This is a genomic window from Candidatus Dadabacteria bacterium, assembly GCA_026705445.1.
GTDB lineage: Bacteria > Desulfobacterota_D > UBA1144 > Nemesobacterales > Nemesobacteraceae > Nemesobacter.
On record JAPPAR010000011.1, the window covers coordinates 57672 to 173014 of the forward strand.

108 protein-coding genes, 3 tRNA genes and 1 riboswitch (2 of these 112 cut by a window edge) are annotated in these 115343 nt (G+C 52.3%); of the genes, 70 read left to right on the forward strand and 41 right to left on the reverse strand.

Translation table 11 applies throughout. The features are described from left to right. From OXG75_01975 to OXG75_01995, 5 genes are all read left to right on the forward strand, one after another. Window positions 1-172, forward strand: partial view of a DNA-protecting protein DprA gene (locus OXG75_01975; GenBank protein ID MCY3624759.1) — the end only. Its footprint begins 725 nt before the window's first position; the window shows 172 of its 897 coding nt (coding positions 726-897); its start codon lies off the left edge, out of view; the stop codon is at window positions 170-172. Next, window positions 162-794, forward strand: coding sequence for a hypothetical protein (locus OXG75_01980; protein MCY3624760.1), 633 nt, complete (start codon window positions 162-164; stop codon window positions 792-794). Before OXG75_01975 ends, OXG75_01980 begins: the two co-directional genes overlap by 11 nt. Before the next feature lie 288 nt (window positions 795-1082). Continuing rightward, a complete protein-coding gene (locus OXG75_01985) occupies window positions 1083-1505 on the forward strand; it encodes a nucleotidyltransferase substrate binding protein (GenBank protein MCY3624761.1) in 423 nt (140 codons plus the stop codon). Beyond that, complete coding sequence (locus OXG75_01990) at window positions 1493-1810, forward strand: nucleotidyltransferase domain-containing protein (protein ID MCY3624762.1); 318 nt, start codon at window positions 1493-1495, stop codon at window positions 1808-1810. Before OXG75_01985 ends, OXG75_01990 begins: the two co-directional genes overlap by 13 nt. Before the next feature lie 95 nt (window positions 1811-1905). Further along, window positions 1906-2811: a carbon-nitrogen hydrolase family protein gene (locus tag OXG75_01995; protein ID MCY3624763.1), complete on the forward strand. Its 906-nt coding sequence runs from the start codon at window positions 1906-1908 to the stop codon at window positions 2809-2811. A 245-nt stretch (window positions 2812-3056) separates the two neighbouring features. On the opposite strand, the gene OXG75_02000 is transcribed toward OXG75_01995, so the two are convergent. The 3 genes from OXG75_02000 to OXG75_02010 form a co-directional block, all read right to left on the reverse strand. Then, complete coding sequence (locus OXG75_02000) at window positions 3057-3653, reverse strand: mobile mystery protein B (GenBank protein ID MCY3624764.1); 597 nt, start codon at window positions 3651-3653, stop codon at window positions 3057-3059. Window position 3654: 1 nt separating this feature from the next. Continuing rightward, window positions 3655-4104, reverse strand: a complete 450-nt coding sequence (locus tag OXG75_02005) for a mobile mystery protein A (protein ID MCY3624765.1) — start codon at window positions 4102-4104, stop codon at window positions 3655-3657. A 231-nt stretch (window positions 4105-4335) separates the two neighbouring features. Then, a tRNA-Gln gene (locus OXG75_02010) sits at window positions 4336-4409 on the reverse strand. Window positions 4410-4557: 148 nt separating this feature from the next. On the opposite strand from OXG75_02010, the gene queF reads away from it, so the two are divergent. Genes queF through OXG75_02025 form a run of 3 tightly spaced genes read left to right on the forward strand, consistent with a single transcriptional unit; the run spans window position 4558 to window position 7787 of the window. Further along, complete coding sequence (gene queF, locus OXG75_02015; protein ID MCY3624766.1) at window positions 4558-4917, forward strand: preQ(1) synthase; 360 nt, start codon at window positions 4558-4560, stop codon at window positions 4915-4917. 21 nt (window positions 4918-4938) lie between these two features. Then, the gene (locus OXG75_02020) at window positions 4939-5748 is read left to right on the forward strand and encodes an ABC transporter permease (protein ID MCY3624767.1); all 810 of its coding nucleotides are present in this window, start codon (window positions 4939-4941) and stop codon (window positions 5746-5748) included. Then, on the forward strand, window positions 5748-7787 hold the full coding sequence (locus tag OXG75_02025) for a transglycosylase SLT domain-containing protein (GenBank protein MCY3624768.1): 2040 nt from the start codon (window positions 5748-5750) through the stop codon (window positions 7785-7787). Before OXG75_02020 ends, OXG75_02025 begins: the two co-directional genes overlap by 1 nt. Here OXG75_02025 and hisH read toward each other — a convergent pair. From hisH to OXG75_02040, 3 genes are all read right to left on the reverse strand, one after another. Continuing rightward, complete coding sequence (gene hisH / locus OXG75_02030; protein ID MCY3624769.1) at window positions 7736-8356, reverse strand: imidazole glycerol phosphate synthase subunit HisH; 621 nt, start codon at window positions 8354-8356, stop codon at window positions 7736-7738. The genes OXG75_02025 and hisH overlap by 52 nt on opposite strands. Beyond that, a complete protein-coding gene (hisB, locus tag OXG75_02035; protein MCY3624770.1) occupies window positions 8356-8943 on the reverse strand; it encodes an imidazoleglycerol-phosphate dehydratase HisB in 588 nt (195 codons plus the stop codon). The genes hisH and hisB overlap by 1 nt, the downstream gene beginning before the upstream one ends. A gap of 206 nt (window positions 8944-9149) precedes the next feature. Continuing rightward, on the reverse strand, window positions 9150-9380 hold the full coding sequence (locus OXG75_02040) for a HigA family addiction module antitoxin (GenBank protein MCY3624771.1): 231 nt from the start codon (window positions 9378-9380) through the stop codon (window positions 9150-9152). A 155-nt stretch (window positions 9381-9535) separates the two neighbouring features. Here OXG75_02040 and cofC point away from each other — a divergent pair, with 155 nt between their 5' ends. Together cofC and OXG75_02050 are read left to right on the forward strand one after the other, a co-directional pair. Beyond that, the gene (gene cofC / locus OXG75_02045) at window positions 9536-10210 is read left to right on the forward strand and encodes a 2-phospho-L-lactate guanylyltransferase (protein ID MCY3624772.1); all 675 of its coding nucleotides are present in this window, start codon (window positions 9536-9538) and stop codon (window positions 10208-10210) included. Between the two features lie 113 nt (window positions 10211-10323). Further along, a tRNA-Met gene (locus OXG75_02050) sits at window positions 10324-10395 on the forward strand. An 8-nt stretch (window positions 10396-10403) separates the two neighbouring features. Here OXG75_02050 and msrB read toward each other — a convergent pair. The 9 genes from msrB to dnaA form a co-directional block, all read right to left on the reverse strand. After that, window positions 10404-10802 (reverse strand): peptide-methionine (R)-S-oxide reductase MsrB, encoded by a 399-nt coding sequence (gene msrB, locus OXG75_02055; GenBank protein ID MCY3624773.1) that lies wholly within the window; start codon window positions 10800-10802, stop codon window positions 10404-10406. 7 nt (window positions 10803-10809) lie between these two features. Next, window positions 10810-11664: a prephenate dehydrogenase/arogenate dehydrogenase family protein gene (locus OXG75_02060; protein MCY3624774.1), complete on the reverse strand. Its 855-nt coding sequence runs from the start codon at window positions 11662-11664 to the stop codon at window positions 10810-10812. Further along, on the reverse strand, window positions 11661-12746 hold the full coding sequence (hisC, locus tag OXG75_02065; protein ID MCY3624775.1) for a histidinol-phosphate transaminase: 1086 nt from the start codon (window positions 12744-12746) through the stop codon (window positions 11661-11663). The genes OXG75_02060 and hisC overlap by 4 nt, the downstream gene beginning before the upstream one ends. Before the next feature lie 30 nt (window positions 12747-12776). Further along, entirely contained in the window at window positions 12777-13862 is a 1086-nt protein-coding gene (gene pheA / locus OXG75_02070; protein ID MCY3624776.1) for a prephenate dehydratase, read from the reverse strand. 89 nt (window positions 13863-13951) lie between these two features. Continuing rightward, entirely contained in the window at window positions 13952-14857 is a 906-nt protein-coding gene (gene gspN, locus OXG75_02075) for a type II secretion system protein GspN (protein ID MCY3624777.1), read from the reverse strand. An 11-nt stretch (window positions 14858-14868) separates the two neighbouring features. Beyond that, window positions 14869-15501 carry a hypothetical protein gene (locus tag OXG75_02080; protein ID MCY3624778.1) on the reverse strand — a complete coding sequence of 211 codons (633 nt, stop codon included), beginning with the start codon at window positions 15499-15501 and terminating at the stop codon, window positions 14869-14871. Between the two features lie 2 nt (window positions 15502-15503). Further along, window positions 15504-16970 carry a hypothetical protein gene (locus OXG75_02085; protein ID MCY3624779.1) on the reverse strand — a complete coding sequence of 489 codons (1467 nt, stop codon included), beginning with the start codon at window positions 16968-16970 and terminating at the stop codon, window positions 15504-15506. Window positions 16971-16986: 16 nt separating this feature from the next. After that, window positions 16987-18147 carry a DNA polymerase III subunit beta gene (gene dnaN / locus OXG75_02090; protein MCY3624780.1) on the reverse strand — a complete coding sequence of 387 codons (1161 nt, stop codon included), beginning with the start codon at window positions 18145-18147 and terminating at the stop codon, window positions 16987-16989. A gap of 382 nt (window positions 18148-18529) precedes the next feature. Continuing rightward, a complete protein-coding gene (gene dnaA / locus OXG75_02095) occupies window positions 18530-19951 on the reverse strand; it encodes a chromosomal replication initiator protein DnaA (protein MCY3624781.1) in 1422 nt (473 codons plus the stop codon). 242 nt (window positions 19952-20193) lie between these two features. On the opposite strand from dnaA, the gene thiL reads away from it, so the two are divergent. Genes thiL through OXG75_02110 form a run of 3 tightly spaced genes read left to right on the forward strand, consistent with a single transcriptional unit; the run spans window position 20194 to window position 23752 of the window. Continuing rightward, a complete protein-coding gene (gene thiL / locus OXG75_02100) occupies window positions 20194-21171 on the forward strand; it encodes a thiamine-phosphate kinase (protein MCY3624782.1) in 978 nt (325 codons plus the stop codon). 24 nt (window positions 21172-21195) lie between these two features. Beyond that, window positions 21196-22536 carry a hemolysin family protein gene (locus OXG75_02105; protein ID MCY3624783.1) on the forward strand — a complete coding sequence of 447 codons (1341 nt, stop codon included), beginning with the start codon at window positions 21196-21198 and terminating at the stop codon, window positions 22534-22536. Then, the gene (locus OXG75_02110) at window positions 22526-23752 is read left to right on the forward strand and encodes a hemolysin family protein (protein ID MCY3624784.1); all 1227 of its coding nucleotides are present in this window, start codon (window positions 22526-22528) and stop codon (window positions 23750-23752) included. The genes OXG75_02105 and OXG75_02110 overlap by 11 nt, the downstream gene beginning before the upstream one ends. A 33-nt stretch (window positions 23753-23785) precedes the next feature. Here the strand turns inward: OXG75_02110 and OXG75_02115 are convergent, their stop codons facing one another. From OXG75_02115 to OXG75_02125, 3 genes are all read right to left on the reverse strand, one after another. Next, complete coding sequence (locus tag OXG75_02115) at window positions 23786-24385, reverse strand: DsbA family protein (GenBank protein MCY3624785.1); 600 nt, start codon at window positions 24383-24385, stop codon at window positions 23786-23788. 104 nt (window positions 24386-24489) lie between these two features. Then, entirely contained in the window at window positions 24490-27018 is a 2529-nt protein-coding gene (locus tag OXG75_02120) for a TonB-dependent receptor (GenBank protein MCY3624786.1), read from the reverse strand. A gap of 6 nt (window positions 27019-27024) precedes the next feature. Beyond that, window positions 27025-27459: a hypothetical protein gene (locus OXG75_02125; protein ID MCY3624787.1), complete on the reverse strand. Its 435-nt coding sequence runs from the start codon at window positions 27457-27459 to the stop codon at window positions 27025-27027. Between the two features lie 61 nt (window positions 27460-27520). On the opposite strand from OXG75_02125, the gene OXG75_02130 reads away from it, so the two are divergent. The 15 genes from OXG75_02130 (at window position 27521) to tilS (ending at window position 44581) form a co-directional block, all read left to right on the forward strand. Then, window positions 27521-28666 (forward strand): hypothetical protein, encoded by a 1146-nt coding sequence (locus tag OXG75_02130; protein ID MCY3624788.1) that lies wholly within the window; start codon window positions 27521-27523, stop codon window positions 28664-28666. 233 nt (window positions 28667-28899) lie between these two features. Then, window positions 28900-30900, forward strand: coding sequence for a heterodisulfide reductase-related iron-sulfur binding cluster (locus OXG75_02135; GenBank protein ID MCY3624789.1), 2001 nt, complete (start codon window positions 28900-28902; stop codon window positions 30898-30900). Window positions 30901-30949: 49 nt separating this feature from the next. Next, complete coding sequence (locus OXG75_02140) at window positions 30950-32173, forward strand: anthranilate synthase component I family protein (protein MCY3624790.1); 1224 nt, start codon at window positions 30950-30952, stop codon at window positions 32171-32173. Window positions 32174-32182: 9 nt separating this feature from the next. Then, window positions 32183-32992, forward strand: coding sequence for an aminotransferase class IV (locus OXG75_02145; protein MCY3624791.1), 810 nt, complete (start codon window positions 32183-32185; stop codon window positions 32990-32992). 62 nt (window positions 32993-33054) lie between these two features. Then, window positions 33055-33393, forward strand: coding sequence for a nucleotide pyrophosphohydrolase (locus tag OXG75_02150; protein ID MCY3624792.1), 339 nt, complete (start codon window positions 33055-33057; stop codon window positions 33391-33393). A gap of 126 nt (window positions 33394-33519) precedes the next feature. Next, the gene (gene folE2 / locus OXG75_02155; protein MCY3624793.1) at window positions 33520-34350 is read left to right on the forward strand and encodes a GTP cyclohydrolase FolE2; all 831 of its coding nucleotides are present in this window, start codon (window positions 33520-33522) and stop codon (window positions 34348-34350) included. Between the two features lie 450 nt (window positions 34351-34800). After that, entirely contained in the window at window positions 34801-35928 is a 1128-nt protein-coding gene (locus OXG75_02160) for an SAM-dependent methyltransferase (GenBank protein MCY3624794.1), read from the forward strand. 373 nt (window positions 35929-36301) lie between these two features. Beyond that, on the forward strand, window positions 36302-36985 hold the full coding sequence (locus OXG75_02165) for a carboxymuconolactone decarboxylase family protein (protein MCY3624795.1): 684 nt from the start codon (window positions 36302-36304) through the stop codon (window positions 36983-36985). A gap of 123 nt (window positions 36986-37108) precedes the next feature. Beyond that, entirely contained in the window at window positions 37109-38512 is a 1404-nt protein-coding gene (gene mnmE, locus OXG75_02170) for a tRNA uridine-5-carboxymethylaminomethyl(34) synthesis GTPase MnmE (protein MCY3624796.1), read from the forward strand. A gap of 201 nt (window positions 38513-38713) precedes the next feature. After that, window positions 38714-39004 (forward strand): hypothetical protein, encoded by a 291-nt coding sequence (locus OXG75_02175; protein MCY3624797.1) that lies wholly within the window; start codon window positions 38714-38716, stop codon window positions 39002-39004. 10 nt (window positions 39005-39014) lie between these two features. Then, window positions 39015-39323 carry a hypothetical protein gene (locus tag OXG75_02180; protein ID MCY3624798.1) on the forward strand — a complete coding sequence of 103 codons (309 nt, stop codon included), beginning with the start codon at window positions 39015-39017 and terminating at the stop codon, window positions 39321-39323. 480 nt (window positions 39324-39803) lie between these two features. Beyond that, window positions 39804-42218, forward strand: coding sequence for a phenylalanine--tRNA ligase subunit beta (pheT, locus tag OXG75_02185; GenBank protein MCY3624799.1), 2415 nt, complete (start codon window positions 39804-39806; stop codon window positions 42216-42218). A gap of 15 nt (window positions 42219-42233) precedes the next feature. Beyond that, window positions 42234-42521: an integration host factor subunit alpha gene (locus OXG75_02190; protein ID MCY3624800.1), complete on the forward strand. Its 288-nt coding sequence runs from the start codon at window positions 42234-42236 to the stop codon at window positions 42519-42521. Next, the gene (locus OXG75_02195; protein ID MCY3624801.1) at window positions 42499-43200 is read left to right on the forward strand and encodes a DUF502 domain-containing protein; all 702 of its coding nucleotides are present in this window, start codon (window positions 42499-42501) and stop codon (window positions 43198-43200) included. Before OXG75_02190 ends, OXG75_02195 begins: the two co-directional genes overlap by 23 nt. Next, window positions 43169-44581: a tRNA lysidine(34) synthetase TilS gene (gene tilS, locus OXG75_02200; GenBank protein MCY3624802.1), complete on the forward strand. Its 1413-nt coding sequence runs from the start codon at window positions 43169-43171 to the stop codon at window positions 44579-44581. The genes OXG75_02195 and tilS overlap by 32 nt, the downstream gene beginning before the upstream one ends. Here the strand turns inward: tilS and OXG75_02205 are convergent. After that, complete coding sequence (locus tag OXG75_02205; GenBank protein ID MCY3624803.1) at window positions 44578-45522, reverse strand: ROK family protein; 945 nt, start codon at window positions 45520-45522, stop codon at window positions 44578-44580. The genes tilS and OXG75_02205 overlap by 4 nt on opposite strands. 214 nt (window positions 45523-45736) lie before the next feature. On the opposite strand from OXG75_02205, the gene OXG75_02210 reads away from it, so the two are divergent. Beyond that, on the forward strand, window positions 45737-47029 hold the full coding sequence (locus OXG75_02210; protein ID MCY3624804.1) for an MltA domain-containing protein: 1293 nt from the start codon (window positions 45737-45739) through the stop codon (window positions 47027-47029). Window position 47030: 1 nt separating this feature from the next. Continuing rightward, on the forward strand, window positions 47031-47966 hold the full coding sequence (locus OXG75_02215; protein MCY3624805.1) for a hypothetical protein: 936 nt from the start codon (window positions 47031-47033) through the stop codon (window positions 47964-47966). A 9-nt stretch (window positions 47967-47975) separates the two neighbouring features. Here OXG75_02215 and cofD read toward each other — a convergent pair whose 3' ends face one another. Next, window positions 47976-48929, reverse strand: a complete 954-nt coding sequence (gene cofD, locus OXG75_02220; protein MCY3624806.1) for a 2-phospho-L-lactate transferase — start codon at window positions 48927-48929, stop codon at window positions 47976-47978. Between the two features lie 151 nt (window positions 48930-49080). On the opposite strand from cofD, the gene OXG75_02225 reads away from it, so the two are divergent. The 4 genes from OXG75_02225 to OXG75_02240 all read left to right on the forward strand — a co-directional run bounded on the left by OXG75_02225 (window position 49081) and on the right by OXG75_02240 (window position 57715). After that, entirely contained in the window at window positions 49081-50673 is a 1593-nt protein-coding gene (locus OXG75_02225; GenBank protein ID MCY3624807.1) for a SurA N-terminal domain-containing protein, read from the forward strand. Window positions 50674-50929: 256 nt separating this feature from the next. Beyond that, on the forward strand, window positions 50930-54466 hold the full coding sequence (smc, locus tag OXG75_02230) for a chromosome segregation protein SMC (protein ID MCY3624808.1): 3537 nt from the start codon (window positions 50930-50932) through the stop codon (window positions 54464-54466). A 104-nt stretch (window positions 54467-54570) separates the two neighbouring features. Further along, window positions 54571-57426: a preprotein translocase subunit SecA gene (gene secA, locus OXG75_02235; protein ID MCY3624809.1), complete on the forward strand. Its 2856-nt coding sequence runs from the start codon at window positions 54571-54573 to the stop codon at window positions 57424-57426. A 22-nt stretch (window positions 57427-57448) separates the two neighbouring features. Continuing rightward, window positions 57449-57715: a hypothetical protein gene (locus OXG75_02240; protein MCY3624810.1), complete on the forward strand. Its 267-nt coding sequence runs from the start codon at window positions 57449-57451 to the stop codon at window positions 57713-57715. A 28-nt stretch (window positions 57716-57743) separates the two neighbouring features. On the opposite strand, the gene OXG75_02245 is transcribed toward OXG75_02240, so the two are convergent. Continuing rightward, a complete protein-coding gene (locus OXG75_02245; protein MCY3624811.1) occupies window positions 57744-58022 on the reverse strand; it encodes a 4a-hydroxytetrahydrobiopterin dehydratase in 279 nt (92 codons plus the stop codon). 39 nt (window positions 58023-58061) lie between these two features. Between OXG75_02245 and folK the strand changes: the two genes are divergently transcribed. Then, window positions 58062-58580: a 2-amino-4-hydroxy-6-hydroxymethyldihydropteridine diphosphokinase gene (gene folK / locus OXG75_02250; GenBank protein ID MCY3624812.1), complete on the forward strand. Its 519-nt coding sequence runs from the start codon at window positions 58062-58064 to the stop codon at window positions 58578-58580. A 13-nt stretch (window positions 58581-58593) separates the two neighbouring features. Here the strand turns inward: folK and folD are convergent, their stop codons facing one another. After that, window positions 58594-59451 carry a bifunctional methylenetetrahydrofolate dehydrogenase/methenyltetrahydrofolate cyclohydrolase FolD gene (gene folD / locus OXG75_02255; protein MCY3624813.1) on the reverse strand — a complete coding sequence of 286 codons (858 nt, stop codon included), beginning with the start codon at window positions 59449-59451 and terminating at the stop codon, window positions 58594-58596. 206 nt (window positions 59452-59657) lie between these two features. On the opposite strand from folD, the gene OXG75_02260 reads away from it, so the two are divergent. Together OXG75_02260 and OXG75_02265 are read left to right on the forward strand one after the other, a co-directional pair. Further along, complete coding sequence (locus OXG75_02260; GenBank protein MCY3624814.1) at window positions 59658-60437, forward strand: DUF4065 domain-containing protein; 780 nt, start codon at window positions 59658-59660, stop codon at window positions 60435-60437. Beyond that, window positions 60424-60771 (forward strand): hypothetical protein, encoded by a 348-nt coding sequence (locus OXG75_02265; GenBank protein ID MCY3624815.1) that lies wholly within the window; start codon window positions 60424-60426, stop codon window positions 60769-60771. Before OXG75_02260 ends, OXG75_02265 begins: the two co-directional genes overlap by 14 nt. Window positions 60772-60975: 204 nt before the next feature. Here OXG75_02265 and OXG75_02270 read toward each other — a convergent pair whose 3' ends face one another. After that, a complete protein-coding gene (locus tag OXG75_02270; protein ID MCY3624816.1) occupies window positions 60976-61710 on the reverse strand; it encodes a hypothetical protein in 735 nt (244 codons plus the stop codon). A gap of 179 nt (window positions 61711-61889) precedes the next feature. Here OXG75_02270 and OXG75_02275 point away from each other — a divergent pair, with 179 nt between their 5' ends. Both OXG75_02275 and OXG75_02280 read left to right on the forward strand, forming a co-directional pair. Next, the gene (locus tag OXG75_02275; protein ID MCY3624817.1) at window positions 61890-62459 is read left to right on the forward strand and encodes a hypothetical protein; all 570 of its coding nucleotides are present in this window, start codon (window positions 61890-61892) and stop codon (window positions 62457-62459) included. A 143-nt stretch (window positions 62460-62602) separates the two neighbouring features. Next, a complete protein-coding gene (locus tag OXG75_02280) occupies window positions 62603-63802 on the forward strand; it encodes an ATP-binding protein (protein ID MCY3624818.1) in 1200 nt (399 codons plus the stop codon). A gap of 49 nt (window positions 63803-63851) precedes the next feature. Here the strand turns inward: OXG75_02280 and thiD are convergent, their stop codons facing one another. Then, window positions 63852-64634, reverse strand: a complete 783-nt coding sequence (thiD, locus tag OXG75_02285; GenBank protein MCY3624819.1) for a bifunctional hydroxymethylpyrimidine kinase/phosphomethylpyrimidine kinase — start codon at window positions 64632-64634, stop codon at window positions 63852-63854. A gap of 155 nt (window positions 64635-64789) precedes the next feature. On the opposite strand from thiD, the gene OXG75_02290 reads away from it, so the two are divergent. After that, window positions 64790-65197, forward strand: a complete 408-nt coding sequence (locus OXG75_02290) for an OB-fold domain-containing protein (protein ID MCY3624820.1) — start codon at window positions 64790-64792, stop codon at window positions 65195-65197. On the opposite strand, the gene OXG75_02295 is transcribed toward OXG75_02290, so the two are convergent. Next, window positions 65198-66559: a phosphomannomutase/phosphoglucomutase gene (locus OXG75_02295; protein ID MCY3624821.1), complete on the reverse strand. Its 1362-nt coding sequence runs from the start codon at window positions 66557-66559 to the stop codon at window positions 65198-65200. 106 nt (window positions 66560-66665) lie between these two features. On the opposite strand from OXG75_02295, the gene trpE reads away from it, so the two are divergent. The 4 genes from trpE to OXG75_02315 all read left to right on the forward strand — a co-directional run bounded on the left by trpE (window position 66666) and on the right by OXG75_02315 (window position 72760). Next, window positions 66666-68153: an anthranilate synthase component I gene (trpE, locus tag OXG75_02300; protein MCY3624822.1), complete on the forward strand. Its 1488-nt coding sequence runs from the start codon at window positions 66666-66668 to the stop codon at window positions 68151-68153. A 20-nt stretch (window positions 68154-68173) separates the two neighbouring features. After that, the gene (locus tag OXG75_02305) at window positions 68174-68743 is read left to right on the forward strand and encodes an aminodeoxychorismate/anthranilate synthase component II (protein MCY3624823.1); all 570 of its coding nucleotides are present in this window, start codon (window positions 68174-68176) and stop codon (window positions 68741-68743) included. Window positions 68744-69015: 272 nt separating this feature from the next. Next, window positions 69016-70791 (forward strand): monovalent cation:proton antiporter-2 (CPA2) family protein, encoded by a 1776-nt coding sequence (locus tag OXG75_02310; protein MCY3624824.1) that lies wholly within the window; start codon window positions 69016-69018, stop codon window positions 70789-70791. A gap of 250 nt (window positions 70792-71041) precedes the next feature. Then, complete coding sequence (locus OXG75_02315) at window positions 71042-72760, forward strand: AMP-binding protein (GenBank protein MCY3624825.1); 1719 nt, start codon at window positions 71042-71044, stop codon at window positions 72758-72760. Here the strand turns inward: OXG75_02315 and OXG75_02320 are convergent. Next, window positions 72749-73711 (reverse strand): sodium:calcium antiporter, encoded by a 963-nt coding sequence (locus OXG75_02320; GenBank protein ID MCY3624826.1) that lies wholly within the window; start codon window positions 73709-73711, stop codon window positions 72749-72751. The genes OXG75_02315 and OXG75_02320 overlap by 12 nt on opposite strands. Window positions 73712-73870: 159 nt before the next feature. Here OXG75_02320 and OXG75_02325 point away from each other — a divergent pair, with 159 nt between their 5' ends. Then, complete coding sequence (locus OXG75_02325; GenBank protein ID MCY3624827.1) at window positions 73871-75592, forward strand: AMP-binding protein; 1722 nt, start codon at window positions 73871-73873, stop codon at window positions 75590-75592. Window positions 75593-75612: 20 nt separating this feature from the next. Continuing rightward, the gene (locus OXG75_02330; protein MCY3624828.1) at window positions 75613-76077 is read left to right on the forward strand and encodes a nucleoside deaminase; all 465 of its coding nucleotides are present in this window, start codon (window positions 75613-75615) and stop codon (window positions 76075-76077) included. Between the two features lie 2 nt (window positions 76078-76079). On the opposite strand, the gene OXG75_02335 is transcribed toward OXG75_02330, so the two are convergent. Continuing rightward, the gene (locus tag OXG75_02335) at window positions 76080-76730 is read right to left on the reverse strand and encodes a Jag N-terminal domain-containing protein (protein MCY3624829.1); all 651 of its coding nucleotides are present in this window, start codon (window positions 76728-76730) and stop codon (window positions 76080-76082) included. Between the two features lie 10 nt (window positions 76731-76740). After that, complete coding sequence (yidC, locus tag OXG75_02340) at window positions 76741-78411, reverse strand: membrane protein insertase YidC (GenBank protein MCY3624830.1); 1671 nt, start codon at window positions 78409-78411, stop codon at window positions 76741-76743. Between the two features lie 395 nt (window positions 78412-78806). On the opposite strand from yidC, the gene OXG75_02345 reads away from it, so the two are divergent. After that, the gene (locus OXG75_02345; protein MCY3624831.1) at window positions 78807-79517 is read left to right on the forward strand and encodes a hypothetical protein; all 711 of its coding nucleotides are present in this window, start codon (window positions 78807-78809) and stop codon (window positions 79515-79517) included. Between the two features lie 86 nt (window positions 79518-79603). Here the strand turns inward: OXG75_02345 and yidD are convergent, their stop codons facing one another. The 3 genes from yidD to rpmH are packed head-to-tail and all read right to left on the reverse strand — an operon-like array spanning window position 79604 to window position 80345. After that, on the reverse strand, window positions 79604-79852 hold the full coding sequence (gene yidD, locus OXG75_02350) for a membrane protein insertion efficiency factor YidD (GenBank protein MCY3624832.1): 249 nt from the start codon (window positions 79850-79852) through the stop codon (window positions 79604-79606). Further along, complete coding sequence (gene rnpA / locus OXG75_02355) at window positions 79849-80208, reverse strand: ribonuclease P protein component (GenBank protein ID MCY3624833.1); 360 nt, start codon at window positions 80206-80208, stop codon at window positions 79849-79851. Before rnpA ends, yidD begins: the two co-directional genes overlap by 4 nt. Next, a complete protein-coding gene (rpmH, locus tag OXG75_02360) occupies window positions 80196-80345 on the reverse strand; it encodes a 50S ribosomal protein L34 (GenBank protein ID MCY3624834.1) in 150 nt (49 codons plus the stop codon). The genes rnpA and rpmH overlap by 13 nt, the downstream gene beginning before the upstream one ends. Window positions 80346-80506: 161 nt before the next feature. Here rpmH and OXG75_02365 point away from each other — a divergent pair, with 161 nt between their 5' ends. The 8 genes from OXG75_02365 (at window position 80507) to rpmB (ending at window position 86159) form a co-directional block, all read left to right on the forward strand. Beyond that, window positions 80507-80731, forward strand: coding sequence for an OadG family transporter subunit (locus tag OXG75_02365; GenBank protein ID MCY3624835.1), 225 nt, complete (start codon window positions 80507-80509; stop codon window positions 80729-80731). A gap of 26 nt (window positions 80732-80757) precedes the next feature. Next, window positions 80758-82575 carry a biotin/lipoyl-binding protein gene (locus OXG75_02370; protein MCY3624836.1) on the forward strand — a complete coding sequence of 606 codons (1818 nt, stop codon included), beginning with the start codon at window positions 80758-80760 and terminating at the stop codon, window positions 82573-82575. A 226-nt stretch (window positions 82576-82801) separates the two neighbouring features. After that, on the forward strand, window positions 82802-83878 hold the full coding sequence (locus OXG75_02375) for a sodium ion-translocating decarboxylase subunit beta (protein ID MCY3624837.1): 1077 nt from the start codon (window positions 82802-82804) through the stop codon (window positions 83876-83878). 40 nt (window positions 83879-83918) lie between these two features. Continuing rightward, the gene (locus OXG75_02380; protein ID MCY3624838.1) at window positions 83919-84680 is read left to right on the forward strand and encodes an SDR family NAD(P)-dependent oxidoreductase; all 762 of its coding nucleotides are present in this window, start codon (window positions 83919-83921) and stop codon (window positions 84678-84680) included. 138 nt (window positions 84681-84818) lie between these two features. After that, entirely contained in the window at window positions 84819-85265 is a 447-nt protein-coding gene (locus tag OXG75_02385) for a Fur family transcriptional regulator (protein MCY3624839.1), read from the forward strand. 7 nt (window positions 85266-85272) lie between these two features. Next, window positions 85273-85659 (forward strand): MerC domain-containing protein, encoded by a 387-nt coding sequence (locus tag OXG75_02390; protein MCY3624840.1) that lies wholly within the window; start codon window positions 85273-85275, stop codon window positions 85657-85659. A gap of 80 nt (window positions 85660-85739) precedes the next feature. After that, window positions 85740-85901 carry a 50S ribosomal protein L33 gene (gene rpmG / locus OXG75_02395; GenBank protein MCY3624841.1) on the forward strand — a complete coding sequence of 54 codons (162 nt, stop codon included), beginning with the start codon at window positions 85740-85742 and terminating at the stop codon, window positions 85899-85901. A gap of 15 nt (window positions 85902-85916) precedes the next feature. After that, complete coding sequence (gene rpmB / locus OXG75_02400; GenBank protein ID MCY3624842.1) at window positions 85917-86159, forward strand: 50S ribosomal protein L28; 243 nt, start codon at window positions 85917-85919, stop codon at window positions 86157-86159. Window positions 86160-86163: 4 nt separating this feature from the next. Here the strand turns inward: rpmB and OXG75_02405 are convergent, their stop codons facing one another. The 3 genes from OXG75_02405 to OXG75_02415 all read right to left on the reverse strand — a co-directional run bounded on the left by OXG75_02405 (window position 86164) and on the right by OXG75_02415 (window position 88617). Continuing rightward, window positions 86164-87057 carry an AEC family transporter gene (locus OXG75_02405; protein MCY3624843.1) on the reverse strand — a complete coding sequence of 298 codons (894 nt, stop codon included), beginning with the start codon at window positions 87055-87057 and terminating at the stop codon, window positions 86164-86166. Between the two features lie 67 nt (window positions 87058-87124). Continuing rightward, the gene (locus OXG75_02410; protein MCY3624844.1) at window positions 87125-88102 is read right to left on the reverse strand and encodes a ketoacyl-ACP synthase III; all 978 of its coding nucleotides are present in this window, start codon (window positions 88100-88102) and stop codon (window positions 87125-87127) included. Between the two features lie 56 nt (window positions 88103-88158). After that, on the reverse strand, window positions 88159-88617 hold the full coding sequence (locus OXG75_02415) for a hypothetical protein (protein ID MCY3624845.1): 459 nt from the start codon (window positions 88615-88617) through the stop codon (window positions 88159-88161). Between the two features lie 108 nt (window positions 88618-88725). On the opposite strand from OXG75_02415, the gene OXG75_02420 reads away from it, so the two are divergent. After that, window positions 88726-88974 carry a hypothetical protein gene (locus tag OXG75_02420; GenBank protein ID MCY3624846.1) on the forward strand — a complete coding sequence of 83 codons (249 nt, stop codon included), beginning with the start codon at window positions 88726-88728 and terminating at the stop codon, window positions 88972-88974. A gap of 199 nt (window positions 88975-89173) precedes the next feature. Here OXG75_02420 and OXG75_02425 read toward each other — a convergent pair whose 3' ends face one another. Continuing rightward, entirely contained in the window at window positions 89174-90124 is a 951-nt protein-coding gene (locus OXG75_02425) for a cobalamin-binding protein (GenBank protein ID MCY3624847.1), read from the reverse strand. Between the two features lie 538 nt (window positions 90125-90662). On the opposite strand from OXG75_02425, the gene OXG75_02430 reads away from it, so the two are divergent. Beyond that, window positions 90663-95882 (forward strand): putative Ig domain-containing protein, encoded by a 5220-nt coding sequence (locus OXG75_02430; protein ID MCY3624848.1) that lies wholly within the window; start codon window positions 90663-90665, stop codon window positions 95880-95882. 95 nt (window positions 95883-95977) lie between these two features. Here the strand turns inward: OXG75_02430 and OXG75_02435 are convergent. After that, window positions 95978-96055, reverse strand: a tRNA-Glu gene (locus tag OXG75_02435). Window positions 96056-96184: 129 nt separating this feature from the next. Between OXG75_02435 and gltX the strand changes: the two genes are divergently transcribed. The 7 genes from gltX (at window position 96185) to OXG75_02470 (ending at window position 104692) form a co-directional block, all read left to right on the forward strand. After that, the gene (gene gltX / locus OXG75_02440; protein MCY3624849.1) at window positions 96185-97588 is read left to right on the forward strand and encodes a glutamate--tRNA ligase; all 1404 of its coding nucleotides are present in this window, start codon (window positions 96185-96187) and stop codon (window positions 97586-97588) included. Between the two features lie 2 nt (window positions 97589-97590). Continuing rightward, window positions 97591-98193 carry a dephospho-CoA kinase gene (gene coaE, locus OXG75_02445; protein ID MCY3624850.1) on the forward strand — a complete coding sequence of 201 codons (603 nt, stop codon included), beginning with the start codon at window positions 97591-97593 and terminating at the stop codon, window positions 98191-98193. Window positions 98194-98261: 68 nt separating this feature from the next. After that, window positions 98262-99806, forward strand: a complete 1545-nt coding sequence (locus OXG75_02450; protein ID MCY3624851.1) for a methylmalonyl-CoA carboxyltransferase — start codon at window positions 98262-98264, stop codon at window positions 99804-99806. A 16-nt stretch (window positions 99807-99822) separates the two neighbouring features. Beyond that, window positions 99823-101319 (forward strand): acetyl-CoA carboxylase biotin carboxylase subunit, encoded by a 1497-nt coding sequence (gene accC, locus OXG75_02455; protein ID MCY3624852.1) that lies wholly within the window; start codon window positions 99823-99825, stop codon window positions 101317-101319. Continuing rightward, window positions 101316-101807, forward strand: a complete 492-nt coding sequence (locus OXG75_02460; protein MCY3624853.1) for a hypothetical protein — start codon at window positions 101316-101318, stop codon at window positions 101805-101807. The genes accC and OXG75_02460 overlap by 4 nt, the downstream gene beginning before the upstream one ends. A gap of 26 nt (window positions 101808-101833) precedes the next feature. Further along, window positions 101834-102985 (forward strand): ABC transporter substrate-binding protein, encoded by a 1152-nt coding sequence (locus OXG75_02465; protein ID MCY3624854.1) that lies wholly within the window; start codon window positions 101834-101836, stop codon window positions 102983-102985. A gap of 99 nt (window positions 102986-103084) precedes the next feature. After that, entirely contained in the window at window positions 103085-104692 is a 1608-nt protein-coding gene (locus OXG75_02470; GenBank protein ID MCY3624855.1) for a peptide ABC transporter substrate-binding protein, read from the forward strand. Window positions 104693-104978: 286 nt separating this feature from the next. Here OXG75_02470 and OXG75_02475 read toward each other — a convergent pair whose 3' ends face one another. Then, window positions 104979-106034, reverse strand: coding sequence for an LLM class flavin-dependent oxidoreductase (locus tag OXG75_02475; protein ID MCY3624856.1), 1056 nt, complete (start codon window positions 106032-106034; stop codon window positions 104979-104981). A 109-nt stretch (window positions 106035-106143) separates the two neighbouring features. On the opposite strand from OXG75_02475, the gene OXG75_02480 reads away from it, so the two are divergent. Then, window positions 106144-107166 (forward strand): LLM class flavin-dependent oxidoreductase, encoded by a 1023-nt coding sequence (locus OXG75_02480; GenBank protein MCY3624857.1) that lies wholly within the window; start codon window positions 106144-106146, stop codon window positions 107164-107166. A 114-nt stretch (window positions 107167-107280) separates the two neighbouring features. Here OXG75_02480 and OXG75_02485 read toward each other — a convergent pair whose 3' ends face one another. Next, a complete protein-coding gene (locus OXG75_02485) occupies window positions 107281-109218 on the reverse strand; it encodes a TonB-dependent receptor (protein ID MCY3624858.1) in 1938 nt (645 codons plus the stop codon). 149 nt (window positions 109219-109367) lie between these two features. Then, a riboswitch (cobalamin riboswitch) is annotated at window positions 109368-109585 on the reverse strand. A gap of 52 nt (window positions 109586-109637) precedes the next feature. After that, window positions 109638-109910 carry a glutaredoxin 3 gene (gene grxC / locus OXG75_02490; protein ID MCY3624859.1) on the reverse strand — a complete coding sequence of 91 codons (273 nt, stop codon included), beginning with the start codon at window positions 109908-109910 and terminating at the stop codon, window positions 109638-109640. 116 nt (window positions 109911-110026) lie between these two features. Here grxC and OXG75_02495 point away from each other — a divergent pair, with 116 nt between their 5' ends. The 5 genes from OXG75_02495 to OXG75_02515 all read left to right on the forward strand — a co-directional run bounded on the left by OXG75_02495 (window position 110027) and on the right by OXG75_02515 (window position 113633). Then, entirely contained in the window at window positions 110027-110578 is a 552-nt protein-coding gene (locus tag OXG75_02495) for a hypothetical protein (GenBank protein MCY3624860.1), read from the forward strand. Beyond that, complete coding sequence (locus OXG75_02500; GenBank protein ID MCY3624861.1) at window positions 110575-111363, forward strand: ABC transporter permease; 789 nt, start codon at window positions 110575-110577, stop codon at window positions 111361-111363. Before OXG75_02495 ends, OXG75_02500 begins: the two co-directional genes overlap by 4 nt. Before the next feature lie 88 nt (window positions 111364-111451). Continuing rightward, entirely contained in the window at window positions 111452-111880 is a 429-nt protein-coding gene (gene rplM, locus OXG75_02505; GenBank protein ID MCY3624862.1) for a 50S ribosomal protein L13, read from the forward strand. A 6-nt stretch (window positions 111881-111886) separates the two neighbouring features. After that, window positions 111887-112282 (forward strand): 30S ribosomal protein S9, encoded by a 396-nt coding sequence (gene rpsI / locus OXG75_02510; protein ID MCY3624863.1) that lies wholly within the window; start codon window positions 111887-111889, stop codon window positions 112280-112282. A 7-nt stretch (window positions 112283-112289) separates the two neighbouring features. Further along, complete coding sequence (locus tag OXG75_02515; protein ID MCY3624864.1) at window positions 112290-113633, forward strand: inositol-3-phosphate synthase; 1344 nt, start codon at window positions 112290-112292, stop codon at window positions 113631-113633. Between the two features lie 18 nt (window positions 113634-113651). On the opposite strand, the gene OXG75_02520 is transcribed toward OXG75_02515, so the two are convergent. Both OXG75_02520 and OXG75_02525 read right to left on the reverse strand, forming a co-directional pair. Continuing rightward, window positions 113652-114797, reverse strand: coding sequence for a sigma-70 family RNA polymerase sigma factor (locus OXG75_02520; protein MCY3624865.1), 1146 nt, complete (start codon window positions 114795-114797; stop codon window positions 113652-113654). A 164-nt stretch (window positions 114798-114961) separates the two neighbouring features. Continuing rightward, window positions 114962-115343: the 3' portion of a superoxide dismutase gene (locus OXG75_02525; GenBank protein ID MCY3624866.1), read on the reverse strand. The gene runs 230 nt beyond the window's last position; only the last 382 of its 612 coding nucleotides appear in the window; the start codon falls outside the window, past its right edge; the stop codon is at window positions 114962-114964.

Sequence of the window (115343 nt, forward strand, 5' to 3'; positions counted from 1 at the left end):
AACATCAGGAACTCTGGTTCAAGCTGCCGCGGCTCTTAAACAGGGAAGGAAATTATTCATCCTTGATAATTGTTTTTGCAATTCCACTCTCACTTGGCCAAGAACTTTTCTTGAGAAAGGCGCTATAAGGGTTGCTGATTACGAAGATATAAGGAGACATCTTGGCTCTTAGGCTCTGCAAGATTGATGATCTCTTACGAAGCGATCATTTATATCTTACGGAAGATGATCATTGCTTTTTTTTTCGGGAATATACCGCAAACAAGAGCTACGATTACGGCGAAACTAACGACCTAATTCAGAATTTTAAGAAAGAGCTAGATAAAAAAGGTACATCTCAATGGAAATACAAGGGAAAGGCAATAAACAAAATAGCGGAAGAATTTCGGGAATCGTTAAAAGCGGAATGGTTTGAGGAATACACCTTAGTTCCGATTCCACCATCAAAATCAAAAGAAGACCCACTCTATGACGATCGTATGGTTCAAATGCTTAAGATTTTTGGGCAAGGGCTTAACCTTGATATCCGTGAATTGGTCCTGCAACGCGAAAGTACCCCACCATTTCACAAAATCACCCCTCGTCCACCTTGGGAAGACCTAGTTGATAACTATTACATTGACGAAAATATCGCAAATCCTGAACCGAAAAAGATTATTTTATTTGATGACCTTCTCACTGAAGGCGCACATTTCAAAGCTGCCCAACATGTTCTTGAGAAGAGATATCCCGGCATAATTACCAGAGGGGTTTTTATAGCACGACGAGTATATGCGGATGCCGAAGAAATTTAAGAAAGAACTCTGAAGCAACTCATATAGAGCTATAGGTGGCTTGATTAACGTATCTGCCGTAGAAATATACGCAGGAATATAAAGTGGTTGCCTTACAGCGTTGGAGTTCGGCCGCAGGGAAATCAAGAACTATTTCTTTGGCAGGATCGTATATAATAATCCATTATGAGCAACGGGAAATCCTTTATGATAGGTGGAGTCCGGCTTCAGGTTCTTTCCGAAATCCTCCACCGCAGTCACGAGGAGCTTCGCCGGGAAGACAGGACTTGGCAATGAAGGATCGTTTTCATGATTGAATACGACAAATTTCAAAATTCCCTGAAACGCCTTGAGGAACAGTACGGAAATTACCGTGCCATAGAGAACTCTGACCTGGATTCGATAATGTGGGAAGCTGTGGCCGAGTCGGTCATACACAGGTTTGAGGTCTGTTACGACTGCCTATGGGAGGTGCTGAGACGCCACCTCGCAGAGGAGCTCGGCGTTCCAGATGCCCCAAACAGCCCGAAACCTGTTTTCAGACTGGCCTTTGAAAACAACCTTCTCCCCTCACCGATCGAAAAATGGCTTGATTACGCAAACAGCCGCATCAATACAAGCCATGACTATGATGAGGGAAAGGCCAGAAGATGCCTTGGAATCATAAGCAGCTTTATTGACAATGCCACAGGTCTTTACGAAACAATGAGCGGAGAAACATGGAAACAGTAAAAGCTATTGATATCTCTTCTGAGCAGCGCGGCGTTCTTCTTGCGCTGCTTAAAAAGCATCTTCCGAATACCCGCGTCTGGGTATACGGTTCCCGCGCGAGGCTTGCCGCGAAAAAGAGTTCGGACCTCGACATGGTGGTATTTGCCGGAAGCGGACAGAGAAGACAGGTCGGCGATCTTCGGGAAGCTCTTGAACAGAGCGATCTTCCGTTTCGGGTGGACCTGTTCGTGTGGGATGACATGCCGGAGAGATTCCGGGAGAAAATTGAAGGTGACCACGTAACCCTTGTTTCCCCTGACCACTAAACGCAGGCGGGAGGGTCATGCTCTGGTTCCAAAGAGAGACGCAAACTCAAAATGAATCTGCATTTTCCCTGAGTTCCGTTGTATAATAACCCATTATGAGCAACGGAAAATCCTTCACGGCGGCTGCGGTGCAGGCAGCTCCCGTTTTTCTCGACAGAAAGGGCACGGTCGACAAGGTCCTCAGGCTTATAAAGGAAACAGCGGGAAACGGGGCTGAACTCGTGGTTTTCCCCGAGGCCTTCATACCCACCTATCCCTACTGGCCGAAGGATCTCGGGTTCGGGGCCGAGAAAAAGCTCACCATGGACGCCCACGTCGAGCTACACAGAAACTCGGTCGAGGTTCCCGGGGAGGACACCAAAAGAATCGGCAATGCGGCGAAGCGGGCCAAGACCTGCGTCGTAATAGGGGTTAACGAAAAAGAGGGAGGAACCCTCTACAACACCATACTCTACTTCGGCAAGGACGGTTCCCTTCTCGGAAGGCACAGAAAGCTGATGTCGATTGACAGCGAGAAATGCGTATGGGCGAACGGAACCGCCGAGGACGTGAGGGTGTTTGACACCGAAATCGGGAAAATAGGGGGACTTTTCTGCTACGAGCACCACATGACCCTTGAGAAGTACGCGATGTTCACCAAGGGGGAGCAGGTGCACGTGGGTCTCTGGGGAGGACACTCGTTCGTTAAGGACACGATGGATTTCGCGAGCCGACAGTACGCGTTTGAGGGACAGGTGTTCGTCATAATCTCAGCCGGCTTCATAGAAGAGGATATGATTCCCGACTCCTTTCCCCTGAAGGAGCATACGATCTGGGATTACCCCGGGGGAAGCGGCATAATAAACCCCAGGGGACAGTACATAATCGGCCCCGTATACGGAAAGGAAGAGATTCTCTACGCGGAGATCGAGCTTGACCAGATAATAAGGGCAAAGACCGTAATAGACTCCGTGGGGCATTTCTCAAGGCCGGACATATTCCGATTCGAGATAATGGAGTGATGTTGCTTCGGGCAATCCGCCTTTATTTATTCAGTGATGTCCCATTCCCTGCCGACAGGCAAGGTCAAGTCCACACCCGGTGAGATAGTTACAGTACCCTTTAACGAACCGGAAATACGTGAGAAAAAACTGGATTCAGCCTCATCTTTAGGCTCGACCCGAGCGGGTTGTTTTTCTCCGTTCTCAGGTGACAGCTTGTGTCCAGACATTTCGGTAACTCCTTTACATGGTTAGTTTCTAATGAATTACGACTTAGCAAACGAAATCAGGGAATCATAGATACCAGAGTCAGCCTCACGCAGTGCCGCAATATAGCGTTCGCGGACATCTTCAGACGCAGTGAGGTCGGCACCACCGCCCCATGTGAGTTTTTCACCACCATATTTGGCAACTATTACATCGGCAAGCAAGCGCGCGTGTCGGCCGTTGCCGTTCGGAAAAAGGTGAATTTTCACTAACCGGTGATGAAAAATAACGGCCAGTTCAGCAACACCGTAGGTATTGTGTTCCAGCCAATAAGCGGCATCGTCCAGCAACTTGCGAAATTCGGTCTGGATGAGGGAATAGTTGACGCCGATGTTTTTGTCGGATTTTCGGTACTGACCTGCCCATTTCCAGACACGACCGAACATGCGCTTATGAAGGTTCAGGATAAATTTCTCCGAAAAAATATTCTGTTTCGATGCCAAAACAGATTTCCGCATTACCCATCTCCGGGCTTCAAGAATATTTTCCCGCTCGAAACGGTCCAGATCTTCACGCATTAATATGGTGGGAACGAGATGTTCCTTCTCTTCCTCGCTAAGCGGGGTCTGGCCCTCTGTATAACGATACTGAACCATTTCAGTCCCACAGACTGATGGCAGGGTTGCGCACCAACTCATCAGCGATTTGGGCGGTTTTCTCCTGCCTGTCGCCTACATCCTGCGCTTCAAGCATCATGCTGTGGTCCACAGGATCAACGATATCACGAGCCTTTCTGAGCGCCTGCTTGCGCACGATGTTCCGCAAGGAGCCATCATTTGGAACAAAAACATAAACGAGCCTGCAATCCAATGCTTCAGCCGCCTTGCGAAGCGACCTAAGTGTAATCGCATCATTGATCTCGTTTTTCTCCAAACGAGCGGCGGATTGCTGTGTGATTCCTATACGTTCCGCCATCTGACGAACGCTCATGCCAAGCGAGGTGCGGACAGCACGAATCCAACCGCCAGAGGGACGGTCGCAAACATTCACTCTGGAAAGGTGGTCATCCAGCGTCTGCAATTGCATATACTTAAATTTGTTTGTCATATCACAGCCTATATTCTGTAAGTAAAACCAATGTTAACAGGATAAAAGCTGTAAGTCAAGGATAAAATTACAGAATATAATCTGTGACTAGATTTAGGCTTGATTTCCCAAAGCCCTTCGACAATAACGCTGAAAAGAATATAGAAGTGGCCAAATTTCTATATTTGCAGATATGTTCTGCTTGCTAAATCCCATTTTTTACAGAAACCAAAATTGTCAAAGACGAAAAGCTGGCTGGGGCACTAGGATTCGAACCTAGACTAGCGGATCCAGAGTCCGCTGTACTGCCGTTATACGATGCCCCAGAATGCGGAGAAAAGATTATTGACTCTAAACTCCGCGGTGTCAAACCAAAGCAAACTCCCGCGGCCGGGGTTGATTACCGGCTGACATCTGATAAATTAAGCGGATACGGAGGTGGCGCCCGCAAAGGCCGCGCGGCGTTTCTGGCCAATGGACGAACCGAGCCCGGAAATCCTCGAGACTTTCGAGAACAAAAACCCGGAGAGGGATTACGAAATCGAGATATCGTGTCCCGAGTTCACCTGCGTTTGCCCGAAAACGGGGCAGCCGGACTTTGCGACCATCACAATAAAGTACGTACCCGACAGGCTCTGCGTGGAACTTAAGTCCCTTAAGCTCTACATGTTCTCCTACAGGAACACGGGCGAGTTCCACGAGCACGTGACGAACAGGATCCTTAACGATTTCGTCTCCGCGTGCGATCCGAGGTCGGTCGAGGTGACGGGCGACTTCAACGTCCGCGGCGGAATAAAGACGGTAGTACGGGCCTCACACAGAAAAGACGCCTGAACTTCCCGGGCCCAAGACAGCATGTACGTAAAAACCCAGGTAATAATCACTGGAACGCTAATATTCCTTATAATTCTGGTCGCGATTTTCGCGCCCGCCCTCTCCCCCTACGAGTACGACCAGACGAATTTCGCAAACGCGCTTCGCGCCCCCGATTCCGTGCACCTCATGGGAACGGACCAGGAGGGACGCGATCTTCTGAGCAGGGTAATCCACGGTTCGAGGATATCGATCGCGGTCGCCGTGGGGACCGCCGCGATGGCCCTTGTCATCGGAACGGTCCTCGGGGCCGTCTCGGGATACGCCGGGGGGAAAACGGACGAGCTGATAATGCGCACGGTCGACGTGTTCTACGCCGTCCCGGATCTTCTGCTGATAGTCCTTCTCACTCTCGTTATCGGAACGGGGGTTACGGGCATCGTAATATCGCTCGGAGTGATATCGTGGATGAGGGTCGCCAGGATAGTGAGGGGAAGCGTGCTTCAGATAAAGTCGTTTGAGTACGTTGAGTCCGCAAGGGCGCTCGGGGCCTCGCCGCGTATCATTCTCGCAAGGCACATACTTCCTAACACGCTAAGTCCCCTCATAGTCACCGTCACGTTTTCGGTCCCTTACGCAATCCTCACCGAATCCACGCTCAGCTTTCTCGGCCTTGGTATATCTCCGCCTGAGGCGAGCTGGGGCACGCTTGCGAGCACCGGGTGGCAGGGAATAAGGACCTTCCCCCACCTTATAGTGTTTCCAAGCATCGCGATTTTCATAACGGCGCTTTCCTTTAATCTCTTCGGGGAAGGCATAAGAGACCTTCTGGCCACGGAGAACTCAAGGTGATGGATCCGAGAAAAGCAGCTCTCAGCGTCTTTCTCCTTGCCCTGCTTCTCCTCGCCGCCGCGGCCGAGGGCGCGCGCGCCAACCACGTCGACTGCGAAAAAGTCCTGCAATCCACCGAGAAAACCCTCGAGGCGCGGTTTCTCAAGGTTCACTGCCACGCCCGGGAGCGGCAGCACGCCGAGGTGCACGGGGCTCTCGCCGAGATAAAGGATAAGCTCATCTTTATAGAGGATTATCTGCTTTACTACGAAGCGGAGGCAGCTTTAGGCCTCGGGCAGAAGGAGAGGGCAGAGGCGCTTTTCCTGAAGATACTGAAACACCACCCGGACTCGGCGATCGGCCATGACGCCCGTGAGCGGCTTGCTGAAATCCACCTCGAGAACGATCGCCACGCGGAGGCGGAAAAAACATACTCCCATCTTGCCCAGCGGACCGACAGCAGGTGGAAAAAAGCCGTTTACCTGAAAAACCTCGGCGAAATAAAGGAGAGACAGGGAGACTTCCCCGCGGCCTCCGAGATATTCGAGAGGATATGGGCAGAGCACCCGGAGGTAAGCTTCTCGGATTACGCATTCGAGCTTCACAAGAAAAACGGAAAAGTCTTTACCCCTTCGCCGCAGCAGTTTGAAAAAAGAGGGGACGTCATGTTCGAGGCCGGCAACTGGGAGGGGGCGCTTGAGGCCTTCTCCGGAGCGCCGCGAACAAACGCGGTAAGAACGAAAACCGGCATCTGCCTCTACAGGCTTTCCAGGTTTCCCGAAGCCCTGAAGGTATTCTCGGGGATCGATTCCCCGAAGGCCTTTTACTGGAGGGGCGTGACTCTCATGAGCATGGAGAAAGAAGAGGAGGCCATAGGCGTTTTCGAGAGACTCCACAGGCTAAACCCCAAAAGCTCCTGGACGTCCAAGTCGCTTCTTAAGGCTGCGAGGCTTCGCCACCTGCGCAACGAGCCTGAAGAGGCCCACCGGCTCTACCGCCTCGTTATCGAGAAATACCCCGGAAGGGAAGAGGCCCAGGAAAGCGCGTGGAACATCGGGTGGATGCACTACAGCAAAAAGGAGTACGCAAAGGCCGCCGAGGCTTTCTCCGACCGCGCCTGGGCGAGGGGGAGGGACCGGGAGCGCTTTCTTTACTGGTACGCTAGGGCGTCCGAGCGGGCGGGAGACAAGCCCGGGGCGCTGTTCGCGCTCGGAGATCTCGCCGAGTCCCCGAAAATCACCTACTACTCGGCTCTTGCGAAGATGAGGCTCGGGGAAAACATGCTCCCCACCCCGCCTCCCGCCGCTGCCTGGTCGGGGGACCCTTTCGGGAAAAATCCCGCGCTTAAAAAATTTCTTTTCTTCGCCAAGGCCGGGGTATATGATCTTGCCCTCAGGGAAGCCGAGCTTCTTCGGCCCCGGGCGAAAACGCGCGCGCAGCGCCTTTACCTCGCCTCTCTTTACCTGCAGGCACAGGACTACAAAACCTCAATAACCCTGGCAAACGGCGTCAGGTCCCCCGAGGCGCTCCGCCTCTCCTTCCCTAAGGGCTTCGAGGAGCGGGTGAAAGTTTTTTCGCGCAAATACACGCTTGACGAGTTCCTGGTCTACTCCGTCATAAGGGAAGAAAGCCATTTCGACAAGGAGGCGGTTTCGGTTTCCGACGCCAGGGGGCTCATGCAGCTTCTTCCCTCGACGGCTCTTGAGACGGCACCCAAGGCGGGTCTTAGCAATTTCCAGGCTTCCCAGCTTTTCTCTCCCGATATAAACCTTGAACTGGGATGCTATTACCTGAGCTGGCTGCTTGAGATCTTCGAGGGCAACTTCGCCTTAAGCCTGGCCGGCTATAACGGCGGCCCCACAAGCGCCAAGACGTGGTATGAGAAAAACGATGCGCTCGATATTGACGAATTCATAGAGGAAATCCCCTTTGAGCAGTCAAGGAACTACGTAAAGAAAATCATAAGGAGCTACGTCGCTTACGAGGCGGTCTACGGAAGGGAGAAAGATCAGTTCTCAAGGCAGAGCTTCGAGAAGTTCCTCAAGATCATGAGCCCGTAGTCAGAACTTTTTTCAGGGTGGAACTGAAAGGCGGAAAGATTCCCCGATATGACTCCCGCCTCGAACTCACCCCCGTAATCGGAAAGCAGAACGCCGACGCCGGGATCGTCCGAAACCACGTGGTAGGAGTGAACGAAGTAAAACCAGCTTTGCTGCGGTATCCCTTCGAGTATGCGGGCTTGCTCGGGCGCGCTCACCCTGTTCCAGCCCATGTGGGGCACCTTCAGTTTCTTTTCCTCGACACGGAACCGAACGACCTTCCCTTTAAGAATCCCAAGGCCCTCTTCTCCGGGAGCTTCCTCGCTTGATTCGAACAGAACCTGAAAGCCGAGGCATATGCCCAGAAAGGGCCGCCCGCTTTCGATAAAATCCTTTATTGGCCCGGTCATTGAGCGCTCGCGAAGGTTCCTCACGCAGTCGCCGAAAGCCCCGACCCCGGGAACCACGAGGCCGCTTGAGCCCTCTATGTCGCCCGGATCCTCGGTAACGCGGACCTCTATACCCTGGGAGGTAAAGCTCTTCTCGACGCTTCTCAGATTCCCCATCCCGTAATCCACGATGGAAATCACTAGAGCGTCCCCTTGGTCGAGGGAATATCGTTGCGGCGCCCGTCAAGCGCCGAGGCTACATCCATGGATCTTCCCAGAGCCTTGAACATGGCCTCTATTATGTGGTGCAGGTTCGTTCCGTGGCGAAACTCGATGTGCAGGTTGCAGCGAAGCGAGTTCGTGAGGGACTTGAAGAACTCCTCTGCAAGCTCCGAGTCAAAGTCCCCGACCTTGCCCGCGGGAATCTCTCCCTTGAAAACGAAGCAGGGCCTGTCGCTCAGGTCAACCGCCACAACAACAAGCGCGTCGTCAAAAGGGATTACGGCGTGCCCGTACCTGGTGATTCCCCTCTTGTCTCCCAGGGCTTCTGAGAAAGCTTCCCCGAGCGCTATCCCGACATCCTCCACGGTGTGGTGGAAATCAACGTCGATGTCCCCTTCGGCCTTGACCGTGAGGTCGAAGTAGCCGTGCTTTGCGAGCTGGCTCAGCATGTGGTCGAAAAACGGCACCCCTGTAGAGATATCGAATTTCCCGGTTCCGTCGAGATCAAGCTCGACGCTGGCGCTGACTTCGGATGTTTCTCTTTTTAAAACGGCTTTGCGGGTCATTGTTAGACTGGGCTCCTTTCTTCGCGGCGTAGCGGCTAGTTTCCGCTAATCATTCTATATACAGGCATCTTTTATTGTCAATAAACCCGAGACAACTTGCACGAGGCGGGTTCTCCGTTTTATCCCAACTGTGGAATTGCGCTTCCCCTTGATTTTCACCCTACGGAAATGCGCTTTGCCTTAATCTTCCGTTCCGGTTCCTGCGATCAGGCAAGGTCGAAGGCCTGTTGCATGCCAAGCCAAGTTCTCGGAGTTGAACCGAACGCCTTTGACAACCGGCAGGCCATCTCAACGGAAACGGATGCCTTTGCGTTGACAAGATTGGAAAGTGTCTTGTGCGTGACTCCCAAAATTTCAGCGCACTCGGTAATCGACAGATTCAGTGGTTTCATGCAATCCTCGCGCACTATGATGCCCGGATGCACTGGATTTTTCATTGCTATAATTCCTCTTCTTCAATCATAATATTGAACATTAATAGTAATCCAAGCAATTGACATCCCCAACCCGCAATTTTTTCTGTTTTTCAAGCTGTGCTTTTATTGTATAGAATAGTGCGTGGTTGGAGGCCCGCCACAGCGAGGTAGCAGTTTTGAAATTCATATTGGTTCCCGTAAAAGATCTTTCAAGGGCAAACGAAAGACTTGCCTCGGTGCTCAGCAACAAGCAGAGAACCGAGCTTGCCTACGTAATGCTGGAAGACGTGTTCTCCGCGGTCGGCGAATCGAAGCTCGCCGACAACAAAGTCGTTGTTACGCTCGACAGGAAGGCGGAGAAAATGGCCCTTGAGGAGGGGTTTGACGTAATAAGGGAGGAGAGCCAGCTCGGGGAGAGCTCTTCGGTTGATCTTGCGATCCAGGTCTGCAGAAAAATGGGCGCGAAATCCGTGCTCGTAATCCCGGGCGACGCCCCTTTAATAACCGGCGAGGACCTCGACTCCGTCCTTGAGAAAGAGAAGAAAGGCAAGTCCGTGATCCTCGTTCCCTCAGAAGATGAGCTCGGCACAAACGCCATACTGAGAAAACCTCCCGACAGCATACCCTCGATGTTCGGAAACGACAGCTTCAGGAAACACAGGGAGGAGGCCGAGCGCAGATACGTGCCCTGCGACGTCTACAGAAACTTCAATATCAGCATCGACATCGACGAGCCCGGGGACATAGAGACTTTCTCCCACCACGGCTCCCACACCAAGACCTACAGAAAACTTCTGGAACTGGGATTAATAAAGGAAGAAGCGGGAAAAAACGGGGCGGCGGCCGGCTGATTTGGACAGAGCCGGGGTCACGACAATTTCCCCTGAACCCTCGCGTCCGTGCGTTGAATCCTCACGGAGTTCCGGTATAATTTCCTGCTTTTCGAATTACCTTTTTTTCCGGGGGCGGCGTAGCTCAGGGGTAGAGCGGGGCTCTCATAAGGCCTGTGTCGGTGGTTCGAACCCACCCGTCGCCACTTCCCCGCTACTCTTCTTCTTCGAAATCCAAAGAGGCGGAATTTATGCAGTACCTAAGCCCTGTGGGCTTGGGGCCGTCGGGGAAAACATGTCCCAAGTGGGCGTCGCACTTTGAGCAGAGAACCTCGGTTCTCGTCATCCCGTGGGAATGATCGGACTTCTCCGCCACGTTCTCCCGCGAGACGGGCTCCCAGAAGCTCGGCCATCCCGTGCCGGAATCGAACTTCTCTGAGAAACGGAAAAGCTTCTGCCCGCAGCACACGCAGGTGTACATCCCCTTTTCGTGATGGTCGTGGTACTTTCCGGTAAAGGCCCTCTCGGTGCCCTTCTTCCTCGTAACAAGAAACTCCTCGGGGGAGAGCTCCTCCTGCCACTGCTCGTCCGTCTTCTTCATCTTCTCAGACATTGTCTGCTCACTCCCTGAGATCCCTCTTTGAATCCCGGGCCTCCCTCAAAAGAACTGTCAGATTTTCTACATTACCGGAGGCGACGGCTTTTTCAATTTCCCCGAGCTTTCCCGCGAAGCTGCGGATGGCATCCAGCAGCGCCTCGCGGTTCTCGATGAAAATACCGGCCCACATCTCGGGGGAGCTGCCGGCGATTCTGGTGAAGTCGGCAAGGCCCCCGCCCGAAAAATCAAAAAGATTTCTGTCTCCTCCCCTCGAAGCCACCGCACTCACAAGCGAGTAGGCGACCGCGTGGGGAAGATGGCTTACGAGCGAAAAGACCTCATCATGGGATTCGGGATCCATCTCGACCACCTCGCTTCCAACGAGTGAAAAAAGCGCCCTCACCGTGGAGAGAGCTTCGGGGCTGGTGCTTTCCGTGGGAGTGACAATGCATCTTTTCCCTGAGAAAAGACCGGGATCAGACTCCGTGACGCCGGATGTTTCCCTCCCCGCGATGGGATGGGCCCCGACAAAGCGGATATTCCGGGGGCCCTTTTCCATTTCCCTCACCACAGAAGCCTTCACGCTTCCCACGTCGCAGACCACCGTGTCGGGGGAAACGAATCCGGAAACTTCCCCGGCCACCTGCGCTATGGTGTCGACGTAGGTCGCGACGACAACTATTTCCGACCCCGACATGCCGGGGCCGATTTCAGAAGCGCCCGTGTCCGTGATCCCGTTTTCAAGGGCGAAGCGGAGTGACTCAGTGTCCCGCTCGACCCCGAAGACTTCCCCGACTTCCCCCGATTCGCGAAGGGCCGCCGCGAGGGAACCTCCTATAAGGCCGAGACCTACCACCGCCACTTTTTCAAAAGTCATCTTCTGAGAATTCTCCCAAGCGATTCAATGAATTTTTCGTTTTCGCTGTCGAGGCCGAAACTTACCCTCAGGTGCGTTTTAAGTCCGTAGCCGCCCACCGGCCTCGTTATCACCCCGTCGCGAAGAAGCGCCTCGTAAACCGGCATCGGATCCCTCTCGAGATCCACGAGAAGGAAATTCGTATGAGACTCAGTGTACCTGACCCCAAGTTCGCCCAGCTTCTCGCGCAGATACTCCTTTGCCGTGCGGTTAAGCTTCCTTGAGCGGGCGACGTGTCTATCGTCGTCAAGCGCTGCGCAGGCCGCCGCCTGCGCGGCCGAGTTCACGTTAAACGGCTCCCTTACCCGGTCCATGTAGGAAACCGCCTCTTTTGACGCAACCCCGTAGCCGACCCTGAGCCCCGCAAGACCGTAAATCTTGGAGAAGGTCCTCACCGTCACGAGCGATTCGCGTACCGAGTGGTAGCGAAGCGTGTCCGGATACTCGGGGTCGTCCACGTACTCGAAATAGGCTTCGTCCACGAGTATCAGCACGTTCTCGGGAACCCGCTCGAGGAACCACTCGAACTCATCCCTTCTCACTATCGTCCCGGTGGGGTTGTTCGGATTCGCGATGTAGATGATCTTCGTTTTCTCGGTCACCAGGGAAAGCATGTCCTCGAGGTCGTGCGTGAGATCCGGCATCCGGGAGACGACGTGCGAGCACCCGAGCGACTGTGTGACGATCGGGTAGACGATAAACGCGTGGCGTCCGTAGATGGCCTCGTCCCCGGGCTCGAGAAAGGTTCTTGCGACGATCTCTATCACCTCGTTCGAGCCGTTGCCGATTACTATCGTGTCCTCGGGAACCCCGAGCTTCTCGGAAAGTTTCCGGCGGAGCTCAAAGCAACACCCGTCGGGATAAAGGTTTACCTTCGAGACGTGTTCTGAAAGCGCTTCTTTTGCAAGCGGGGAGGGGCCGAGGGGGTTTTCGTTCGAAGCCATCTTGGCCGCGCCCCGGATTCCGAGTTCCCGCTCGAGCTCCTCGATCGGCTTTCCCGGAATATAGGGAATAAGGTTCTTTACGCTTGCTCTTGGTTCCATGGGGGGTTCGTCCGCCAAGCCCGCCCGCCGTCAGCCCGGCACTTCGGCGGGATAGGATCCCAGCACTTTGAGGAAAACGCAGTTGGCTTCCACCCTCTCGAGGGCCTCCTTTACAGCCTCCTCTTCGCGGTGTCCCGAGAAGTCGGCGAAAAACACGTACTCCCACTGCCCGTCGCGCGAGGGTCTGGACTCGATTTTGGTGAGGTTTATGCCGGATTCGGAAAAGGGGAGGAAAAACGTCGCGTGAAGCGCTCCCGGCTCATCCTTGACGGAAAAGGCGATCGAAGTCTTGTCCTCTCCGCTCGGGGGAGGTTTCTCCCTTCCCACCACCACGAACCGGGTCGTGTTGCGCGGGCTGTCCTCTATGTAGCTCTGTATCGTCTTCAGGTTGTATATCGACCCTGAGAACTCGCTTGCGATCGCGGCGACGCTCTCGTCCCTCGCGGCTATTTTCGCCGCCGCCGCGGTGCTCGGGGTCTCAAGAAGCGCGACGCCGTAGAGGTTCGAGGCAATCCATTTCCTGCACTGCCCGAGGGCGTGGGGATGCGAGGCCACAGTCCTTATTTTACTGGCGTCCCCGTCAATGGAGAGCAGGAAGTGTTCAATACGCTCGAAACACTCGGACGAGACGTCAAGGTCCCACCGGACGAGCATGTCTAGCACGTCCCCCACCGAGCCCTCAACCGAATTCTCGACGGGTACTATGCCGAAATCGGCCCTCTGGCTGTGCACCTCCTCGAACACATCCTCGAGGCTGTTTACGGGAAAAAACTCCGAGGCGGCACCGAACTTCCGAAACGCCGCCTGGTTTGAGAAGCTGCCCGCGGGTCCGAGGTAGGCGACTTTCTCCTGGTGCTGAAGGGACCTGCAGCGCGATATTATCTCCCTGAAAATAAGAAGGACGTCCTCGTCGGAGAGGGGGCCGGTGTTGGTTTCCGCTATCTTGCCCTCCACCTCGCTTTCCCTGCTCCGGTCGTAAATTCCCAAAAGATCCTTTTTCTTGAGTGCGCTTACCTCTATCGCAAGCTCGGCCCGCTTGTTTATAAGTTCAAGCAGCTCGGAGTCAATGGCGTCTATTTTTTTTCTTACGTCGGAAAGTTCTTTTTTGGAGTCCATTATCCAGTCTTAAGGAGAATATTTTTGAGAAGGATAGCGAGGGGGTAGGGCAAAGTCAAATAGCCCGCGAGGGGGTAAAAACGGGACTCTTAACTGCCCCCGTTCCCCTTTAAAATCCTGGGCTCCGCAAGCGTTCCCCGGATTCTTCCGGAGAAGCTGCCGTCTCCGCGGGAACCAAGAAAACTGCCGACAAGAGCAAGCTTCACATCCTCTGGAGAAGGCCTGAATGTAACGGAGAGATCAAGGGCGGCCCCCTTTCTTAAGCGAAGCGGAGACGGGGCTTTTCCCTCCGCCTGCAGGGAGAGCTGCGGGTTCGTGAGGGAAAGCTTCTCGACCCGCGATTCAAAGCGGTTGGCGGTGCCGCGAAGCACGACGCTCAGGTTCCTGTACTCCTCCCCCACCTCAAACCCCTGCACCTTGTCTATGGCAACCGAAAGAGAAGGAGAGGACACCAGGTATTCCATCTTCGATATCCCTCCGCTTTCCCCCTCCCCGATAAGCTTTATGGTTCCGTCCATCTTCCCGCTAAGAGATACCCCTCCGTCTCCCAGAAAAAGACGTGAAACGGTCGAGGATTCGACGGAATTTATGTCCACCTCCGCGCTTGTGACGCTTTTTTTCTTCATGTTCTGTGAAACCTTGCCGTCTATCTTCCCGCCGTAGGCATCAACGGAGAAGGAAATCTTGGTGTCGTCGGAGAAAATAACGGACAGAAGCCCGGCGCTCACCCTGGCCCTGTCAATCACAAGCGGCTCCCTTTCCCCGAGGATCACTCGGATGTCCCTGAGCTCAATCGAGGAAAGACCCTTCAGGTCCGCATCCCCTATCAGAACCGGAACCGGGGAATTGCTCTGTATCTCGAAGATGATCCTTCTTTCGACCGAGTCCCTTGGAAACCCCAGAAGAAGAAAAAGAAGAAAAAACGCGAAGAAAACTCCGATGTAGAGACGGACGGAGATTTTCTCCGGCATTTTGATTCTGGTCTTTATCTTCATCTTTTCTCCGCTCACGATTCACTGAAAGAAAAAGTGGATAGTCGGAACGAAACGTCAGTCAGGTTGGGGTTGTCGAACCTGGTTTTTATCCTAAGGTCCGAGACCTTGAGTATGGTCTTGCTTCTCTGAAAGGTATAGAGAACGTTGAACACCCTTGGGACGGGCACCTTGTTTATCTTGACCAGGACCGCTCTTTCCCGGTTTATCCCTTTCCCCCTGACCGACGGGTTTGTTCCCTTTATGGAAAATGAGCGGGGGTCTATGCCGTTTCTTACGAGCGCTTTCTCCGCAACCGAAATAAGCGCATCCCTCTCCTCTTTCATCGAACCGCTAAACTCGGCCAGGAGATCCCTGGAGTAGCGGTACTCCTCCTTAATGGACCTCATCTCGCTTAGCTGCAGTCTCACCTGGCTTACCTCGCTTTTTACCTCGGAACCCCCGGGGAAAACCGCCCTGTAGGCGGAAAAGAGTATGAAAACGGCAAGGGCTGCGGCAGCTATCTTGAGGGCGCGGATATCCCTCGCGGAGAATTGTCCCCTGTCTATGAGCTCCCTTACCCTTCGCGCCAAGGGTTCGGCTCTTCCCAGAACCGCCGAGAGAAGGGATTTGAGTCCCTGCACCAGTCTTTGCACCAGCTCCTTCATTTTCACCTGACGACCATTGATATTTCGAATTTCAAACCGCTGCTAATGGCCTTTCCAACCTGCCCCATCTTCACCTGGGTGAAGCTGCCGGACTCCGAGAAGGCTTTCTCTATCGACGCTATCTCCTCGTAGGAATCGCTCCTGCCCCATATCTTGGTCTTGCCCCCGTCCTCGATCCTTATTTCGTCAACGGAGAAACTCACGTCCCTCGGAATGGCGGCGGAAACCGCCGTCAGCACCTCAAGCGGGCTGTGGGCCCCTCTTACCTGCTTCAGTATGTCGAGCTTTCGGTTGATGACTTCAAGCTTCCCCCTGTAAAAAGCAACCGGGTCCTGCGTCCCCGCGGCCTGCGGAAACTCCCTCCTGAGATCCATCTCCATCTCGGAGCGTATGGAACTCATCTTGCTCCTGGCGGAGACCACTTCCGTCACGCGCCCGAAAACAAACACAAGAAGCAGGGCGGCGCACAGGGCGACGGGAACCCGAAATTCCTTCAATAAAACCCCCGCCATCCCCCGCGGCCTGTATCCGTCCCTTCTCAGGTTGAGTCTTCCTCCCTTGCCGTAGGAACCTCCGTAAAGCGCAAGAGCGTACGCCCTTGCGAAAAAAGGAGAGTCATTGTGGCCGAGCTGCTCTATGAAAATTCTTTTCACTTCCCGGCCGAGCTGCTCGGTAAGTTCTTTTGTAACTCCATCCACCTCGCATATCCCTCCGGTGAGAACCAGGTTCTTTACCTCCTCTCCCGTCTCTCCCTCAAAGTAGCGTATAGTGTTTCTTATCTCTTCTGTGATGAAGCGGCAGCTTTCAAGAAACCCCTTCCTCTTCTCCTCGTCGCTGTTTATCTGCTCCAAGTCGAGGTCATCCGCGGCAAGGGATTTTTTCATTCTCTCGAGGGAGTCGTCGCAGTTCCTCACCCTGCTGAGCCCGCTTTCGTCAAAAAACGAGAAATTGAGGTGGTCCTGGTCGGCGTCTATAAGGAGAAGCGGTCTCGGCCCTTCAATAAGTTCCCCCAGAGAAGAAAACGCAACCGGTGTGAAAGTCACCTGGTCCGGATCCACACCAGACTCCCGCAGGGAGCCCAGATAGCCCTCAAACGCCTCCTTCTCAAAAGCGGGAACGATGATCTCGGCCCCTTCCGGTTTCCTCACCTCGTGGTAGTCGGACAGCACGTCCTCTCCCAGGGTGAACCCGGTTGAGTTCTCAAGCTCGAAGCGGAAAACTCGCCTGAGCTTCTTTGAATCGGTGAAGGGAAATTTGAGAACCCTGAGAAGAAGCGGGGAAGAGCAGATTCCGGTAACGGCTCTGGTCCCGAGAGAAATTTTGTCTTTGAGAAAAGCTGACGTGTCGCCGCTCCCAAGCCCCCCGGTGGAGGAGGCCTTGCGGACTTCAGTCCCCTTGAGTCCCCTTCTTGCGGTTACGGTCCTGACCTTCCCGCCGGAAAAATCGACTCCGATGAATCCACCTAGCATCTTAAAGGTACGAGGATTATTCCCTCGCCTGCCCCTCCGCCGCTCTGGCGTCAAGTTCCATTGGCATTATCACGTTCACGTAGCCGTCCTGCTTTTCGCCTTCCGAGCAGGGAACCAAGTAAACCGGGTTTTTGTGGCCGGAAAAACCAATTATCACTTCCGAAGATCCCACGGCATCAAGAACATCCTGAAAATACGTGAAGTTAAAACCAAGCTTCACCTCATCCCCCGAATACTCAACCGGTATGCTTTCTTTCCCCTCGCCGGTGTTAAGATAGGCGCCTAGAAGCAGCCTCCCTTCGCCGAAGGCCATTTCCACGAACCTGCCCCCGCCCCTCACGTTGTCCGCGGAAAAAAGGGAAACCCGCCTGAGCGCAACCAGAAGCCTGGATGCATCGACCGTGACCGTGTTCTTCGTCGAGACCGGAACCACCTGCATGTAGTCCGGAAACTCAGCGTCAATCACCCTGGAAATGAAAACAAGGTTTTCGTCGTTTAACTCGAAAATGAAGAAGTTTCCGCTGCTCCCGACCCTGACTTCCTTAGAGAGGCGAAGAAGCCTCCTCATCTCCATAACCGCTTTTTTGGGAACCAGGATATCCTTCGGCAGGTTAAGGTTCTCTATTTTTTCATCGACGAAGCTGAGCCTATGACCGTCAGTAGCGACAAGCCTGAGTGTCTGCTCCCCTCTTTTTTCGAAAAACACCCCTGAGAGGCTCCTTCTCATTTCGTCATCGGAGACGGAAAAGACCGTCTTGGATATCATCTCCTCAAGCCTCTCGGAGGAAACCTGGAACAGGTTCTCCGAAGAAACCTCGGGTATCCTGGGGAAATCGTCGGCCGCGAGCCCCGCTATCCTGAAAGAACCCGAGCTGGTAACCACCTCGATCCAGTTGTTCTCGGTAGCGGTGACCGAAATTTCCTCTTCTTCCTTGATCTCCCTCACGAGATCCGAAAGGATCCCCGCGGGAACCGCCATCTTGAACTCTCCTTCAGTCTCGGCATCGCAGAAAACCGTTGCCGTGTTTTCAAGATCGGTAGCTTCCAGAAACAGGCCCTTGTCTGTAGAACTCATAAGAACATGGGAGAGAATCGGCATGGTCGTTCTTTTCTCCACCACTCCTTGGATCATTCCCAGCTTTCTTGAAAAATCTCCGCCTTTGATTTTAAACATCATTTTGAGAAAAAAACCTCCGGTTTCGGAAAAAAGCTTCTTTTCTTTATTCCTTTTATATGTAAACAGCTTCTCCGTATGATAATAACCACTTTTCCCTACAAAACCATAAATCACAAGCCCAGATGCTTTTCCGCTACTGTTTCTATCTTTTATAAGCTTTAAAGCTTTGCTAGTAGCAGTAGTAGTAATTGTTGTGAAAAGGGTGAAATCAGTGAAATCTCCTAGAACCCCTCGACTTTTTGGTTAAGGACCGTGTTTATAACTTTTCTTTTTCCCGACAGGTATTCACACCTTCCTTTTTTGTTCGTTCCATAACTGTGCGGAAACAAGGGTTCTTGCACAGCATTTTCAGTTTTCTCTGACAGGCTGTTTTTTGGCTGGTTCAGGATGTGATGAACTTCTCGAGGGTGGTTGAGAGCGCTGTGACGGCGGTTGATACCGAGGGATCACTTCCGATCTTTTTTTCAACGTTTTTTACTGCGTGGACCACCGTGGAGTGGTTTTTCCCTCCGAACCTGTTCCCTATTTCCGGGAACGACGAGGATGTGTATTTTCTCGAAAGGAACATCGCTATCTGCCTAGGCTCAGAAACTTTTTTCTGTTTCTGGCTGGATTTCAGGTCCTTCACGGTGAGTTCAAAGAAGGAGCTTACCTCTTTCTGGATGAGGTCTATGGTTATTATTTTCGGGGTCTCTTTTTTTACCAGGTTGCTGAGGAGTTGCTTTGCCAGTTCAAGGGTTATTCTCTCTCTGAACATCTTGGAGTAGGCAAAGAGCTTGTTCACCGAGCCTTCCAGCTCCCTTATGTTGGAGAGGACATTCTGGGCCACGAACGAAGCCACGTCGGCCGGAATCTCGATTTGTTCCTCCTCGGCCTTTCTCTCTATGATGGCTATCTTGGTCTCAACTTCCGGCGGCTGTATGTCGGCCGTAAGCCCCCACTCGAACCTGGATTTCAGGCGCTCCTCGAAGTTCTTCATCATGCTCGGCGGCTTGTCGCTAGTTATGACGATCTGCTTTTTCGCGGTGTAGAGGGAGTTAAACGTGTGAAAGAATTCCTCCTGCGTGCTGTCCTTGCCGGCGATGAACTGTATGTCGTCTATCAGCAGGACGTCGCAGTTCAGCCTGTAGAGGTTCCTGAACTTGTCCATCGAACCTGTCTTTATGCTCTGCACCACCCCGTTTGTGAAGTGCTCGGCTGAGATGCAGAAGGTATTCAGGCGGGTTCCGTACTTTTTGAGTATGTGGTTCCCGATGGAGTGGAGGAGGTGGGTCTTCCCGAGGCCCACTCCGCTGTGTATGAAAAGAGGGTTGTAGGCCATTCCCGGGTTCTCCGCTATGGCGTATGAGGCGGCGTGGGCGAACTGGTTGCTGGGCCCGACGACGAAGTTGTCAAACGTGTTGGATGAACTGAAAAAGCTCGCTGTCTGGGGATCGTGCGGTTCTCTGGTTCCCCCGTTGTCCAGGACCCTGTCTTTTTTACTTTCCCGGGCAACGGAGTTCTCCTCGCCCGCATCTATGGTTACTTGGAAGCCTTCTTTTCCGTAGAGGTTGAGGGCAGCGTCGTTTATCAGCTGCAGGTAGTGGTTTTTTACCCAGAGGGCCTGGAAGTGGGTTTTCGCCTCAAGCGTGACCATCTTCCCCTCGATTTTTGCGACTTTTATGGAAAACAGCCATGAGGGGGGAAAGTAAAGGTCTTTCTTGACGCCTTCGAGAACGGCGTCCCAGTCAAACTCTATTTTTTGTTCCGATTTGTAGTTTTCAGCAGCTAGGTTGTCGTGCGCAACTTCCTCTGTCTTTTTCAACAGCTCTTCTCCTGAAAAGCAAAGAACAACCCTAAAACGGATACTTCAGAAAAGATCCCAACCCACCCTTCGGAAAGTGGAATTTAATTCTAATTGCATCGGTTTTTAGTGTCAAGAAAAACAGCTTCTCCACCCGCCCGAAACCCCGCTTCTGTGCCTGTGTACAGGGGAGAAAAATTTTTTTTGGATGTTCCGGCTCAATTGACACGCAACTGCGTTTACAATACAATTTCTAACTGCAAATGGGTGAAGAAGATGCCTTGAGATTTTTGGCCGACAGGTTCAAGGCTACTCAGAAAGAAGTTTTGACGGGGATAGGGGACGATTCCGCTGTTGTAAAAATCAGAGACAAAGCATGCCTTGTCGCCTCGACGGACACCCTTGTTGAAGGCGTTCACTTCCGCCTGGGAACTCAGACCCCGAGGCAGCTCGGCAGGAAGGCGGTCTGCGTCGCCGTGAGCGATATAGGGGCGATGGGAGCGGTGCCGAGGTACCTTCTCTGCTCCCTCGGCTGTCGTAGCGCGGACTCAATGGAGTTCATAGAGGATCTCTCGGAAGGGGTGGCAGAGGGCTGCCGGGAGTTTGATGTCTGCCTTATAGGGGGGAATCTCTCGGAATCCCAGACCGTTTTCATAAACATGACGGCGCTTGGGGAAGCATCAAGCGACGATATTGTCCTGCGCTCGGGGGCTTCTGAGGGAGACGACATATACGTGACCGGAACCCTGGGGGATTCCGCCCTGGGCCTGAGGGCCCTCTCGGGCGATTGCGGGATTGACGGATGCGAGGGCGCCGTTTCAAGACACGTCGAGCCCACGCCGCGCCTCCAGGTTGGCAGGATGGTCGCGAAACGCGGGATAGCCTCTTCGATGATAGACGTAAGCGACGGGCTTTTCTGCGACCTTGAGAAGCTGACTTCCGAGCACGGGCTGGGGGCCGAGGTAAGCCTCGGGAGCCTTCCGCTTTCCCTAGGATTTCTTTCCCTCTGCGGCAGGTTCTCGGAGGACGGCTACCGCCTCGCGCTCTCCGGCGGGGAGGACTACGAGCTTCTTTTCACCTCTTCTTCGCAGAACCGCGCCTCGATAGAGGAGGTTTCTCGTCTCTGCGGGATTGCCATCTCGAAGATCGGTTCTGTTACCGCCGGGCGGAAAATAAGGCTTTTTGACGAGGGGGGAGAGGAGGTTTTTTACGATACCGCTGGGTTTGAGCACTTCTGCTGATTCATCCACGGGGGTAAGATTCTTTTGAGCGAAAATTTCATTCTGATTCTTTTTTTGCTGTGCTGCTCAGCGTTTTTCTGCTTCAGCGAGGGGGCGCTTTTCTCCCTCAGCCGTCCGCAGAGAGAAAGCATATCGAAGCAGGGAGGCAGAGTTTCTGCGGCCATAGGGAAGCTCCTTTCCAATTCCCACAAGCTAATCACTACGGTTCTTCTGGCCGACGAGATATTCAACATAGCCTACTCAAGCGTAATAGCTCTCACGGCGAGAGAATATCTCCAGGACACCCCCGAGCAGACAGTAGCCCTCATATCCCTGGCCATAGCCTCTCCCACGCTCCTTGTGTTCGGTGAGATCGTTCCCAAGACCGCCGGGGTGAAGTTCCCGAGAACGATCTCGAAGGCGGTTGCCCTTCCCCTTTATTCCTTCCACGTCGCGGTCACCCCGATCAGGTGGGCGATCCTGTTCGTCTCCGGTTTTTTCATAAGGGCCTTCGGGGCGGGCCTTGGACACCGCGCGCAGGGAAACGACATTTCCTCTGACGAGCTTGAAGTTCTGGTGGGAATGGGGAGGGACGAAGGGGTGCTCAACGAGGTTGAAAAATACCTTGCCGACGGCTTTTTCAAGCTTGAGGACCTGCCTGCCCACGGGATAATGACTCCCGCCATAGACTGCTTCACGCTTCCCCACGATATTGAGGTCAAAGAGGCCGTGGGCCGGGTCCGCCAGATGGGCCGCTCCCGGATACCGGTTTACGAGGAGGAGAAGGACAACATAGTGGGCGTTCTCTACGGCAAGGATCTTCTTAAGTGGAATTTTACCGAGCACAACCTTGCGGCCACCGTGAGCGAGTGCCTGAGGAAGCCGTATTTCATACCCCGTTCCAAGCCCGCGGGGGCGCTTCTGCGGGAGCTCCAGATGCACAGGATTCACATAGCGATAGTTGTCGACGAGTACGGAAGGTTCGACGGGCTGGTGACCATGGAAGACATACTGGAGGAGCTTTTCGGAGAGATAGAGGATGAAAGGTCGGTGCCCGACAAGAGTGCGCCCGCGGTCCGCGGGGGAGCGATCACGATTCCCGGGGGAATGAAGATAGAGGAATTCAACGACGACTACCTTTTCTCGGTCGCGCGCTCGGCGGGGCTTGGGAACCTGGGAGACATACTGGAGGAGGCCGTGATCCCGCTTCGCATGGAAAACGAGACCATGGGCGGTTTCGTTTTCGATCTTTTCGGGAGGCTGCCCGCCGAGGGGGAAAAAATAGGGTTCGGCGGACTGGTTTTCACGGTAAAGAGCATGGAAGGGAAAAGGATTTCCGAGATAAGGGTTGACGTTAACAAGGAGGCGCGCGGCGATGTCCATTGAGTTAGTGGTCCTTCTTATTTTGCTGTTTCTGATTCTGCAGGCGTTTTTCGCCGGTTCGGAAATAGCACTCATCTCCTGCGACAAGATAAAGATGAGGTCCCTCGCCGATGAAGGCTCCGCCGCCGCGGGGCTGGTTCTTGACGCCCATTCGAAGATCGAAAGCTTCATCGGCACCACCCTCATAGGGGTTAACCTTTCGCTCATAATAAACACCCTGGTGCTCACCTTTTATTTCGAGGAGATCTTCGGGCAGCGAAGCGGTCTCTACACGGTGGCCGTGCTCACCCCGCTCATCGTCGTTTTCGGCCAGGTGGTTCCCAAGGCGGTATTCGAGAGCAAGCGGAACTCAATAGTGCTCTGGATCATCTATCCGCTCTGGGTTTTCTCCAAGCTTTTCTACCCGGTGCTTTTCTTCGTCAACCTCTTTACCCGAGGGATATTGAACCGTCCGGGCCAGAACATGAGTTCCATAACCCGCGAGGAGCTTGAGGACGTGATGGAAGAAGACGAGGACAAGCCGAGTTCGGACTACAAGAGAAGGGTTCTTCGCAGGATTTTCGGCTACTCCGAGACCACGGTCGGAGAGATAATGATTCCGCTTGTCAGGGTAGACGCGCTTGAGAGAAAGTCCACGCTTCGCGACGTCAGGAGGCTCATAGCGGAGAAAAGCCACTCGAGAATTCCGATTTTCAGCGACCGGGTCGACAACATAACCGGCATACTCAACTCGTTTTACGTTCTCGGCGAGCAGGATCTTGACAAGAACGTCGAGCAATACGCCCTTCCTCCCTTCTACGTTCCGGAATCAAAGCTTGTGAACGAACTTATGGACGAGATGAAGGGGGGACGCGCCGGAATGGCCGTTGTGGTTGACGAGTACGGGGGGTCGGTGGGAATCATAACCCTCGAGGACATAATCGAAGAGGTGGTGGGGGAGATAGAGGATGAGTACGACACCGGCGAGACCCCGTGGAGAAGGCTCGGCGCCGGGCAGTACCTCATAGACCCCACGGTCGAGATAGGACGGCTTAACGACGGCCTCGGGCTTGCCATTCCGGAGGAAGAGGATTACGAGACGCTGGCAGGATTCCTTCTCTACACACACGGCTCGATTCCCGCCCCCGGAACCGTGATAGTTTTCGAAAGAAAGACTTTCACTGTGGTTTCCTCAACCCCGAGGATGATAAGCGAGGTTCACCTGCGAACGGGGGAATAACTTGCTCTGCCGATATCTCCCGGGGTTTGCAGGTCAGTGAAGAGACTGCTCACGCAGGAGTTCCCTTGCTATAAGTTTTCTGTATGATTCAAGCGGCTGGATCCCGTGTATCCTGAGTTCTCCAAGGTAAAGGGTGGGGACGCCGAGGACCATGTTTTCCCGGGCGCTTTCCATGTTCTTTTCTATTTTCTCTGAAAAGTTTCTTTTCCGAAGAGATTCTGAGAGTTCCTCGGGGCAAAGACCCGCCTTCTCGCCCGCCTCGAGAACGGTTTCGAGAAGACCTATATTCTTTCCCTCCCTGAAATAGGCCGTGTAGCAGGCCTTGTGAAACTCCATGAAGTTGTTTTTCTCCTTCGCAAACTCCGCTCCCTCAAGGCAGAGCCTCGAATTGGTTACGAATCCCGGGAGCTTTATCTCCACTCCGGCCTCGGCGGCCACGTTCTCAAGGGTTTCCGAGATACGGATGGTCCTCTCCGTCTTTTTCCGTCTTTTTCCCTCGGCCGGGTACTCGGGGTGAATCTCGACGCCGAGCCACTCCGCTTCGAGGCTGAACTCCCTTGCGAGATCAAGCACCCTCTCCGTGGCCAGAAAGCAGAAAGGGCAGATGTAGTCGTAGTAGAGAAAGATCTTCACGTTCCTGTAAGAATACACGAACGTAGTTTTTTCGAAAAGAAAACATTTATATAGGGTCAGGTCTTTTCCAGCAGCAGCTCGTTAGAAAAAAACAGCTGTGCGTATCAGATCTCGAACTTTGCGGTCAGAAACAACGTGCGTCCCAGGATCGAATCCAGATACAATATGTGATCCTCATCGGAATCAGGACGGGACTGGCCCTCGTTGCCAATATTCATAACGCCTCCCGTGAGCTCGAACCAGTTAAAGCCAAAAGCGTTTCTCCAGCTAAGCGCGATATCGTGCCCTATCCACCTTCTGAAGGTTTTAGTGTCGGTTTCGTTCCGGAAAGACGTAACCGCGTGCATGTTCCACTGCGCTGTCAGGTCGTTTCGGTCTGCGCGGAGCAGAACATGAATACGGTTGCGCGGAATATCTCCGGGCTGCGTCTCCACTCCTACGCGCCTCTCGTAATTCGTTATCCTGATCCAGTTGGCATTGAGCATGAAATTCGCCAGATCGGTTTTCAAGTCGCCGCCGAGCCGGACCGTGAATCCGTCCATGTCAGTCTCTCCGCTGTTGGTCAGCGGGTTGCGGATTTCTGTTAATCGACTGTCAGAACGCGTCACGCTCAGTCCCGGATACTCGCTAAGCCTCCCGCTTCTCTCTAGGCTGACGACGAACTGCGTGCTCAAAGTGGCCGGTGTTTCCTGAAGACGAAGACGGAACCAGTCAAAGTCGGCTGAGAACGGACCCCAGCCCGCGGAGACACCGGCGCCAAGGCTTTCGGCCTCGTCCGGTTCCAGTTCCGGGTTACTGTCTGTGACCACCCGCACCTGGTCCCTGGGACAATCGGGAGTCGGCGTGTCAGCGTCGCATACATACGGGTAATAGACAAATTCCTCCACATGCAGGGCTGCAAGTCCGGGCGCTCGCGCTCCCCCGCTCCATGATGCGCGCAACGCGATATTGGGTATTACGCGGTAAAGCGTCGCTATCCTGTGCGAAAAGGCTCCCCCGACATCATCAAAATCATCGTGGCGGAGGGCAAACGACACGTCCACCGCATCTCCCAAAGGCACCAGAATATCGCCAAAAGCTGAGAGGCGCCGACGATCGGCCATAAGCGACTGCGAAGATCCCCCCAATACATCGTCCGCGTTAACCGGCTCACCACGAAGATTAAAATATTCTCTGGAATTGCTTTGCTCCACTTTAGCGACCTGCAGACCGGCGCTCCAGCGAAGCTTGTTGCCCATGAGCTCAAGCAGCGGGCCGTCAAGCGCCACCCCCGCCTCAAGGTGTTCATCTTCGTATTTGGACTCGCTCTGCACGCTGCTCTCGCTGATCGCGGCCCTGTGCTCTTCGGCTTCGGAAAGCGGATTCTGGATGTCGTAATCTCCGCTCTCAATAGCGGCGTTTATTACGGGTTCATTAATGAACGTATGGCCATCTACGCCATAGTCATAGCGATTGTAGTGAACATAGCCGTCATATCTTATGTTGTCCTTAATGTCCCCTCGCAGCCCCAGCGTAATATCATAATCTACAAGGTCCGAAACCCACAGGCGGTTGCCGTGCCCCAGAAAACGGTGGCCTACCGTGATACTTTCGGGGAAATTGCTCTCGTCAAGACCTTCAAAGTTTCCACTTTCAATGAGGGTGTTTCTCAGCGCCTCGTCCGGCGCAAGGGAGAAAACGTTCGGATCCGGCGCCCACAGGTTCCTTAGCTCTTCCCTGGTTATGCGTCCCTCAATGTATATATCGGCCGCGTCGCCTACCGGATAATTGAAATTCATAAACGCGTGGTCATCCCGCCTGCGATCCAGATGCCACGCGATGTCCGCATAGGCAAACCCGCAGACGGTGCCGAAAAATCCGCCCGGAGGATCCGTGAGTTCCCCCGTATACACGCTTTCATCGCAGTCGCCCAGCGCTCCCGAGACCCGTCCTCCGTCGTCTTTTACCAGGAAAACCGTGTTGCCGAGAGACGACACTCCTTCGGTGTTGGCGAAGGAACCTCCGGCCTGATATCTGGCACGGCTGTAATCTCGGTCGATGTCGCGTACCTCGTCCCGCCGGAAGATATCCGCCCCGACAGTAAGATTTCCCTCTCCAACGCCTGTGCCCCAGAGAACGCTTAAGTGTTCGGAATCGGCGCCCTCACCGCGGGGACGCCCGGCGTTTAGCTGGATATCAAGGCCTTCATAGTTTTTCTTGAGAACGATATTTATGGTGCCGCCGACCGCTCCCCCGCCATGCAGGGCGCTTGTGCTGTCAGCGAAGATTTCAATGCGTTCGACAGCCGCGATCGGAATGGTTTCCGTGTCAACCCCGGCGTCTGAGACCCGACGCCCGTTAATCAGGGTCAGAGTGCGCAACGGCCTTGCAATGCCGAAATTGTTAAAAGCCGACCGACCCAACAGATCACTCATCCTCTTTACGCCTGAGAGCTCAATGTCCCTGCGGGTGATAACTTTCACGGGGTGCAGACTGCCGGATATCGCTTCGGAATACGGCCGGTTACCGACAAGGTTCCCTTCTCTTGCGGATGCATCCCAGGCCATGGAGTGGCCCGTCGCCAGGATAAGCACTGCAAGGATCATATTCCAAGGTACAACCCGGTTAATTGCCTCATAAGACTTATGAATCATTCTTTGTTACTCCTTTTTGTCGCTTGAGCCTCCGGCGCCCGTCCGTAACGGCGTTTCTGGATTCCCGAACCCGCGTACGGGCACTTGTTCCCCAAAAATCACCGCAAAACCGACAAACTCTGCAGAACCCTGATATTCACGGACCTGATCAAGCAAGAATCTAAAATTACAGGAATTAATTTGTCTCAATTCCGTTTTTAAGACTATCCGGTTATTATCAACTGGCAAAGAATTGAGGTCCGCAGTTGACCGGAACTTATAGCTTGTATTGGCAAAAAGAGAGGGATTTTGAATCATGAAAAAATTTGCTGCGCTCACCCTGCTTTTCTTTTGTACAATCGTTTTTTCCGCCACCTCGCCCGCTTTTGCGCACCATGGCGTAACTGCCAAGGAGGCGAGCGCGGGAGACATGGACGATATGAGAAATTTCTTGTTGCACATGAAAGAGCACCGGGAGCCGCGGGTCACAAGTGATGAGGGTCGAGTAGAATTCCGAAACGCCTTGAGAAACAATAACGGAGTATGGCGCCACGGCGACACGTACGTAATTACCGTTAACAAGTCCACTGGCGGGGAAGCGACCGACGCTCCTTTTCAGTCAGGCGACATCATACTTTTTCATGGGAGGCATCCCGGGGCCCTGAGCGGATCCTTGAGAGGCATCCCGCTTTTCCGGAGACTGATGGACATGGCGGAAGGAGCGGGTGACGAGGTGGTCTGCGTTCAGGACGACAGGACCGGGAGAGGTGGCAGGCATATCTGCGCCGTTGGGGATTCCGATACGGGCGAAGCAGGGGATTCCTTTATACACGTTGGCGGATTTGATCATGAGCTGAGGGAAGCGGATCATTCCAAGTCGCTTGACGCGTGTCCCGATCTCTCCGGAAAGGGCTGGCTTAGCGCCGACATGGTGAATGACGAGTCAAGCCTAGTGCGTTACCTGGAGGGGGTTGAGGCGCACATTACCGAGGAGTTTGCCAAGGTTGGTAACTCCCGGGGAAGGCTTCCGCTGATGAGAATGATTCAGCTTATGCCGTGCTGGAGGGAACCGCCCTGGCAGTCGGGTTCCATATATTTCTATATAGTTACCGGTACGGATAAGATGTACGGGATTTTTAACGGAAACTCCCCGCAGCTTCAAGACAGGTCGTTGCGTCTTGTGGATGACAACGGAGTTGAAGTTGCCAAACGCATTTTAGAAGAGGTAGACAGGCAAGACGATACCCCGGGAGAGGGTTTCCTCACTTACCTTTGGGAAGATCCGACTGTTATTGGTGACGAGGTGCTCTGTGAAGAGACAGCACCTGCTTCCGGGCCGTCCCCGGAAGATGAAGATGTGTTTTGTGAGGCGGGGAACCCCATCCCCGGCCGCTCCCCCGGCACATCGGTCAAGATCGGGTATTTCATACGTACAGATTTCGGCATAGAAGGGGGTACGAAGTATGTTCTCGGTTCCGGTATTTACCCGGGGTCGGAACAGGGTGGTAGCGGTGGCAGCGACGGCAGCGGCGGAGGCGGAGGATGCGCGATTGCTTCCGGAAGCGGAAACGAGCTTGAGGCCGGGACTTTTAATCTGTTTCTGATCGCAGCGGTTCTGTTTCTTGCGGCTTCGGTGGGAAGGCGCCTTGGCGCAACGCAAGGCTCCTGACCCGGGGTCTGTGTGCGCGGCAGAGGGAGAGGCGCCGGAAAGGTTAAATTTGGCCCGGGAGAGCACGTCCCGGGCAGCGAAACAGGGAATCTGTTTTCTGCCGAACAGATTCGGATGCCGCCTTTTCAGCACCATGGAAGAGAAAACCGGCACTCTCCTCCCGGCTTGATAAAACCCCGCGAATTCAATATAATTCATGCTGCTTTTTCCATGTCTTGCTTCGGAGAAACTAGATGAACCCTAAATCCGTGATAATGCTTCTGCTGCTTATAGCGGCCTTCGGTTTTTTCGCCTACAACATCCGCCTTCTCTTAAAACTCGTCACTCTCGGAAAAAAGGAAGACAACAGGTTTGACAACATTCCCGAGAGGGTAAGGAAGGTCATCGTCTACGTTTTCGGCCAGAGGAGGCTTTTCAAGTACCGCTTCGCCGGCATAGAGCACGCCATGATCTTCTGGGGGTTCGTCATAATAACGGTGGGGACGGTGGAGATGCTCGTAAGCGGCGTCGTTCCCGGATTTCACTTTTTCCCGGGAACCATGGGGGGAATCTACGAGCTGATCCTCGACATAGTGCAAGCCCTGGTTCTTGTGGCCATAGGCATGGGCATAATAAACAGGCTCACCATAGGGAGAAGAAGGGAGGTTAACGGGCCCGACGCGGTCGTGATACTGGGTCTTATATTCGGCCTCATGATCACCGCCTTTCTCACCACGGGGGCGAGGATAGCGCTTGCCGAGACGAGTCCCGCCATGCTGCCGGTGTCCGGGGCCTTTTCCGGGCTCTACGAGGGCATGAGCACCGGGAGCACCTTTTTCTGGAAGGAGTTTTTCTGGTGGTTCCACATTCTCATAGTGCTTTCCTTTCTCAACTACCTTCCCTACTCCAAGCACAGCCATGTTCTTACGGCCGTTTTCAATGTTTTTTTCCAGAGCCTGAAACCCCGCGGGCAGCTCTCGAAGCTCGATTTCGAGGAAATCCCCGAGGATCTTGACCACTTCGGCTCCTCGAAGATAGCCGATTTCAGCTGGAAGGACATACTTGACGCCTATACCTGCACCGAGTGCGGAAGGTGCACGGATAACTGCCCGGCGTGGAACACCGAGAAGGTGCTCTCTCCGAGGGACATCGTCGTTAAGCTTCGCCACTACGTCTCAAGCGAGGGGAAAGACATACTCGCCGGAAAACCCCAGGAAGAGCAGCCCGATCTTCCCGACACCGAGTGGGTGACGCCCGAGGAGCTCTGGGCGTGCACCACGTGCAACGCATGCGTTGAGCAGTGCCCGCTTTTCATTGACCAGATGGGCAAGATAATGGACATGAGAAGGTTCCTTACCCTTGAGGGCCGCATGAGCGGAACCGCCACGAGGACCCTTCAGAAGCTTCAGAACAACGGAAACCCTTGGGGATTCCCGGAGGCCGACCGCGGCGCCTGGCTTTCCGAGATGGAAGTTCCCATCCTCGGAGTCTCGGCCGAGAACGCAAGCGAATTTGACGTGATTTACTGGACTGGGTGCTTCGGGGGCTACGACCCGAGGGGCCAGGAAGTCTCAAAGGCGATAGTGACCCTGCTTAAGATTGCGGGAGTTAATTTCGCCGTCATGGGCCCCGCGGAGACCTGCACGGGCGACCCCGCAAGAAGGCTCGGAGAGGAGGCCCTCTACCAGATGCTCGCCGTCCAGAACATCGAGACTCTGAATGAATTGAAGGTGAAGAAGATTCTCGCGAACTGTCCCCACTGCTTCAACACCATGAAGAACGAGTATCCGCAGTTCGGCGGACACTACGAGGTCGTCCACCACACCGATTTTCTCCTGCAGCTCATCCAAGAGGGCAGGCTTAACCCCGACGCTCCGATCGAGGAGAAGATAACATACCACGATTCCTGCTACATCGGCCGCTACAACAACGTCTACGATTCTCCAAGGGAGATACTGAAAAGTATTCCGGGGATCGATCTGGTGGAGATGAAGAGGAACAGGACAAAGAGTTTCTGCTGCGGAGCCGGAGGCGGAAAGATCTGGATGGAGGAAGAGGCTCCCAGGGTTAACTGGAACCGCTTCGACGAGGCCGCGGACATTAACCCCGACACCCTGGCGACGGCGTGCTACTTCTGCAACACGATGTTTGACGACGCCGCGCGATTCAAGGGCAAGGAGGAGGAGATCGGCGTCCAGGACATAGCCGAAATCCTTAACCGCTCGGTTAAAGCCGACGCGCCTCCCCCGTCGTAAGCGCGTTCCCAGGTGCTCGACGGGCTTTGAGTCTCAAAGGGAGGAGGCGATGAAGCTTCACAGACCAAAGTCCCTTTTGATAGACTCGGGCGCAGGATGGTTCGATTCAGGTTCCTCTGCCACGGCCGGGATTTTCGGCGACCCTGCCCTCACCCTCTGCTTCTCGAGCGACGGGACCAAACTGTTTTCCCGCTCCGGGGAGGAGGCCTTCTCGGAAGACCCTCTCGGTTTGGTCGAGAAACTGGCTGCCGAGGGATACACGGCTCTCGGCTACATAAGCTACGACTACCTAAGCTACACGACTCCCGGGGTTCCTACCTCGGACGCAAAGCAGAGGGTGAAGCTCCCTTTCCTTTTTTTCCATTTTTACGAAGAAGACAGTTTTTACACAGCCCCCTGGGAAGAAGTTCTCTCCGCCTTCCCGCGGGAGAGGGCAGGTCCCGGGCCCCTTCCCCGCTCGAACATTGAAAGGGAAGAATACGCCCGGAAGATTTCGGCGATAAAGGAGCATATAGCGGCGGGAGACGTTTATCAGGTGAACCTTTCGCGAAAGTTCCGCTTCAAGCCCCTGGGTGAGCCGCTTTCGTGGTTTCTGGATTTTTACCGTGCCCAGCCCGTTCCCTTCGCCGCCTTTATCGGTTTTCCGGGTTTTGAGCTTGTAAGCGGCTCCATGGAGCTTTTTCTTAGGAGAAGGGGCGACAGCATTACCACGAGACCCATAAAGGGGACCGTCCGCAGGGATCCCGACCCACGACGCGACAGGGAGCTTGCCGAGACACTCGGGAAAAAGCCCAAGGAGCGGGCCGAGAACCTCATGATAGTTGATCTCATGAGAAACGACCTCGGGAGGATATGCGGGTACGGCTCCATAGGGGTAAGGGAGCTTTTTACTGTCCGCCGCTACAGTACGCTTTTCCAGATGGAGTCCGAAATCGAGGGGCGCCTTCGCCCGGGAGTCGGACTCTCTCAAATAATTGCCAGCACTTTTCCCCCCGGATCCGTTACCGGGGCCCCGAAAAGGGAAGCTATCCGCATAATAGACAGCCTTGAGCCCCATGAAAGGGGCCCTTACTGCGGAGCGATCTGCCTGTTCTCTCCGAGCGGGGACTTTACCATGAGCGTCGCGATCCGCACCGGGGTGAACAGTTCCGAGGGGGCGGATTTCTGGTTCGGAGGCGGAATTGTGTGGGATTCGAAAGCGGACGACGAATACGGGGAGACGGAACTCAAGGCAAAGGCCCTCACATCAATCGCGTCCCGACAGGTGCTATAATCATTGGATATGGAGGAACTTTTCTTTCTCGACGGGAAAAGGCTTGAGGATGTGCCTGCGCTCCGTGCTCTTTTTTACGGAGAAGGGGTTTTCGAGAGCTTCAGGTGGAAGGGATCCCCGCCTGTTTTCCTCTCCATGCATCTTGAGAGAATGAGAAAGGGAGCCTCTTTTCTCGGCATCCCGTTTCCCCCGGAATCCCGGGTAAGGCTCAGAATCGAGGATGCCGTGGGAGCGTCCCCCGGGGGTGACCTGCACGTAAAAGCTTGTCTTCTCGCCCAAGGGGGCGCGGTTTATCACTCACGTCCCCGGGCGGCTTCGCTTCTTGTGTCCGTAAGACCCCGCGCGCAACGCCCGGATGCCCTCTCTCTCTGGGTCTGCAGCGAGAGAAGACCCCCGCAGAGCAGCCTTTTTTCGCACAAGACGCTTAACTATCTGGGAAATATCGTGGCGAAGAGAGAGGCTATTGAGAGGGGTTTTGGCGAAGCCCTTTTTCTCGATACCGACGGCAGGGTGGCCGAGACCTCGTGCCACAATGTTTTCTGGACCAGAGGGAAAAGGCTTTTCACCCCGTCTTCTGAGTGCCCCGTTTTGCCTGGGGTGACCAGGGAAATCGTTTTGCGTTCAGCCGGGCGGCTTGGCTATGAGCCCGTCTGCGGGAAATTTCCCCTTGAGGAGCTTCTGTCAAGTGATTACGCTTTTCTTACCAACGCTGTTGCGGGTATTGTTTATGTAAGCGGGGTGGGCGGCGACGCGATGCCTTCTGTTTCTCGTAGTTACGAGGTTATGAGGGAATCGCTTCTTTCAGAGTTCGGGTGGTAGAATTAAGGGGACGGAAAAAATTTAGGATTTGTTGCGGGCGCTAAGAAGCCGAGGGTGGTTTTATGTCTGGCGAGATAACAGTCAGGGAGTATCAGCGGGAAGTTGACGAGTGGATAAAGGAAGTAGGAGTGCGGTACTTCTCCGAGCTTACCAACCTCGCGCAGCTTGTCGAGGAAGTGGGAGAGGTGGCGAGAATCATGTCCAGGACATACGGGGAGCAGAGTTTCAAAGGGAATGAAAATCGCCGGGAACTCGGAGACGAGCTTGCAGACGTCTTCTTCGTCTTAACATGTATAGCGAACCAGACGGGAGTTGATCTTACGGAGGTTTTGAGAAAGAATTTTGAGAAGAAAACACAGAGAGACAGGAAGCGGCACTCGGACAATCCCAAACTTCGCTGAAGACCCCGTTGAGGGCTCTGGTTGTTGCAAAGGGTTTTCATTGTGGTATTCTTCCCCGTCCTGAGAAGAACCCGCCTTTGATTTGTGGCAGTTACTCTATCGAACAAAGAGGAAAATGCTTTGAAAATGAAACTTGAAGAAAAGCCTATTGAAGACATACAGGCGAGAAAGGACTACAGGAATATCTCCATAGACAGAGTCGGCGTCTGCGACCTCAAGATTCCGCTTAAGATAAAAGGCTGCGAGATCGATTCTGAGAAGGACCAGAATATTCAGGCTTCCCTGAGCCTGAGCGTTAACCTCGGCCCCGACCAGAAGGGAATTCACATGAGCCGCCTGCTTGAGACTGCCCTTGATTTCAACGGGTCCTTCTCCTTGGGAAATATGGCTTCTTTCCTGATCGCCCTTTGCGACAGGCAGGGCTCGGAAGATTCCGACGTCAAAATAGAGTTTGATTACTTTTTCAACCGGCATGCTCCTGTAAGCGGCAAGATATCCCCACAGCATTACAAATGCACGTACCACGGCGAAATGCACCCGGAGGGCATACGCCTTACCCAGAGCGTAGTGGTTCCGGTCAAGACCCTTTGTCCCTGCAGCAAGGAGATAAGCGATTACGGGGCTCACAACCAGCGTTCCAAGGTTTTCATAACCATTACGCACGAAGGAAAGAAGGAAAACGACCCGATAGAGATATGCCTTGAGGAAATAATAGAGATTGCGGAAAGAGGGGCCTCTTCCCCGCTTTACCCGCTTTTAAAAAGGGAAGATGAGCGCCACGTTACAATGAGCGCTTACAACAAGCCGTGCTTTGTTGAGGATGTCGTGAGAAATATAGCTTCGGAACTCCATGGCAACCCCAGTTTCGACTCTTACCAACTCAGGGTTCTTAACTACGAAAGCATTCACAGCCATAACGCCTTTGCCAGTATCGGCAAAAGATTCTCGAGCAAGTAAACCAGCGTAAAACCTCGGACTGGAGGCTGTTTTCGGTTGTTTTTCGGGCGCAATCAGCCCGTATCCCCCCAGTTGATAGTGAATGCAGGATCCCGCTCTCGTGCCTTTTTGAAAATTGCACCATGCCAGAAACCTTGAGAAGCTCCAGATTTTCGTAATTGCTTGATATCAAACAATTTTTTCTGTTGATAGATTGTGGAATTTTTTAGTGCTCGGCGTCTTGGCAGGTCTAACTATCTGAAATTGCTTGATAATTTTTTTCGGCCCGCAAAGGTCTCTTTTAGCCCTGTGTGAAATGATACTAGCCGGTACCAGATCTTTTTTATCCGCCGTAATGTGTTCTTTTTCCTTGTTTTTCGGGCGATAAGGAAGGATTTCAGCTTGTTTTTAAAGTATGGAAAACCTGTGTAATTTTATCTCCTGACTGTTATTTTCCGTGGCGGAGGAAAAATGCATACTCTTTTGGAAATTATAAAACAGGAGATACGGAAATCCGGCCCGATTTCCTTCCGCAGATTTGTCGAACTGTCCCTTTTTCACCCGGGGCACGGTTATTACTCATCGGGGAAGGCGAGGATCGGGAAAAAGGGTGATTTTTACACCGCTCCATCGGTTCACCGCTCTTTCGGGGAGACTATCTCACGATTCCTTGCCGAGGCGTCGCTTCTGCTGGAAGGGGAAAGTTTTACCGTCGTGGAATTCGGGGCCTCTGGCGGGCAGCTTGCCCTTGATATACTCGAGGACCTTAGCCGGAACCACCCCGGGCTTTACTCAAAGACCGACTACGTGATGAGCGAAGCAAGCCCTGCAGCGGTGCTCGCGGCCAGAGAAAAGCTCGAGGGGCACCGCGGAAAGATTCGGTGGATAAACGATCTTCAGGAGATCGGGAAAGGCGGATTCCGCGGAGTGGTGATCGCCAACGAATTTCTGGATTCTCTGCCCTTTCACAGACTTAGGTCGGACGGAGAGGAAATCCGGGAGGTTTTTCTCTCTCTTCGCAACGGGGAAATCGAGGAAGTTCTCCGGGATCCCGAAGCGGAAGGGATCTATGACTTTTCAAACCTATATCTGGAAGGATACGCCCGAGGAGAAGAGGCGGAAGCTTGTCTGCTGTCGGGGAAATGGCTTGCCGAGGTGGGAGAGGCGCTTCAAAAAGGGTTTGTTCTATCCATTGACTATGGATCTCTCGCTCCCGAGCTTTACTCCCCCGCAAGACGAAAAGGCACCTTCAGGTGCTTTTATCGCCATGAACTGAGTTCCGACCCCTACACGAGGGTTGGAGAGCAGGATATAACAGCTGACGTTAATTTTTCCGAACTTATGAGGGTCGGTGATACCTTGGGTCTTGGCACCGTCAAGTATGCAACTCAGGGGCAGTTTCTTGTTGACTGGGGAATTCTCGAAATTTTCAAGACATACGACAAACCCCAGAACCAGGGAGACCGTCTCGCGGCCAAGACGCTTTTTATGCCTGAATTCATGGGGAGAAAATTCAAGGTTCTGCTTCAGTCAAAGGATCTTTCACCCGAAGAACTGGCCGAACTCGATAAGGACCGATCGTTCCGTATTGTATTGTAACCTGCCATCTCCGCCGTCTGGGCAAAACATGCCTCCATGGGTGCAGGGTGTTTTCGTTCTAGATTTGAGCACCTGTAAGATTTAAATTTGGGCCATCCTTTCCATGCAAAACGATTTTTGGTCCCTTTTTCCGCGATTTTTCAGGCGATTTTTCCTGTTTCGCGACCATTTTTACTCCCATTTTTTCGTCCTCGTATACATAACTCACGCTTTTTCTACAGAACGGAATCACCGTGTCATGGGTGCCCGGCCTGTTGATTTTCCGGTCTGAAGCAGTTATTCTACGCGCGAGGATTTGGAGTTTCTGTGCTTAGGTCAAGCGCAGTTCTTTAAAAGACGGGGAAACTAATAATCAACGAGAGGTATAACCGGTATGTCTGATACTATAATGAAGGCCCAGATCGGTGGGGATATAGCTCATCTCAGAGAACTGAACCCGGATCTTTACGACTCTTGGATGGCTTATCATGATTCGGTTTTTACCGACGGAGCTCTCACCGCAAAGGAAAAACAGCTCATCGCGGTAGCCGTAGCGCATATTACGGCTTGTCCTTACTGTATAAGGTCAAGGGTTCGAGCCAGCAAAAAAGAGGGAGCGAGCGACCAGGAAATAGTCGAATCGATATACGTGGGACTTAGGCTCAACATGGGGGGGCCTTTCGCGTTTTCAAGCCTGGCTTTTGAAGCCTGGGACACCCTCGAAAGCGGCATCCCGCTTACCGAGGGGCATTTCTTCAAAAAGGACATAGCGAAGGAAATTGCTAGCTTCAGGGAATGCAGCGGCGATATTTCTCCCCACTTCATGGAGCTTCATAAGAAAATTTTTGCCGACGGAGCTCTCAGTAAAAAAATGAAGAGAGGAATAATAGGTCTTGCATGTGCTCATGCGACTAAATGTCCTTATTGTATAAGGGGAACCGTGAAGGATGCGCACACCGACGGCGTAACTGCGGAGCAGATGGCTGAGGCCATAAACGTTGCCATGGTCATGACCGCCGGTTCCTGTTACGCGCACACCAGCATTGCTATGGACACGCTTAAGAGTCTCGAGAAATAGAATTTTAGCGGTTTTTTTGAAAATCCTCCTCAATTTGCCCTGAATGTTTCACGTGAAACATTCAGGGTTTTTTTAGCTTTTTTCCTCTGACCGAATGCGGCTTTATATGGTAGATTCTCTTTCATGTCGTCACTTGTGCCCGAGCGCGAAAGCACCATAGCCGCCATTTCCACCCCGCTTGGAGAGGGAGGAGTGGCCGTAATCCGTATAAGCGGTGGTGAATCTCACTCGATCGCGAGGAAAATCTTCGTTCCTGCGGGGAACACGGGTTTTTCCGAGAGAAAACTCTGTTTCGGGAAGATAATCGACCCCGAAACAGGCGGAACGGTGGATGAAGTCCTGTGTGTGGTCATGAGTTCCCCCGATACCTATACGGGGGAGGACGTAGCCGAGATACATTCTCACGGGGGATATGTAGTTCCCCGGAAGATACTTGAAATTCTGATCGGCCTCGGGGCGACTCTCGCTGCCCCGGGCGAATTTACCCAGAGGGCGTTTCTTAACGGGAAAATGGACTTGGCGCAGGCCGAGGCGGTTTCTGACATTATAAGCGCCCAGACCGAGCAGAGCCTCCGCTACGCTGAGGCTCTGCTTGAAGGGACCCTTTCGGGCAAGGTGAACGAACTTAAGGATCAAATTCTTGACGTTCTGGCGGAAATAGAGGCGAATCTCGATTTTCCCGAGGAAGATATAGATCCCATTGCGAAAAACCGCCTCAAGGAAGCCTCTGGATCCGTGGAAAAGGAACTTTCAGCGCTCATCGACAGCTACGACACGGGCAGAATGTTCAGAGACGGGGTGACTATGGTAATACTGGGCAAGCCTAACGTCGGGAAATCGAGCATACTTAACTGCCTGCTCGAGACTCAGAGGGCTATAGTGAGCCCTATAGCCGGAACCACGAGGGATTTTATCGAAGAGAGAATAAATATCGGGGGAATTCCCCTCGTTATAACTGATACGGCCGGCATAAGGGACACGGAAGACCGGATAGAAAGGCTCGGGGTGGAGCTTTCCCTGAAAAAAGCCGAGGAGTCCGAATTCGTGCTCGTCGTTTTGGACCAGAGTACGGAACTTGATGGCCTGGACATAAGAATCCTCAAGACCGCCGCCAAAAAGAAGCATCTTGTCGTGATCAACAAGATAGATCTTGAGGAGAAACTGGAAAGATCAAAGCTGCGGAGGATTCTTGGGCGAAAAAAGCTGATTGAAACCTCGGCACTTGCAAAAGAGGGGATAGGGCGGCTCAGGCAGGCCATGTTTGAGACCCTTTCGGGCTCGCCTAATGCCTTGGATGCCTCGGATGCCTCGGAACTGGTACTTACAAACCTTCGGCACAAAAAATCCATTGAGAAGGCCCGCGGCCAGCTGCGTATGTTCCTTGAGCTTCTTGGGCGGAACGAGTATCCGGAGATCCTCTCCATAGAATTGCGAAACTCAATGAATTCGCTCGGCGAGATTACTGGAGAAGTGACCACGGAAGATCTTCTGGGCAGAATTTTCTCCAGATTCTGCATTGGAAAGTAAAAGCGGGACTGAATGTTTCACGTGAAACATTTAGGACTTATATACTTACGTTGACAGGGCCGCTTAAGTCTCTAGTTCCCTTTTAAAAAAAGTACTTGAGATTAAATCTACCCTGTAATAAGTTTATACTTAGTGGGTAGGTTGTATAATTTTCCCAACCTTATATAGTTTTTTATAAAACCAAGAGACGGGAGGCGTTCAATGCCATTATTTGGCGTTCTGCTTATAGGAGAAGACTCTGTTCGCGAAGAATTGCGCAAGAGAATTGAAAATAAATATAAAGAAAAGAAACTCCATGTGGGCAATGATTTTTATATCATTTCTACGAAAGAACCCCTTGCAAAAGATGTTGCACAAACAGTAGGAATATATAGCGATCCTCAAAGAGAAGACACTCTCGGAACTGTTTTCAGGTTGAATGGTTCATATGCCGGTTTTGCTCCTGGTGAGGTTTGGGACTGGATACACGACCAAACAAAAGCCACATCCTAACTAATTACCCATGACAAAAAAGCTCTCGCCATTTGAATCTCCCCAGACACCTACAACCAGAGAAGGTTCAATAGAGAATATACAAAGAGATCTGCGCAAATATGATGGTGATTTACGAGAGCAGGAAAAGCAGATAGCAGCATTAATAGCAAAAGAGCCTTTTCTGGCCACTAAAGACTGGGTATATGTGATGTTTTTGAAATATACTGTTCCCGCAATAACTATTATAATCGGAGGTTTAATTGCTTACTTGGTCCACTTTAACAAAACTCTTGTGGAAAAGATTCTGCTACAACAAGGACCTTGGTTGCCCCTTTAGAGGTAAACTACAGTGAAAACACCCGTCAACCTAAGTATATAGTTCCAAACATTTCACAGGGCACTCGGCGGAATGAGTGAGAGGGGTTGGGCCGTTTAGAGAATTATCAATTATTTAAGGGAGTTAGGGTACAGCCTGCAGAGTTCGGGGGATTTCATTCACAATCTATCGACAAGAAAAAGTGTTTCATATCAGTGAATTAAGAAATTCCAAACGAAATTTTAATAATTTGTTAACAGTTAAGAAGTTCACTGAGAATTTTATGCGGGGACGCGCCTCCTTGGCCGTCTCGGGAACCGTGTTTTTTCTCTTCAGCCGGTTAAAATGCCCGCCTGTTTACGGGACCGGTTGCGCGGCCCCCCGGATTTGGTCATGATTGTTTGGAGGTTATTTTTAACTTCTTAAATAATCTTTTGTTTTCAGCAGGTTAACTGTTGACCAGTTTTTTATACCGTGTAACCTAACTCGCCGGGTGAATTTATGATTTTTCCTCTTGGATGGCTTACCGACTACCTCAAAATCGATGTTTCTCCGGAAGAACTGGGAGAAATGCTTACCATGGCGGGACTGGAGCTTGAAGCGCTTGAAGACAAGGGCAAGGCTCTTGCCGATGTCTGCGTCGCCCAGATAAGCAGCATCGAAAAGCATCCGAACGCCGACAGGCTGAGCGTCTGCGAGGTTACGGACGGAGAAACCCCCTACACGGTTGTCTGCGGTGCGGACAACATGAAAAAAGGGGACAAGGTCGCTTTTGCCAAAGCTGGAACCCTTCTTCCCCCTACCTTGAAGTTTCCGGAAGGCCTCAAGATAAAACGCTCCAAGATTCGCGGGGAGAATTCCGAGGGAATGCTGTGTTCCGCGGATGAAATGGGCCTCTCGGGCGACGAAGACGGGATAATGATTCTTTCGCCCAAGGCAGAACTTGGAACCAGCATGAACGAGCAGATCGGTTACGACGGCGTTATCTTCGAGGTGGGAATTACCCCTAACCGTCCTGACTGCATGAGTATTTTCGGGATCGCGAGAGAAGTCTCGGCAATACTGGGCGAGAACCTTCAGAAACCGGTTTTCTCCTTAAAAGAGCGGGGGGAGAGCATTTCGGAAAAGTCCGCCGTAGTTGTTGAGGACACAGAGGCATGCCCCAGATACTGCTGCCGGCTCATTGAAGGAGTCAGAATTGGTCCTTCTCCCGCGTGGCTTCAGGAGAGGCTTGAGTACTGCGGAATCCGCTCCGTTAACAATGTCGTTGACGTTACGAACTTCGTTTTGCTTGAGCAGGGACAGCCGCTTCACGCTTTTGATTACGACAAGCTTGATGAGGGTCGGATCTCCGTCAGAAAAGCTAGTGACGGGGAAACGATAGAAACGCTGGACGGGGTCGAGAGAAAGCTGCTCGCCGAGGATCTGCTTATCTGCAGCGGGGATCATCCCGTCGCGCTTGCCGGAGTCATGGGCGGATCCGGCACCGAAATAGAGGATGCGACGAGCAATGTTCTGCTTGAATCCGCTTACTTTTCTCCCGTAGGGATAAGAAAAACGTCCAAGCGAACCGGTCTCAAGAGCGAATCTTCGAGCAGATTTGAAAGAGGCATAGACATAAACAACGTTTCGTTTGCGCTTGACCGCGCCGCCGAGCTTATAAGCCGCTTATCCGGGGGAACAGTTGCCAAGGGGATTATCGACGTGTATCCCGAACCGGTTAGCCCGAGGGAGATCTCCATGTCGGTTGACAAGGTCTGCAATCTGGTCGGCATATCCACCGATTCCCAGGAGATAGCGGAACTTCTCGAGAGTCTCGGGTTTGAAGTTCTGAGCATCTCTGCCGGGGAGCTTTTGCTTCGGGTTCCGACTTTCAGGGTGGACGTAGAGCGCGAGGTGGACATAGTCGAGGAAGTCGCCCGTCTTCTGGGTTATGACAATATTCCCTCCGTCCTGCCGGAGGTTCCCATGCTAGCCAGAAAACCCAGCGTGATAACCGTCATGGAGAAAAGGCTCAGGGACATTTTCGTCTCCTACGGTTTTCTTGAGGCTATAAACTACAGTTTTGAGTCTCCCGAACTTCTCAGGACGTTCGGCTTTGAGGAGTCGATCCGCATTATGAACCCGATATCGCGGGAGCTTTCGGAGATGAGGATGAGCCTTCTTCCCTCCCTGGTGAAAAACGTGAGACTCAACCTCTCAAGGCAGAATCAGGACGTAAGACTTTTCGAGTCCGGCAAGGTGTTTTACCCCAAGGACATGGACCAGTTGCCGAACGAAGTGAAGAAATTCGCGGCGATTGCCACCGGAAAAAGGGCACCCGAGATATGGGACGGGGAGAAATTCGACTTCTTTGACATAAAAAGCGTGCTTGAAAGGAGCCTTGAGGTCCTTTCGGTGGATTCAAGGATAGAGTTTGAGTCCGTTTCCCCCGATCATGGATTCCTCTGGCCCGGAAAATCCTCCGCCGTACTGGTCGACGGAAACGTTCTGGGGATGGTAGGGGAGCTGCATCCCCATCTTCTGGAAAAACTCGAGATAAGCGAAAGCGTGTACGTGCTTGAACTCGACCTGTCGTTTCTCTCGGTGGTCTATACGAGTTTCGAGAGGAAATTCTCCCCTCTTCCCAAATTCCCATCTCTTCGCCGCGACATAGCGCTTGTGGTCGATGATACGGTTCCGGTGCGGGAAATTCTTTCGGTTATAAAAAAGGCGGATTCCGGTATAATAGAAAACGCTTGGGTGTTTGACGTTTACAAGGGAGATTCCCTTGAAGAAGGAAAAAAGAGTGTTGCGCTTTCCTTGATTCTTCGAAACAGGGAAAGGACCCTTACCGACGAGGATGCTAACAGGGTTCAGCAGGATGTTCTTAAGAGTTTGGAAAAAACAATAGGGGCCGAATTGCGTTCGATCTAAAAAGGGGGGCTTTTCATGACAAAGAAGGATCTGGCAGGCGTTTTATACGAGGAAATAGGGTTTTCGAGAAGGGAATCCGCTGAGATAGTAAACTTTTTTTTCGACTTGATGAGAGAGAAGCTTATAGCCGGTGAAGAGGTGAAACTCCCAGGGTTCGGAACCTTCAGGGTCACGAGAAGGAAATCCCGCATAGGAAGAAACCCTTCCACTGGAGAGGAAGTAGACATACCTTCCCGTCTGACAGTTGTTTTCAAACCCAGCAGGTTTCTCAGGAAAAAGATTGACCAGAAACGGGGGGATTAAAATACCAGACTCAAAACCCCCTCAATCTTCTTTTTTCAAGCAGAGCTTCATTGCCGGCATCCTGATTATCGTCCCTTTCGGGGTGACCATTTTCGTCCTCTACAAGCTGATAAAGTGGATGCTTTTCTTTTTCAGCACCGGCCCTGCCGGGATACTCCGCCACTTCATAGACGTTCCGCCCTACGTGTTTCAGGGAATCTCTTTTGTCATAGGGATCCTTGCCACGCTGTTGCTGATCATTTTCCTGGGGGCTGTGACCAGGAACTTCGTCGGCAGGAGGATCATTCTGTTCGGCGAGTCTCTTATCTCGAAGATTCCGCTTGCGAGAGCTTTCTACGTGAGCGTGAAGCAGGTCGTTCAGACGCTTTTTTTCACCTCCCAGATGCAGAGCATGAGTAGGGTCGTGCTGGTCGAGTACCCGAGAAAAGGGATCCATGCCATAGCTTTCGTAACGGGGGTTACGGAGGCTAGGAGGAGCCATAACGTGACGGACCATAATCTTGTCAGCCTGTTTGTCCCCACGACGCCGAATCCGACAAGCGGCATTTACATTATGGTTCCGGAAGAGGACCTGCAGGAGCTGGATATTTCCGTGGAAGACGCGTTTCGGCTTATAGTTTCCGCCGGGATCTCTCAAAGCGACTCCGATGTTTCTGGCCAAGATAAGAAAAACGGTTGATTCCCTCGGGATGATCGCTCCCGGGGACGTGATTGTCGCGGGAGTGTCCGGGGGGTCAGACTCCATGGCGCTTCTCTTTGCCCTTTGGGACCTGCGAGAGTTTTATCCGGGCACAAATGTGATCGTTTCCCACGTCAATCACGGGCTAAGGGGCGCCGAGTCGGATGAAGACGCCGAGTTTGTCAGGGAAGCGGCCCAGCGGCTCGGCTTTCCGTTTGAATGCGTGCGGGTAGACACAGAGAGCTTCAGAAAAAAACGCGGACTTTCACTCGAGGACGCCGCCAGGGAGCTTCGCTACGGCTTTTTCAACGATGTTCTGACGAAACATTCTGCCCAGAGGATCGCCACGGCGCACACGCTTAACGACCAGGCGGAGACGGTCATAATGAGGCTCATAAGGGGAAGCGGTTCCCGAGGGCTTGCCGGGATAAGACCTTTGACCGGCAACATAATACGCCCGCTCATAACCGTCACCAAGCATGAAGTCATCGAGTACCTCCAGTCAAAAGGAGAGCCCTGGAGGGAGGATTCTACCAACAGTTCGGACGAATTTTTGAGAAACAGGGTAAGAAATGAACTTATTCCCCTGCTTGAGAGCTATAATCCGGCCGTCGAGCAGGTTCTCTCCCGTGTGGCGGCGGTCTGCGCCGCGGAAGCGGATTTCATTTCGGCCGAAGGCGAGAAAAGATTTCGGGGGATTGCCCGCGTTGTGGCAGGAGGCGTACTCGGAGACACGGAAAAACTTCTTCGCGAGCCCCCGGCGATCAGGTTCTCGGTAACGAGAAAATCGATTCTGGCCGTAAAGGGGGACCTGAACTCGGTTTCCGCCAAGCATCTTTTCGCGATTGACGAAGTGCTTGGCTCCGGGGAGCCCTCTGCTGAGGTAAACCTTCCCGGCGGAGTCGTTTTTCACGCGGGGCACGGGGTTTTCTTTTTCACGCGCGAGGAGAAATTCCGCGAGTTCCCCCAAACCGAGATAAAAAACCACGGTACCCACAGGATCTCCCGGGATCTTGAGGTCGCTGTTGAGCTTACGGATGACGCCTCCCTCTGGGGTGCGGCCGACGTCGGGCACTTCGCGCCCGAGAAAGTCGGTTTTCCCGTAACGCTCAGGAGCTTTTCCGAAGGAGACAGGTTCGTTCCGCTTGGAATGAGGGGAGCCAAGAAGCTCAAGGATTTCTTCATTGACGAGAAAATACCTAGATTTCTTAGAAAAAAAGTGCCGGTTTTCGAAACCCGCGACGGAATAATCTGGGTGGGCGGTTTAAGAATGGATAACAGGTTCAAAGCGGATGAAACCAAGGGTCCGTGGCTCAGGATAAGGATTCGCGGTTCTTCGCAGAAGCTGCTTGACCTTGCGAAAAGTCTCCGGGCCTCCTAGGATCTCTCCCCGAGCCCGGTTTCGGCCACGTAACACGCTCCCAGCACCCCCGCATCGTCTCCCAAGGCCGCTCTTTTTACCTGAAGTCCCCTTTGGGTTCCCCCAAGACACCTTCTTTCGGCTTCCTCAAGGGCTTTCCCGATAAAAAGTTCCCAGGCCCCCGAAAGCCCCCCGCCCACTACCACCGTCTTTACGTCGAGGGTGTTTACGAGAATTGATATTCCCACCCCCAGGTTCGCCCCGAAATCGTTCCATACCGAGATGGCCGCTTGGTCTTTTTCGCGCGCAAGCTCCGCCAGGCGCTCGGGGAGGGCCGATTCTTCGGTACCGGCGAGCCTTTCGCGGAGTTCCGGGTGCTCGCGGACGATTCTCTTTATCGCTACCTGAGAAACGTAGGTTTCAATGCAGCCCCTCGCGCCGCAGCCGCAAATGGGTCCCGACGGGTTAATTGTTATATGCCCCACCTCTCCGGCGAAGCCGTCTTCCCCCGGCCAGAGCTTGCCGTCGAGGATTATTCCGCCCCCGAACCCTGTTCCCAGGGTTATCATTACCATCGAGCCTGATCCTCTGCCCGCCCCCGCCCGGTATTCTCCGAGAGCCGCGCAGGAAGCGTCGTTTTGTATAAAAACGGGGGTTGCGGTTCCGATTTTCTCCGAAAGGACTTCTGTAAACGGGAAATCCCTGGTGTTTGCTATGTTCGGGGCCTGGACAAGAGTGCCGCTTGCGCGGTCAACGGTCCCCGGTACTCCTATCCCGATTGCGGATAGCCCTTCCCCGGCAAATCCTTCTATGAAGTCGGCCAGGTTCTCCATGAGCCGGGAGATGCCCATGTGGGCGTCCGAGAGGGTTTTTCTCTCGCCAAGCGTGCCTCCCTCCTCGGAGATGACTTTCCCCCTGATATTGGTTCCCCCTATATCTATGCCAAGGAATTTCCGCTTCATTTTTCCGTTTTTGACTGCAAAAAACCGCAGGTTGCTGCGGCTAGACTGTCCCGAAATTTTTATTTTACCCTGTCTTTTCAGAAAAATATCCGTCCCGGCAGAGACCGGAGACACGGAATTTTTGCGTAAGCCGCATGTAACAAGGTATAAATTTATCCTGATTAGCGGGCGTTTCGCGTCGTATATTTTTCCTTTAGAGAACCAACAGGTTTAAATGAACCAAAGAACCGCAGCTGTCCTGTCAGCCGTTTTCCTGCTCTTTCTCTACCTTTCCTGCGAGAGACCCCCGGAGATTCCGGGCCCCGAGTCCATGCGGGCGGTTCCCGCGTTCCCCGAGATGGACGACGACCTTTTCCCCGAGGGACTGAAGGAATCCATCGGCGCAAGCGTCGAGAAACTTTCGCAGAAAAAGGACTCCCAGCTCGTTTTCGGACAAAAAACCGTCTCCGCGGGAGACTACGCACTTGCACTCGGTTATCTTCTCGCCAAGCTTGAGGCGGGCGTTACCAAGGATGATTTCATAAAGGACGTAAGGGAAAATTTCGATTTCTACGGCTTTCCGGGAAAACCCTGGGGCAGGGTTTTTATAACCTCTTACTTTTCTCCGGTGCTCTCCGCTTCCCGAACCAGGACACCCCGGCACACTCAGCCGCTCTACGGGGTTCCCGACGACCTGGTGCGTTTGAGGATAGACAGGTTCGTCAAGCGGTTCGAGAGATTTTCGTTTCTTGAGGACGATAAAATCGCCCAGGGAAAGCTTCAGTCCCTTTACGGCAGGGTCACCCCCGGAGGCCCCGGCAGGACGTCCGAACTGGTTCCCTATTACTCACGAAGCGAAATAGACTCAGGGGGAAGGCTCAGGGGGAAAAGGCTCGAGATCGCGTGGGTAGACCCTGTTGACGCGTTTTTTCTCCAGATTCAGGGCTCGGGTAAAATAAGGTTCGCGGACGGAGAGGAGCGGGTCGTGGGCTACGCCGCCCAGAACGGACACGATTACGTGGCAATAGGGAAATTTCTCTTCGAGTGGATTCCGAAGGAAAAAATGAGCCTCTGGGCCATAGAAAGCCACCTGAGATCCCTGTCCTACGCAGAGAGGATGAATATCCTTTACAAAAACCCGAGTTACATTTTCTTCCGCGGACTTCCGGGCAAACCCGAGACCTCTTTCGGAACGGAAGTCGTCGACGGCAGGACCATAGCGACCGACAAGGCTTTTTTCCCCAGGGGGGCACTGGCGTTCATGGAGTTCGAGAGACCGGTTTTTGAAACTCCCTCTTCGGTTGAGCCGTCACAGTGGGAACCGGTTTCCCGCTTTGTCGTTAACCACGACAGCGGGGGGGCTATAAAAGGGGCCCGCCGCGTCGACCTTTTCTGGGGGGAGGGAAAAGACGCCTCCCGGCACGCGGGCGTGATGAAAAACTGGGGAAAGTTCTTCTATCTGGTGCCGAAGAGAGAATTCCTGACGGTGCTTAGGGGAAAAAACGGCGGGCAGAGCCAAGGAGGATGAGATGACCGACGAAAAAACACTTACATGTTCCCAAGGGTCTTCCCAAAGCGGAGAACATCTCTACGGAACCGCTCTTGAGGTGAAGAACTGGTTTTTGCTTGAGTACTCCAAGGTATGGAAAAGGGACGCTTTTCCGGAAAGCGCGCTGCCGGTGGAGGTAAAAGAGCATCTTGAAGGCTTTCTTTCGTCTTTTGAGGAATCCAGGATTCAGCTGATAGGAGGGCCGGGCCCAAGCAAGGGAAACCTCGCTTTTTACTACGCGCACTCTTCCGAGGTTTCCCCGAAACTCTACAGGTTCGAAATAGAAACATACGAAGACCTCCTCTCGATAGATCTCCCCGAGCTTGTCAGCACCGGGGAGGTAGAGAAATTCTCCTGCGAAGAGAGGCTTGCTCTGGTCTGCACCCACGGGGCCCGCGACGGATGCTGCGCGGCCGCGGGATCGGAAGTTTACAAGGAACTTCTAAAAAAAGAGGGGGTTTCCGCGTGGAGGACCACCCATGTGGGGGCCCACCGCTTCGCCGCCAACATCGTCATGTTTCCAGAGGGCATATATTACGGAAGGGTGAACGGTGGGAATCTCGATGATGTAATCTCCTCTCACCTTCGCGACGAGATATTTCTTGACTGCTTCAGGGGAAGATCGTGTTATTCCCAGACTTCGCAGGTCTCCGACTATTTCTTGAGGAAGGAGATAGAAAAACTCGGCATTTACGATATAAGGTGGGAATTCGAGAAGGACCAGGAGGATTATACGGCTGTTGAGTTCGGGGTCGAAGGAGAAACCACGGTTTACAGCATAAACACAGTGGTCATGAACAGCGGCGTGAAGCTCCAGACTAGCTGTGATTCACCGGAGGTAAAGGGGATACCCCAGTTTTTTTTCTACAGCATAGTCCCCTATGAGCCGCAGAGAAAAGAAGAAGAGGATTCCTGATCGCCCTGCCTAGGGCGAAGCGCGTTTCCGCCCCAGAGGTTCTGTAAAATCAAGAATTTCCTGCGAAAGACGCATCGAGCTTTGCTCGTCGGGGATTACGGTGTCCGTCACTAAAACGTTTACCCCGAGAGCTTCTATGGCGGATCCCTCTCCCGCATCCGAGCGGTCAATAACGAGCACGTCCAGAAAATCGGCGTAAAGCCTGGCCACCTGGGTTGAAGAAGCCTCCATTCCAAGTCCCCTCATGAGTTTGTCTGCCGGACCCTTAAGGGGTTTTCCGCGCATAAGGGGGCTCACGGCGACCTTGAGTCCCGGCGCGCCGACTAGCCTTTCTCTCACTTCCTTTATCTCGAGTATGGGGCCTATGCTAATTATGGGATTGCTCGGGCATATGATCACCAGATCGGCACCGTCTATCGAGTCAAGAACCAGCGGGGCCGCAGAAGCCTCGCGCGCGCCCTTTATTTTGACTCCGCGAACCTCGGGGCGCATCGCGTGCTTTATGTAGTATTCCTGGAAGTGCATTTCGCCCGCGTCCGTCTCTATCCATGTCTCGACCCTGTCGTCGCTCATTGGCAGTATGCGCATTTCTCCGAGGCCGAAGCGCTGCGCTATCTTTGAAGTGGATTCGCTGAGGGTCCCGCCCCCGTCGGTGACGGCTTTTCTGAACAGATGAGTGGCGAGATCCCTGTCCCCAAGCCCAAACCATGTCGGAAAACCGAACCTCGCGGCGGCGCCCAGAAACTCGAACGTGTCGCCGCGGAGCCCCCACCCTTTTTTTTCGTCTATGCTTCCCGAGAGCCTGTAGATTATGGTGTCTATGTCCGGAGAGACCCTCATTCCGTAAAGATCCATGTCATCTGCGGTGTTCACTATTACGGTAAGTTCCGACAGGGGAATTATCCCCGTGAGTCCTTTGAGGAATTTCGCGGCTCCGCTTCCGCCGCCAAGTGCCGTTATCATCTGAGTTTCTCCGTGCTCCCGGATATTTCACCTGTAAGCTATTTGAGCCCCTTATCCGTGTCAAGCCGGGAACCGCGCGGCCCGCTGCGGCGGCTTGAAAGTTGATACCGGCTCATATAGAGTTTAGTTCGTCTTTTCAAGGAAAACCCCGTTGGCATTCGATATCATAAAAAACAGGCAAGGCCTTCTCACTAAGGCCCTGCTTCTGCTGCTCGCCCTTACCTTCGTTATCGGCTTCGGATACGTGGGAGGAATAAGTATAGGGGGTAGAGGCCCAAGCGGCGGAGCTGCGGTAGAGGTAAACGGGGACAAGGTTTCCCTCGCGGAGTTCTATAATCTCAGGGACTCGATGCTTGACCGCCTGCGCCGCAGCGACCAGGAGATCTCGGACGAGCTTTTCGAATACGTGAATTTTTCCGTGATCGACTCGCTGGTTAACAAGAAGCTTCTCGCCCAGAAGGCCGAAGAACTGGGGATCAGGGTAAGCCAGGAGGAGCTTTCAGACGCAATAAGAAACGATCCGGGGTTCCAGGTGGACGGCGCTTTCGTGGGGTTTGAACGCTACCGGGACTTTATTTCAAGGGGACTTAACCGCACCGTGAAGGATTTCGAGGATTCCTACAGGGAAGATCTCCTTGTGGAGAAGCTCGTTTCAGTTCTTGACAGTTCCGTAACGGCAAGCGACGAGGAGCTTTTAAGCATTTACAGGGCGCGCGAGGAGAAAATCGACCTTCACTACGTCTCGTTTGCGGCCCGGGATTACCTTGAGGGCCAGAAACCGAGCGAAGAGGAGATCGCCCGGTATTACAGAAAAAACACCGATCTTTTCTGGGAGCCTGAGAAACGCGCGGCGCGCTACGTAAAGCTCACTCCCGGGGATTTCACCGAGAATGCCGAGGTTTCCGACGAGGAAATCGAGGCCTACTACACTACTTACCCGGAGGAGTTTCTTTCCAAAGGGACCCCGAAACCATTTGACGACGTAAAGGGGGAGATAAAAAAGCAGCTTGTAGAGGGCAAATCAAAGCTTCTCTACAACCAGTTCCTTGAGGAGTTTCTCCGGAAAAGACGTTCCTTTTCAGACCTTCTTTCCGAAAAAAGCTCGCTTGAGGTGAAAGAAACCGCGGAGTTTACTCTCGGAGGCGCGGGCGGAGACATCCCCGGCGCCATAAGAAGAGAGGCCTTTTCGGTAAAGAAAAAAAGGCTTTCAAACGTGGTGCTTCGGGATTTCACCTGGTTTTTCGAGGTAACCCGGGTTCAATCCTCGAAACGGTCGGGAATTGAGTCCGCGCGCGGGGAGATTGTCGAGGCCCTCAAAAGGGAAAAGGGCGTCGATCGGGCCAAGGAATCCGCCGGGAGCAGTCTCGCGGAAATAACCGCCTCGGGCAAAGGTTTCTCCGGGGTGGCCAAGTCCATGGGTCTTTCGGTGGAGCGCACCGGTTTTTTCTCAAGGTCCGAGGATCCTCTGGACGTCGAATCGGGGGATTTCATTTCAGATGTCTTCGGGCTGAGAAGCAACCGTCCTACCCCCAATCGTGTTTACAAGTCGGGGGAGACTTTCTACATAGTGTCGCTTGCGAAGACAAAGCCCGCCGACAGCGGGCACTTCGGGACCGAGAGGGATTCTCTCAGGCGCCAGGAGGTCTCGTTGCGAAAGATGCTTGTGGTTGAACGCCTGCTTGAGAACCTCAGAGAAAGCTCCAAGATCTCACCCAACAAGAACCTTCTTTCCCAAGGACGGTGATTTCCCGACCGGGAAATTGTAAATCCTCTAGATATTGTGGTATAATTCATACTGACCGGAAGGCCTTGATCGATAAGGAATCTTTTTTACGTACTGCCGAAAGCATTATCCCGGCAGCTTTCTTCAGGATTCTGGCCCTGTCAGGGCTTCTATAATACGCATGCGGGAGCTTTAACTTTCCCGGTTACGGCGAGGATTTTGCGTAAAACGGGCGGCGACGCGCGTGAACGTAGCGATGCCGGGCCGCGATTCTCCCATGAGAATTAAAGCACTTGAAATAGCAGGTTTTAAATCTTTTTACCTGAAGACGAGAATAGACTTCTCCGAGGGGATAACCGCGATAGTCGGTCCCAACGGCTGCGGAAAATCCAACATTCTCGACGCCATCAGGTGGGTAATCGGCGAACACAACCCGAGACAGTTGCGCGCGGGAGGCATGGAAGACGTTATCTCCAACGGGAGCGCCGAGCTCAAGCCCCTAGGCATGGCCGACGTGTCCCTGGTCCTTGAGGAGGTCGAGGGCTTCGGTTTTGAGGAAGTCAGAATCCGGAGGAAACTTTACCGCTCGGGAGAGAGCGAATACAGCATAAACGGGGTCAAGTGCCGCCTCAAGGACATAACCGAGATGCTTCTTGACACCGGAATGGGTGCGAGGGCCTATTCGATTGTCGAACAGGGCCAGGTCGAATCCTTCATACTTTCGAAGCCCGATGAGAAAAGAAAGTTCATAGAGGAAGTTGCGGGGATCGAGAAGTACAAGCTCAGAAGAAAGGAAACCAGAAGCAGGATAGAGTCGACTAGGGAGAACCTCTCCCGCGTCCTTGATATGAAGCGCGAGGTTTCGGACCGTATTGAGTCCGTGGCGCTTCAGGCAAAGCGCGCCAGAGAATACGAGGAGCTCACCGGGCGGGCTCGCTCGCTTGAATTTGATGTTCTCTCGGCCAAGCTCTCGGGCTCGCAGCAGCGCAAGGAAGCGCTTCTTGAAAAAAAGCTCGGGGCGGAACAGTTCGTCCGCTCGGCAGATGCCGAGCTTGAGCAAAAGCGCGGGCTGCTTCAAGAGGCGAAGGAGAAAAATTCCGTTTCGGGCCAGGATCTGGGGTCCCTTGAGAAGGAGATCTACGAGCTTCGGGCGCAGAAAAGGGAAAACGAGTACCGCAGGGCCTCGATCGAACGGGAGATCGCCGGAATTTCAAGCTACGTAACGAACATTGAAGCCGAGATAGAGGGCCTCGGGCGCGAAGTTTCGGAGATGGAGGAGAGAAGCAGCCGCGCCGGGCTCCAGTCAGAAGAGCTCAAAAACACGCGTCTTTCCGCTTCAGAGGAGATTTCGCGCGAGGAACAGAACCTTGTGACCTTAAAAAGCGAATGGGAGCAGGACAAAAGGGAACTTGAGGAAACTGCAGACCTAGTCTCTGACGTGATGACCAGAAGAAGCTCGCTTGGAAGCACGATAGGCGCTTTCTCAAAGGAGCTTGAGGAGCTTGAGGAGAAAAAGGAGGTACTTGAGGGGGAGGTTTCCGCCTTGGGACTTGAAAAACTCGAGTGCGAGAAAAGACTTTCTTCGCTCCGCCGCCGGGAAGGGGAAATAAAAGACGAATTCACCTCGGCCACCAAAGAAAAAGAAGAAATCGATTCGCGTCTTTACGACCTCAGGGTTGAGCATGAGAAGAAACTCGGCGAACTGAGGGGTCTTGAAGGCAGGAAAAAAGACTGCGTCTCCAGGGTGGAGGCCCTTAACAAGATACAGAGCAACTACGAATGGCTTCCTGACGCCACGCGCAAGTTCGTGCTTGAGCGCAAGCAGAGGGGCGTGCTGGGGGTTGTTTCCGATTTCGTTTCCGTCCCGAGAAACTACGAAAGAGCGGTCGAGGCGGCCTTCGGGGAAAAACTCAACTGGATAGTGGTCGAAGGGAGTACGGAGGCGGTCGCCGCGGTCGAGCTTCTAAGAGAGTTTGACGCGGGAAGGGGAACCTTCATACCGGCAACCGACCGGTTCGCGGCAAACGGCTCGGCAAACGGAAACGGCAGGGCCAGCGGAAACGGCAAACCGGAAGCGACCTCCCTTAACAGCCTCCTTGACGTGAAAGTGATAGAGAAGAGCCTTGTTGACTCGATGCTGCAGGAAGTTTACGTCACTTCCGATCTGCGGGAAGCCATCAGGCTTAAGGACCGGACGGGAAACGGCGCGTGCTTCGCCACCCTCGAAGGGGACTACGTCGATTCCCACGGGGCCGTGACGGGCGGAAAATCCCTGGCAGGGGTGTTTGAGAGAAAAAGGGAAATCGAGGAGCTTGAGGGGCAGACACAGACCCTTTTGGCCGACATAGAGAAACTGGAGTCTGTCTGCAGGACGCTTAGAGAGGAGATGGATGCGCTTGAGGGCCGCCGGGGGCAGGTAGAGGAACTTCTTCGGCGCTGCGAGATAAGATCGGTTGAGAACGCAAAGGACCGCTCGAACGCAGAGACCAGGATAGAAGAGTTGGGGGCGAGAATCGGGAACCTTGAGGTGCAGCGCAACGAGCTCGAGCGCAAGCTGGGGAGCAAAAACCGCACCGTCGAGGAGATGGAGTCGCTTATAGAGCAGCTTGACGGTCAAAGAAGCGCCCTTGAATCAAGATACGGGGAAATCGAAAAACGGGCTCTCGGGTTTGCCGAGGAGGAAAAAGCTCTTCAGGAGAAAGTGACGAAGCTCAGGATAGAGAACGCCGGGGTTCTTGAAAGGGAAAAGGCCCTTGAGCACGAAATATCGGAAGCCGAGAGAATAAAGGCGGTTATAAACGAGAAGCTTTCCCTTAGAACAAAGGATGGGGAACTTAAAAAACAGGAGAGCGAAACGCTTGCCCTGTCGAGACGCCAGGCGGAAGAGGAGTTTGAGAAGATCTGCAGCGACCTAGGCTTAAGAGAAGAGTCCTTCGGGGAACTCAGGGAAAGGGTGTCGCACTACGCAGAGGATCTCCGCAGAAGCGAAGAGGAATTCGAGGCCGCATCACAAGAACTTTCCTCGCGAAGAGAGCGGCTTGCCTCGGCCCAGGCGCAGCTTGAGCGTGCGGAGGATGAGTTTGAGTATCTGAGCGAACGGTACGCGGAGACATTCGGCGATGCTACGCCCGATGCCTCGCAAAGCCCGAATCTCTCCCATGTTTCGATACCCGATGCGGAGAGGGAACTTAAGACGCTTCGGCGGCGCGTAGAGAATTTCGGTCCCGTGAACCTGCTTGCGCCCGAGGAATACGAGCAGCTTGAAGAGAGAAACGGGTTTCTCCAGCGCCAGACCGATGACCTCGCCCGGGCGCTTGATTACCTCGAAGGCGCTATAAGGAAGCTTGACAGGGAGTCAGTTTCAAGGTTCCGGGAGGCGTTTGAGACCGTAAACGGAAAATTCAGCGAAACCTTCTGCAAGCTTTTCGAAAATGGAGAGGCTCGCCTTGAGCTTACGGATCCCAGGAACCTGCTTGAAACCGGAGTGGAGGTCATGATCAGGCCCGGAGGAAAGCGCTTCCAGCCGATAAACCTGCTCTCGGGAGGGGAAAAGGCGCTTTCGGCCATAGCGGTCATAATCTCCGCATGCCTGGTAAAGCCCGTTCCCTTTGTATTCCTAGATGAAATAGACGCCGCGCTTGACGAAGTGAACACGGTGAGATTCAACAAGATCCTGAGCGAGATAGCGGCCCATTCCCAGGTGGCCGTCATCACGCATAACAGAAAAACCATGCACGAGGCCGACGCGCTTATAGGAATAACCACGGACGGTACCGCCGCTTCGAGGGTCGTAAGCGTGAAGCTTGATGCCTGAAGCCAGAAAGTTCTTGTCTATTTCCCACGTATTATTAGACTGTTTTAGGAGGGCTGTTCCTGGACGTTCCGGGAACCGTTAGCTAAAGGAGACCGCTTCGGCGCATGATTTCTTACGTCCTGAAAAAGATAGTCGGCTCGCAGAACGAAAGAGAGGTAAAGAAGCTCGGCGTTCTGGCAGAAAGGATAAACGACCTTGAAGAAACGCTGGTTAAGGTTCCCACGGCGGAACTTCGCGCGAAGACCTCGCAATTCCGGGAACTGATACACTCCCGTGTCGGCACAAACGGAAACCCGTCCGACGAGAAGTATTTCGCTGAGATGGAGAGGGCTCTTGAGGATGTCCTGCCGGAGGCGTTCGCCGCCGTGAGGGAAGCGTCGAGAAGAACGATAGCCATGAGGCATTTCGACGTTCAGATGATAGGGGGGATGGTTCTTCACAGAGGCAGAATAGCCGAGATGAGAACCGGGGAAGGAAAAACGCTGGTCGCCGTCCTGCCCCTTTACCTAAACGCCCTCACCGGGCTCGGCTCCCATCTTATCACCGTAAACGATTACTTGGCCGCCAGGGATGCCACCTGGATGTCGCCGATTTTTATGGTCCTGGACATGAAGGTGGGAGTTATAAATCACGATGCCTCCTACGTGCTTGCCTGGGAAGACCCCAAGCGGGCCGAGGAGTCGGTAGAGAAAAACCTGACCGCGTGGCCAAACGAGTATCTGGCAAACGACGTTCTTCCCGAAAAAAACCTCGACATCATAAATTCCTTCAAGACCTGCCTCGAGCCCTCAACCAGGCAGGATTCCTATCAGGCGGATGTTACCTACGGCACCAACAACGAGTTCGGTTTCGACTACTTGCGCGACAACATGAAGTTCTCCCTTGAGAGCTACGTTCAGCGCGGCCACAATTTCGCCATAGTGGACGAGGTCGACAGCATTCTCATAGACGAGGCGAGAACCCCGCTTATAATCTCGGGGCCTTCGGAGGACTCGACCGATCTTTACTACAAGGTGGACAAGGTGGTGAAGACGCTCTCCGGGAAGACCGATTTCACGGTAGACGAGAAAACAAGGCAGGTGGATCTTACCGAGGAGGGGGTTTCCAAGGCGGAGAGGGCGCTCGACGTCCCGAATCTCTACGACCCCGTCAACCTCAAGGTTCTCCACCACGTTAACCAGTCGCTTCGCGCCAATGCCCTTTTCAGCCTCGACGTCGACTACATGATGCAGGACGGGAAAGTGGTGATAGTCGACGAGTTCACGGGGAGGCTCATGCCGGGGCGCAGATGGAGCGACGGGCTTCACCAGGCGGTTGAGGCCAAGGAAGGGGTGGAAATCGAAAGCGAGAACCAGACGATGGCCACCATAACGATCCAGAACTATTTCAGGATGTACAGAAAGCTTGCCGGTATGACGGGTACCGCCGACACGGAAGCGTTTGAGTTCAGCCACATATACGATCTTGACGTCACCGTGATACCGACCCACAAGCCGCTTATAAGGAAGGATTACGAAGATGTTGTCTACAGGACCGAGCGCGAGAAGTTCAACGCCGCGTGCGCCGAGATAAAGGAAATGAATTCCGCCGGCCGGCCGGTGCTTGTCGGCACCTCGTCGATCGAGCAGTCGGAAAAACTGGGCGCCTACCTTGAGAAGATGGGTCTTAGCCACAACGTGCTTAACGCCAAGCAGCACGGGAAAGAGGCCGAGATTGTCGCCCAGGCGGGCAGGATAGGGGCCATAACCATAGCGACCAACATGGCGGGGAGGGGAACTGACATACTGCTCGGCGGAAACCCCGAGTTCCTTGCAATGGATATTCTCAGGAAAGAGTTCAGGGTCCAGCCCGAGGAAGCAGATCCAAAGCAGTACGAGGAAGCGCTTTTCGAGGCGAAATCGATCTGCGATTCTGAAAAGGAGAAAGTTAAGGAACTCGGAGGGCTTCATATCCTTTCGGTCGAAAGACACGAGGCGAGGAGGATAGACAACCAGTTTAGGGGAAGGGCGGGAAGGCAGGGAGACGACGGATCTTCAAGATTCTATGTTTCCCTTGAAGACGACCTGATGCGCATTTTCGCCTCGGAGAGGATAACGGGTGTCATGGACAAGCTCGGGTGGGAGGAAGGAGAGCCGATTGAGCACTCGATGATAAGCAAGTCGATTGAGAACGCCCAGAAAAAGGTCGAGGGAAGGAATTTTGACATCCGCAAACATCTCCTGAGATACGACGATGTTCTCAACACGCAAAGGGATGTCGTCTACAGGCAGCGCCGCGAGATTCTCGAGGGCGGCGAGAGCCTGAGAGAGATACTTTTTACGTCTTCAGAAGACATCGTTGGGGAATCCGTGGGTAGTTACCTGGCGGGGCGGGATGACCGCCCGGAATCTGATTTCTCCGAGCTCTGCGAAGTTATCGGGAGGATTTTCGGAACGGAGATCGAGATAGAGGCCTCCGGAAAGGCGGACGGCGAAGTCATAACGGAAGAAGTCACCGGAAAGCTGATCGCCGCGTACCGGGAAAAAGAGGAGAGGATAGGTTCTGAAAACCTCTCGCAGGTCGAACGCTACGTCATGCTTCAGCACATAGACTATCTCTGGAAGGACCATCTTCTTAACATGGATCACCTGAGGGAAGGGGTGGGACTCAGGGGATACGCGCAGAAAGACCCCCTTCGGGAATACACGAAAGAGGGCTTCGACATGTTTGCCCTCATGATGGACAAGTTCAGGATGGACGTCTGCTCCAATCTTTTCAGGATACAGCCCGCGAGCGAAGAGCAGATCGAGGAACTTGAGAGAAGAAGGGAGCTTGAGGAGAAGAAAATGGTGCTCGGGCGGGGAGAAGGGGCTGAAGAAAAGGCCAAGACCCCGGTCAGGAGAACGCAGAAGAAGGTTGGTCGGAACGACCCGTGCCCCTGTGGCAGCGGCAAGAAATACAAAAGATGCTGCGGTCGGTGATAATATTGAATAAGGTGTCTTAATGGCTGGAAAAATCTACATTCGCAGGGGAAGAGTTCCGTTTTTCTCTCTCCCCTTCATTGCACTTTTCGTGGTCGTGGCCGTCTGCCTTTTCGCGTTTTTCGGCGTTCTGGCTCTGGTCGCGCTAGGAGTGCTCGGAGCAGGAGCCTCGCTTTTGAGGAAGCTGTTTCCGGGCAGGGGCAGAAAAGCCGATCCCCGCGTGGGCGGACCTGAAGGGGATACCATTACCCTCGGAGAGGACGATTACGAAATAAGGGATGCGGACTAGCTTTCCCGGACGGCGCGTGGAACTCGCGTCAGAGCGCCTTTTCTATTTCCCCCGCCAGACTCAGGTCTTTTTCCGTGATTCCGCTTTCGCTGTGGGTTGAAAGGGTGATGGAAACCTTGTTCCACCGTATGAGGATGTCGGGGTGGTGGTCTGCCCTTTCTGAAAGAAGCGCGACCTTGTTCACAAAACCCATGGAATCGACGAAATTTCTGAGAACAAACGTCTTTTCTATTTCTTCTCCCTTCCTCTGCCAGCCCTGAAGGCCCTCGAGCGCGGAAGAAATTTCTTTTTCGGTTAAAAGTGCCATATATTTTCTCATTATATATTAACCGGGGGGAGTATTCCATTGAGCGAACCCGAAGCTTCGCAGAACGTTGTTTTCATAGGGGTCGGAGCCAACCTCGGCCCCGTACGCGAGAATTTCACCCGCGCGCTGAGGAGCATAGAAAAGCGCGCGCGCGTGGTGGCAGTGTCCTCCCTTTACGAATCGGACCCCGTGGGACCGCAGGATCAGCCGAAATTCACAAACGCTGTCGTTAAAGTGGAAACGGAACTCTCCCCTTTTGAGCTTCTTGATTACCTCAAGACAATCGAAAAGGAGATCGGGAGAAAAAAGACGAAGAGGTGGGGACCCAGAGTGATAGATCTTGACATAATCTTCTACGGAGACCTCGTAATAAGCACGGATTCCTTGGTAATTCCTCACCCGAGGGCGCACGAAAGAAGATTTGTCCTGGAGCCTCTCCTCGAGATAGACCCGGTCGCCCGGCATCCCGCAAAGAACATGGCGGTAAGGGATATCTGTTCCGGCCTCGGGGATTCGCAGGCGATTTCGAAAACCGATGGTCCCGAGGTGCTTCTCTGACCCAGGTTTGGGGCTACTCGCCCAGCACGGATATCTCCGCCGCCTCAAGCGTGTTCCAAAGAAGCATGGTTATGGTCATCGGACCCACCCCGCCGGGAACGGGGGTTATGTAAGAGGCTTTTTCCTTTACGTCCTCAAAGTCAATGTCGCCGACGATCTTTCCGCTCTCTCTCCTGTTGATTCCGACATCAATTAAAACGGCTCCGTCCTTTATCATCTCCTTTTTTATGAACTGCGGATCCCCTATTGCGACTATCAGTATGTCCGCCATGGTGGTTATAGACGAGAGGTTTTGAGTTTCGATATGGGCTATGGTGACGGTGGCGTCCCTGTTAAGCATCAAGGCCGCCGCGGGTTTTCCAACTATGTTGCTTTTTCCCACGACCACTACGTGCTTGCCGAGTATCTCTATGCCGTAGTAGTCGAGAATTTTTTCTATTCCGTACGGGGTGCAGGAGATGGCGCTAGGGTTTTCCTGGAACAGTTTTCCGATGTTCTCGGGATGAAACCCGTCGACATCTTTGTCAGGAGACACCGTTCTTATCACTTTTGCCGGATTCATATGGACCGGAAGGGGAAGCTGTACCAGTATGCCGTGAATCTTCTCATCCGAGTTGAGGCGCTCGATCAGCGAAAGAAGCTCCTGTTCTGGGGTTTCCTCCGGAAGATTGTATTCTTCTGAAAGCATTCCGCATCTTCCGCACGCCCTTCTCTTGTTCCTCACGTATATTTCGGACGCGGGATCGTCGCCGACCAGAATGGAAGCAAGACCGGGCACTACTCCCGTGCGGTCTTTAAGTTCCTGGGTCCTTCGGATGATCCATTCTTTAATGTCTTGAGAGACCTTTTTGCCATCCATGATTTTAGACATGTTCAGTTCCCTTTTTTTTTCGAAAGATGGCCGGTTGGAAAATTGTTAGTATAATCGACTCCGGCGGGTTAATCCATATTGGACCGGATTTATCTAGATAGTTTCGGCAAGGTTGGTCAACTATGTACTTAGGCAGCAATAGAAATGTATCAAATTCCATACATTTCTATTGACAAAAAAACAAACATCTGTATATTTATAGTGAAATGTTAGGAAATTTCATACGTGAACAGCGAAAAAAGCGCCTTATTAGGCAGGGAGAGCTTGCTTCGGAACTCGGTGTATCTCGTGCTACTTACGTACAGATTGAGCTTGGAAAGCGTGAGCTTAAGGTAAGTGAAGCTAGGAAACTCGCAGAAGTTTTTAACATGTCTCTTGAAGATTTTCTTAATGAGGAAGAACAGCCATCTCCAGATATTGAGATTAAAAAGTCAGGGAAGAAAAAACCAGTTAAAAAACATGATATCCGTATCAGTGTTCCTCAGGAAAAAGTAGAGAAGTTCAAACAGGTTCTTTTGTATGTTCTGGCCCAAATAGGCGCACAACCAAATATAGGTCAGACAGTGCTTTATAAGATTCTCTATTTTATTGATTTTGATTACTACGAAAAATACGAGGAGCAACTAGTCGGCGCAAAATATATTAAAAATACTTATGGACCTAGCCCTGTAATGTTCGCAAAAATTGTTGAAGAACTTGAGGAAGAAAACAAGATCAAAGAAGTAAAAGCCAAGTTTCACAACTATGACCAAGTGAAATACTTAGTCAATTCAAAAGAACTAGATATATCGTCTCTTTCATCCAAAGAACTTGAACATATTAACTGGGAAATACGCAGGCTGGGCTGTATGACTGCTGTGCAAATCAGTGAATTGTCACATATTGATACTCCTTGGGTCGTGGCCGAAGACAGGAAACAGCTTGAGTATGAACATGTGTTTTACCGTCCTAGACTGACCTCCGTCAGAGAATATGAAGAACTTTAATTCCCTGCCTGAATTCAGAAGGGAATTGAAGAAGCTCTCTAGAAAATACGGTACCCTTAACGACGATTTAAAATTGTTCAAAGAAGTTCTTTCAACCTCTCCAATCGGTTTCGGAAATAATTTTACAGTTATCCATTCCACTAAAATCATCAAAATAGTAAAAGCGCGTATGGCGTGTCGATCTCTTCGTAATAGATCTCTTCGGATTATTTATGCATATGTTGAACACGAAGAGAAGATTGAATTCATTGAAATCTATTACAAGGGAAATAAAGAAAACGAAAACCTTGGCAGAATTAAGGGGTACTTAGAATCAGTTGCCAAGTCTGATTAAAGCGACCTGTTTTGGAACTCATAGAGTTGTCAGATTGTGGATGCTGTTACAAATTTGTCTTGCAGAAAGAAAAGTTTTGGAGTTTCGGCTCTTTTTTAAGTAATTAAACGGCCCGCTCATCTTCCAAATTCATTCTGACAGGAATTCCGCATAACGCCCCGGCGGGCAATCGGCTCGATTAGCACCGAATCCTGGGAACCGTTATCAATAACCCAAAACGCTGTAGTCGCCGTTCACGATTAGACGAATGGAGACGTAGAGTCCCAGTAGCGCGAAAAGCACCCATGGAGAATTCATCCCCCAGATGTAGATGTACATATCCCATCGGCTGATTCGGGTTTGTCGATTGGCCGAGAAGAAACTGACCCAATAAACTGAGGTCATGTACGTCAACTGCCAGAACAGTATCACTCCGACGATTCCCGCGACGGGAGCGGGCAAGATATCGAAGGTGAAGGCGGCGTAGAGAATCAACGTCGGGATCGGGGTCACGAAGCCGTTGGCAACATCCACGCTGTAACCGTATGTGCGCCGGTCTGCGTAGGAACCGTCGAACTGGGAATACGTCGCCCAGACATCCGCCCATACTGTCGGCGACAACACCCTCGTCAATGGAACCTTTGTGGTAAGGAATTCGGTGGACGGTTTTCGGCCCGTTTCCCGCCAGCGCTTGCGCCAATATTCGGTGCGCCGCTCGATATAGTCGCGTCTGAGGAACAGGCACACTTCCCAATAGCAGATCACCAGATTAATCGAAAGGAACAGAATCAACAGGGCGTGAATAACGTTGAAATCCCCACGGGTCCAGTAACGTGCCCCAATGCCCGCCAATGTCAGAACCGCGATAACCAGCACCGTGAACAGCACCGCCGAAATTGCCAGCCGGGTCTGGCATGTCCCGGGTTCGGAATGTGCTCGGTCGGTTCGGTTTTGGGGCATGTGTTCTGATCCTCGCAAAAAGTCCGGCGTTACGGCTCGCCGCATTGTATCCTTCGGAGCGTCCCACGTTCCGGACAAACGTGCTGCGCTCCGGATGGACACTTTCTATAGGGGAATTATATACAATAGTCAAAAAAACTTGATTTTCCTGCTGAAATTGTTCATCCGGCGAGGTCCATATGCTGAAATATTTTTTGCTAATCTGCCTGTTATGCATTCCTGCGGCTGTCTGGATGCTCTACAAACCAATACGGGTTATTGTCCCTGAATTAAATGGAGTTTCATGTATCGGTGAGGATATTTGCACTGACAATCCTTTGCGCTACGAGGAAGCAATTGCATTATATGAGGAAGCTTATGAATTTGTAAACTCGTCGGTTGGAATCGTCGAAAAGAAGCCCCGCGTTATTTTCTGCGCTTCGCAGGCTTGTTTTCAATCTTTTGGATTTAGCAAAGCGGCTGCAGGCACCGTAGACACATCCGGCATTGTTATAGGTCCGCGCGGGTGGAAAAACTACTACATTCGTCATGAGATGATCCATCATTTGCAGGCCGAGCGGCTGGACGTTTTAAAACAGTGGCGCAGCCCCCTTGGTTCAAGGAGGGAATGGCTTACTCGTTCAGCGAAGATCCCCGGTCAGATTTTCCCGAGGTTTTCAAGGAGTACCGTCTGGAATTTGAGAAATGGTATCGATCAGTGGGCAAAGAAACTCTGTGGCAAGAAGCGCGAAAGCTATAATAATGCATAACAGCCGAAATCACCCAACTTAAAAGTCTTTCGGGTTAAATCCAGATTGATTTTTTCCGATAACAAGTAATTAGTATTTTTTAGTTGACAGACTAAATTTAGTCTTTATACTAAATTTAACTAAACAACTAACGAGGTGTGAAAATGTCTGAACAATTTCAAAATCCATTCCGTCCTGGAGCGGGACATCCGCCTCCACATCTTGCCGGTCGTGATGAGGAGAAGAAAAAATTCCTCAAGTTTCTTGGACAGGACGTAATTATGGAAAATATGATTTTGACTGGTCTTCGGGGTACAGGCAAGACGGTACTTCTGGATTCCTTCAAGCCTCTTGCCATTGCCAATGGATGGAAGTGGTCTGGAACGGATTTATCCGAGTCAGCGAGCATTAGTGAAGACAACATAGTGAAAAGGCTTCTTGCTGATTTGTCCATTGTAACATCGAGTATAACTGTGGGCAAGGAAGAATTCAGGCGCGTTGGATTTATGGGTGATACTGAGTCCGTGGAACTTAAGCTCAATTACGATACATTGCTCCAGGCCTATCAACGAACTCCTGGACTTGTATCGGACAAGCTGAAGTTTGTACTTGAACTAGCATGGGAATTTCTTGAGCGATCAGAGGCCAAGGGACTTGTATTTGCATATGATGAAGCCCAGAACCTCTCTGATCAGGCTCTAAAGGAGCAATTTCCCCTGTCCATTCTTCTTGAAGTATTTCAATCACTTCAAAAGAAAGGGTGTCGGTTGCTTCTGGTTCTGACCGGTCTGCCTACGCTTTTTCCAGAGCTGGTCAAAGCTCGCACCTATTCGGAAAGAATGTTTCATGTTGTAGTCCTAGGAAGACTTTCTGAGGAAGCCAGCAGAGAGGCTATTCTTAAGCCTATTGAAGACACAAACTGTCCTGTCGAATTAACTTCTGAAAGCGTGAGGACTATTGCCGATCTTTCTGGCGGATATCCTTATTTTATTCAGTTTATATGTAAGGAAGTTTACGACGCTTTTATACAGGGAAGCCATTCGGTCCCGACAAATGAGATTATCAGAAAGCTTGATTCGGATTTTTTTGCTGCTAGATGGGCGAGGGCCACGGATAGGCAAAGAGAATTACTTACGCTAATAGCTTCACTTGATAATTGCGATGAAGAATTTACCGTTCGGGATATCGTCAGTTTGTCTGGCAGGGAAGATCTCGGTGTAAAACCTTTCAGTTCCAGCCACATAAGTCAGATGCTTTCGACTTTAATGAAAGCCGGGCTTGTATACAGAAATCGATGGGGGAAATATGCTTTGGCGGTACCGCTTATGGGACGATTTATACGTCGCGAAACTGGTATGGATTAACCTGTGAAAGATTGAGAATTCAAACACGGGAAAATGAAATCCCTAGGTTTCATGTTTTCCCGAAATGAGTAAGAGGTCCGTGGCCCTTTCCTATCTCCAGAGAGTTTCTTATCGCTTCCGTCACAAAGGCTTTCGAACTCTCAAGGGAAACCGTAAGGGACATTCCCTTTGCCAGAAAAGCGCACACGGCCGCCGAAAAGGTGCAGCCGGTTCCGTGGGTGTTCTTCGTTTCGATTCTCTCGCTAACCAGTTCTTCAAATGTCTCCCCGTCGAAAAAAAGATCTACCGCCGGGTGATCTTTTGCGAGATGGCCCCCTTTTACAAGAACCGCCTTCGCTCCAAACGAGAGGATCTTCTCGGCTGCGGTCTTCATATCGCTTATGCCGCCTATGCTAACAGAACTCAGTATTTCTGCCTCGGGTATGTTCGGAGTCACTATGAGCGCCCTTGGGAGAATCTCTTTTTTTAGAAGTCCCGTTGAGTCTTTTAAAAGAGCGGTCCCGCCTTTTGAACTCATCACGGGGTCGACAACGAGCTTTTCAATTCCATAGAGGTCTATTTTTTCCGCCACGGTCTCAATGATTTTTTCATTGGAAAGCATTCCCAGCTTCGCCGCGTCGCAGCCTATGTCGCTCATCACGGCGTCAAACTGCAGCCCCACAAACTGCTCGGGAAGGTCATGAATCGCGCTTACCTCCAGGGTGTTCTGGGCGGTAACGGAGGTGAGCACGGAAAGTCCGTACACTCCCAAAGCAGTGAAAGTCTTAAGGTCAGCCTGGATCCCTGCCCCTCCTCCTGAATCGGACCCGGCAACGGTAAGCGCTCTTGGGATTTTTTCCGCCACGTAAGGATTCTACAAATTCACCTGTTTTTTTACAAACCCGGACAAGGGCTTCTCCGCCGGGGGGTCTTTACTGGAATTGAAAACTGTTTTCAGTTGTATATAATTTCCCTTCACGCTAAACGATCGTTTAAGGAGAGAGAGTCATGAGCGAAGATATTTTCAGACCGGATTTGTTTACAACCGACGATGAGGGCAGAGTGAGGCTGATTGCGGGTTACTGCAAGGAATCCGACAACTGGACCTTTCCTAGGTACCTTGCGGACCCAGTGAGTTTTTCAGATGACGTGGAAGAGAGACTTCTCAGCCCAACAGGCGTTCTGCATTCCTTTACAGTCGTGAGAAGAAGCATGCCGGAATTCACGGTGCCCTATGTTCTAGCTCTTGTTGATTTTCCGGAAGGCGTGAGGGTCATGGCGCAGGTTGAAACCGAAGATCCCGATTCTCTTGAGTTCGGAGAGGAGATGGGCGTTACGGTCGGGGTGATAAAGAAAGCGCCAGACGGAACGGATATCAGTTCCTACAAATTTATCCCGGTAAGGGAGAGCTCCTGATCAGCCGATCTCATTGATCGTTTCCTTAAGGGTTTTTTCCACGGTCCCCCTTATTTCCGCGAGCCTTGATTCCGTCTGAGCCTCAAAACGAAGCACCAGGGCTGGCTGGGTGTTGGATGCCCGGAGAAGGCCCCATCCGTCCGGATATTCAACCCTGACTCCATCTATGTCGATCACTTCGTTTTGCTCCCCGAGTTTTTTCTTTACCGCTTCCGTTACCTGAAACTTGATTTCATCGGGACAATCTACTCTTATCTCCGGGGTTGCGAAGGTTTTAGGTAGCCCTGTAAGCAGTTCCGAGGCCTTTTTTCCTGTTTTTGAGAGGATTTCAAGAAACCGAAGTCCTGCGTAAAGAGCGTCGTCGTATCCGAAAAACCTGTTTTTAAAGAAGATGTGGCCGCTCATCTCTCCACCGAGTTCGGCGCCCTCCTTTTTCATCTTGTCCTTGATTACCGAGTGGCCGGTTTTCCACATGATGGGATTCCCGCCGGCTTCCCGTATCTTGGAGAAAAGGTTTCCCGAACACTTAACGTCCCCTATTATGGTCGCTCCCGGGTTCGTTTCGAGAAGGTCGAGCGAATAGACAAGGAGCAGCATGTCTCCGCTCATTGAGTTTCCCCGCTCATCGACGATTCCTATCCTGTCTGCGTCCCCGTCAAACGCCAAGCCCACGTCGAGGCCGGCTTCCACAATCCTTTTCTTTATGTCGGAGAGATTCTCCTCGACCGTGGGATCGGGGTGGTGGTTCGGAAAATCCCCGTCAGGATCCATGTATAGCTCATGAACTTCGCAGCCGAATCTCCTGAGTATCTGCGGGCAGGTCACTCCTGCGGTTCCGTTGCCGCCGTCGGCCGCGACTTTTATCCCCGGTTCTATATGAAGATTCTGCTCGAAAAACTCAAGGTAGCTCTCAATTATATCCGCCTGTTTCTTTCTGCCCCTCCCCGTTTTGAATTTTCCCTCTTCAACCGATTCTCTTATTTTCTGTATGCCTTCGCCGAAAAGAGAGTTCTGGTCGACGCACATTTTAAGCCCGTTGTACTCGGAGGGATTGTGGCTGGCGGTCACCATCACCCCGCCGTCAACGCCTGAGGTGAAGGTGGAGAAATAAACCATCGGGGTCGTTACCATTCCTATGTCGACCACACTAACGCCGGTTGAGGTTATTCCTTCGCAGAGTGCGTCCCGGAATGCCGGGGAAGACTTCCTGCAGTCGTATCCAACGGAAACCTCCGATCCCCCGTCCTCGGCCACCATGGTTCCGTAGGCTTTTCCGATTCTCTCGACGACCTCTTCTGTGATGCTCTCCCCCGCTATGCCCCTTATGTCGTATTCTCTGAATATAGCTTTGTCGGGAATCAACGTTAATGTGCTCCTTTATTTTTAAGCCCTTAATTATAATGTCCCCGGGGATTTATAAAAGGCGTTCTTCTTGACTTTAGTTTTTCGAGTCTTATCATTTCCTTCCATGGTTTCACCCCCCTACGAACAGTTTCTAGAGAACCTCGAACACGGGAATCTCGTACCCGTGTGGGAGGAAGTTCTGGCCGATTACGACACTCCGGTTTCGGTTTTCAGGAAGATAGACTCGCCCGGTTACTCCTTTCTATTCGAAAGTGTGGAGGGCGGAGACAAGTGGGCGCGCTACAGCTTTCTGGGCACGGAACCCTCGGTGGTATTCCGCTCGAAGGGCCAAAGCATCGAGATAATGTACTCGGACGGGGAAACCGAAACGTTCACGGGCGACCCGATTCTGGCGTTGCGGGACCTGCTTTCACGATACAGGCCGGTTTCTTCGAAGGAGCTTCCGAGATTTCACGGCGGAGCGGTCGGTTACTTCGGTTACGACATAATCAGATTTATAGAGGATATTCCCGATACTTCCCCTGATGAGCTAAAGGTCTGGGACTCCGTTTACATGGTAATGGATACCGTTTTGGCATTTGATAACGTTACGAGCAAGATAAAGATCATCTCAAATGCCTATGTTCCCGACGTTAAAAATGCGAGGGAGGAGTACGAAAAGTCCCTTGCGAAAATAGCCGAGCATAAAAGCAGGCTTAGAAATTCGCTTAGCGAAAAGTTTACCAACGGTATTCCTCAAGATGTTGGCGAGGAAAAATTCAAGATCGAATCCAATTTCGAACCCGCACACTTCAAAGATGCGGTTCTCAGGACCAAGGAGTACATAAAATCAGGGGACATAATACAGGCAGTGATATCCCAGAGATGGAAGACGGACCTGAGGGTCGATCCTTTCGATCTCTACAGGGCGCTCAGGATACTAAATCCTTCTCCGTACATGTTTTTTCTGAGGATGGGTGATGAGATACTCACCGGATCTTCTCCAGAGGTGATGGTGAGGGTCGAGGGGGAAAGAATCTCTAGCCGTCCGATAGCCGGAACGCGGCCGAGAGGAAAAACCGTCTCCGAGGACGAAGGCCTCGCGGCCGAACTCATTGCGGATCCCAAGGAGAGGGCCGAGCACATAATGCTCGTTGATCTCGCGAGAAACGATCTGGGAAGAGTTTCCAACACGGGCTCGGTCAAAGTGGACGATTTCATGATCGTGGAGAGATATTCCCACGTGATGCATATAGTTTCGAACGTGACGGCCCTGATTGCCGAGGGAGCGGATGCCTTTGATGTCATAAAGGCGACTTTTCCCGCAGGCACTCTTTCCGGAGCGCCGAAGGTAAGGGCAATGGAGATAATCGAGGAAACCGAGCCGACGACGAGAGGGGCATACGGGGGATGCGTCTGCTACTTCAGTTTTTCGGGCAACATGGACAGTTGCATAACCATAAGAACGTTTGTGATAAAAGACGGTAAAATCTACATACAGGCGGGGGCCGGCATAGTGGCAGACTCGGATCCCGAAACCGAGTACCAGGAAACAGTTAACAAGGTAAAGGCGTTGGTGAAATCGGTTGAGCTCGCGGAGGACGGACTCTGATGACCGGTAGCAAGAGGAAAATGATTCTGATGATTGATAATTACGATTCCTTTACCTACAACTTGGTCCACTACCTGGGGGAACTCGGTCAGCAGATCGAGGTGAGGAGAAACGACAGTCTTGATTTCGGTTTCGTGGATGATCTTGATCCCGACATAATCATAATCTCTCCCGGGCCCTGCACTCCCAAAGAGGCGGGGCTTTCGGTCGACATAATAAAAAGGTATGTCGGGAAAAAACCCATTCTCGGCGTTTGCCTGGGTCACCAGGCGGTGGGCTATGCATACGGGGCGAACATAGTCCGGGCAGACAGGCTTCTGCACGGGAAAACTTCCCCGATCCTCCACGACGGAAAAACCATCTATAAGGATATTCCGAATCCCTTTGAAGCTACGAGATACCATTCACTTCTGGTGGAAGAGGCATCCCTTCCGTCCGACTTCGAAATTTCCGCTTGGACCAAGGAGGGTGAAATCATGGGGATAAGGCACAGAGAATTTCCCGTTGAGGGCGTTCAGTTCCACCCCGAGTCCATACTTACTGAGTGCGGGAAGGATCTTCTAAGAAACTTTATCGACTGCTATGGGTAAAGCCGATACGGTTTTCCCGTTTCTTTTTTCCTGCTTGAGAACCCCTTTCGACTTATTAACATATTTAGAGCATAGGACAGCGTTTTGGCCAGCTTTTTCCCCAAATGCGGTCCTGAACCGAAAAAGCGGTTTACGGTCTGTTTTTACTTGCCCACATTTCAGTGTGAGCGCAAAGTTCTGAAGGAGTTGAGTCTGTTAAGCCATGTCTGAGTTGGTTAAACAAAGAGAAGTTTTAAGAGAGCAGGATTCGAATCCGTTTCGCAGGAGGTCGAATGGGCCTTCTGGTTGAAGCTTTCATTTTTCTGCTGGCGACGATTGTCGTTGTTCCTGTTTGCCGCAAGTTCGGATTGAGCAGCGTGCTTGGCTATCTGCTTGTTGGATTGCTGATCGGTCCAGGCGTGTTCGGGCTTGTGGGCAATGCAACGGAAGTTCTGCACTTCGCTGAGTTCGGAATCGTTTTGTTGATGTTTCTCATCGGTCTCGAACTTCGTCCGCATCGTCTCTGGACCATGCGGAGATTTCTCTTCGGGCTGGGTATAACCCAGATCCTTATCACTTCAGTCGTCATTGCGGTGTTCTGCTTCATATTGCTGGGGATGGGAACGTCTGCGTCAATGCTGATCGGGTTCTCTCTTGCTCTTTCAAGCACGGCATTTGTCGTGCAGTGGCTCGGGGAGCACAGGGAATTCAACAGGCCCCATGGACGTGCGGCTTTCGGCACGCTGCTTATGCAGGATATTGCTGTTATCCCCGCGATAGCCTTAATAGGCATCTTGTCTTCTAAGCCCGGGGATTCGGTGTCGTTGAATTTGCTGCTTCTTATCGCTGTTGCGGCTGGATTTGTGGTTGCTCGGTTTACGCTTCGCCCCGCCCTGCGTTTTGTTGCCTCCACGGGAATTCATGAACTTTTCACGGCCGCCGCGCTTACGCTTGTGACAGGTGCCGCCTTGGCGATGCACAGCATCGGTTTTTCAATGGGGCTCGGGGCTTTCGTGGCGGGCGTTATGGTTGCCGATTCTGAGTATCGCCACCAGCTTGAAGCGGACGTAATGCCCTTTAAGGGGCTGCTTGTGGGTCTTTTCTTCATTGCGGTCGGCATGTCGGCCAACCTGGGCTTGTTGATCAGCAAGCCGCTTTTGATCGTCGGACTCACTGCGGTTCTCATGGTCGTAAAATCGCTCGTTATATACCCGCTTGCCAGATTGCAGGGTCTTAAGCACGATGAAGCGGTGCGGACGGGACTTGTTCTTTCCCAGGGCGGGGAGTTTGCCTTTATTCTGTTTACCATAGGCGTTTCGGCGCAGCTTGTAGATCAATTCGTTGTCGATATCGCTGTTTTGGTGGTAACGTTGTCAATGGCGGCAACACCTTTTCTTGTTGCGCTCGGTTCCCGGTTCGGCGCCGAAAAGGACAGCACGCCTGTGCCCTTAGAGGAAACTCATGGATCGCAAAATTCCGTTATCATCGTAGGTTTTGGTCCGTTCGGCCAGACAGTAGCCCGAATACTGACCATACTTAAAATTCCATTCACGGTGATTGAACTCGATCCCAAGAGGGTTGACTTCGTTCGTCAGTTTGCAAGCGAGACATACTATGGCAACGCATCGAACCTGCGGGTTCTGATATCCGCTCATATTGACCGAGCTCCTGCGATCGTCGTGGCGATCGACGATGTCGAATCGTCTCTGAAAATAGTCAATCAGGTATCTAACTCCTTTCCGAACCTTAAAATCATGGCGCGTGCTAGGAATCGTTTTCACGAAATAAAGCTCCGCGAGCTTGGAGTGACCTACGTGATTCGCGAGACTCTGCTTTCAAGTCTTGCTCTTTCAACCCGACTGCTTGAGCATCTGGGGTTACCCCAGTCCGATGCAGCGGAGATAATTCAAGCTTTTCAGGAACATGATACCCAAACGCTGAATAGCCAGATGGCGGTTTATCACGATAAAGCCGGGTTTCCTGAAGATGTGTTTGATACGACGCAGGAACTAAAGGAATTGTTCAAGGAAGATAAAAAAACCAGTCTGCGCGTCGAAAAGAAAACGTGATTAGTCTTTTTTACGAACCCGGCCATACTAGCCGATTTAAATTGTGCAAAATTAAGCGGAAGTCCTTTGAACAGCGTTTTTTGTCAGTTTAAAGAGAACGCACAATAACCCGTTAGGCCGCAAGCGTGTGGATATCAAGCTCCGGTCAATTGTTTTTCAGGTAAACTAGGATGCTCAGAATAGACAATGGTTAGGAACCGTCAAAAGTTCCGATTTGTATTCTGAGACTGAAATACCCGAGAGGAAAAAAATGAAACTGCCTTTGCGTCCGAGAGACGAAAAATACATAGGGAAAGGAACTCTTCCAAACGGCCCCTTAGACGACACCGACAAGTGGCTTCCAATAACCAGATACCTTGAGGCAGGGGCTGAGTCATACCCAGAAAAAACGATGTTCAGCCTCGGGGATTCAGACGGCAACGTAGCTGAAAGCTGCAGTTACGGGGAAACCAACGCTTGGGCGAACAGGGTGGCAAACGGTCTTGTCGGGGAGTTCGGAATAAAAAAAGGGAACAAGGTCGGCATGTACATGCTCAACTGTTCAGAGTACGTCATATCGATTATTGCCGCGCACAAATCGGGCGCCGTTCAGGTCCCGATAAACAAGGATGAAAAGGGCGATAGGCTGGCTTACGTAATAAACTACTCCGAGATGCGGGTGCTCGTGGTCGACACCCAGAGCCTTCCCTACATAACTGAAATAGCGGACAAGCTTGAGAACCTTGAGGCAATCTTTCTTGTATCGGAGGATGCTCCGGCGGATATAGGGGGAATAAGAGCACTTCCTTTTTCCACTTTTGATCAATACTCATCCGAAAACCCGGGAGTCGACGTGACGATTGCCGACAAGGAAAGGTGCATGTTCACTTCCGGCACCACGGGCATGCCCAAAGGTGTTATCCGCGATCACGGAGGGGTGATCATGACGGTTCGCTCCTTCATACAGCAGCAGGGGCTAAGAAGCGAGGACGTCTTGATGACGGTTCTTTCCCTGGGACACGCAAACGCCCAGGTGATGTGCCTTTTTGTCTCGATAGCGGTTGGAGGTTCAGCCGTTTTCTTCCCGAGGTTCTCCGCCTCCAATTTCTGGAAGTGGGCGGCGGGCTGCGGTGCGACCGGTGCGAACATGCTGGGAGCGGTGCCAGAATACATATGGGCTTCTCCGCTGTCAGAGTGGGATTCAAAGCATGGGATAAGGATGATGCTTTCAGGGCCTGCGCCTAAAAAGCTTCGCGAGTTCGAGGAAAGATTCAACACGAAGATAGTTGAAGGCTACGGATCTACTGAGATGGGGATGCCGCTCTGGAAAGATCCCGAGGATGAAAAGCCGGGTTCATGCGGATTTCCCGTCGAGGGGTACCACCTTGAGATAAGAGATCCCCTGAACACAGACGAGATAATAGACAGACTTTGGGACGTGGACAAGAACCCCGCTCCCGCCGAGGAGGAAAAAGGGCTTCTTTTCATAAAGCCCTTGGTTCCGCACACTACCCTCGATGAATATTTCAAGGACGAGAGAAGAACGAAAAACGCTTTTGACGACCAGGGTTTTTTCAATTCGGATGACCTGTTTGCCGTGGGAACCGACGGGAGATACTACTTCATGGGCCGCTACAGCAGGATACGCGTGTCGGGAGAGAACGTTGATCCTGTAGCGGTGGCCGATGTCTCCGAGGAACATCCTTCAGTTCGGGAGGCGGTGGCCGTAGGCATTAGACTGCCCGACATATCGGATGACGAAATCAAACTCAACCTGATACTTAAGGAAGGGGTGGATTTCGACCCCGTGGAATTCTGCGAGTGGATGGCCGAGAAGGTGATGGTGGCCATGGTTCCAAGGTTCATTGAAGTCTACGAGGAATATCCTCTCACCTCGACCCAGAAAATCGCGGTTTCGGAGCTTAAAAACATATCCGGTTCCACATGGGACAGGCACGAAAGCGGGCTCAAGCTCAGGTCAAGAAAGTGAGCCTGAGATAAAGTAGAGAAACGCCGCGTAAACTACAAGAAGAAGAGCACCCTTCTTTTTTCCGATCCTGTTTTTGCTAATCTGGGTTTTTCCAATTAGTAATACGAAAAGAACTGTAAGCAGGATAAGAAATGCGAATTCGGACGCGTATCCGAACATATCCCGGTTTATCTCTATGGGTCGGATAACCGCGACGAGACCCAAATATCCGAGATTAAAGAAATTGCTCCCTATTATGTTGCCAACGACTATATTCTGCTCTTTTCTCCACGCGGCCCCGAGCGAAGCGGCAAGTTCCGGAAGTGAAGTTCCGAAGGCAACTGCCACGACCCCTATGAAAAGTTCGCTTATTCCGAGCTGTTCGGCGATATCTATTGCACTGCTAACCAAAAGATGGGCGCTGACAGCCAGAAGCACTGAACCCGAGACTACGTAAAGAAGGATCTTCCACCCGCCGTCATCTGGCGATACGGGAAAAGCCTCGTTTTCTTCTGTGGATTTTCCGTAGGGGATAACCAAAAGGACGCCAAGCAGGAGAAACAGCAGCACTCCTTCACCTCTTTCGAGAGAGAATTCCGTGAGGCTGAGGCCGAAAGCGGCAAAAGTCATAAGCCCCATAAAAACAAGCGGAAGCCACTGCTCTCTCCACGCTTCTCTGCTTATCACTATTGGACTTATAAGAACCGTCAGGCCGAAAATAAGCCCGGTGTTGGCGATATTGCTTCCGACCATATTCCCGACCGCTATGTCGCTTGAACCCTCTATCACTGCCACCAAGGAAACTATGAATTCGGGAACGGACGTTCCAAACGCAACCACGATAAGTCCCGCAAAAAAGGTGCCCATGCCGGTGAACGCAGCAACCCCGGAAGCGCCTCTAACGAGAAGGCGGGCCCCCTTCCACAGAAGAACGAAACTCACGGCAAAAATCAGCAGGTTCAAAAATTCCATATATCAGAAGCGGATTTCAGGCCGTATGCGGTCGGCCAGAGATTTTTTTCAGGAACCGGAAAAAAACGGGGTTTGCAATGAGACACCGATTAACCTATAATAGTCCGGGTGTTTTTTTCATTTCCAAATGCTATAAGACTGTTCAGGAGGTTACAGTAAATGCAATTATTATTCAAACCGCGCGATGGCGTATATCTGGGAAGCGGAGATCTTCCCTTCGGTAAATTCGAAGACACTTCACTCTGGCAGCCGATAACCACAAATCTTGAGAAGGGTGCCGAGATGTTTCCCGACAAGGCAATGTTCAAGGTCGGAGACAGAGACGGAAACATCGTGGAGAGCTACACTTATGCGGAAACCAACGCGTGGGCCAACAGGGTGGCAAACGGTCTTGCCCAAGGGTTCGGAATAAATAAAGGGGACAAGGTCGGCATGTACATGCTCAACTGTTCCGAGCACGTGATATCTATTATCGCCATACACAAGTGCGGCGGTGTGCAGGTTCCGGTAAACAAGGACGAGAAGGGGGAAAGACTCGCTTACGTAATCAACTACTCGGACATGAGAGCCCTCATTATCGACGAGGGGAGCATTCCTTTCATAGAGGAAATCGGCGACAGTCTGGAGCATCTTGAAGCAGTTTTCGTGACGGTTGACAATCCACCTGAAAAAATCGGAGGCATAAAGGCGCTTCCTTTTTCAGAATTTGATAGTTATGACGATACTAATCCCGGGGTGGACGTTACCACTGCCGACATGGAGAGATGTATGTTCACGTCCGGTACCACGGGGATGCCGAAAGGGGTTGCCAGAGACCACGGAGGAGTAATCATGACAGTCCGTTCTTATCTGCAGCAGCAGGGAATAAGGAGCGACGACGTGCTCATGAGCATACTTTCACTCGGTCACGCCAACGCGCAGGTAATGTGCCTTTTCAGCGCCATGGCGTCCGGTGGGACTGCCGTGTTTTTCCCCAGGTTCTCAGCTTCCAATTTCTGGAAATGGGCGGCCGGGTGCGGCGCTACATGCGTTAACATGCTGGGAGCGGTAGCCGAGTACCTCTGGGCCGCGCCTGAGAGCGAGTGGGATCAGAAGCACAACATAAGGATAATGCTGGGCTCCCCGGCTCCGAGGAACTTGAAGGAGTTCCAGGAAAGGTTCGGAGTCAGGGTAATAGACGGATACGGTTCGACCGAGATGGGCATGGTTCTCTGGAAAGATCCCGAGGATCACCGCCCGGGTTCATCCGGTTTCCCCATGGAGGGATATTACGTCGAGCTCAGAAATCCCGAAGACATTGATACGGTGGTAAGACCGTTCTGGGACTCTACCGACGACATTACTCCTCCCGACGACGCCAAGGGGCTTCTTTTCGTAAAGCCGCTTGTTCCGCATACGACCCTGAATGAATATTTCAAGGATGAGAGAAGAACCAGAGAGGCCTTCGACGATGACGGCTTCTTCAATTCGGACGATCTCTTCGCTAGAGGTATCGATGGGAGATACTATTTTGTCGGAAGGTTCAGCCGCATCAGGGTTTCAGGCGAAAACGTGGATCCGGTAGCCGTCGGGGACGAGGCGATGCAATATCCCGCGATTCAGGAAGCCATTGCGGTCGGTATAAGGCTCCCGAACGTTTCGGATGACGAGATCAAGCTCTGCGTTACGCTCAAGGCGGGCGAGGAATTTGATCCGATTGAGTTCTCCAAATGGATGGCCGAGAGGGTAATAGTGGCCATGGTGCCCAGGTTCATAGAGGTTTACGAGGATGGATTCCCGGTAACCGCGACCCAGAAGGTCAAGGTCGCCGAGATAAAGGAAATCACCGAGAATACCTGGGACAGAAACGAGACGGGCCTCAAGTTCAGCGCCAGAAAGTAGATTAGATTTTCCTTTTATCCGTGACGGGGCAGTCCGATGAAATCATTATGGCCTTGGCTATCGGGGAGGCCGAGCGGGCCGCTTCAGAAGGTGAGGTTCCGGTAGGGGCGGTCATAGTTGATGGGGGAGGCACCGTAATTTCAGCCGCCCACAACCTGAGGGAATCAGCTTCGGACGCTACCGCCCACGCCGAAATTCTGGCTATACGCCGTGCGTGCGAAGTTATCGGAAACTGGAGACTTTCCGGCACTTCTATCTACGTTACCCTTGAGCCCTGCGCCATGTGCATGGGAGCCATAATCAACGCGAGAATAGACAGGGTCGTGTTCGGCGCTCCCGATCCCAAGGGCGGGGCGCTTGTAAGCAACTTCGGAATCGGTGCGGGAGGGGAACTCAATCACCGCGTGGAATTCTCGGGGGGAGTCTGCGGTGAGCGGTGTGCCCGCATTCTTGAGGATTTTTTCAAAACGCTTCGGGATTCCTGAACTCAGGCCTGAGGGCTAACGACGATTTTTTTCGAGTTACCCTTGCTTGGAACCGTCTCGTATTTTATGTCCTCTTGCTTCTTGAGTTCTATGTAGGCCATTTTCCTTTCGTAGGATGAAAGCCGCTCGATTGAGTGAGAATTTCCGCTTTCTTTTACTTTCTGCACGGTCTCCGCAACTTTTCTCGGCACATCGGTATCCTTTTTCTTTCCGTCGTGCCCGCCGATGTTTATGGCGACTCTCTTGTTTTTCCCCTCGTTGCTGTTTCTCGAAGCTATTTTTCCCACTATGTACTCAAGGGACTTTATTACTTCCCCGTTTCTTCCTATGAGGAATTTCTTGTCTTTAACGGGCCAGACTTCGAGTATTATCCTGTTTTCAGTCTCTTCGGCCTTTACGCTCTGCGGGGCTGGAAACAGAAAACCCAGGAGGGTCTCAAGAGTTTTTTTTGCCCGAAACGCCTTTTCGCTCAATCCGCCAGTTTTTATTTCCACCCTCACTATGGCGTTTTTGCTTCCTATGCCCAGAACCCCCTTGGAGTCTTCTCTTATAACTTCGATTTCCACTTCGTCTTTTGAGACTCCGAGTTCCTCGCAGGCGTTCACTACGGCTTCGGAAATTGTTTTCCCTTCTTTTTCTATTGCGATGGCCATTGTTTTATTGTTATCCTCCTTCCGGATCCGGGACCTGTCGATTGATGTATAGTTGCTGACCGACGGAGAGAATGTTACTTACGGTCCAGTAAAGTATAAGACCGGAAGGCAGACCCCAGAACATTACGGTAAAAATTATAGGCATAAACTGCATGAGCTTCATCTGCAGTTCCATCGTCTCGCTTCCCGGAGCACTCATGGGTGTGAGTCTCTGCGAGAAAAACCACGAGACACCCATCAAAAGGGGCAGCACCCGAAAAGGTATCCCCATCACGTCAAACAGATGTTCGGGCTGGGAGAGATCGTTTACCCAGAGAAACGAGCTGTGTCTTAGATCTATCGAATACAAAAGCGCGAAATAAAGAGCTATGAAAACGGGAAGCTGTATGAGCAGCGGAAGGCATCCTCCGAGGCTGCTGAGCGGGTTTATGTTGTTGCTTGTGTAAAGCTTCATCATTTCTGCTTGCTGTGTCGATTTGTCGTCCTTGTATTTTTCCTTGAGAGCGTCGATTTCAGGTTTCAGACTCTTCATTTTGTTCTGTATGGCTTTCATGGATTTCATGCTTTTCACGGTAAGGGGGAAGAATATCACCCTGAGAGCAATCGTAAGCACTATTATGGAGATTCCGTAGTTGCTGAAAAAGTCGTTGACGAACTTAAGCAGCACGACGGCGATCTTGGTAAGCACTCCCGCATAGCCGTAGTCAATAGATTTCTCAAGGTTGTACCCGGCTTCCTTGAGGTCCGGTTCATTTTTCGGACCGAAATACGATTTCCACCCGACCTTGTAGCTTTTCCCAGATGCTATTTTCTGCTCCGGATAGGAAAAACTTGCCCCGGCAAGACCTTTCTCATCAAGGGGCTGCAGATAGACTCCCCGGTCTCCCCCTATTTCCGGCAGAAATGCGCTGAGAAAGTACTTGTCGCCGAAACCGAGCCAGTTCGTTTCTCCATTGTACGCCTTGGTTTCCTTAAAGGGTTTCTTTGTCCGCTTGACCTCGCCGCCGACCATTGAGATAAACTCGTAGAGACTGCTTGAACCGCTCTCGTATACCGTATTTTCCCAGCCGACGTAGACTTTCTGGCTTATCTGTCCACGCGTTCCGTTGAGTATTTCGAGGTTCTCCCTGATAAAGTATTTCCCGGGGTAAAAGGAGATGGTTTTACGTACCGCAAGCCCATCGGGTTTTCTCCAGACCAGATTGACGTCAAGCCCCTCGGGACCCACTACCAAATCCGTGCCTCCCTTGTAGGAAAACGGGATAAGTTCCGGCATTTTTTTGTTTCTGACTCTAAGTACGGTGTCAAACGATTTTTTCTCTTCATCTATTACCGCGACAGGTACCGAGTCCGTATTGACCGTCTTGTTATATTCCAGAAGCTCCCAGCCGGCAATTTTTCCTCCGAGGGTATCTATCTCGGCAACATAAAGGTCGGATCTGACTTTTATGATCTTGGAAGCGTAGGAAGATTTTATCGGTTCAAATTCCGCGGAAAGTTCCTGCGGGGAGCCTGTTTCTCCGGAAAGATCCCCTGCAGTGGCGGGAGCCGATGCGGGCCGATCTGTTTTTGCGGGCTGCTTTTCCTCGGGGGCTTTCGCGAAAAACGCCGAGTAGGCGACGATTACCAATACCGATAGTACCAGAAATAGAATGTAGTTTCTCTTGATGTCGCTGTTCATGTGTCGTTTCTTAGAGCTTTATTGAGGATGTGGGGCGCTATCGTGATTTTCGCGAGGCACCTGTGAGACTGCTCCCGTTTTCTGTGCGTGGTTCTGGCATGTAGCAGGAAACCAAAGAGTAAAAAATTATGGAAGCAATGATACACGATAAGCTCCGATAGCAACAGACAGTTTTTATCCCGCTTTTCGTGAATCCCGAAAATCTGATTTTCACCGCCCTCCCCGCGGCGTTGCGGATTCTGTCATCGATTGAAGGTCGACTCCGCTGTTGTTATACTATGGGACAGGGAAATTCCATGCTCTCAGGTATAACGTCTTCAGATAGTATAAAATGGGCCGTGTTCACGGTTTTTCTACTGTTTTTCGCCTTGTTCCGCTTACCGGCAGATCCGGCCTTGGCCCAGGGTTTTTACTTTGGAGGGGCGGTCGGCGTTGAGTACGCCGACGTGGACTACGGGAAATCAATAACCCTCAACCCTCCCGATGCCGCATCCGTGACAAACCGGGATGGCGATTCCGGCCAGGGGGTGATAAGTTCCTTCAAGGCCGTTTTGGGGCATCGCTGGAACCTCTCAGGCGGCCTTTATTTTTCAGGGGAAATCGACTTGGCTCTCAGGCCTGACAGTCCAATAAAGGGTTCAATAGAGGGCACCACGACTCCTGGAAACCCCGACAGCGACGTGTTTCCCGGCAACTGGTCCCTCAACAAGAACCGCGATGCGGGATTCAGCGTCAAACTCGGTTACTCTTCCGGGGAAGCGGGTTTTTTGGGCGGTTCGGTCTATGCGCTCGCCGGAGTGAGGCGTCTTGACGTAGAGATTGAAACCACTGCCACAGGTGTGCTGTCGGACGGTCAGACGTTTATTGATTCCAAGGCCCGCAGGGATTTTTCCGTGACGCCATGGGTTTTCGGTGGCGGTATAGAAATCGGCAACGAAAAGAGCCGGCTTGACCTGAGGACGACCTATTCAAGATATGACTTAAGCCACGAAAGCCCAAGCGGAACGGAACTCGTCCCGTCGGTGGTCGGTTTAGAATTCGAAGTTTCCGAGTGGGCAGTCCACCTCGGCTACACGTGGTCACCCGGATTCGGGCTGGGCCTCTGAAATTCTGCAACTGTCCGGACCCCTGTTTGCCTGGCCAGCGTCATATCCTGTCCTGCAATAAATGAACGCGCTTTCCCGAAACCGATTCACTTCTTACCCTCATCACTTTTCTTTGCTACGGGATCGTATCCCCCGGCGCTCAGGGGATGACATCGCAGTATTCTCCTTATGGTCATCCAGGTTCCCGCCACGGCTCCGTGTTCTCTAAGCGCTTCGATTGAATACGCCGAGCAGCTGGGGTGAAACCTGCAGGTGGAGGGAAGCAGGGGAGAAACTGTCTTCTGGTAGAGCTTTACCAGAAAAACGAGGAACTTGACCGGGAGTTTTTCTTTCATTTGAGGCTGTCTGCGAGTTTCCTTATTTCCGAGCGGAGTTCAGAGAATTTCTTGCCCGACACGTCGTTTTTTATTATGAATACAACGTCATTTGAGCAAAACTCCGGCTTGTTTTTTCTGAAAACCTCCCTCAGCACCCTTTTCATCCTGTTTCTCCTGACGGCGCTTGCCGACGCTTTTTTGCCCACGGACACTCCCAGGCGGGGAAACCCGAGTGAGTTGGGCTTTGCGTAGAGTATGAAGTTTTTCGAGTGGGTTTTAGTGCCTTCTGAGAGTATGTTGCGAAAATCGCGGGATGCTTTTACTTTGAATTTTGCGGGAAACGAGCTGTCTTGCTCGAACGCTACTTTTTCCATCTCCCAACCGTGAGAACGTATCTTCCCTTGGCAGTTCTTCTCTTGAGTACGCTCCTGCCTCCCCTCGTGCTCAGTCTTGCGCGGAAGCCGTGTGTTCTGAGCCTCTTTTTTACGTGCGGTTGATAAGTCCTTTTCATAGTGGGGGGTCAGAATAACACGTAAGGATTTGAAGGTCAAGCTCAGAAATTCCCGGCGTGCGTACGACACTCGAGGTTTCACAGCAGATTGACAATAAACGAGTTCTTGTAAATAATTGATACCCATCAAATTAAACGGTTTTTGAGATTCTTCGTCCATTATGATCCTTGAAGGCGTAAAACTCATGGTCATTGGTATGACCATAGTATTTGTTTTCCTCCTTGTCCTGATGCTGAGCGTTATGCTGTCCGCGAAGCTTTTTAAAGACAGCGACGCGCGTGCGCCCTCGGATTCCGGGGCGTCCAAAAAATCCAGAAAGGACGTCATTCCGGTCATAGCCGCAGCAGTTGCAGCCTACAGGGCGAAGCATGCCGGCGACGGCTAGATTTTGAAAGCCTCAGGATCTTACTTATGAAGAAAATCTTGTTTCAGGATACATCCTTTCGCGACGGGTTTCAGTCCGTTTTCGGTGCGAGGGTGCTTACAGAAGACTTCATCCCTGCGGTCGAAGCCGCCAGGGAAGCCGGAGTAACCCACTTCGAAGCTGGCGGCGGAGCCAGGTTCCAGAGCCTGTTTCTTTACTGCGGGGAATCCGCTTTTGATATGATGGACCGCTTCCGCGAGGCGGCGGGGCCGGATGCCAACCTGCAGACGCTTGCAAGGGGAATCAATGTTGTTGCCCTCTCCCAGCAGCCCAAGGACATGATAGATCTTCACGCGAGGATGTTCAAAAAGCACGGCATAACTCACATAAGGAACTTTGACGCCTTAAACGACGTAAGAAATCTTGAGTACTCGGGTCAGTGCATAAAAAACGCGGGTCTGCACCACCAGGCCGTTGTGACGCTCATGGAGCTTCCTCCGGGCTGCAAAGGAGCCCACGACGTAGACTTTTATATAGACAGATTGAGAAAAATACTCGATTCAGGGCTTCCCTATGATTCCATATGCTTCAAGGACGCTTCGGGAACCTCGAATCCCCAGAAGATTTACGAGACCCTGAAGGCCGCGAGGGAGCTTGTAGGAGAAAATGTAATCCTCTGGGTGCACACCCATGAGACGGCCGCCCAGGGAGTCAATCAGTACATGGCCGCCATAAACGGCGGGTGCGACGGGATCTGCGTCGCCAGAGCCCCCGTTTCAGGAGGAACTTCCCAGCCCGACCTTATATCCATGTGGAACGCCCTTAAGGGGACGGAATACACCTTGGATGTGGACATAAACAAGGTTCTCGAGGCAAATTCCGTGTTTAAGGAATGCATGTCCGGCTACTATTTTCCTCCTGAAGCTCTTCGGGTTTCTTCCGAAGTTCTCCTCTCTCCGATGCCCGGCGGAGCGCTTACCGCAAACACCATGATGATGAGAGACACGGGCACCCTCGATCTCTACCCGCAGGTGATCGAGGCTATGAGCGAATGTGTTGCGAAGGGAGGATTCGGGACATCGGTTACCCCGGTTTCCCAGTTCTATTTCCAGCAGGCCTACGCAAACGTCACTCAGGGGACCTGGAAAAAGATCACCGACGGTTACGGGAACATGGTGCTCGGCTACTTCGGACGCACGCCAGTCGAGCCGGATCCCGAAGTCGTGGCGATAGCGGAAGAGCAGATGGGCAAGCCCCGCTTTGAAGGCGACCCGCTCGACATACTCGAGCCCGGCATTCCAAAGGCAACCGAGATTCTCGAAAAAGAAGGACTTCCCGTCACCGATGAGAACATATTCATAGTCGGAGCGCTTCAGACCCAGGGCGGAAACAAGGGCCTTGACTTCCTCAAGGGGAATTTCAGCGTCAACGTAAGAAAAGACAAGCCTGAAGAGCAGCCTCAGCAGACACGCGGTCTCGGCACGAGCACAGCGTCTAAGGTTTCCGGCACCGGGGAGAACTTCGTGATTACGGTTGACGGGAGGAACTATAACGTAACCGTGAAGGAAGGAAGCTCGGAGGTTGCTTCGGTAACTGAAGCTCCCGCGCCTAAGGCATCCTCCGCGATGGACGAGGATTCTCCCGATGTTGTTGCCGTTACGGCGAGCGTGCCCGGCAACATTTACAGGGTGCTGGTCGGCACTGGGGAGAAGATAAAGGAGAATCAGACGCTGATCATGCTTGAAGCCATGAAGATGGAAACTCCTGTTGCCTCTCCGTGCGACGGGGAAGTGGTGTCCATCGAAGTTGAACAGGGACAGGTCGTCGAAGCCGGTCAGCTTATTCTGACCATCCTTCCCTCTTGAGAACATGAGAAATTTCATACTTGTTTTCGCAGTTCTTGCGTTTTCCCTCGGGATGTTTGCGGGTGTCCCGGACTGTCTTGGTGAAACGGTGAACGGGGGGACTGCAGCCGCGGAGCAGACCGGGGAGCTTGCGTCTTTTTCCCAGCTTCTGAAAAACGTGGCTACCAGTACAGGCATCTACGGGTTTATCCATGGCAACGCAATTTCCTGGGTTAACGGGTTCGGGATGTTTCTGATGATCCTGGTAGGATTTCTTCTTCTCTACCTGGGGATTGCGAAGAAATTCGAACCTCTTCTCCTGGTTACCATAGCTTTCGGGTGCATACTGGCCAACATTCCGCTTGCGGGGATAAACGAGCCCGGCGGGGTGCTTTACTACGTGTATGATGTCGGCATAAAGACCGGTATTTTCCCTCTTCTGATATTCATGGGAGTGGGGGCGCTTACCGATTTCGGCCCGCTTCTGGCCAACCCGAAGACAGTTCTTCTGGGAGGCGCTGCGCAGTTCGGCATTTTCTCGACATTGCTCGGCGCGCTTGTACTTGCCCAGTACGTGCCCGGGATCGATTTTTCCCTAAAAGACGCGGCGTCGATAGGAATAATAGGGTCAGCGGACGGACCGACCTCTATTTACATTTCTTCGCAGCTCTCCCCCAGGCTTCTCGGTGCGGTCTCGGTCGCCGCGTATTCCTACATGGCTCTCGTGCCGATAATCCAGCCCCCGATAATGAAAGCTCTCACGTCCCCTGAAGAGAGAAAAATAAGGATGAGCCAGCTTCGTCCGGTGGCGAAAAGAGAAAAAATAATGTTTCCGCTGATTGCTCTTACCCTCTGCCTCCTTTTTCTTCCGTCCGCGGCGCCTCTGATAGGATTTTTCGCTTTCGGGAACCTGATGAGGGAGTGCGGGGTGGTCGACCGGCTCTCGGATACGACGAGAAACGCGCTTATCAACATAGTTACGATATTTCTCGGCCTCGGAGTCGGCTCGCAGCTTCTGGCCTCCGAGTTTCTCTCCCTTGAGACTCTTGGAATACTTCTTCTGGGGATCGTTGCCTTCTGCATAGGCACGGCCTCCGGGATTTTAATGGCCAAGCTTATGAATGTTCTCTCAGAAACCAAGGTCAATCCCCTGATCGGTTCGGCGGGGGTTTCGGCGGTTCCGATGGCTGCTCGCGTCTCTCAGGATATGGGGGCCAGGGAAGATCCCCAGAACGTGCTTCTGATGCATGCCATGGGTCCTAACGTGGCCGGGGTTGTGGGTTCGGCCGTAGCGGCAGGAGTGCTGCTTGCGGTTTTCCAGTAATTTCTGATCTGCTACAAAGGATGTTTTTGCGGAATCTTCTATGAGATTTAAAGGACGCTCGGCGATTATTACAGGAGGGGGAACCGGAATCGGGGAGGCAACTGCGCTTTTGCTGGCGCGAAACGGAGCCAGGGTTCTGATTGCCGGAAGAAGGGAAGAGAAGCTGAAAGAACTGTGTGACAGGGCGGAGGAAGAGGGGCTTTCTATAGAATACAAGGTCTGTGACGTTTCAGTCGAGAGCGACTGCGCGGCCACCGTGGAGACCGCTTTTCGCGAGCACGGAAAGGTTGACATTCTTTTTAACAACGCCGGCATAATTTTTTCCTGCCCCCTTCACGAAGTCGAGACCCCAAGGTTCCAGGAGATATTCGATATAAACGTGAAGGGAGCATTCATGATGTGCAAATACGCTATTCCTCACATGATCTCTGCGGGCAGGGGCTTTATCGTCAACAACTCTTCTGTTGTCGGGTTAAAGGGTTTCGCGGGACTTTCGGCCTACTCGGCCTCTAAGGGGGCCCTTGTTCAGTTAACAAGAAGCATGGCCCTTGAGTACGCGGACAAGGGACTCAGGATAAACGCTGTCTGTCCCGGCGGGGTCTGGACTCCGATGTTTGACTCCTATCTTGAGAGAGCAGAAGATGCCGAGGCGGCCCAGGCTTTCATGGAGTCTCTTCACCCCATGGGGCGGCTGGCCGACCCCTACGAAATAGCTGAAGCGGTTCTGTTTCTCTGCGATGACAAGGTCATGTTCAACACGGGCTCAATGCTTTCAGTCGACGGCGGTGTTATAGCCAAGTAATCACTTGGTACCGTCCCCGAAAAACGTTCTTTCTGCTCCGGGTTTGTGTCTTTTCAGTTTCGGTTTTTTCCCTTGACGACTCCCAACAACTGATTAGAATAAGGATTAATTGAAAATTATTCTCATTTGATAATTCTCATGACAAAAGATTTTGAATGTGCTCAGGAATCGTATGCAAGGGAGATTCTGCGGGAAAATGGACTCAAGTCCACCGCCCAGCGCCTGGCCGTCGTTCATGTTCTTCACACGAGCGGAAAATCGCTTTCGGTCGGTGAAATACACGACGGGGTGAAGAATATGCTCGGCACGACGGGGCTTGCCACCATCTACAGGACCCTTGAGATGTTCGAGGATCTGGGCATCGTGAAGCGCCTTCATTTTCCCGACGGCAGTCGCGGTTACGCGTTCTCCCATGGCGAGCATGTTCATCATATGGTGTGCGTTGAGTGCAAGGGGGTTTTCGATTTTCCCGAGTGTCCGGTGGAGAGTTTTGATTACGCTTCGGTAAGAGAGCAGGGGTTTCGGGTAAAGGATCATTTCGTACAGCTTTTCGGCCAGTGCGTTAAGTGTGCGGAGGCGGCTTAACAATACGATGAACCAGATAAGAATTCAGAGACTCACCGATTACACTTCGATATCCCTTGCGGGCATCTGCGCCATCCACTGTTTTTTTACGCCGGTAGCTCTCATACTGTTCCCGGTCGTGGGTTCGACATTTGTGTTCGAAGAGATTTTTCACGAGATGATGCTTTTTCTGGTCATTCCAGCAAGCGTGATCGCCATGTTTCTCGGCTGCAGACGCCATAAGGATTTCAGCGTGATCATGCTGGGGGGCGTGGGACTCTATTTTCTCCTAGTCGGAGCTTTCGCCGCTACGGGCTACGTAGAATCGATTCTTACTCTTATCGGCGCTTTTATCATGATTTCCGGCCACCTGCGCAATTTCAGGCTTTGCAGGAAATACTGCTGCGACCACTGATTCCCAAACAAATTTAAAATTTTTTCTTGAAAACAGTTTTTTTTCGTGGATAATAACCATTCACTTTTTCGGGGGTTGCAATGGGAAAGTCGTTAAACAGAGTACTTGTCAAGATGAAAAGCACCGAGAGTCCTTACATCTATTACACGAAGAAAAACAAGATGAATACTCCGGACCGCCTTGAACTGAAAAAGTACGACCCGGTGATAAGAAAGCATGTCGTCTTTAAGGAGACCAAGTAGTCAGAGGATATACCCATGGCACGTCGTTGCGCTATAACAGGAAAAAAGCCCCTTTTCGGAAACAATGTCTCCCACGCGAACAACCACGTTAAAAGACGCCAGAATCCGAACCTGCACTGGAAGAGAATCTACGTTCCCGAGCTAGACAGGTACGTGAGGGTAAGGATTTCCGCCCGCGCGCTTAGAACGATCACCAAAAAAGGCCTCATGCCTTACCTGAGAGACGAGGGGCTTACCCTGAGAGACATCACCCGCTGATTTCTCAGTAATTTACCAGATACGAAATAACGAAAGGAAGAACCAGAAGTGAAACCGCCGTTCCGGCCACTATGATTGACGCGACCGTCCCGGAGTCCGTGCCGTATTTCTCCGCGAGCACGAAGTTAAAAACCGCGGGAGGCATTGCGCACTCAAGGATAACCACTTTCGCCTCCACTCCCTTAAGACCGAATATGTTTACAAACAGCGCTCCGAGAATTACGCCGAGAAATATTCTGGCGGAGCCGAAGAAAAAGGAAAGCCAGAGTCTTGAAATCTTCATCTCGGAGAGTTTGTATCCGAGGGAGAAGAGCATGGCGGGTATGGTGATATCCCCGAGAAGGGCTACGGGCCTCTCGATAACCACAGGGATCTGAATGCCGACCGAATTTATGATTATTCCGGCTACGGTGGCATATATAAGGGGAAGCCTGAATATCTCGCGCAAATGATTCCTCTCGGAGCCGAGAATCAGGATTCCCACCGTGTAGTGAAGCAGCATGGTCGAAACTACGCAGAGTATCGCGATGTTGAACCCGTACTGTCCGAATGCGAAAAGACAAAGGGGCAGACCCAGGTTTCCCGTGTTCGCAAAAACCACTGGGGGAAGATATACCCTCGAGTCAAGCCGAAGCGCTTTCGTGAGCGCCCCGCCGATTATTATGGTAGAGAAAACGACCGCCGATATCGAGAGAAACAGCTTCGCCGTCACAGACGGGTTCATCGTGAAATCCGAGAGAGACGAGATTATCAGACACGGCGTGGTCACGTAAACCACGAGATCGTTGATCGAGGATATGTCTATTTTTTTCGTTCTGCTGAAGAGAAACCCGGCAGCGATTACAAGAAACGCCGGCAGGACGATGTTTGCAAGTTCTGGGATGGAGGAAAGAGTCATGTTGTGCGTTTTTCCGCGAAGAAAACAGGCCGCACACTTCAGCCCGATGCGGCCCCATGGAGGGAGATCAGAATTTTACCACCGAAGCGCCCCAGGTAAAACCGGCTCCGAAAGCCGCGAACAGCACAAGGCTTCCTTCTCCAACATTTCCCTGGCGAACCGCCTCGTCAAGGGCTAGCGGAATGGATGCCCCTGAGGTATTCCCGTATTTGTCGAGGTTCGCGAACACTTTTTCCTCCGGGAAGTCAAGCCTTTTTCTAACGGCTTCAAGAATTCTGTAGTTCGCCTGGTGCGGGACGAAGAGATCAATGTCCTTGGGAGAGACGTTTGCCTTGGCGATGGCGTCCACGGTTACAGACTCCATGCTCTTGACCGCGACTTTGAAAACGTCGTTTCCTTTCATTTTTATGTACTGCTCTCTGCTCTTTAGCACTTCCTCGTCAATCGGCGTTCTCGAGCCTCCCGCCGGGACATAGAGAAGGTCCCAGTCGTTTCCGTCCGAACTGAGGATGGAGGAGAGAATTCCAGGTTCGTCCGAAGCGGTGAGAACCGCCGCGCCCGCCCCGTCACCGAAAAGTATGCAGGTTGAGCGATCCTCAAAGTCGGTGACTTTCGAGAGAACGTCCACTCCTATGGCGAGAATTTTCTCCGCGCCGCCCGACTTTATTATTCCCTCGGCGACGTGAAGTGCGTAGAGAAAGCCCGAGCAGCCGGCCATGAGATCGAATGCATAAGCTTTTTTCGCTCCGAGGCGGCTCTGGAGAATGCAGCCGGTTGAGGGAAAGATGAAATCCGGGGTTATGGTTCCGACTATGATCACGTCGAGCTGCTGCGGGCTTACGCCGGCCGCCCTCAGCGCTTTTTCGGCGGCTCCATAGGCAACATCGGAGGCGGCAGTGTTTTTATCCGCGATTCTCCGTTCCTTTATGCCAGTTCTGGATGTTATCCACTCATCGGAAGTATCGACCATCTTCTCCAGATCTGAATTGGAAAGTACGGCCTCGGGAACCGAAGAACCGGTTCCTATTATCTTGGCATAGTTCAACTCGGATTTTCTCTCCAAAGGGGTTAGCGCAATAATAGTTTAAAGCCCTGATTTTGTCAACCAGCCTGCGTGTGCGCGGTAACGATACTTTTAAGCGGCTCTATCTCCCCTTGGGTCATCTCCGCCGTGATCGCGCAATGCGCATCGTCGCAGAGAAAAATAAGGGAGAATACCCCGAGTCTTGCTAGGGTGGAGAGAAAAAAAACCTCTTCCGAAGACTCAGTGAGGAAAAAGTATTCGTACTTCAGTTTCAGGTTCTTGCCCGTCGTTATCCTTATTTCCATGGCGACTGAGGGAAATTCTTCTTTTTCAACCTCAAAAAACCGAGTTGATATTCCCCGGATATCACCAAGCACGGCGACTTTTTCCGGGCTTTCCTTGAAAATCATCACGCACTCTTCTCCCGTTGCGTGCGGTACGCAGCCGTAGAGAATCTGCGAGAGCGCTATCTGCAGTTCTGTATCCTGCTCAAGCGTGTCATATGTTGTTTGAGGCGTTGAAAAGATGCTTGACATATTGTTTCATGAATCAGTATCATTAAATGTAGGATTAAGGTTTTTGCGGACTCAGGTTCGTGGGCTTGGCATAGTAGTATAAAGAGTATCAGGAGGATAGATAGTCTCATGACAATACAAGGCAATGAGTTAGTGCTGTTAGCTATCGTAATTCTTATCATAGGGATAGTCCTTATGTTAAACGAAGGAGGAGGAGGTGGGCAGCAGGCTGCCGAACCACCCGCTCCGCCTGAACCCCAGGAGCCCCAGAGCGATGCGGATCCTTTTCAGTCCGCCCAGGGAGCGCCTCAGGAGGCTAGCGCCGCAGCTCCCGCAGCCCCCTCAGGAGATGCGGATCCCTTCCAGGCCCCGCAATAACCGAAAAAAGCCTGCAGATGGAAATGATTTTTCACGTTTAGAACCGGGCTTGCCCTCGGTCGTTGCGTGAGTATGTGTGGGTTGCACTCCCGGCAGTTCAGTGTTTTTGACCATGGGACTGTTTGTTATGTCGAATGGAAGTTTCTTCAGATTCCGATGCTGCCCCGCCTGAAGCGGACCTTTTTCAGGCTCCGAACTCTTAGCCGAGAAAGGTCTGAAGGTAGAAATGATTTTTCACGTTCAGCACTGAATTATCCTTCGGTCGTTGCGGGAATATATCGGAGTGTATTATCCCCGCCAGCAGTTCAATTCCGTCAACAACCCTTGGGGATGATCTGCTGAAGTAAGAGTTGGCGTCCACTATGTAGCAATGACCTTTTTTTACTGCGCGCAGAGCGTGCCACTGCCTTACCCCGCCGGTCACTTCCTCTATTCTGTCAAGCGTTTCCTCTATGTCGAATCCGCAGGGCATCAGGATCAGATAGTCAGGCGATGATTCGAGTATTTCATCCCAGGTTGTCTTGAACGAAGGTTCTCCCACCTTTGAGATCAGCGGTTCTCCTCCCGCTATCTTTACCATCTCCGGCACCCAGTGTCCTGCCGCGTAAGGAGGCTCAAGCCACTCAAGGCAGAAGACCCCGGGGCGGCATCTTTCATTTAGGAGTTTCTTCTCGACAGCCTCGATTCTTCTGTTAAGACTGTCTGCCAGGGTCGTGGCCCTCTCCGCGGTTCCGGTGATTTCTCCGAGAAGCAGAATAGAGTCTATTATTTCCCCTACGGTTGCAGGATCAAGAGAAATTATTTCGGGGCTGTTCTCAAGAACTTCGCATACCTCCGTCACCTCGTTTTCCGCCACGGCGCATACATCGCAAAGCCCCTGGGTTATGATAAGGTCCGGCTTTATCTCCCTGAGGCGCTCTGAGTCTATCAGGTATACGCTTTTTCCCTCGGCGCGGCTTCTGCTTATAACTTCGTCTATTTGAGCACTTGAGGGTTTTTCCTTCCCTTCGAGAACGCTGTTTACGACCACGGGTTTTCCGCGAACACCGGGCGGATAGTCGCATTCGTGGGTTACAGCAACCAGATCATCCTCAAGCCCGAGGGCAAACACTATCTCAGTTGAACTCGGAAGAAGCGAACATATTCTCATGGAGCTTATTATACAGTCTGCCGGAGCGTACTCCAGAACCGCTGTGAGGCAGTTGCTTAACTGAGTATGTCCATACAGGGCAAGGGATAGCTATCTATATGCCCGCTGAATGGGATTCTGCGGGGTTTAACGCTGGGTTTATCTGTCCGAATGGAGAGATTCCGGCTTGCAACGTGCCAGTGTACACGTACCGGGAAATTTGCAAACCGTTTTTTTCTGATGTAGAATAGCAAGCTAGAATCCGCAGTTTACCGAGATTTTTCCTTAAGATTCACGCGAGAGAGGGGGGGGGGTGAAATCATGAACAGCAAGGAATCTCAAAGAGGTTTTCAGCCAGTTAATGAGCCATCCTTGATTTCCCCAGGCAGAAAATTGGGGGGGGGTAGGCGCATGGGAAGACCGTTTACCGCCGTCCCGCTCTTCTGACCCATCCTGTCCGCATATCCTCAGGTGTTTTGCTTCCTGGTTACAGCATTTATTTCTTTGTTTGTTCTCGAGAGTGGGTGTCCGTCCTTACGCCTGCCGTCTGCGGCGCGGATTGTTTTCGGTCCTGCTCTCAATACCCGTTCTCGCCGGTTTCACGGGTGAGGCCCAGGCCCAGGTTTCGCCGGCAACCGTCACCCCCAACTTCGTCTGCCAGGGCGAGACAAAGGATCTGGCTATCAGTGGGACGGCCCCATTTTCAATTGTTAATTACAGTGTAGGTAGTAACTCAGCTGGTACCAGGGGAACCGATTGGAAGGCCCTGAATTCCGACGGAACTGAAAGAACCCAGAATAATATTATCAGGCTAACCGGGCTAAGCGGGACGTATAGCACAACCCTCCGAGTGCAGAATATTTCGGCAGACGGAACGATAACGCTGACAGCATTCAATGCCAGCACCATTACGATCTATTTCCGCTCTTCCACCCATGCCGATTGTGCCGCCACCGACGGCGTGACGGTTTCGGAGACTACGCTGGCCCTGACGGAACTTGGGACTTCAAGCACGATTAAGAAGACCTATACTATGAAGTTGGACACAGATCCGGGCGCCGACGTGACGATCACGGTGAGCAACGGTGACGCCACCGCGGTTGAAGTGGACACGGATTCCGGCATGGCGGGCAACCAGAACACGCTGACATTCACCCACGGCAATGCGGGCAACTGGGGCACCACGCAGACGGTCACTGTAAGGGCGCTTAACGACGGCGATGCGGCGAACGAGACGGTCACCCTCACCCACGCGGCAACGGTCACGAACACCAGCAACCCCTACCACGGGATCGCGATCAGCGACGTCACGGTTACCACCGCCGACGCCGGCCACGGCGTGATCGTGTCCGAGGTGAGTCTGTCGGTGGCGGAGAACGACGATACCGGAACCTACATGTTGAGGTTAAAGAGCCAACCCGGCGGCACGGTGACGATCACGGCGACATCAAGCATGACGTCGAAGGCCACGGTGAACGGCCCGTTCAGCTTCAATAACAGTAACTGGGACACCGACAAGACGGTGACGGTCACCGGCAAGGACGACGGTTCGTCCACGATCAGCCACCGGGTGACCGGTCCCACGGCGAACTACCCGACGAGCACGACCATCCCCTCGGTGTCGGTCACGGTGACCGCGGTTAACAACGTCCCGACGGTGGCCAATGCGATCCCGGACCAGACGGCGACGGTGGGCACGATGTTCAGCTACCAGTTCCCGACCAGTACCTTCAACGACGCGGATAACGATTCCCTTACCTACAGTGCGCTTAAATCAGACGGCAGTGCGCTTCCGACCTGGCTGACTTTCGCCCCGAACAACCGGACCTTCTCGGGCACGCCGCAGTCTACCGAAACGGTCTCTGTGAAGGTTACTGCCGATGACAGCAATGGCGGCAGTGTCAGCGACACCTTTGACATCGTGGTGTCGGCGGCGCCTACGCTCCCTGTCATCACCATTGCGCCGAAGTCAAACGCGGCGATAACGGAGGGCGGCAACGCGGTGTTTACAGTGACGGCGGACACGGCGCCGTCCTCAAACCTCGCGGTGAAGCTGACGGTGGAGGACGCGCCGAACTCGGATTTCGTGTCCTCGGCCAACGAGGGCACCGGCAAGACCGTCACCATCACCTCTGGGAGCACAACGGCGGACTTCACTGTGGCGACGGTGGGCGACTCGGCGGACGAGCCGAACGGTCCGGTGAAGGTGACGGTGACCAACGGCACCGACTACACCGTGGGCAGCCCGTCCTCAGCCTCTATCACGGTAAACGATAACGACGCGACCTCGGTTACCCTGACGGGCAACACGGACGCGGTGAACGAGGGGGCGACCAAGACCTTCACGGTCGCCATCGGTCGCGGCCTCTACAACGGCGAGAAGCTGGCGATCCCGCTGAGCTTCGCGGGCCAGGCGACGCGGGGCACAAGCGGCGACTACACGCTTGCCTGCGCGAGCACAACAGGCGTCACCTGCGCCAGCATGAACAGTGGCACGGCAACGGTGACCTTCACCGGGCCGAACACAGGCCAGTCCGCGACCAGCGTCACCATAACGCTTACGGCGCGCTCGGACGGTACGACGGAGAGCGGCGGCGAGACGGTTGATATCGGTCTCGGCTCGGTGACCGCAACCGGCACCACGGCGACGACTACGGACAGCTTCGGGCAGTTCACCATCAACGACCCGCCTGCTGCCCCGGTGGTGCAGTTCGCCGCCGCATCCTCGAACCCGGCGGAGAGTGCGGGGACGTCCAATGTGATGGTGAACCTCAACCCGGCTGCCCCAGTGGGCGGGCTGACGCTGACCTACAATGTCACCGGCACTGCGACAGCGGGCAGCGGAAATGACTTCACCATCCAGAGCTCGGGCACGCTGTCGGTCTCTGTTGGAGATACCACGGCAATGATTCCGGTAGTAATTAATGACGACAGTGTGGACGATGATGACGAGACGGTGGTGCTGACGCTCACCCCCGGCACGGGGTATACGCTGGGCTCTACGACTGTACACACGCTGACCATAGCTGACAATGACGACCCGCCTGCTACCCCGACCCTCTCGGTCAGTATCTCCCCCACCTCCGCGAACGAAGGTAACTCGGGCAGCGCTTACGCCACGGTGACCATCACCCTGAGCGAGTCGCGCAGCCAGACCACGGAGTTCAAGGCATGTCTTGGGGCGAGCAGCACGGCTACCCGCGGCGCTACGGCGGACTACCAGTTAGTGAACTTCGGTAACGACGACCCACTTTCGCTGACAAACGGGTGTCACGACTACACCATCAGTGCCACTAAGACGCAAAGCCAGGTGAGGCTGCTGATCCGGGGCGACACCGACGTTGAGTCGAACGAGACCATAGTGGTCGAACTCCGGGATCCGCCGCAAGGGGTGCTCATCTCCTCTACGGACGGCTCGGCGACCTACACGATTCTCAACGACGATACCGGCACGACGCCACCCACGACACCGGTTGTGCAGTTTGCCTCAAACTCATCGAGTTTCAATGAGAGTGCCGGCACGTCCAATATAAGGGTGAATCTAAATCCGGCGGCGCCTTCAGGCGGACTCACGCTTAGTTACACTGTTACCGGCAGCGCGACAGCGGGCAGCGATTATACCATCCAGAGCTCGGGCTCGGTATCGGTCCCCGCCAACGCGGCCAGCGTGAACATCCCGGTGGTCATCATCGACGACAACATGGACGAGAATAACGAGACGGTAATCCTGACGCTCACAGACAACGCCGACTACGACCTTGGCAGCACAACCATCCACACGCTGACCATCATTGACAATGACGATACACCAACAACTCCCTCTTCGGGTGGAGGAGGTGGCGGTTCTTCTCCCTCCTCAGCGCCAGTACCGGTAATAAACATAAGCGGAGGGGAAGGTGTAGATGAAGGAGAGACCCTTGTATTCACCATAAGAACTGAAACATCCGTAACCCAAGATACACAGGTAAAAATAACAGTAGAGCAGACAGGAGAGTACACGGAAACAGGAGAGAGAACGGTAACGATAAAGGCAGGGGATAAAGAAGCAGTCTATGAAGCAGCAACAACAGACGACAGCATAGATGAACAGGACGGAGAAGTAACGGTAACAGTACTCTCAGGCACAGGGTATGAAGTGGGTGAGGCAAGCAGCGTATCTTTAGAAGTAAGAGATAACGACCAAGCGGGTGTAAAGGTATCTGAAGTATCGGTAAAGGCCCACGTGGGAGGCAGCGTGAGTTACGGTGTTGCGCTTACCTCAGAGCCAATCTCTGAAGTAAGAATCAAACCAGTTCCAAACAACAGTAATGTAGTGAAAGCAAGTGAAGTACTGGTTTTCACAGAGAAGAACTGGAATGAAGAACAAAGAGTAACTCTGACAGGGTATGAGCATGGCAGTACAAAAATAGAGCATGAAGTAACCTCAGAAGACAGTATGTACGCAGCTCTTGAGCCTATGCCCGAAGTAGAGGTTGATGTGGAAGACACAGAGATGATAAGGGGAGCGGGACAGTGGCTTGGCAGGTTCGGCAGAACAGTTGCGGAGAGAGTGGTTGAAGCGGTGAGCACAAGGATGGAAGGCGGAAGAGAAGGAGGAGTAGAGATAGCGGGAGGGTATCCCGTTAAGAAAAGATCTGAAGGTATATGGGAAGAACAGGAGCAAAGAAGCACAGAAGTAGAAGATGTACTGCTTGGAAGTTTGTTTGAAGTTGGAAGAAGAGACTCTGCAGTGTTCTGGGCAAATGCACAAAGAAGCAGTTTTTCAGGAAACAACGCAAGTTTCACAGGAGATGGAGAGATAACAATGGGAATGGGAGGAGTTGACTGGGAGGGGGAGAGTTTCCTTTTGGGGATAATGATAATAAGAGCCAATGGAGATGGGGAGTACGGAAGCAATGAAGTGGAGAGCTATCTTACCGCAGCGGTTCCTTACGCCGGGGGCAGGATAACGGATAATCTCTCAGTGTGGGGAGCAGCGGGAGCGGGAGTGGGGGAGATGAGAGTGAAGACGGAAGGAAGTAGCAGATGGAGTACGGACATAGGGTGGAAGATGGCATCCGGGGGGATAAGGGGAGATATAGTAAAAAGAGAAAGACTCGGGCTTGCGCTTGTGTCTGATGTGCTCTGGGCAAGGAGTGAATCAGAAGATCTTATAGACGATGTAAGCGTAAGCAGGATAAGGGCGGGAGTGGAAGGTACGTGGAAAGCAAGACTGGGAGAGAATGCGTTATTCATACCAAGAGTGGAAGCAGGGATGAGAAGGGACGGGGGAGACGCAGAGAGAGGATTCGGAGCAGAGCTTGGCGGAGGAGTTAAGTTAACTCACACGGATATAGGATTAACGCTTGATATAGGTGGCAGGGGAGTTGTATCACATGAGGACGGAGGGTTCGAGAGCAGAGGAATATCAGCTTCACTTGAGTGGGAGAAGGAGATGGGAGGCAATGGACCATCTTTGGCACTGAGACAGCAGTGGGGAGAGCCTGAATCAGGAGGGATAGAGTCACTTTTTTATGACGGAGGATTTGAGGAAACCGAGATATCATCGTATGCAAGCAGATTAAGCGCGGAAGCGGAGTATGGATTTACGGGTGAAGGCATGAGGCAGTCTCCGTATGTGGATTACGGGCAGTGGGAAGAGGGAAGGGACTATGCATTGGGGTGGAGGGTATCTACGTTAAGCGAGGATGTGTCGGTTGACGTAAACGCGACCAGAAGGGAAAGCGAACAGACAGATACTGAGCATGGAGTCGGAGTAAGGCTTGATGTGCGGTGGTAGCTTAAAAACAGGCTTTCATTCTGCGGAGCAAAAGCCCCGGCAATGCAGATCTTAACTCTGTGTGGTTTCTCCGCGGGACTATATGGGAATTATTCTGGCGTCCCCGAGGGGATTTGAACCCCTGTTACCGGCGTGAAAGGCCGATGTTTTAGGCCTGACTAGACGACGGGGACGGCAAGAATTGAGCCGTACAGGATTCGAACCTGTGACCCTTAAAAGGCAGTTGCTCTACCAGCTGATCTAACGGCTGAGGGAATGGCAGCATTTCTTTTTTTGACGCTTCGGCGTGTAGAATAGTCTCCATGAAAATCGTGACAAGATTTGCCCCCAGTCCCACGGGCGCTCTTCATGTTGGAGCAGCGCGCACAGCCATTTTCAACTGGCTTTTCTCCGCGAGTCTCGGAGGAGATTTCCTGCTCAGAATCGAGGATACCGACCGGGCACGCTCAGAGGAGAAATTCGAGCGGCAGATCATTGAATCGCTTAAGTGGCTCGGCCTTGAGTGGCATGGGGAAATCATCCGGCAGTCAGAGCGCCTTGCCGATTACGCCCGGCTTGCCGAGCGGCTCATTGACGAGGACAAGGCGTACAGGTGCTACGTTACTGCCGAAGAGCTCGGGAGGAGAAGGGAAGAAGCCCGGGATAAAGGAGAGGTTTTCAGGTACAGAAAAGAGTGGTCGCATATCGGTGCGGCTCCCGGGAAACCTTACGTGGTAAGGTTTTCCGTAACTCCGGGAGAGAAGATTTCCGTTGATGACCTTGTCCGCGGCGGGATAGTTTTTGACTCTTCTGAAATAGAAGACTTCGTGATACTGAAAGCCGACGGATTTCCGACCTATAACTTCGCCGCGGCGGTTGATGACGCGCAGATGGATATATCTCACGTCATAAGAGGCGATGACCACATAATAAACGCCCCGAGACAGATACTGATAGCCGAGGCGCTCGGCTTCTCAAAGCCGAAGCTTGCCCATGTTCCTATGATACTCGGTGAGGACGGGAAAAAACTCTCAAAGCGCCATGGCGCGGAATCCGTTACGGAGTACCGACTGCGCGGATATCTCCCAGAAGCGGTGCTTAACTATCTGGTGAGGCTCGGCTGGTCTTTCGGGGATCAGGAGATATTCGCAAAACAGGAGCTTGTTGAAAAATTCAGCCTGAAAGGCATCGGAAAATCTCCCTCGGTGTTTGACCCCAAGAAATTTCTCTGGCTAAACGGAAAGTACTTAAGAGATCTCCCCGAAGAGAGCATATCGGAGAAAATAGTTCCTCTCATCACCCAAAAGGGTTTCCCCCGGCCGTCTTCAGAGCGACTTTGTAAAATAGTCGCGCAGATGCGGGAGCGCGCAGAGACTCTTAACGCAATAGTGGATCAGTCCCTTTACTTTTTCACCGATGATTTCGAGTACGACGAAAAGGCGGCGGAGAAGTTTCTGGTGGAGAGAAACAGTGAGATTTTCGGGCTCCTAGCGGAGGAGTTCTCCAGGGTGGAGGATTTTTCCCATGATAATATTCACGGGGGTTTCGAGCGCGTGATGCAGCGAACGGGCCTCGGGCTCGGGAAAATAGCTCAGCCTGCAAGGGTTGCGCTTACCGGCTCTACCAAGAGTCCCGGGATCTTTGATGTTGTAGAGATACTGGGCAAAGACACCGTAGCGCAGCGCCTGGAGAGGGCGATTGACTTTATAAACTCCCGCAGCGCCTGAAGATGAAAATATACGGGCTTACAGGAAATATAGGTTCGGGCAAATCGACTGTGGCGGGAATGTTGCGCGAGTTCGGGGCGTTCACAGTGGATGCCGACGAGGTGGCGAGGGAAATCGTGCGGCCCGGGGAGCCTGCGCTTTCGGAAATCGTTGACTGTTTCGGCCGGGAGGTTCTCTGCGCGGACGGGACGCTTGACCGCGCGGCTCTTGCCGAAATAGTGTTTGTAGACGAGGGGGAACGAAAGCGGCTCAACGACATAACCCATCCAAGGATTCTTGAGCGGATAAAGGAGAAGATATACGCCCGAGACGGCGAACCGATCGTGTTTGTCGAGGCGTCGCTTATAGACCGCGGAAGCGGCGGTCTTGATGAATTAATCGACGGTCTTGTGGTGGTTACGTGTCCCGAGGAATTGAGGGAGCGCAGGGTGGCTTCCCGTGACGGCATGTCGCCTGAGGAAATACGCAGCCGCGTGGCCTCCCAGATGCCAGAAGAGGAAAAGGCCGCTCAGGCCGATTTTCTCATAAAAAACTCCTCCGACACGCAGAGTCTGCGCGTCCGGGTCCATGCTCTGTTCGAGGCTCTCTGCGCCGCGGAACCTTGAAACGGCGCCTCTGCGTGTTATGATTCACTGATCCGTTTTTAACTGTGAATGGGTCTGGAGTACATCCGATGAAAGAAAAAGTCAGAATTCTTGAAGATAAGGAAAAAGAAGCAAATCTGGGCGGCGGGGAAGCCAGAATCAAAAAGCAGCATGACTCGGGCAAGTACACGGCCCGAGAACGAATAGCCGAACTTCTTGACAGGGATACCTTCGTTGAACTTGACAAGTTTGTCCTGCACGGCTGCACGGACTTCGGCATGGAGAAAAGGAGAATTCTCGGCGACGGCGTGGTTACGGGCTACGGAAAGATTGAAGGACGCCAGGTGTTTGTCTACGCTCAGGACTTTACGGTTTTCGGCGGTTCCCTGGGTCTTGAACAGGGAAACAAGATATGCAAGATAATGGATCTGGCTCTTTCAACCGGGGCGCCCATCATCGGGCTTAACGATTCCGGCGGGGCGAGAATCCAGGAAGGGGTAAAGAGTCTCGGCGCGTACGGAGAGATATTTCTTCGGAACGTGATCTCCTCGGGAGTCATACCTCAGATATCCGCGATCATGGGTCCGTGCGCCGGGGGAGCGGTTTACTCCCCGGTAATGAACGATTTTACGATCATGTCGAAAAACACAAGCTACATGTTCGTTACGGGTCCCGACGTGATAAAGACAGTTACCCATGAAGAGGTGTCCTCAGAAGAGCTCGGCGGCGCCATGGTTCACAATTCCGTAAGCGGCGTCGCGCATTTCGCCTCGGAGGATGACGACGATTCAATAGAGATAATAAAGGAACTCCTCGGTTTTCTTCCCTCAAACAACATGGAGGATCCTCCGGTGATCCCCTGCGATGACCCCCCGGACAGAAAAGAGACTAGCCTTCGCGGGCTTATCCCCGATAATCCCAACAAGCCTTATGACATACTGGATGTGATTCGGCCTATAGTCGATCATTCGTATTTTTTCGAGGTGCAGGAGCACTACGCGAAGAACATAGTGGTAGGGTTTGCGAGGATGAACGGACAGCCGGTCGGCGTGGTTGGAAATCAGCCCAAAGTGCTTGCGGGATGTCTTGATATAGACGCTTCGGTCAAGGCTGCCAGGTTCGCAAGGTTCTGCGACGCCTTCAATATCCCTCTGCTTACCTTTGTAGACGTGCCGGGTTTTCTCCCGGGAACCTCGCAGGAATGGGGAGGAATCATACGTCACGGCGCGAAACTGCTTTACGCATACTGCGAGGCGACGGTTCCGAGGATTACCGTGATAACCAGAAAAGCCTACGGAGGCGCTTACGACGTCATGTCCTCAAAACATATAAGAGGAGACGTGAACCTTGCCTATCCCACCGCGGAAATCGCGGTCATGGGGCCTGACGGGGCCGTGAACATAATCTCCCGGGGGGAGATAGCCGCCGCGGACGACCCGGACACGGAGAGAATCAGACTCATTGAGGAGTACAAGAAGAATTTCGCGAATCCTTACCGCGCCGCGAGCCTGGGTTATATAGACGAGGTCATAAAACCCGAGGACACGAGACCGAGAGTGATAGCGGCGCTTGAGATGCTTAACGGAAAAAGGCAGACGCTTCCGCCGAAAAAGCACGGAAACATTCCCCTCTGATCGGCCGGGTGAGAAGATGTTTAAAAAAATACTGATAGCAAACAGGGGAGAGATAGCGGTAAGAATCATCAGGGCGTGCCGGGAGCTCGGAGTTGCCACGGTGGCGGTTTATTCGGATGCCGACAGGAACGCTCTTCACGTTATGCTCGCGGACGAGGCCTATCATATAGGACCGTCGAAACCCTCTGAGAGCTACCTGGTCGGGGAGAAGATAGTTGCGGCCGCCAAGGAATCCGGGGCCGAAGCCATACATCCGGGGTTCGGGTTTCTTTCCGAAAACGATTCCTTCGCCGAGCTGTGCGAGAAAGAGGGAGTGGTTTTCATAGGGCCTTCCCCAGAAGCGATAAGGCTTATGGGGGACAAGGTAACCGCGAGAAAGATAGCCAGAGATGCGAACTTGCCCCTTGTTCCGGGATCCGAGGGAGCCGTATCCGATGTTGAAGCCTCAAGAGTGGCGAAGAAAATCGGATACCCGGTGATGATAAAGGCTTCTGCAGGCGGGGGCGGAAAGGGAATGAGACTCGTTAATTCCAGAGAGGAGTTTGAATCGTCCCTTCGTATGGCCAGAAGCGAGGCGTTTTCCTCTTTCGGAGACGATTCGGTATTCATAGAAAAGTTCATTCAGACCCCGAGGCACGTCGAAGTCCAGGTTCTCGGAGACAGGCACGGAAATCTCCTGCACCTTTTTGAGCGCGAGTGCTCGATACAAAGACGCCACCAGAAGGTGATAGAGGAAGCTCCATCGGGATTCATAAGCCAGAAGACGAGAAAAAACATGTGCGAAGTTGCGCTTCGCATAGCGAAGGCGGTTGATTATTCCGGGGCCGGAACGGTCGAGTTCATAATGGACCAGCAAGAAAATTTCTACTTTCTTGAGATGAATACCAGGGTGCAGGTCGAGCACCCGGTTACGGAAATGATTACGGGACTCGATATAGTGAAATGGATGATAAGGATAGCTTCGGGGGAAAAACTGCCTTTTAGGCAGTCTGCCATAAAAATGCAGGGCCATGCCCTTGAATGCAGGGTTTACGCGGAGGATCCCGCCACCAATTTTCTGCCCTCGCCCGGCCCCCTTCACTACGTGCGCGCTCCAAGCGGTCCGGGAGTGAGAGACGACTCGTCCGTTTACAGCGGCTGCGAGATAACGTCTTTTTACGATCCGATGCTCTCAAAGCTTGTCGTCTGGGGAAATTCCCGGGAGGACGCGGTAGACAGGATGCTCTCCGCCCTGAGGGAATACGTGGTTCTGGGAGTCAGGACCAACCTTGGATTTCTGATAAGGATGATGCGGGATCCTGAGTTCCGCAAGGCGCAGATTGACACGGGTTTTATAGAAAGGCATCCGGAACTTCTTGTGCCCGAGGAGTCCGATCCAGGTGCTATACTCATGGCCGCCGCCGTCGCCATAAACGGCGGCTCAAACCAGGTTGTGCAGGGGAAAACCGCCGCTTCTTCGGGCTGGAAGCTTTTTGCCAGAAGGGCAGGCGTATCCGGGAATCCGTTGTTATGACTTATACTTTCAAGCTGGGAAACAAAACCTACAAGGTAGACTTCGAAGAGAAGGAAGGACTGAGCCTTTTCAGTATAGACGGTGAGCAGAAGGAAATAGAATTTCTGCGTATAGACGAAAGTGTCTATTCAATCCTGGTTGACAACCAGAGCATTACCGTAGGGATATACAGGGAAGGGAAGAAAATACAGGTTTTCCACGAGGGCGATCTCTACGAGCTCGAGGCCATCTCCGGAAGGGACGCTTCCCAGACAGAAGGCCCGGGAAGTCTTAACATAACGGCGCCTATGCACAGCAGGGTGGTGAAAATTCTTAAAAAACAGGGAGAAAGCGTCGAGGTGGGAGACAGCGTGGTAGTGGTTGAGGCCATGAAGATGGAAAGCGAGCTTAAGGCATCCGCTTCTGGGACCATAAAAGAGATAAGGGTCAAGGAGGGGGAAACGGTTGAGAAGGACTCTGTTCTGGTTGCCCTCTCCGATAGCGAATAACCATTGAAAAGACGGGGTGTTTTAAAGTGAAAAAAACAGCTGCGCTTTTACTTTTTGCTGTTATGGCTGCGGTCCTCGGTTTTGTTTCCTGCGGTGAGAACGGTGCCGACGGTGCCGAGGAGATTCTCGTCGGCGTCGTTGTTCCTCTCACGGGTGAGCTTGAATCGACGGGTCTTACGATGAAAAACGGCATGGAGCTTGCCCTTGGAGAAATTAACGGATCGTCGCTTCTTGGGGGAAAACAGATCAGATTCGTTACAGAGGATTCGGAGAGTACCGTGGAGGGCGTCCGGGAGGCGTACCGAAAGGTCATTGAAGAGGACGGCGTGGCAGCCGTATTCGGTCCCTTTACCTCAAATTCGACCAGAGAAGTTATTCCTATAGCTCACGAAAACAAAGTCGTATGCTTCAGTCCCACCTCAGCCGCAAGCGGTCTCAGCGCCTTAAGCGAATTTGCTTTCCGTGCTTCGCTTACAGTAGAGCATCTGGTGCCTGAGGGAGTGAGCGTCACCAAGGAACATCTTCGCTACAGCAGGGTGGCTACGATAACAAATTCTCTCGACACTTTTTCCCAAAGCAATTTCGAGCAGTTAAAACGGGCGTTTGACAGTCAGGGGGTCACAATTGTAAGCGAGCAGAGCTATGTCCGTCCCCAAGAGGAACAGGTTCCCGACTTGACCGACCAGCTGACTGCGATAAAGAACGCAAATCCCGACGCTGTTTTCATCTCCGCCCTGCCTCCCGGTCGCACAGGGGTTCTCGTTCAGGCGCACCGACTGGGTATAGAAGTTCCCTTGATAGCAACCCTGCTCACGATAGCCGATGTAAGCAAGGCGAACGATCAGTCTGCGGGTGCGGGCGCGGGCGCGATCACCTTTACTAACTGGCTTGCCGCCGTCGACACGCCGGAGAATCGAGCCTTTCTTAGAAATTACCGGAGAAAATACGGACAGGAACCCAACGCCTTCGCCGCGCGGTCATACGGAGCTGTTCATATCTTGGCTCAGGCTGTCGCCGATTCGGACTCAAGCTCTCCGCAGGCAATTCGCGACGCGATGGCCGATGTGAGGGTCGAGAACACTGTCTTCGGCGATTTCTATTTTGACCGCAATGGGGATGCGGTTTACGAACCGATTGTGGGGATAGTAGAAGACGGCCGTTTTGAAGTTCTCGAATAACACCAGGTCAGGTATCGAGCCTGGTTATTTGGGCCTGGAAACAGTTCTTATGAAACAATCCGCAGGTATCGGGGTTTTCAAATTATTGCTGCGAAAACATTGAAAAATCTTCTTTCGGCACTCTGCTTTCTGCTTTTTATCTCCTGCGGTTCCGGAAACAAGGCCCCGGATGCCGCGGATATTTCCCGCAAGGACACGCTTAACATAAATATCGGCACCGAGCCTCCCACGCTTGACTGGTCTCTCGCCACCGATGTCACATCTTTTACGATCATAGAGAACATAATGGACGGCCTTGCGGCGTTTGATGAAAAATACGAGCCCGTGCCCGCTCTCGCGCGAAGCTGGCGGGTAAGCGGGGACGGAAGAACCTATACATTCAGAATAAGGAAAGAAGTCTTCTGGACAGACGGAGTGGGGCTTCGAGCCGGGGATTTCCTTTATTCATGGAAAAGGATTCTTAACCCCGAAACTGCCGGAAGCTATGCCTACTTCCTTTTTGACATAAAAAACGCCAGAAAGTTCAACTCAGGAGAGATAAAGGATTTCAGCGAAGTCGGGGTAAAGGCCCCGGATGATCATACTCTTGTTGTCACCCTTGAGAGGCCGCGGGCCTATTTTCTCAGTCTGGTTACTTTTATGTCCACTTTTCCGATGAGAAAGGATATTGTTGAGAAATACGGAACCAGGTGGACGGAAGCCGCAAACATAGTAACCCTGGGACCTTACAGATTAAAAGAATGGAAGCATCATAAGGAAGTTCTTATCGAGGAGTACGGGGACTACTGGGGAGAGAAACCCAAAAGCGCCAAGAAGGTAAAAATGATAATGAACGAGAATCCGGTATCCACCCTTGCACTTTATGAAAGCGGAGAACTCGATTTTCTTGACAGCAAGGGAATTCCCCTGCTTGAGATTCCAAGGGTTAAGAAGCTTCGGGATTTCAGGCAGAGCGTGGTTTTCAGAAACAACTACATAGGGTTTAATACAAAGAAGCCCCCGTTTGACAATCCCTTGGTGAGAAAAGCTTTCGCGAGTTCAATAGACAGGAAAAGCCTCGCGGGACTTCTCCAGGGGGCTGGAGAGCCCGTGACTTCATGGATACCGATTGACATGCTTGCCCACAATCCCCGGATTGGCATTTCGTTTGACGCGCAGAAGGCGAGGAAATTTCTTGAGATGGCCGGCTATCCGGGCGGAGAGAATTTTCCGAAGACCGCTTTTCTTTATCCGGATACCGGAAACAACAGAATTGTAGCCGAGGCGTTCCAGGGCATGTGGAAGGAGCATCTCGGCATCGAGGTGAAGCTTGTGAACCAGGAATGGACCGTCTATCTGAGCACGCTCAGAACGGATCCTCCGCCAGTATTCAGAGCCGGATGGCAGGCGGATTTTCCAGATCCTCACAATTTCATGAATCTCTTTGAGTGCGGAAGCGGGAATAACCGTACCGGGTGGTGCGATCCGCAGTACGATCGATTAGTGGAGAAGGCGGCCGGGATTCTCGACCGCGGGCTAAGAACGGATCTTTACAACAGCGCCCAGAGAATCCTTGTGGAAACCGGCGTGCCGATAGTTCCTTATCTAAACTCGGTTCAGCAGAACATGATCAAGCCGTACGTAAAAGGTCTTGAACCTGACCGCCTTAATTTTCTTTACTTCAGCAGAGTCGAGTTTGTGAACCATTCCAAATCCGGCGAGCGCTGAGGACCCGGGGTTAGATGAGAATGTCTCCGCGGATTAAAAAATAACGCATATTCTGGAAGTTGTTTTTTTCGTGTTTCTTGTCGTCGGTATGATTGGCCCGTCATTGCAGCTGCAGCATCAAAGCGAGATTCAAACACCCCAATGATTTTGTCAAACCCAACGCTTGCCCATCAGGGACAAGCCTGCCCAAATTGTTCCCAGGCATCTGAATGCGTACTCCGACTGAACATCGCTCCTTCCGTTTGGGAACCATCCCCGGAGTACCATCTTGATTGACGCGGTAGACTTACTTGAAGTAAGGAATTATCTCTTTTGAGTAAGTTTCAAGCGCCAGATCCGGATCGGGGCTGAATCTGTAGAAAAGCACGAAATTCCTTACACCGGCATCTATGAACTTCTCGATTTTCTCTATGCAGTCTTTTTTTGATCCCGTAATGGTGAAATCAAGTATGGCTTCTCTCGGGAAAAGCTGCCCGAGCTGTCTGAACCTCTGTCTCCCCTCTTCATCCGTCGGCACTATGTTGAAATAGTTAAGGCCGTGGTATTCCTCGGGTATCTCGACGTCGTAGCCCGCCTTGAGCAGCTGGTCCTGCATGACCAGCACGTACTTGAAGGGTTCAAGAGTCTCGTAGGCTGCGTCAACGCTTTCTCCAAGAGAGGTGAATACCCAAAGCGCCGGGTCAAAACCGTCGTCAATCGATCTTCCCACGTTATCCGCCGCCGCCTTTATATCCCCGAGGTAACCCGAATAGAGATCGGGATTCAAGTCTATCGGCAGCCATCCGTCGCACTTTTCTCCCGTAAGCTGAAGTCCCTTGGGCGTGTGGGTGGCCATGTAAAACGGTATCTTGTTTCTCTCGTAGGGTTTTATCTGCAGAAACGCGTTCTCAAGTTTGTAGAACTGTCCGTCAAAATCCACGGGCTCGTCAGTTTCCCAGAGAAGCTCCATGACTTCTATTGATTCTCTTAGTTTCGAAAGGGGTTTTCCCCACTCGATTCCGAATGCGTCGAGATTCATCGATTCCCCGACTCCGAGGGTTAGCACTACCCTGCCCTTTGAAAGCTGGTCAACGGTCGCGAGTCTCTGGGCGAAAACAGCGGGATGCATTCTGTGGGGATCAGAAACCGTCCCCAAAGCTATGTTTTCCGTTTTCATAGCTGCCGCCGCCGCCACGGTCCACGCCTCGGGAGCAATGGCTTCCGGCGCCACGAAAAGCAGATGGTCGGGGTACCATATGGTGTCGAATCCAAGCTGATCGGCTTTTATCGAGAAATTTACGAGTCCGTCAACGTCAGCTCCCGGCATCGGAGCGGAAAGTCCAAATTTTATTTCTTTTCCCACTGTATGGCACCTCGATTATGGTTTTGGAAGTAGATAACGATCACGGTAGAATTATGGTTGATTTGCCGTTTAAACGCAAATAACCAAACTTATATCCCGGAGGCATCAAATGAGATTCGGCATCGGACTCTTCAGTATGCAGACCCACAAGGATCTTGACTACAGTCATGTGGATCTTTACAGAAATTCCCTGGACCACGTGAGACTTGCCGAAACGGTGGATTTCGATTCGGTATGGCTTTCCGAGCATCATTTTCTTGAGGATGGATACTGCTCTTCCCCTCTTGGGATGGCCGCCGCGATGGCCGCTGTGACCGAGAGAGTGAGAATAGGCACGGGAGCCCTGATACTCACGCTTCATAACCCGGTGAGAGTGGCCGAAGACGCCGCCACGGTCGATCTCATTTCCGGCGGAAGATTCGATCTGGGAGTCGCGATAGGATACAGAAAAGAGGAATTCGAGGGGTTCGGAGTCCCGATGACGCAAAGACCCTCGAGAATCGAGGAAGGAATAGAGATAATCGAGAAATGCTGGGAAGAAGGGTCTTTTTCCTATGAAGGCAAGAGGTTCAGCTTTCGGGACATAGACGTTACCCCCAAACCCGTGCAGAGACCCATACCCATATACATAGGAGCTTTCGAGGAACCCGCCGTGCGGCGGGCCGGGCGCCTCGGGTACCCACTTCTTATCGGCCCCGGCAGGACGGTTCCCATGATAATGGATACCCTCGGGTGGTATAACGACGAGGCGGAAAAAGCCGGACGCGATCCGTCAGGAGCGGAGCACATACTGCTTCGGGAAACTTACGTGCGTGAAACCATGGAAGAAGCCACTGCGGGCGGAACCGAATACATAATAAACATGTACAGGTTCTACCTGAGCCTTGGGGTCAAGATAGTGATACGGGGAAAAAACATAACCGATCCTGACGACCCGTTTTTTGAATACATGGCGGAAGACCGTTTTATGATCGGCACCCCCGGGCACTGCGTCGAAGAAGTGAGAAAGTACGCTGAGAAAACCGGAATACAAAACATAATGTGCAGGATGGTGTTTCCCCAGGCCTCCGCGGAAGTTATAGCGCATTCAATCGAGCTTTTCGGAAACCAGGTGATTCCCGAATTCAGATGACGGATGCTCCGGCATGATAGGAAGCTGCCCGCTTACCCGAATCGCCGCCCCGGCAGGCTTGACTGAGCCTCGATTTTTTGCGTAAAGACAGCTTCCTGAAATCCGCCGGATCTGCTAACGAACCGCAGATATTCCGGAAATCATGCTGAACCCCGGAGATGAAAAACCGAAAACATTTTCGTAATCCTTGTTGAACAGGTTGTTTACCCTTGAAAACAGCCTGATTTTTTCAACAAACCTTTTCACGCTGATTTCGTAGGAAGCCGCGGCGTCAACAATGAAAAAAGAATCGTTTCTGACTCTGGTACCTGGAAACATGCTCCAGTTGACATCCTCCCTGCTGCCTACGTAGTTTCCCGAAAGGCTGAGGTCAAAAACATTTTTTGAATATCCCGCGTTAAACGAGAACGAATGCTCGGGTATACGTATGAGTTTTTCTCCCTTCGAAAAAGCCGCGGACCCTGCTCCGCCGTCGTCAGTTACCTCCGCGTCGGTGTACGTATAGCCGGCACTGAGGGTCAGGCAGTCGTTCGGATACAAGCTGATTACGCCCTCGACTCCCTTTGACTCCGTGCGGTTTATGTTTTCGTAGTTGGTTCCGTTTTCAAACGGGGTGCCGTTGTAGGCGATCATGTTTTTGAACTTGTTGCGGAAAAAGGAAAGATCAAGTTCGACCGCACCGTCAAGAAGACGCTGCCTTGCGCCTATTTCCGTGGTTAATGTTTCTTCGGGTTTGAGATCGGGGTTTGGTATCGTGAAACCGCCAAAATCGCTGAAATTCTCATGGAAAGTGGCTTCCTTGATTCCCCCGCTTGCCCCTCCCCTTATCTCGGTTCCGCTCTGCCCGATTTTCCATCTGGCGAAAACACTCGGACTCCACTTGCCTCCGAAGGCTTCGTTATCGTCATACCTTACGCCTGTTGTGACAAAGAGGGTCCTCAGCAGATCAAGGTGGGTCTGAGTGTAGAAAGCGTAATTTTCTCTTGATTTGTCAAGAGGGTCTGCCTCAAAGTTCTCCTTTTCGTATTCAACTCCGCCTGAGGTTATGGTTGAGAGCTGGTCAAAGTCAACAAAAAAGCTGGAGCTGTATTCAAACGATACCCTTTTGTCGAGAGTCTCGGATGGGGATGCCCCGAATGATCCCTCGGGTTCCGCGGGTCCGTCATAGTTCTCCCTGTCAAGCCTTGTGTAACCGATCTTAACAGAGTTTTCCCACCACTCGGTTGCGGAGAACAAGATGTCAAAACCCGTAACGAGCGATTTGCTCCTTGTGCCGCTGTCCGGGTCAACCGGATCAAACCTGTCTCCCGCACTTCCGGTCGGAAATTCAAAATCGGAATCCCTGTATATGGAGAAAAACGAGAGATCGAGATTGTCGGCTGCCTCAAGGTTCAGGTTTGCCGTGAAGCTGCGGTTTTTGTAATCGTTGTTTACCTCCAGAATTCCCTCATCGATGATTCTCTGGTGAGAAAGGAAATAGTCAAGCTTTTCAAGGCTGCCGGATAAGCTTGAGGAATGCTCAAGGATCATCGCGTCTTCGGCGCGGAATCCCAGTGCAACGGAATTTGTTTTTCTTGCTTTTCCGCTTCCGCGCTTCGTTATTATGTTTATAACGGAAGCCGCGGCGTCAGAACCGTAAAGAGACGAGTGCGCTCCCTTTATTATTTCTATTCTCTCTATGTTCTCGGTGGTAAGGGAAGAGATGTCAAAACCTCCCCCGGCCTGGTTTATCTGGACGCCGTTAATCATAACGAGGTTATGATCCGACTGTCCTCCTCTGGCGAAAATAGATGTGACGCCGCCGCGACTTCCCGAGCGCACCACTTTTAACCCAGGAACCCTCGAAAATATTGACGCAATGTCCTTCTCGCCGCTTCTCTCAATTTCTTTCCTGTCGATAATGGTAACGGTGGAACCGAGACGGTCAGCGTCAATCCCGGTTTTTGTTCCCGTAACTATAATTTTCTCTAGTTCGGTTTCCTCCGAAAAACCCGCGGAAGGAAACAGAACCAGGATCAAAACAAAAGCGAAAAACATCCTAAGTCTGTTCATTACTAGCTCCTCCAAGTGCTGGCAGACAGCTTTCCCCGAAAGAGCGGTTAAATGAATGAGTACATAGGGCGGAAAACGAAAACTGCGCGAACGCGCCGGAAAGAAAAAATATGTTTTTAATCGCCATACGCCTAACTCCCGAGGCAAAGCCACTATAGATTGACGCAGGCAGGTCTTCCGACTTAAAGGGCTGCCTGTTATTGAAACAGAGCGACTTTTCCGGATACGGTCTTCCCGGCTGTGTTGAAGCCAGTGACCCGAAACGCAAGCACGCTTCGCATGGGCACCGAAAAAACCCCTTATTACGGCTGCGGGAACAGTTCGGGACTCTCACCCGATTCCCTTAACCTGAATCTAAATATAACTATACAACTTAGTAGTGGGGGTGTCAAAAGCCCCAAGTCAGCGGGAAGGCGTAATCAGGAATCGCCTTGTGCTTGGGAAGCAAGCATGCGGTCAAGTTCCCCTGAGTGCTCAAGGGCCGCCAGATCGTCGTAGCCGCCTATGAACTGCTTGCCGACGAAGATCATGGGTACGGTTCTCCAGTTAAGTCTCTTGATAAGCTCCTCTCTTTTTTCCGGATTCTCGTCAAGCCTGATCTCTTCGTAATCCACCTGTTTTTTGTCAAGGAGTCTTTTTGCCCTTGCGCAGTAAGTGCAGTAAAAGCTTGTGTATATCGTTACTGAACTCAATATCCTACCTCGGTTTGTTTTCAGATCAGATCCTATGATCCTTGGTTTTTGGCATGTATTCAAGTACTTTAAGCGGTTATATACGTCTCCCAGTCAAGCCGGGGAGTTATTGTCTTATGCGCAAAGAGGCCTTGTTTTTCATAGCGTTTTCGCTGATTTTTCTTGTGAGTTCGTGTTCCGCGACAAGATTTCTGATGAACTATGCGTCGGGGGATGACAGGAAGACAGGAAAGATGAAGGACTGGGTCTATACCACCGATCTTAACAGTTACCGTGTCGCGCCCCTTTCGCGGGACTGGGAAAGGATACCGCTAGAAGGGGGAGACATGGCTTTTTACAACCCGAAGAGCGATCTCGTGTTGACGGTAAGTTCACTCTGCGCGGACCGGGATTACGATCTTCAGACGCTCTCGGACTCTCTGGTCGTCGGCCTGGGCAAAAAGCGTGTCAGACTGCGAAAGGATATCGAGATTGACGGCGCCGCGGGGCTTTACACCGAGTACGAGGCGTCGCTTGGTGATGACAGCTTCTCCCTTGCGACGGTCGTGCACAAGTCTCCTGAATGCGATTACGATTTTAGCTATTCGGCGGCCCTGGACGGCTTCGAGGCGAATCTCGGAGAATTCATTGATTTCGTTTCAGGTTTCGAGGAACTCTGGGCCAGATGAACAGGTTCGCATCCGAAGTTATAACCAGTCTCGTTAACTTTGTTCTCGGCGTGGGAGAGGTCTGCTTTTTCTTCTGGAATTCAGTCGTAGCCACCGTTACCCCTCCCTACGATTACGGTCTTCTTACTGTCCAGATATACGATATAGGCTATCGTTCCGTGTCGATAGTAGTGGTCTCCGCCATGGCTATCGGAATGGTGATGGTGGTGCAGATGGCGTGGGGATTCGCGTGGTTCGGGGCTAAGGGGCTCGTAGGTCCCGTGGTTACTCTCTCGTTTGTGAGGGAGCTCGGTCCCATAATAACCTCTCTTCTTGTGGGCGGCAGGGTAGGTTCCGGCATCACGGCCGAGATAAGCTCGATGAAGGTGACAGAGCAGATAGACGCCATAAAGACCCTTGGAGCCGATCCGATCAGAAAACTTGTCTCTCCAAGACTCATGGCGTGCATCATCTCTTTTCCGCTGCTTGCGGTAATATCGAACCTGGCGGGCATAGGAGGGGCGATGATCATCTCTCAGATGGAACTTAACGTGAAACCCACTCTTTTCATTGAAAGCATAAGGGGCTGGGTTTCCCTTGAAGACCTGATGACCGGTATTTCCAAGACGCTGTTTTTCGGAATCATAGTGGCGATCACGGGTTGCTATGTGGGAATGAAGGCCGAGGGGGGAACGCGCGGGGTCGGAAACGCCACCACTAAAACTGTTGTGATCTCGCTTTTTCTGATAATACTTTTCGACTTCATTCTCTCGAAAATATTCGTTATTGCTTTTTATGACTTCTAATCTTTTGTCCGGCCCGCTTAAATTTCTTTGACTTTGAGCTTACATTCGGTAGAATCGATACCCTTAATTTATCCGAAGAGAGAATATTATGAAGTCATACATGGCCAGAAACGACGATTTTGAAAAAAAGTGGTACCTGATCGACGCTCGGGGAAAACCCGTCGGAAGGCTTGCAACCAAGGTGGTTTCGATTCTTAGGGGCAAGAACAAACCGCAGTTTGCTCCTCATTCGGATATCGGAGATTTCGTCGTTATAGTCAACGCCGACAAAGCCACGTTCTCTGGCAGGAAGTGGGAGCAGAAAACCTACTACAGCCATTCCCACTATCCCGGGGGACTTAAATCCGTTACTGCGCAAGAACTGGCTGAGAAAAAGCCGGGAGAGATAATCCGCAAGGCCGTCTGGGGGATGCTTCCCAAAAACAGGTGGCAGAAGAAACTCATACAGCGGATGAAAATCTATGTCGGAGACAAGCATCCGCACATGGCCCAAAATCCCGAGGTTCTGGAGGTCTGATTCATTATGCCTGAAACCGTTATTTACAATGGCACGGGGAGAAGAAAAACGTCAATCGCAAGAGTCTGGCTCAGGAGAGGCAGCGGTTCCATTACCGTGAACAAAAAATCCGTGGAAGAGTACTTTCCCAGAGAAGTATGGCAGATAAAGGCCCGTGAGCCGCTCAGCGTCACCGATACTTCCATGGAATATGACGTGATGGTCAGGGTGAAGGGAGGAGGACTTACCGGCCAGGCGGGAGCCATGAGCCACGGACTTGCCAGAGCCCTTCTCAAGGCCAACGAGTCGCTTCGCAAGAAACTCAAGGTTTCCGGACTGCTGAAACGCGATCCCAGGATGGTTGAGAGCAAAAAGTACGGGAAACGCAAGGCGAGAAGGGGACAGCAGTTCTCCAAAAGGTAATTCATACTTGACCGATCCAAACCAGAAGTTCCAGAGAAAATTCGACATCCGCCCGGCCAAGGGAAAGCTAGGGGTGCTGATCCCCGGGATGAGCGGGGCGGTAAGCACAACTTTCATAGCGGGCTTAAAGGCGGTGGTAAAGGGAGTGGGAAGGCCCATCGGCTCCCTGACGCAGATGGGGAAAATCAGGCTCGGCAAAAGAACCGAGAAGAATTTTCCTCTCATAAAAGATTTGGTTCCGCTGGCCGAAATCCAGGACATGGTGTTTGCCGGATGGGACATACACGATGAAGACTGCCACGCCTCGGCGCTTCGGGCCGGAGTGCTCAGTCCCGAACTTCTCGGGAAGATAAGACGGGATCTTGAAAAAGAGTCTCCTATGCGGGCTGTTTTCGATAACAGGTACGTCCGTAATCTCAAGGGTTCCTACGTAAAGAAGGGCAAGACGAAGATGCATCTTGCCGAGGCCCTGATCAGGGACATAAAGAGATTCCAGAGGGAAAACGATATCGAAAGGCTGGTAATGCTCTGGTGCGGGAGTACCGAGGTATATCTTGAGCCGTCGGAAGTTCATGAAACCATAGAGGGTTTCGAGAAGGGGCTAAGGGAAAATCACGACGATATTCCCCCGAGCATGATCTACGCCTACGCGGCCATAAAATGCGGTGCCTCCTACGGAAACGGAGCCCCTAATCTGTCCGTGGACATCCCCGCGCTTCAGCAGCTCGCGATTGAAAACGAGGTTCCAATAGCCGGTAAAGACTTCAAAACCGGCCAGACACTCATGAAGACTATCTTGGCTCCGGGTCTTAAAAGCAGGATGCTCGGGCTCAACGGGTGGTTTTCAACCAATATACTGGGTAACCGGGACGGAGAGGTGCTTGATGATCCCGGTTCTTTTAAAACCAAGGAAGAAAGCAAGCTGGGTGCGCTTGAGTACATATTTCAGCCCGAGATAAATCCTGAGCTTTACTCGGATTACTACCACAAGGTAAGAATAAACTACTACCCGCCGCGCGGAGACGAAAAAGAGGCGTGGGACAATATAGACGTTTTCGGATGGCTTGATTATCCAATGCAGATAAAGGTCAATTTTCTCTGCCGCGACAGCATACTTGCCGCACCGGTGGTTCTTGATCTCGTGCTGTTCCTAGATCTTGCGCATCGCGCTGGTATCTACGGGGTCCAAGAGTGGCTTTCCTTTTATTTCAAAAGCCCCATGGTCGATAAGAAGCTCTACCCCGAGCACGATCTTTTCGTTCAGTTCGCCAAGCTGCAGAACACGCTTCGCTACCTGCAGGGCGAGGAACTGATAAGCCATCTGGGGATTGATTACTACGGTTTCGGCTAAACGGGCCGCGTTTCTGCTCTACTGCTTGAGGAAGCTTTCCAGATCTTTTCTCACGCCGGAACTTGCGAGTTTCCCGAGGGCTGCCTTTTCTATCTGCCTTATTCTTTCCCTGGTCAGATTGAACCTCTTGCCGATCTCATCAAGAGTGTAGGTGCTCTGGCGTCCTATGCCGAAACGAAGCCTTATGATTTCCTCTTCTCTTTGATTCAGAAGAGTAAGAGCTTCCTTCAGCTTTTCTGCGAGAGACATCTTCGCTATTATCGTGTCGGGGATTTTAGCTTCCTTATCCGCGACCGAATCAAGAAGCGTGGTCTTCTCCCCGTCGAGAACCGGCGTGTCGAGGCTTATGGCGTCGTTTGTGGAATTGAGAATCCTGTTTATAACCTCTGCCGAGATTCCCGAGGCCTCCGCTATTTCCTTGGGCGTCGGCTTTCTTCCCATTTCCTTGCTAAGCTTCGCACTCGTCTTGTAAACCCTGTTTGCCTGCTCCAGCAGGTAGACAGGGACCTTTATAGTTCTGGTCTGTCCCTGAAGGGCCCTGAGTATGGCCTGGTGTATCCACCATGAGGCGTAGGTGGAGAACTTGTAGCCCTTTGTGTAATCAAATCTTTCAACCGCGCGCATTAGACCGAGGTTCCCTTCCTGGATGAGATCCGGAAGCGGCAGCCCCCTGCTCATGTATCTTCTCGAAATCGTTATTACGAGTCTCAGGTTGGCTTTTACGAACTTCTGCTTGAGTTTGAGCGCCCAGTCGACATAAATTTTCTCCATAGCGCGCAGGACCGCTATTCTGTGTGCTATCGCACGCGCCTTGGCCGAGTTTTTTCTTGTGCGGATTTTCTCGTATTTTTCAATGCTCTTAGGAACCTTGGCCATCCTGATTTCGCACATCTTGATTCTCGCAGATATCTCGACTTCCTGCTTCGCGGCGAAAAGAGGCTCAACTGCCATGTCCTTAAAGTAGACGTAAAGAAGCCGGAGCTGTTCATCGGGGATCCACTTGTCCTTCTCTTTGTCCTTCCCCCTGGGTTTCAGTTCCTCTTCGTCCGAGCTGTCAAAACTCTCTTCGGTTTCGTTTTCCTCAATGTCGTCGTCAACATCATAGGATTCAAACCCGGAGTCATGTTCCGCATTATCCTGAAAACCTTTATATTTAATGTCCATCTTGCTTTTTCACCAATTCCCTGATTGAAAAACGGAGGCAACAAAAAAGGTTTTCAAAACCCAAGCGGGCAATGAAAATTAGCACCTTCCGTCCCTAATAAGGGATTATAAGATTTTTCGGACTAAAATGTAAGCGTTTTTTTCCGGGTGTGGTTTTGTGGGAATTACTTCGCCCCGGTGAAGTTCTCCGAAACCTGTTCCCAGTTCACCACATTCCACCACGCCTTCACGTAGTCGGGCCTTCTGTTCTGGTAGTTCAGATAATATGCATGCTCCCAGACGTCGAGACCCAGAATGGGCTTCAGTCCCTCGGAAACCGGGTTATCCTGGTTTGGGGTGGATGTTACCACGAGCCCTCCGCCCTCGTCCACGCAAAGCCACGCCCAGCCGCTTCCGAATCTGGTGGCGGCTGCCTTGGAGAATGCCTCGGCGAAAGCGTCGAAGCTTCCGAACGCGGAATCTATGGCATCGGCAAGCTCACCCGAAGGCGTTCCTCCGGAACCGGGAGCCATGCACGGCCAGAAAAGGCTGTGGTTCGCGTGCCCT

Excerpts from the sequence above, each read along its gene's own strand:
- OXG75_01985 (MCY3624761.1), top strand. The coding sequence starts at position 1,083 with ATGATTGAATACGACAAATTTCAAAATTCCCTGAAACGCCTTGAGGAA.
- OXG75_01990 (MCY3624762.1), top strand. The coding sequence starts at position 1,493 with ATGGAAACAGTAAAAGCTATTGATATCTCTTCTGAGCAGCGCGGCGTT.
- OXG75_01995 (MCY3624763.1), top strand. The coding sequence starts at position 1,906 with ATGAGCAACGGAAAATCCTTCACGGCGGCTGCGGTGCAGGCAGCTCCC.
- OXG75_02000 (MCY3624764.1), bottom strand. The coding sequence starts at position 3,653 with ATGGTTCAGTATCGTTATACAGAGGGCCAGACCCCGCTTAGCGAGGAA.
- OXG75_02005 (MCY3624765.1), bottom strand. The coding sequence starts at position 4,104 with ATGACAAACAAATTTAAGTATATGCAATTGCAGACGCTGGATGACCAC.
- queF (MCY3624766.1), top strand. The coding sequence starts at position 4,558 with ATGGACGAACCGAGCCCGGAAATCCTCGAGACTTTCGAGAACAAAAAC.
- OXG75_02020 (MCY3624767.1), top strand. The coding sequence starts at position 4,939 with ATGTACGTAAAAACCCAGGTAATAATCACTGGAACGCTAATATTCCTT.
- OXG75_02025 (MCY3624768.1), top strand. The coding sequence starts at position 5,748 with ATGGATCCGAGAAAAGCAGCTCTCAGCGTCTTTCTCCTTGCCCTGCTT.
- hisB (MCY3624770.1), bottom strand. The coding sequence starts at position 8,943 with ATGACCCGCAAAGCCGTTTTAAAAAGAGAAACATCCGAAGTCAGCGCC.
- OXG75_02040 (MCY3624771.1), bottom strand. The coding sequence starts at position 9,380 with ATGAAAAATCCAGTGCATCCGGGCATCATAGTGCGCGAGGATTGCATG.
- msrB (MCY3624773.1), bottom strand. The coding sequence starts at position 10,802 with ATGTCTGAGAAGATGAAGAAGACGGACGAGCAGTGGCAGGAGGAGCTC.
- OXG75_02060 (MCY3624774.1), bottom strand. The coding sequence starts at position 11,664 with ATGACTTTTGAAAAAGTGGCGGTGGTAGGTCTCGGCCTTATAGGAGGT.
- hisC (MCY3624775.1), bottom strand. The coding sequence starts at position 12,746 with ATGGAACCAAGAGCAAGCGTAAAGAACCTTATTCCCTATATTCCGGGA.
- pheA (MCY3624776.1), bottom strand. The coding sequence starts at position 13,862 with ATGGACTCCAAAAAAGAACTTTCCGACGTAAGAAAAAAAATAGACGCC.
- gspN (MCY3624777.1), bottom strand. The coding sequence starts at position 14,857 with ATGAAGATAAAGACCAGAATCAAAATGCCGGAGAAAATCTCCGTCCGT.
- OXG75_02080 (MCY3624778.1), bottom strand. The coding sequence starts at position 15,501 with ATGAAGGAGCTGGTGCAAAGACTGGTGCAGGGACTCAAATCCCTTCTC.
- OXG75_02085 (MCY3624779.1), bottom strand. The coding sequence starts at position 16,970 with ATGCTAGGTGGATTCATCGGAGTCGATTTTTCCGGCGGGAAGGTCAGG.
- dnaN (MCY3624780.1), bottom strand. The coding sequence starts at position 18,147 with ATGATGTTTAAAATCAAAGGCGGAGATTTTTCAAGAAAGCTGGGAATG.
- thiL (MCY3624782.1), top strand. The coding sequence starts at position 20,194 with ATGGGTGAAGAAGATGCCTTGAGATTTTTGGCCGACAGGTTCAAGGCT.
- OXG75_02110 (MCY3624784.1), top strand. The coding sequence starts at position 22,526 with ATGTCCATTGAGTTAGTGGTCCTTCTTATTTTGCTGTTTCTGATTCTG.
- OXG75_02120 (MCY3624786.1), bottom strand. The coding sequence starts at position 27,018 with ATGATTCATAAGTCTTATGAGGCAATTAACCGGGTTGTACCTTGGAAT.
- OXG75_02125 (MCY3624787.1), bottom strand. The coding sequence starts at position 27,459 with ATGTGCAACAAGAAATTTCTCATATCGTCCATGTCTCCCGCGCTCGCC.
- OXG75_02135 (MCY3624789.1), top strand. The coding sequence starts at position 28,900 with ATGAACCCTAAATCCGTGATAATGCTTCTGCTGCTTATAGCGGCCTTC.
- OXG75_02140 (MCY3624790.1), top strand. The coding sequence starts at position 30,950 with ATGAAGCTTCACAGACCAAAGTCCCTTTTGATAGACTCGGGCGCAGGA.
- OXG75_02145 (MCY3624791.1), top strand. The coding sequence starts at position 32,183 with ATGGAGGAACTTTTCTTTCTCGACGGGAAAAGGCTTGAGGATGTGCCT.
- OXG75_02150 (MCY3624792.1), top strand. The coding sequence starts at position 33,055 with ATGTCTGGCGAGATAACAGTCAGGGAGTATCAGCGGGAAGTTGACGAG.
- folE2 (MCY3624793.1), top strand. The coding sequence starts at position 33,520 with ATGAAACTTGAAGAAAAGCCTATTGAAGACATACAGGCGAGAAAGGAC.
- OXG75_02160 (MCY3624794.1), top strand. The coding sequence starts at position 34,801 with ATGCATACTCTTTTGGAAATTATAAAACAGGAGATACGGAAATCCGGC.
- OXG75_02165 (MCY3624795.1), top strand. The coding sequence starts at position 36,302 with ATGTCTGATACTATAATGAAGGCCCAGATCGGTGGGGATATAGCTCAT.
- mnmE (MCY3624796.1), top strand. The coding sequence starts at position 37,109 with ATGTCGTCACTTGTGCCCGAGCGCGAAAGCACCATAGCCGCCATTTCC.
- OXG75_02175 (MCY3624797.1), top strand. The coding sequence starts at position 38,714 with ATGCCATTATTTGGCGTTCTGCTTATAGGAGAAGACTCTGTTCGCGAA.
- OXG75_02180 (MCY3624798.1), top strand. The coding sequence starts at position 39,015 with ATGACAAAAAAGCTCTCGCCATTTGAATCTCCCCAGACACCTACAACC.
- pheT (MCY3624799.1), top strand. The coding sequence starts at position 39,804 with ATGATTTTTCCTCTTGGATGGCTTACCGACTACCTCAAAATCGATGTT.
- OXG75_02190 (MCY3624800.1), top strand. The coding sequence starts at position 42,234 with ATGACAAAGAAGGATCTGGCAGGCGTTTTATACGAGGAAATAGGGTTT.
- tilS (MCY3624802.1), top strand. The coding sequence starts at position 43,169 with ATGTTTCTGGCCAAGATAAGAAAAACGGTTGATTCCCTCGGGATGATC.
- OXG75_02205 (MCY3624803.1), bottom strand. The coding sequence starts at position 45,522 with ATGAAGCGGAAATTCCTTGGCATAGATATAGGGGGAACCAATATCAGG.
- OXG75_02210 (MCY3624804.1), top strand. The coding sequence starts at position 45,737 with ATGAACCAAAGAACCGCAGCTGTCCTGTCAGCCGTTTTCCTGCTCTTT.
- OXG75_02215 (MCY3624805.1), top strand. The coding sequence starts at position 47,031 with ATGACCGACGAAAAAACACTTACATGTTCCCAAGGGTCTTCCCAAAGC.
- cofD (MCY3624806.1), bottom strand. The coding sequence starts at position 48,929 with ATGATAACGGCACTTGGCGGCGGAAGCGGAGCCGCGAAATTCCTCAAA.
- smc (MCY3624808.1), top strand. The coding sequence starts at position 50,930 with ATGAGAATTAAAGCACTTGAAATAGCAGGTTTTAAATCTTTTTACCTG.
- secA (MCY3624809.1), top strand. The coding sequence starts at position 54,571 with ATGATTTCTTACGTCCTGAAAAAGATAGTCGGCTCGCAGAACGAAAGA.
- OXG75_02240 (MCY3624810.1), top strand. The coding sequence starts at position 57,449 with ATGGCTGGAAAAATCTACATTCGCAGGGGAAGAGTTCCGTTTTTCTCT.
- OXG75_02245 (MCY3624811.1), bottom strand. The coding sequence starts at position 58,022 with ATGGCACTTTTAACCGAAAAAGAAATTTCTTCCGCGCTCGAGGGCCTT.
- folD (MCY3624813.1), bottom strand. The coding sequence starts at position 59,451 with ATGTCTAAAATCATGGATGGCAAAAAGGTCTCTCAAGACATTAAAGAA.
- OXG75_02260 (MCY3624814.1), top strand. The coding sequence starts at position 59,658 with ATGTTAGGAAATTTCATACGTGAACAGCGAAAAAAGCGCCTTATTAGG.
- OXG75_02265 (MCY3624815.1), top strand. The coding sequence starts at position 60,424 with ATGAAGAACTTTAATTCCCTGCCTGAATTCAGAAGGGAATTGAAGAAG.
- OXG75_02270 (MCY3624816.1), bottom strand. The coding sequence starts at position 61,710 with ATGCCCCAAAACCGAACCGACCGAGCACATTCCGAACCCGGGACATGC.
- OXG75_02275 (MCY3624817.1), top strand. The coding sequence starts at position 61,890 with ATGCTGAAATATTTTTTGCTAATCTGCCTGTTATGCATTCCTGCGGCT.
- OXG75_02280 (MCY3624818.1), top strand. The coding sequence starts at position 62,603 with ATGTCTGAACAATTTCAAAATCCATTCCGTCCTGGAGCGGGACATCCG.
- OXG75_02290 (MCY3624820.1), top strand. The coding sequence starts at position 64,790 with ATGAGCGAAGATATTTTCAGACCGGATTTGTTTACAACCGACGATGAG.
- trpE (MCY3624822.1), top strand. The coding sequence starts at position 66,666 with ATGGTTTCACCCCCCTACGAACAGTTTCTAGAGAACCTCGAACACGGG.
- OXG75_02305 (MCY3624823.1), top strand. The coding sequence starts at position 68,174 with ATGATTCTGATGATTGATAATTACGATTCCTTTACCTACAACTTGGTC.
- OXG75_02310 (MCY3624824.1), top strand. The coding sequence starts at position 69,016 with ATGGGCCTTCTGGTTGAAGCTTTCATTTTTCTGCTGGCGACGATTGTC.
- OXG75_02315 (MCY3624825.1), top strand. The coding sequence starts at position 71,042 with ATGAAACTGCCTTTGCGTCCGAGAGACGAAAAATACATAGGGAAAGGA.
- OXG75_02320 (MCY3624826.1), bottom strand. The coding sequence starts at position 73,711 with ATGGAATTTTTGAACCTGCTGATTTTTGCCGTGAGTTTCGTTCTTCTG.
- OXG75_02325 (MCY3624827.1), top strand. The coding sequence starts at position 73,871 with ATGCAATTATTATTCAAACCGCGCGATGGCGTATATCTGGGAAGCGGA.
- OXG75_02335 (MCY3624829.1), bottom strand. The coding sequence starts at position 76,730 with ATGGCCATCGCAATAGAAAAAGAAGGGAAAACAATTTCCGAAGCCGTA.
- yidC (MCY3624830.1), bottom strand. The coding sequence starts at position 78,411 with ATGAACAGCGACATCAAGAGAAACTACATTCTATTTCTGGTACTATCG.
- yidD (MCY3624832.1), bottom strand. The coding sequence starts at position 79,852 with ATGAAAGAAAAACTCCCGGTCAAGTTCCTCGTTTTTCTGGTAAAGCTC.
- rnpA (MCY3624833.1), bottom strand. The coding sequence starts at position 80,208 with ATGGAAAAAGTAGCGTTCGAGCAAGACAGCTCGTTTCCCGCAAAATTC.
- rpmH (MCY3624834.1), bottom strand. The coding sequence starts at position 80,345 with ATGAAAAGGACTTATCAACCGCACGTAAAAAAGAGGCTCAGAACACAC.
- OXG75_02365 (MCY3624835.1), top strand. The coding sequence starts at position 80,507 with ATGATCCTTGAAGGCGTAAAACTCATGGTCATTGGTATGACCATAGTA.
- OXG75_02370 (MCY3624836.1), top strand. The coding sequence starts at position 80,758 with ATGAAGAAAATCTTGTTTCAGGATACATCCTTTCGCGACGGGTTTCAG.
- OXG75_02375 (MCY3624837.1), top strand. The coding sequence starts at position 82,802 with ATGTTTCTGATGATCCTGGTAGGATTTCTTCTTCTCTACCTGGGGATT.
- OXG75_02380 (MCY3624838.1), top strand. The coding sequence starts at position 83,919 with ATGAGATTTAAAGGACGCTCGGCGATTATTACAGGAGGGGGAACCGGA.
- OXG75_02385 (MCY3624839.1), top strand. The coding sequence starts at position 84,819 with ATGACAAAAGATTTTGAATGTGCTCAGGAATCGTATGCAAGGGAGATT.
- OXG75_02390 (MCY3624840.1), top strand. The coding sequence starts at position 85,273 with ATGAACCAGATAAGAATTCAGAGACTCACCGATTACACTTCGATATCC.
- rpmG (MCY3624841.1), top strand. The coding sequence starts at position 85,740 with ATGGGAAAGTCGTTAAACAGAGTACTTGTCAAGATGAAAAGCACCGAG.
- rpmB (MCY3624842.1), top strand. The coding sequence starts at position 85,917 with ATGGCACGTCGTTGCGCTATAACAGGAAAAAAGCCCCTTTTCGGAAAC.
- OXG75_02405 (MCY3624843.1), bottom strand. The coding sequence starts at position 87,057 with ATGACTCTTTCCTCCATCCCAGAACTTGCAAACATCGTCCTGCCGGCG.
- OXG75_02415 (MCY3624845.1), bottom strand. The coding sequence starts at position 88,617 with ATGTCAAGCATCTTTTCAACGCCTCAAACAACATATGACACGCTTGAG.
- OXG75_02420 (MCY3624846.1), top strand. The coding sequence starts at position 88,726 with ATGACAATACAAGGCAATGAGTTAGTGCTGTTAGCTATCGTAATTCTT.
- OXG75_02425 (MCY3624847.1), bottom strand. The coding sequence starts at position 90,124 with ATGAGAATATGTTCGCTTCTTCCGAGTTCAACTGAGATAGTGTTTGCC.
- gltX (MCY3624849.1), top strand. The coding sequence starts at position 96,185 with ATGAAAATCGTGACAAGATTTGCCCCCAGTCCCACGGGCGCTCTTCAT.
- coaE (MCY3624850.1), top strand. The coding sequence starts at position 97,591 with ATGAAAATATACGGGCTTACAGGAAATATAGGTTCGGGCAAATCGACT.
- OXG75_02450 (MCY3624851.1), top strand. The coding sequence starts at position 98,262 with ATGAAAGAAAAAGTCAGAATTCTTGAAGATAAGGAAAAAGAAGCAAAT.
- accC (MCY3624852.1), top strand. The coding sequence starts at position 99,823 with ATGTTTAAAAAAATACTGATAGCAAACAGGGGAGAGATAGCGGTAAGA.
- OXG75_02460 (MCY3624853.1), top strand. The coding sequence starts at position 101,316 with ATGACTTATACTTTCAAGCTGGGAAACAAAACCTACAAGGTAGACTTC.
- OXG75_02480 (MCY3624857.1), top strand. The coding sequence starts at position 106,144 with ATGAGATTCGGCATCGGACTCTTCAGTATGCAGACCCACAAGGATCTT.
- OXG75_02485 (MCY3624858.1), bottom strand. The coding sequence starts at position 109,218 with ATGAACAGACTTAGGATGTTTTTCGCTTTTGTTTTGATCCTGGTTCTG.
- OXG75_02495 (MCY3624860.1), top strand. The coding sequence starts at position 110,027 with ATGCGCAAAGAGGCCTTGTTTTTCATAGCGTTTTCGCTGATTTTTCTT.
- OXG75_02500 (MCY3624861.1), top strand. The coding sequence starts at position 110,575 with ATGAACAGGTTCGCATCCGAAGTTATAACCAGTCTCGTTAACTTTGTT.
- rplM (MCY3624862.1), top strand. The coding sequence starts at position 111,452 with ATGAAGTCATACATGGCCAGAAACGACGATTTTGAAAAAAAGTGGTAC.
- rpsI (MCY3624863.1), top strand. The coding sequence starts at position 111,887 with ATGCCTGAAACCGTTATTTACAATGGCACGGGGAGAAGAAAAACGTCA.
- OXG75_02520 (MCY3624865.1), bottom strand. The coding sequence starts at position 114,797 with ATGGACATTAAATATAAAGGTTTTCAGGATAATGCGGAACATGACTCC.